Annotated in this window: 106 protein-coding genes and 1 tRNA gene (1 of these 107 only partly in view); 74 read left to right on the top strand and 33 right to left on the bottom strand. The window is 65.9% G+C overall.

Annotation, left to right across the window (positions count from 1 at the left end; translation table 11 throughout):
• Positions 1–130: 130 nt before the first annotated feature.
• Both ACSLGO_RS00005 and ACSLGO_RS00010 read right to left on the bottom strand, forming a co-directional pair.
• On the bottom strand, positions 131–727 hold the full coding sequence (locus ACSLGO_RS00005; RefSeq protein ID WP_176697514.1) for an HdeD family acid-resistance protein: 597 nt from the start codon (positions 725–727) through the stop codon (positions 131–133).
• A 123-nt stretch (positions 728–850) separates the two neighbouring features.
• Positions 851–1,528, bottom strand: coding sequence for a phosphoribosyltransferase (locus tag ACSLGO_RS00010; protein WP_386917168.1), 678 nt, complete (start codon positions 1,526–1,528; stop codon positions 851–853).
• A 120-nt stretch (positions 1,529–1,648) separates the two neighbouring features.
• Between ACSLGO_RS00010 and ACSLGO_RS00015 the strand changes: the two genes are divergently transcribed.
• From ACSLGO_RS00015 to ACSLGO_RS00040, 6 genes are all read left to right on the top strand, one after another.
• Positions 1,649–2,401 carry an SDR family NAD(P)-dependent oxidoreductase gene (locus ACSLGO_RS00015; protein WP_325786007.1) on the top strand — a complete coding sequence of 251 codons (753 nt, stop codon included), beginning with the start codon at positions 1,649–1,651 and terminating at the stop codon, positions 2,399–2,401.
• Between the two features lie 143 nt (positions 2,402–2,544).
• Complete coding sequence (locus ACSLGO_RS00020; protein ID WP_419242400.1) at positions 2,545–3,870, top strand: amidohydrolase; 1,326 nt, start codon at positions 2,545–2,547, stop codon at positions 3,868–3,870.
• An 85-nt stretch (positions 3,871–3,955) separates the two neighbouring features.
• Positions 3,956–5,530, top strand: a complete 1,575-nt coding sequence (locus ACSLGO_RS00025) for an AbgT family transporter (protein ID WP_263127713.1) — start codon at positions 3,956–3,958, stop codon at positions 5,528–5,530.
• A 37-nt stretch (positions 5,531–5,567) separates the two neighbouring features.
• Positions 5,568–6,524 carry an ATP-grasp domain-containing protein gene (locus ACSLGO_RS00030; RefSeq protein WP_436399665.1) on the top strand — a complete coding sequence of 319 codons (957 nt, stop codon included), beginning with the start codon at positions 5,568–5,570 and terminating at the stop codon, positions 6,522–6,524.
• 79 nt (positions 6,525–6,603) lie between these two features.
• Positions 6,604–8,292 carry a long-chain-fatty-acid--CoA ligase gene (locus tag ACSLGO_RS00035; RefSeq protein ID WP_386885583.1) on the top strand — a complete coding sequence of 563 codons (1,689 nt, stop codon included), beginning with the start codon at positions 6,604–6,606 and terminating at the stop codon, positions 8,290–8,292.
• A 321-nt stretch (positions 8,293–8,613) separates the two neighbouring features.
• Positions 8,614–9,585, top strand: coding sequence for a YsnF/AvaK domain-containing protein (locus ACSLGO_RS00040; protein WP_436399666.1), 972 nt, complete (start codon positions 8,614–8,616; stop codon positions 9,583–9,585).
• Between the two features lie 120 nt (positions 9,586–9,705).
• On the opposite strand, the gene ACSLGO_RS00045 is transcribed toward ACSLGO_RS00040, so the two are convergent.
• Positions 9,706–10,419, bottom strand: coding sequence for a GntR family transcriptional regulator (locus tag ACSLGO_RS00045; protein ID WP_325786003.1), 714 nt, complete (start codon positions 10,417–10,419; stop codon positions 9,706–9,708).
• 110 nt (positions 10,420–10,529) lie between these two features.
• Between ACSLGO_RS00045 and ACSLGO_RS00050 the strand changes: the two genes are divergently transcribed.
• The 10 genes from ACSLGO_RS00050 (at position 10,530) to ACSLGO_RS00095 (ending at position 22,308) form a co-directional block, all read left to right on the top strand.
• Entirely contained in the window at positions 10,530–11,852 is a 1,323-nt protein-coding gene (locus ACSLGO_RS00050) for an ABC transporter substrate-binding protein (RefSeq protein WP_386917165.1), read from the top strand.
• 67 nt (positions 11,853–11,919) lie between these two features.
• Positions 11,920–12,879 carry a carbohydrate ABC transporter permease gene (locus ACSLGO_RS00055; protein WP_325786001.1) on the top strand — a complete coding sequence of 320 codons (960 nt, stop codon included), beginning with the start codon at positions 11,920–11,922 and terminating at the stop codon, positions 12,877–12,879.
• Positions 12,880–12,881: 2 nt separating this feature from the next.
• The gene (locus ACSLGO_RS00060) at positions 12,882–13,799 is read left to right on the top strand and encodes a carbohydrate ABC transporter permease (protein WP_325786000.1); all 918 of its coding nucleotides are present in this window, start codon (positions 12,882–12,884) and stop codon (positions 13,797–13,799) included.
• Between the two features lie 4 nt (positions 13,800–13,803).
• A complete protein-coding gene (locus ACSLGO_RS00065) occupies positions 13,804–14,766 on the top strand; it encodes a glycosyl hydrolase family 32 (protein ID WP_325785999.1) in 963 nt (320 codons plus the stop codon).
• A 132-nt stretch (positions 14,767–14,898) separates the two neighbouring features.
• Positions 14,899–15,402 carry a DUF805 domain-containing protein gene (locus tag ACSLGO_RS00070; RefSeq protein WP_325785998.1) on the top strand — a complete coding sequence of 168 codons (504 nt, stop codon included), beginning with the start codon at positions 14,899–14,901 and terminating at the stop codon, positions 15,400–15,402.
• A gap of 82 nt (positions 15,403–15,484) precedes the next feature.
• Positions 15,485–18,961 (top strand): bifunctional proline dehydrogenase/L-glutamate gamma-semialdehyde dehydrogenase, encoded by a 3,477-nt coding sequence (locus ACSLGO_RS00075; protein ID WP_436399667.1) that lies wholly within the window; start codon positions 15,485–15,487, stop codon positions 18,959–18,961.
• Positions 18,958–19,773 (top strand): SDR family oxidoreductase, encoded by an 816-nt coding sequence (locus ACSLGO_RS00080; protein ID WP_436399668.1) that lies wholly within the window; start codon positions 18,958–18,960, stop codon positions 19,771–19,773. The genes ACSLGO_RS00075 and ACSLGO_RS00080 overlap by 4 nt, the downstream gene beginning before the upstream one ends.
• A gap of 278 nt (positions 19,774–20,051) precedes the next feature.
• Positions 20,052–20,318, top strand: coding sequence for a hypothetical protein (locus tag ACSLGO_RS00085; protein ID WP_386917161.1), 267 nt, complete (start codon positions 20,052–20,054; stop codon positions 20,316–20,318).
• 126 nt (positions 20,319–20,444) lie between these two features.
• Positions 20,445–21,491 carry an enoyl-CoA hydratase/isomerase family protein gene (locus ACSLGO_RS00090; RefSeq protein WP_325785993.1) on the top strand — a complete coding sequence of 349 codons (1,047 nt, stop codon included), beginning with the start codon at positions 20,445–20,447 and terminating at the stop codon, positions 21,489–21,491.
• Between the two features lie 61 nt (positions 21,492–21,552).
• Positions 21,553–22,308: an SDR family NAD(P)-dependent oxidoreductase gene (locus ACSLGO_RS00095; RefSeq protein WP_152274226.1), complete on the top strand. Its 756-nt coding sequence runs from the start codon at positions 21,553–21,555 to the stop codon at positions 22,306–22,308.
• Positions 22,309–22,353: 45 nt separating this feature from the next.
• Here ACSLGO_RS00095 and ACSLGO_RS00100 read toward each other — a convergent pair whose 3' ends face one another.
• Complete coding sequence (locus tag ACSLGO_RS00100; RefSeq protein WP_091601461.1) at positions 22,354–22,593, bottom strand: hypothetical protein; 240 nt, start codon at positions 22,591–22,593, stop codon at positions 22,354–22,356.
• A gap of 134 nt (positions 22,594–22,727) precedes the next feature.
• On the opposite strand from ACSLGO_RS00100, the gene ACSLGO_RS00105 reads away from it, so the two are divergent.
• Positions 22,728–23,057 carry a DUF6221 family protein gene (locus ACSLGO_RS00105; RefSeq protein ID WP_152273896.1) on the top strand — a complete coding sequence of 110 codons (330 nt, stop codon included), beginning with the start codon at positions 22,728–22,730 and terminating at the stop codon, positions 23,055–23,057.
• A 97-nt stretch (positions 23,058–23,154) separates the two neighbouring features.
• Complete coding sequence (malQ, locus tag ACSLGO_RS00110; RefSeq protein WP_436399669.1) at positions 23,155–25,293, top strand: 4-alpha-glucanotransferase; 2,139 nt, start codon at positions 23,155–23,157, stop codon at positions 25,291–25,293.
• Here malQ and ACSLGO_RS00115 read toward each other — a convergent pair.
• Entirely contained in the window at positions 25,290–25,790 is a 501-nt protein-coding gene (locus tag ACSLGO_RS00115; protein WP_419242404.1) for a MarR family winged helix-turn-helix transcriptional regulator, read from the bottom strand. The genes malQ and ACSLGO_RS00115 overlap by 4 nt on opposite strands.
• 91 nt (positions 25,791–25,881) lie before the next feature.
• Between ACSLGO_RS00115 and ACSLGO_RS00120 the strand changes: the two genes are divergently transcribed.
• From ACSLGO_RS00120 to ACSLGO_RS00150, 7 genes are all read left to right on the top strand, one after another.
• Positions 25,882–26,808, top strand: a complete 927-nt coding sequence (locus ACSLGO_RS00120; RefSeq protein WP_091601469.1) for an SDR family oxidoreductase — start codon at positions 25,882–25,884, stop codon at positions 26,806–26,808.
• A 17-nt stretch (positions 26,809–26,825) separates the two neighbouring features.
• The gene (locus tag ACSLGO_RS00125; protein WP_091601471.1) at positions 26,826–27,281 is read left to right on the top strand and encodes a MaoC family dehydratase; all 456 of its coding nucleotides are present in this window, start codon (positions 26,826–26,828) and stop codon (positions 27,279–27,281) included.
• Positions 27,282–27,389: 108 nt separating this feature from the next.
• Positions 27,390–28,406 (top strand): ABC transporter substrate-binding protein, encoded by a 1,017-nt coding sequence (locus tag ACSLGO_RS00130; protein ID WP_176697515.1) that lies wholly within the window; start codon positions 27,390–27,392, stop codon positions 28,404–28,406.
• 100 nt (positions 28,407–28,506) lie between these two features.
• Positions 28,507–30,051, top strand: coding sequence for an acyl-CoA synthetase (locus ACSLGO_RS00135; RefSeq protein ID WP_091601596.1), 1,545 nt, complete (start codon positions 28,507–28,509; stop codon positions 30,049–30,051).
• A 55-nt stretch (positions 30,052–30,106) separates the two neighbouring features.
• Complete coding sequence (locus tag ACSLGO_RS00140) at positions 30,107–30,667, top strand: sigma-70 family RNA polymerase sigma factor (protein WP_436399670.1); 561 nt, start codon at positions 30,107–30,109, stop codon at positions 30,665–30,667.
• A complete protein-coding gene (locus ACSLGO_RS00145; RefSeq protein ID WP_377955208.1) occupies positions 30,667–31,452 on the top strand; it encodes a hypothetical protein in 786 nt (261 codons plus the stop codon). Before ACSLGO_RS00140 ends, ACSLGO_RS00145 begins: the two co-directional genes overlap by 1 nt.
• Before the next feature lie 85 nt (positions 31,453–31,537).
• Positions 31,538–32,056 carry a metallophosphoesterase family protein gene (locus ACSLGO_RS00150; protein ID WP_386917156.1) on the top strand — a complete coding sequence of 173 codons (519 nt, stop codon included), beginning with the start codon at positions 31,538–31,540 and terminating at the stop codon, positions 32,054–32,056.
• 37 nt (positions 32,057–32,093) lie between these two features.
• On the opposite strand, the gene ACSLGO_RS00155 is transcribed toward ACSLGO_RS00150, so the two are convergent.
• On the bottom strand, positions 32,094–32,909 hold the full coding sequence (locus tag ACSLGO_RS00155; protein WP_436399671.1) for a hydroxypyruvate isomerase family protein: 816 nt from the start codon (positions 32,907–32,909) through the stop codon (positions 32,094–32,096).
• 114 nt (positions 32,910–33,023) lie between these two features.
• On the opposite strand from ACSLGO_RS00155, the gene ACSLGO_RS00160 reads away from it, so the two are divergent.
• Positions 33,024–33,782, top strand: coding sequence for an IclR family transcriptional regulator (locus ACSLGO_RS00160; protein WP_091601481.1), 759 nt, complete (start codon positions 33,024–33,026; stop codon positions 33,780–33,782).
• A gap of 71 nt (positions 33,783–33,853) precedes the next feature.
• Here the strand turns inward: ACSLGO_RS00160 and aceE are convergent, their stop codons facing one another.
• From aceE to ACSLGO_RS00175, 3 genes are all read right to left on the bottom strand, one after another.
• Positions 33,854–36,595: a pyruvate dehydrogenase (acetyl-transferring), homodimeric type gene (aceE, locus tag ACSLGO_RS00165; protein WP_263127699.1), complete on the bottom strand. Its 2,742-nt coding sequence runs from the start codon at positions 36,593–36,595 to the stop codon at positions 33,854–33,856.
• Between the two features lie 162 nt (positions 36,596–36,757).
• A complete protein-coding gene (locus ACSLGO_RS00170; RefSeq protein ID WP_436399672.1) occupies positions 36,758–37,771 on the bottom strand; it encodes a PDR/VanB family oxidoreductase in 1,014 nt (337 codons plus the stop codon).
• Between the two features lie 3 nt (positions 37,772–37,774).
• Positions 37,775–38,932, bottom strand: coding sequence for an aromatic ring-hydroxylating dioxygenase subunit alpha (locus ACSLGO_RS00175; RefSeq protein WP_325785982.1), 1,158 nt, complete (start codon positions 38,930–38,932; stop codon positions 37,775–37,777).
• A gap of 136 nt (positions 38,933–39,068) precedes the next feature.
• Here ACSLGO_RS00175 and ACSLGO_RS00180 point away from each other — a divergent pair, with 136 nt between their 5' ends.
• Both ACSLGO_RS00180 and ACSLGO_RS00185 read left to right on the top strand, forming a co-directional pair.
• A complete protein-coding gene (locus tag ACSLGO_RS00180) occupies positions 39,069–39,677 on the top strand; it encodes a PadR family transcriptional regulator (protein WP_325785981.1) in 609 nt (202 codons plus the stop codon).
• 49 nt (positions 39,678–39,726) lie between these two features.
• The gene (locus tag ACSLGO_RS00185) at positions 39,727–40,656 is read left to right on the top strand and encodes an intradiol ring-cleavage dioxygenase (RefSeq protein WP_436399673.1); all 930 of its coding nucleotides are present in this window, start codon (positions 39,727–39,729) and stop codon (positions 40,654–40,656) included.
• Here ACSLGO_RS00185 and ACSLGO_RS00190 read toward each other — a convergent pair.
• Positions 40,653–41,309, bottom strand: a complete 657-nt coding sequence (locus tag ACSLGO_RS00190; RefSeq protein WP_436399674.1) for a TetR/AcrR family transcriptional regulator — start codon at positions 41,307–41,309, stop codon at positions 40,653–40,655. The genes ACSLGO_RS00185 and ACSLGO_RS00190 overlap by 4 nt on opposite strands.
• Before the next feature lie 145 nt (positions 41,310–41,454).
• On the opposite strand from ACSLGO_RS00190, the gene ACSLGO_RS00195 reads away from it, so the two are divergent.
• The 5 genes from ACSLGO_RS00195 to ACSLGO_RS00215 all read left to right on the top strand — a co-directional run bounded on the left by ACSLGO_RS00195 (position 41,455) and on the right by ACSLGO_RS00215 (position 47,653).
• Positions 41,455–43,239, top strand: a complete 1,785-nt coding sequence (locus tag ACSLGO_RS00195; protein ID WP_436399675.1) for a class I adenylate-forming enzyme family protein — start codon at positions 41,455–41,457, stop codon at positions 43,237–43,239.
• Positions 43,185–43,895 carry an SDR family oxidoreductase gene (locus tag ACSLGO_RS00200; protein ID WP_436399817.1) on the top strand — a complete coding sequence of 237 codons (711 nt, stop codon included), beginning with the start codon at positions 43,185–43,187 and terminating at the stop codon, positions 43,893–43,895. The genes ACSLGO_RS00195 and ACSLGO_RS00200 overlap by 55 nt, the downstream gene beginning before the upstream one ends.
• Complete coding sequence (locus ACSLGO_RS00205; RefSeq protein ID WP_436399676.1) at positions 43,895–45,145, top strand: acyl-CoA dehydrogenase family protein; 1,251 nt, start codon at positions 43,895–43,897, stop codon at positions 45,143–45,145. Before ACSLGO_RS00200 ends, ACSLGO_RS00205 begins: the two co-directional genes overlap by 1 nt.
• The gene (locus tag ACSLGO_RS00210; protein ID WP_436399677.1) at positions 45,142–46,233 is read left to right on the top strand and encodes a phosphotransferase family protein; all 1,092 of its coding nucleotides are present in this window, start codon (positions 45,142–45,144) and stop codon (positions 46,231–46,233) included. The genes ACSLGO_RS00205 and ACSLGO_RS00210 overlap by 4 nt, the downstream gene beginning before the upstream one ends.
• A 109-nt stretch (positions 46,234–46,342) precedes the next feature.
• Positions 46,343–47,653, top strand: a complete 1,311-nt coding sequence (locus tag ACSLGO_RS00215) for an MFS transporter (RefSeq protein WP_091601630.1) — start codon at positions 46,343–46,345, stop codon at positions 47,651–47,653.
• A 97-nt stretch (positions 47,654–47,750) separates the two neighbouring features.
• On the opposite strand, the gene ACSLGO_RS00220 is transcribed toward ACSLGO_RS00215, so the two are convergent.
• From ACSLGO_RS00220 to ACSLGO_RS00235, 4 genes are all read right to left on the bottom strand, one after another.
• A complete protein-coding gene (locus ACSLGO_RS00220) occupies positions 47,751–48,935 on the bottom strand; it encodes an ABC transporter permease (RefSeq protein WP_377955217.1) in 1,185 nt (394 codons plus the stop codon).
• On the bottom strand, positions 48,932–49,816 hold the full coding sequence (locus ACSLGO_RS00225) for an ABC transporter ATP-binding protein (protein ID WP_436399678.1): 885 nt from the start codon (positions 49,814–49,816) through the stop codon (positions 48,932–48,934). Before ACSLGO_RS00225 ends, ACSLGO_RS00220 begins: the two co-directional genes overlap by 4 nt.
• A 110-nt stretch (positions 49,817–49,926) precedes the next feature.
• Positions 49,927–50,655 carry a response regulator gene (locus ACSLGO_RS00230; protein ID WP_091601639.1) on the bottom strand — a complete coding sequence of 243 codons (729 nt, stop codon included), beginning with the start codon at positions 50,653–50,655 and terminating at the stop codon, positions 49,927–49,929.
• Between the two features lie 86 nt (positions 50,656–50,741).
• On the bottom strand, positions 50,742–52,190 hold the full coding sequence (locus tag ACSLGO_RS00235; protein WP_436399679.1) for a sensor histidine kinase: 1,449 nt from the start codon (positions 52,188–52,190) through the stop codon (positions 50,742–50,744).
• Positions 52,191–52,379: 189 nt separating this feature from the next.
• On the opposite strand from ACSLGO_RS00235, the gene ACSLGO_RS00240 reads away from it, so the two are divergent.
• The 3 genes from ACSLGO_RS00240 to ACSLGO_RS00250 all read left to right on the top strand — a co-directional run bounded on the left by ACSLGO_RS00240 (position 52,380) and on the right by ACSLGO_RS00250 (position 55,698).
• Complete coding sequence (locus tag ACSLGO_RS00240) at positions 52,380–53,555, top strand: M20 metallopeptidase family protein (protein ID WP_436399680.1); 1,176 nt, start codon at positions 52,380–52,382, stop codon at positions 53,553–53,555.
• Positions 53,556–53,626: 71 nt separating this feature from the next.
• A complete protein-coding gene (locus ACSLGO_RS00245; protein WP_277665046.1) occupies positions 53,627–54,094 on the top strand; it encodes a DUF3237 domain-containing protein in 468 nt (155 codons plus the stop codon).
• A gap of 158 nt (positions 54,095–54,252) precedes the next feature.
• The gene (locus ACSLGO_RS00250) at positions 54,253–55,698 is read left to right on the top strand and encodes an APC family permease (RefSeq protein ID WP_255300449.1); all 1,446 of its coding nucleotides are present in this window, start codon (positions 54,253–54,255) and stop codon (positions 55,696–55,698) included.
• A gap of 90 nt (positions 55,699–55,788) precedes the next feature.
• Here ACSLGO_RS00250 and ACSLGO_RS00255 read toward each other — a convergent pair whose 3' ends face one another.
• On the bottom strand, positions 55,789–56,001 hold the full coding sequence (locus ACSLGO_RS00255) for a DUF2945 domain-containing protein (protein WP_091601648.1): 213 nt from the start codon (positions 55,999–56,001) through the stop codon (positions 55,789–55,791).
• Between the two features lie 124 nt (positions 56,002–56,125).
• On the opposite strand from ACSLGO_RS00255, the gene ACSLGO_RS00260 reads away from it, so the two are divergent.
• Together ACSLGO_RS00260 and ACSLGO_RS00265 are read left to right on the top strand one after the other, a co-directional pair.
• A complete protein-coding gene (locus ACSLGO_RS00260; protein ID WP_152273873.1) occupies positions 56,126–56,680 on the top strand; it encodes an acyl-CoA thioesterase in 555 nt (184 codons plus the stop codon).
• A gap of 88 nt (positions 56,681–56,768) precedes the next feature.
• A complete protein-coding gene (locus ACSLGO_RS00265) occupies positions 56,769–57,368 on the top strand; it encodes a dihydrofolate reductase family protein (RefSeq protein ID WP_436399681.1) in 600 nt (199 codons plus the stop codon).
• A gap of 18 nt (positions 57,369–57,386) precedes the next feature.
• On the opposite strand, the gene ACSLGO_RS00270 is transcribed toward ACSLGO_RS00265, so the two are convergent.
• Both ACSLGO_RS00270 and ACSLGO_RS00275 read right to left on the bottom strand, forming a co-directional pair.
• Positions 57,387–58,070: a class I SAM-dependent methyltransferase gene (locus tag ACSLGO_RS00270; protein ID WP_436399682.1), complete on the bottom strand. Its 684-nt coding sequence runs from the start codon at positions 58,068–58,070 to the stop codon at positions 57,387–57,389.
• Between the two features lie 136 nt (positions 58,071–58,206).
• Positions 58,207–59,805 carry a hypothetical protein gene (locus ACSLGO_RS00275; RefSeq protein WP_436399683.1) on the bottom strand — a complete coding sequence of 533 codons (1,599 nt, stop codon included), beginning with the start codon at positions 59,803–59,805 and terminating at the stop codon, positions 58,207–58,209.
• Between the two features lie 373 nt (positions 59,806–60,178).
• Between ACSLGO_RS00275 and ACSLGO_RS00280 the strand changes: the two genes are divergently transcribed.
• The 3 genes from ACSLGO_RS00280 (at position 60,179) to ACSLGO_RS00290 (ending at position 62,885) form a co-directional block, all read left to right on the top strand.
• On the top strand, positions 60,179–61,615 hold the full coding sequence (locus ACSLGO_RS00280) for an OFA family MFS transporter (RefSeq protein WP_436399684.1): 1,437 nt from the start codon (positions 60,179–60,181) through the stop codon (positions 61,613–61,615).
• Entirely contained in the window at positions 61,612–61,713 is a 102-nt protein-coding gene (locus ACSLGO_RS00285; protein WP_193313187.1) for an MFS transporter small subunit, read from the top strand. Before ACSLGO_RS00280 ends, ACSLGO_RS00285 begins: the two co-directional genes overlap by 4 nt.
• A 134-nt stretch (positions 61,714–61,847) precedes the next feature.
• Entirely contained in the window at positions 61,848–62,885 is a 1,038-nt protein-coding gene (locus ACSLGO_RS00290) for an NAD(P)-dependent alcohol dehydrogenase (protein WP_152273870.1), read from the top strand.
• An 18-nt stretch (positions 62,886–62,903) separates the two neighbouring features.
• On the opposite strand, the gene ACSLGO_RS00295 is transcribed toward ACSLGO_RS00290, so the two are convergent.
• The gene (locus tag ACSLGO_RS00295; RefSeq protein WP_386917147.1) at positions 62,904–63,689 is read right to left on the bottom strand and encodes an SDR family oxidoreductase; all 786 of its coding nucleotides are present in this window, start codon (positions 63,687–63,689) and stop codon (positions 62,904–62,906) included.
• 280 nt (positions 63,690–63,969) lie between these two features.
• Between ACSLGO_RS00295 and ACSLGO_RS00300 the strand changes: the two genes are divergently transcribed.
• Together ACSLGO_RS00300 and fmdA are read left to right on the top strand one after the other, a co-directional pair.
• Positions 63,970–64,254: an FmdB family zinc ribbon protein gene (locus ACSLGO_RS00300; protein ID WP_091601670.1), complete on the top strand. Its 285-nt coding sequence runs from the start codon at positions 63,970–63,972 to the stop codon at positions 64,252–64,254.
• 22 nt (positions 64,255–64,276) lie between these two features.
• Entirely contained in the window at positions 64,277–65,533 is a 1,257-nt protein-coding gene (gene fmdA, locus ACSLGO_RS00305; protein ID WP_091602200.1) for a formamidase, read from the top strand.
• A 54-nt stretch (positions 65,534–65,587) separates the two neighbouring features.
• On the opposite strand, the gene ACSLGO_RS00310 is transcribed toward fmdA, so the two are convergent.
• The gene (locus ACSLGO_RS00310) at positions 65,588–67,567 is read right to left on the bottom strand and encodes an acyl-CoA dehydrogenase family protein (protein ID WP_325785969.1); all 1,980 of its coding nucleotides are present in this window, start codon (positions 67,565–67,567) and stop codon (positions 65,588–65,590) included.
• A gap of 186 nt (positions 67,568–67,753) precedes the next feature.
• Here ACSLGO_RS00310 and ACSLGO_RS00315 point away from each other — a divergent pair, with 186 nt between their 5' ends.
• The 8 genes from ACSLGO_RS00315 (at position 67,754) to ACSLGO_RS00350 (ending at position 74,582) form a co-directional block, all read left to right on the top strand.
• The gene (locus ACSLGO_RS00315; RefSeq protein WP_436399685.1) at positions 67,754–68,389 is read left to right on the top strand and encodes a TIGR03085 family metal-binding protein; all 636 of its coding nucleotides are present in this window, start codon (positions 67,754–67,756) and stop codon (positions 68,387–68,389) included.
• Positions 68,390–68,490: 101 nt separating this feature from the next.
• A complete protein-coding gene (locus ACSLGO_RS00320) occupies positions 68,491–68,934 on the top strand; it encodes a MarR family winged helix-turn-helix transcriptional regulator (protein ID WP_263127680.1) in 444 nt (147 codons plus the stop codon).
• A gap of 45 nt (positions 68,935–68,979) precedes the next feature.
• Entirely contained in the window at positions 68,980–69,324 is a 345-nt protein-coding gene (locus tag ACSLGO_RS00325; protein ID WP_091601682.1) for a bifunctional 3-phenylpropionate/cinnamic acid dioxygenase ferredoxin subunit, read from the top strand.
• A gap of 3 nt (positions 69,325–69,327) precedes the next feature.
• Complete coding sequence (locus tag ACSLGO_RS00330; protein ID WP_152273866.1) at positions 69,328–70,533, top strand: NAD(P)/FAD-dependent oxidoreductase; 1,206 nt, start codon at positions 69,328–69,330, stop codon at positions 70,531–70,533.
• Between the two features lie 119 nt (positions 70,534–70,652).
• On the top strand, positions 70,653–71,699 hold the full coding sequence (locus ACSLGO_RS00335; protein WP_152273865.1) for an iron-siderophore ABC transporter substrate-binding protein: 1,047 nt from the start codon (positions 70,653–70,655) through the stop codon (positions 71,697–71,699).
• A gap of 106 nt (positions 71,700–71,805) precedes the next feature.
• Positions 71,806–73,020: a mechanosensitive ion channel family protein gene (locus ACSLGO_RS00340; RefSeq protein WP_436399686.1), complete on the top strand. Its 1,215-nt coding sequence runs from the start codon at positions 71,806–71,808 to the stop codon at positions 73,018–73,020.
• Positions 73,021–73,122: 102 nt separating this feature from the next.
• Entirely contained in the window at positions 73,123–73,434 is a 312-nt protein-coding gene (locus ACSLGO_RS00345) for a PRC-barrel domain-containing protein (RefSeq protein WP_436399687.1), read from the top strand.
• Positions 73,435–73,514: 80 nt separating this feature from the next.
• Complete coding sequence (locus tag ACSLGO_RS00350; protein ID WP_091601698.1) at positions 73,515–74,582, top strand: YihY/virulence factor BrkB family protein; 1,068 nt, start codon at positions 73,515–73,517, stop codon at positions 74,580–74,582.
• Between the two features lie 47 nt (positions 74,583–74,629).
• Here the strand turns inward: ACSLGO_RS00350 and ACSLGO_RS00355 are convergent, their stop codons facing one another.
• Together ACSLGO_RS00355 and ACSLGO_RS00360 are read right to left on the bottom strand one after the other, a co-directional pair.
• Positions 74,630–75,592 (bottom strand): DUF368 domain-containing protein, encoded by a 963-nt coding sequence (locus ACSLGO_RS00355; RefSeq protein WP_091601701.1) that lies wholly within the window; start codon positions 75,590–75,592, stop codon positions 74,630–74,632.
• Between the two features lie 72 nt (positions 75,593–75,664).
• A complete protein-coding gene (locus tag ACSLGO_RS00360; protein ID WP_436399688.1) occupies positions 75,665–76,702 on the bottom strand; it encodes an NAD-dependent epimerase/dehydratase family protein in 1,038 nt (345 codons plus the stop codon).
• Positions 76,703–76,846: 144 nt separating this feature from the next.
• On the opposite strand from ACSLGO_RS00360, the gene ACSLGO_RS00365 reads away from it, so the two are divergent.
• The 6 genes from ACSLGO_RS00365 to ACSLGO_RS00390 all read left to right on the top strand — a co-directional run bounded on the left by ACSLGO_RS00365 (position 76,847) and on the right by ACSLGO_RS00390 (position 83,184).
• Positions 76,847–77,896 (top strand): glutathione S-transferase family protein, encoded by a 1,050-nt coding sequence (locus tag ACSLGO_RS00365; protein WP_277664629.1) that lies wholly within the window; start codon positions 76,847–76,849, stop codon positions 77,894–77,896.
• A 273-nt stretch (positions 77,897–78,169) separates the two neighbouring features.
• A complete protein-coding gene (locus ACSLGO_RS00370; protein ID WP_091602203.1) occupies positions 78,170–79,141 on the top strand; it encodes a FecCD family ABC transporter permease in 972 nt (323 codons plus the stop codon).
• A 14-nt stretch (positions 79,142–79,155) separates the two neighbouring features.
• A complete protein-coding gene (locus tag ACSLGO_RS00375; RefSeq protein WP_091602206.1) occupies positions 79,156–80,193 on the top strand; it encodes a FecCD family ABC transporter permease in 1,038 nt (345 codons plus the stop codon).
• A gap of 3 nt (positions 80,194–80,196) precedes the next feature.
• On the top strand, positions 80,197–81,084 hold the full coding sequence (locus ACSLGO_RS00380) for an ABC transporter ATP-binding protein (RefSeq protein WP_091601710.1): 888 nt from the start codon (positions 80,197–80,199) through the stop codon (positions 81,082–81,084).
• The gene (locus tag ACSLGO_RS00385; protein ID WP_436399689.1) at positions 81,081–82,154 is read left to right on the top strand and encodes a siderophore-interacting protein; all 1,074 of its coding nucleotides are present in this window, start codon (positions 81,081–81,083) and stop codon (positions 82,152–82,154) included. Before ACSLGO_RS00380 ends, ACSLGO_RS00385 begins: the two co-directional genes overlap by 4 nt.
• 211 nt (positions 82,155–82,365) lie before the next feature.
• Complete coding sequence (locus tag ACSLGO_RS00390) at positions 82,366–83,184, top strand: M23 family metallopeptidase (protein WP_226802324.1); 819 nt, start codon at positions 82,366–82,368, stop codon at positions 83,182–83,184.
• Positions 83,185–83,243: 59 nt separating this feature from the next.
• Here ACSLGO_RS00390 and ACSLGO_RS00395 read toward each other — a convergent pair whose 3' ends face one another.
• On the bottom strand, positions 83,244–84,236 hold the full coding sequence (locus tag ACSLGO_RS00395) for a diacylglycerol/lipid kinase family protein (protein WP_091601716.1): 993 nt from the start codon (positions 84,234–84,236) through the stop codon (positions 83,244–83,246).
• Positions 84,237–84,325: 89 nt separating this feature from the next.
• Between ACSLGO_RS00395 and ACSLGO_RS00400 the strand changes: the two genes are divergently transcribed.
• From ACSLGO_RS00400 to ACSLGO_RS00445, 10 genes are all read left to right on the top strand, one after another.
• Positions 84,326–85,099: an SGNH/GDSL hydrolase family protein gene (locus ACSLGO_RS00400; RefSeq protein ID WP_091601719.1), complete on the top strand. Its 774-nt coding sequence runs from the start codon at positions 84,326–84,328 to the stop codon at positions 85,097–85,099.
• A 241-nt stretch (positions 85,100–85,340) separates the two neighbouring features.
• Positions 85,341–86,927: an MFS transporter gene (locus ACSLGO_RS00405; protein WP_277664627.1), complete on the top strand. Its 1,587-nt coding sequence runs from the start codon at positions 85,341–85,343 to the stop codon at positions 86,925–86,927.
• A 112-nt stretch (positions 86,928–87,039) separates the two neighbouring features.
• The gene (locus ACSLGO_RS00410; protein WP_091601725.1) at positions 87,040–87,540 is read left to right on the top strand and encodes a MarR family winged helix-turn-helix transcriptional regulator; all 501 of its coding nucleotides are present in this window, start codon (positions 87,040–87,042) and stop codon (positions 87,538–87,540) included.
• On the top strand, positions 87,541–88,686 hold the full coding sequence (locus tag ACSLGO_RS00415; protein ID WP_091601728.1) for a glucose-1-phosphate adenylyltransferase family protein: 1,146 nt from the start codon (positions 87,541–87,543) through the stop codon (positions 88,684–88,686). It begins immediately after the preceding gene.
• 354 nt (positions 88,687–89,040) lie between these two features.
• A complete protein-coding gene (rpmB, locus tag ACSLGO_RS00420) occupies positions 89,041–89,277 on the top strand; it encodes a 50S ribosomal protein L28 (protein WP_055239037.1) in 237 nt (78 codons plus the stop codon).
• A complete protein-coding gene (gene rpmG / locus ACSLGO_RS00425) occupies positions 89,277–89,444 on the top strand; it encodes a 50S ribosomal protein L33 (protein WP_013602737.1) in 168 nt (55 codons plus the stop codon). The genes rpmB and rpmG overlap by 1 nt, the downstream gene beginning before the upstream one ends.
• A gap of 2 nt (positions 89,445–89,446) precedes the next feature.
• On the top strand, positions 89,447–89,752 hold the full coding sequence (gene rpsN / locus ACSLGO_RS00430) for a 30S ribosomal protein S14 (protein ID WP_055239038.1): 306 nt from the start codon (positions 89,447–89,449) through the stop codon (positions 89,750–89,752).
• A 236-nt stretch (positions 89,753–89,988) separates the two neighbouring features.
• The gene (locus tag ACSLGO_RS00435) at positions 89,989–90,273 is read left to right on the top strand and encodes an HU family DNA-binding protein (protein WP_055239039.1); all 285 of its coding nucleotides are present in this window, start codon (positions 89,989–89,991) and stop codon (positions 90,271–90,273) included.
• Between the two features lie 117 nt (positions 90,274–90,390).
• Positions 90,391–92,538: a cytochrome c oxidase assembly protein gene (locus tag ACSLGO_RS00440; RefSeq protein ID WP_436399690.1), complete on the top strand. Its 2,148-nt coding sequence runs from the start codon at positions 90,391–90,393 to the stop codon at positions 92,536–92,538.
• On the top strand, positions 92,535–94,448 hold the full coding sequence (locus ACSLGO_RS00445; RefSeq protein WP_091601734.1) for an NHL domain-containing thioredoxin family protein: 1,914 nt from the start codon (positions 92,535–92,537) through the stop codon (positions 94,446–94,448). The genes ACSLGO_RS00440 and ACSLGO_RS00445 overlap by 4 nt, the downstream gene beginning before the upstream one ends.
• A gap of 80 nt (positions 94,449–94,528) precedes the next feature.
• On the opposite strand, the gene ACSLGO_RS00450 is transcribed toward ACSLGO_RS00445, so the two are convergent.
• The 10 genes from ACSLGO_RS00450 to ACSLGO_RS00495 form a co-directional block, all read right to left on the bottom strand.
• Complete coding sequence (locus ACSLGO_RS00450) at positions 94,529–95,512, bottom strand: hypothetical protein (RefSeq protein ID WP_277664626.1); 984 nt, start codon at positions 95,510–95,512, stop codon at positions 94,529–94,531.
• A gap of 82 nt (positions 95,513–95,594) precedes the next feature.
• Positions 95,595–96,872 (bottom strand): ABC transporter ATP-binding protein, encoded by a 1,278-nt coding sequence (locus ACSLGO_RS00455; RefSeq protein WP_091602212.1) that lies wholly within the window; start codon positions 96,870–96,872, stop codon positions 95,595–95,597.
• Positions 96,873–96,908: 36 nt separating this feature from the next.
• The gene (locus ACSLGO_RS00460; protein ID WP_091601739.1) at positions 96,909–97,751 is read right to left on the bottom strand and encodes a carbohydrate ABC transporter permease; all 843 of its coding nucleotides are present in this window, start codon (positions 97,749–97,751) and stop codon (positions 96,909–96,911) included.
• On the bottom strand, positions 97,752–98,714 hold the full coding sequence (locus ACSLGO_RS00465; RefSeq protein ID WP_436399691.1) for a carbohydrate ABC transporter permease: 963 nt from the start codon (positions 98,712–98,714) through the stop codon (positions 97,752–97,754).
• On the bottom strand, positions 98,711–100,033 hold the full coding sequence (locus ACSLGO_RS00470; RefSeq protein WP_377955226.1) for an extracellular solute-binding protein: 1,323 nt from the start codon (positions 100,031–100,033) through the stop codon (positions 98,711–98,713). The genes ACSLGO_RS00465 and ACSLGO_RS00470 overlap by 4 nt, the downstream gene beginning before the upstream one ends.
• A gap of 240 nt (positions 100,034–100,273) precedes the next feature.
• Positions 100,274–100,693 (bottom strand): aspartate 1-decarboxylase, encoded by a 420-nt coding sequence (panD, locus tag ACSLGO_RS00475; protein WP_176697528.1) that lies wholly within the window; start codon positions 100,691–100,693, stop codon positions 100,274–100,276.
• Positions 100,694–100,786: 93 nt separating this feature from the next.
• Positions 100,787–100,860: transfer RNA gene (locus tag ACSLGO_RS00480), tRNA-Gly, on the bottom strand.
• A gap of 106 nt (positions 100,861–100,966) precedes the next feature.
• On the bottom strand, positions 100,967–101,230 hold the full coding sequence (locus tag ACSLGO_RS00485; RefSeq protein WP_141653627.1) for a protealysin inhibitor emfourin: 264 nt from the start codon (positions 101,228–101,230) through the stop codon (positions 100,967–100,969).
• The gene (locus ACSLGO_RS00490) at positions 101,227–102,291 is read right to left on the bottom strand and encodes a M4 family metallopeptidase (RefSeq protein ID WP_377955228.1); all 1,065 of its coding nucleotides are present in this window, start codon (positions 102,289–102,291) and stop codon (positions 101,227–101,229) included. Before ACSLGO_RS00490 ends, ACSLGO_RS00485 begins: the two co-directional genes overlap by 4 nt.
• Before the next feature lie 134 nt (positions 102,292–102,425).
• Positions 102,426–102,926, bottom strand: coding sequence for an SseB family protein (locus ACSLGO_RS00495; protein WP_176697529.1), 501 nt, complete (start codon positions 102,924–102,926; stop codon positions 102,426–102,428).
• A 156-nt stretch (positions 102,927–103,082) separates the two neighbouring features.
• On the opposite strand from ACSLGO_RS00495, the gene ACSLGO_RS00500 reads away from it, so the two are divergent.
• From ACSLGO_RS00500 to ACSLGO_RS00510, 3 genes are all read left to right on the top strand, one after another.
• Complete coding sequence (locus tag ACSLGO_RS00500; protein ID WP_091601754.1) at positions 103,083–103,934, top strand: tryptophan 2,3-dioxygenase; 852 nt, start codon at positions 103,083–103,085, stop codon at positions 103,932–103,934.
• A 20-nt stretch (positions 103,935–103,954) separates the two neighbouring features.
• Positions 103,955–104,530 carry a dCTP deaminase gene (gene dcd / locus ACSLGO_RS00505; protein ID WP_091601757.1) on the top strand — a complete coding sequence of 192 codons (576 nt, stop codon included), beginning with the start codon at positions 103,955–103,957 and terminating at the stop codon, positions 104,528–104,530.
• Positions 104,531–104,596: 66 nt separating this feature from the next.
• The gene (locus ACSLGO_RS00510) at positions 104,597–104,986 is read left to right on the top strand and encodes a DUF1801 domain-containing protein (RefSeq protein WP_141653629.1); all 390 of its coding nucleotides are present in this window, start codon (positions 104,597–104,599) and stop codon (positions 104,984–104,986) included.
• A 3-nt stretch (positions 104,987–104,989) separates the two neighbouring features.
• Here ACSLGO_RS00510 and ACSLGO_RS00515 read toward each other — a convergent pair whose 3' ends face one another.
• Positions 104,990–106,345, bottom strand: coding sequence for an MFS transporter (locus tag ACSLGO_RS00515; protein WP_263129033.1), 1,356 nt, complete (start codon positions 106,343–106,345; stop codon positions 104,990–104,992).
• A 193-nt stretch (positions 106,346–106,538) separates the two neighbouring features.
• Between ACSLGO_RS00515 and ACSLGO_RS00520 the strand changes: the two genes are divergently transcribed.
• The 4 genes in view from ACSLGO_RS00520 to ACSLGO_RS00535 are tightly spaced (at most 14 nt apart) and all read left to right on the top strand, a layout consistent with a single transcriptional unit that may run on beyond the window.
• Entirely contained in the window at positions 106,539–109,544 is a 3,006-nt protein-coding gene (locus ACSLGO_RS00520; RefSeq protein WP_436399692.1) for a Na+/H+ antiporter subunit A, read from the top strand.
• Positions 109,541–110,029: a Na(+)/H(+) antiporter subunit C gene (locus ACSLGO_RS00525; protein ID WP_091601769.1), complete on the top strand. Its 489-nt coding sequence runs from the start codon at positions 109,541–109,543 to the stop codon at positions 110,027–110,029. The genes ACSLGO_RS00520 and ACSLGO_RS00525 overlap by 4 nt, the downstream gene beginning before the upstream one ends.
• A complete protein-coding gene (locus ACSLGO_RS00530; protein WP_091601772.1) occupies positions 110,026–111,636 on the top strand; it encodes a Na+/H+ antiporter subunit D in 1,611 nt (536 codons plus the stop codon). The genes ACSLGO_RS00525 and ACSLGO_RS00530 overlap by 4 nt, the downstream gene beginning before the upstream one ends.
• Positions 111,637–111,650: 14 nt before the next feature.
• Positions 111,651–111,954 carry the 5' portion of a Na+/H+ antiporter subunit E gene (locus ACSLGO_RS00535; protein WP_091602221.1) on the top strand. It continues 278 nt past the right edge of the window, so the window shows 304 of its 582 coding nt (coding positions 1–304); its start codon is at positions 111,651–111,653; its stop codon lies off the right edge, out of view.

Below are 111,954 nucleotides of genomic sequence, written 5' to 3' on the forward strand. Positions count from 1 at the left end.
CCGGGGCCCCACCACTGTCCTTAGCGTAGGAGCCGGAGTGTTTCAGGCGGCAGCGCACGCACGTTAGCGCTGTGTTAACAGCTGCTGGGAGGCCGCTGGGCGCTGCCTGAAAAGCGCAGGCCGGAGCGGGTTAGGCGGTGCGGACCCCGCCGCGTCCGAAGGTGATGGCCCGGACCAGCTGCACCACGCCCAGGACCACCAGGAAGATCCCGCCGAAGATCACCAGCGCTGCCAGGGACTCGACCGGAAGGAACAGGACAACGACGCCGGCAACGATGCTCAGGATGCCGAAGGTAATCGCGTACCAGCGGGAACCGCCCGATTCCGTCTCCGCCAGCGCCATGATGCCTTCGATGATCCAGGCGATGCCCACCAGCATGCCGAGTACGGCGAGTGAGGACAGCGGGTTGCGGATAGCGACGATGCCCACTATGAAGAGCAGCAGCCCCACAATGATGCTCAGCACCCGCAGTCCCGGTGTGAGGGGCGCGGCGATTCCGCTGACCACGCGCAGGGCACCGGAGATGAGGAAGTACAGGCCGAAGAGGAACGCGATCACTGAGAGGGTGGCCTGCGGCCAGAAGAGGACCAGCAGGCCGAGGATCAGGGACACCGCCCCCACAACGCCGAAACCTGTCCGCACCGCGGAGATAGTCCGGGACGAAAGTTCGCTGGTATCCAGGCCGAGCCCTCCCCAGCCGTAGAAAGCACCACTGGTCATGGACATTGGAGCCTCCCGAGCTCTCGAAAATGGTGTCCCCAAGCCCTTCGAATTATCCTCCCGGCCTACCTCCCAGACCAGCATGGGGCAGCCGTTCCGGCGCCGGGAGCAGGGGAAAACCAGGGAAGGTCAGGCGAGGCCCAGCAGGAAGCGCACCTCGTCCTCGCCGGTCTGCCCGAAGTGGAGGTAAGCCGAACCCACCGCCGGCAGGCCGCTGTCCGGCCAGGGAATGACGACGTCGTTCGCCGCCTCGGCGAGCGCGTCCGTCCGCTCACAGGACATGGGAGCCGCCGCCACCAGCCACGCCGGATCTAGTTTGCGGACAGCTTCCAGGGCCGCGCGCATGGTGGCACCCGTGGCAATTCCGTCGTCGACCACAATCACCGTCCGCCCCCGGAGTTCCTGCACACCGCGCCCGCCCCGGAACCTCCGGGCCCGGCGCTGCAGCTCCTCCCGCTCGGAGGCCAGGACGGCATCCAGCCCAGCCTGGCCGCCCGGCCCGGCGGCGGCCAGCCATGCGTTCACGACGGGCCCATTCCAGGTTTCGGCAGCGGCACCCCCGGCCTCGGCCACCGCCCCGGCAGCGAGTTCCGGCTGTCGTGGATGGCCGATCTTGCGCACCACCACCACGTCCAGCTTTGCTCCCAGGCCGCCGGCGACCTCCGCTGCAACCGGAACCCCGCCGCGCGGGAGACCCAGCACCATCAGTCCGGGGGCGCCCCGGTACCGCTCCAGCGCACCTGCCAGGACCCGGCCTGCGTCGGCGCGGTCGGTATAGGGGAACGGATGGGCGGTTTGGACGGCCATGGCACTCCCGGCATCAGCGGGTCCTGGTCCTCCCACGGTAGGTGCGTCCCGCCGCGGGAGGCAATGCGCCGCGCGAAGCGTGCGTTGCCAAACCCCCTGCAGGCGTAGCAGGCTGTCCCAATGACTGAAACGGCAGTAATCACAGGGGCCACCGCAGGCCTGGGAGCAGAGTTCGCCCGTGCCCTGGCCGAGCGCGGCTACAACGTAGTCCTGACGGCCCGGGACGAGGAACGGCTCAGGGCCAAGGCTGAAGAGCTCTCCTCCCGCTACCAGGTTGAGGCTTCAGTGCTGCCCGCGGACCTTTCCACGAAAAAGGGCGTGGAGAAGGTGGCCGCACGGGTGGGCCAGCCGGACGTCGCCGTCCTCGTCAACAATGCCGGGTACGGCCTGAAGAACGACTTCCACGCCAACCCGGCCCAGATGGAGCTCGACCACCTGGCCGTACTGGTCCAGGCACCCCTGCTGCTGAGCCACGCCGCGATCAACTCGATGCTCGAGCGCGGCGGCGGACGGATCATCAACGTCGCGTCGGTGGCGGGTTTCATTCCCCGCGGTACCTACAGTGCGGCGAAAGCCTGGGTCATCAACTTCAGCCGCTGGGCCAACCTGCACTATGCCGGGCGCGGCATCTCCGTGACCGCAGTCTGCCCGGGGTTCGTGCACACCGAGTTCCACCAGCGGATGCAGATGGACAAGACGCTCTATCCCCGGTGGATGTGGCTGGACGCGGACCGGGTGGTCCGCGAAGGCCTCGCCGATGCCTTCGCGGGCAAGGGAGTCTCCATCCCGTCGAAGCGGTACAAGGTGCTTGCCGCGGTGGGGAGCCGAGGGCCCCAGGGGCTGGTGGCGCGGATAGGCGGCCGCGGGCGCTGACCCGGTTTCCGGGCACAGGATCCGGCACCCCACCCGGGCGCCCGGCCGAATCCTAATCCGGTTGCGGCGGCACTGGAACCCCCTATGCGCCGCATTACGGGTCCGGCAGGCATTAGCCCTGGATCAGTCGTAGGGTGGCCCCCATGAGTGATCCAACGCAGCCAAGCACCGACTACCTGGACTACCTGGACAAGGAAACGCAGGTCCGTGCCCGGCACATCCGGCACGAGGATTCGCCGTTCGCCGGAGCTCCGGAAGCGCTCGCCGACGCCGTCCTGGCCCGGGTGGACGCGCTCGCCCCGGAGCTGGCGGACCTGGCTGCCCAGCTGCACCAGGACCCGGAAACGGCCTATCAGGAACACCGCAGCGCCCGCCGCGTGGCGGACTTGCTGGAACGCCACGGGATCGCCGCCGAAGTGGGGGTCCACGGCCTGGACACCGCAGTCCGGGCGCAGGCCGGCTCCGGATCCCCGGTGCTTGCCGTCATGGGTGAGTACGATGCGCTTCCGGGGATCGGCCATGCCTGCGGACACAACGTCATTGCCGCCGCCGGAGCCGGCGCGTTCCTGGCGCTGGCGGAGACCCTCCGCGATGATCCGGACGCGTTTCCAGGAACGGTGGTCTTCCTCGGAACCCCGGCAGAGGAAGGCTATTCCGGCAAAGAAGTGATGATCCAGCACGGTGCCCTGGACGGCGTGGATGCTGCGATGATGGTCCACCCGCTGGGGGCCGACGTCGTTGACCAGGTCTGGCTGGGCCGGCGGGTGCTCACGGTGAAGTTCTCCGGAGTTGCGGCCCATGCCTCCGCCCAGCCCTTCATGGGCCGCAACGCGCTCGACGCCGCCACCCTCGCCTACCAGGGGGTGGGCCTGCTGCGCCAGCAGATGCCGCCGTCGGACCGGATCCACGCCATCATCACCGAGGGCGGCGAGCGGCCGAGCATCATTCCGGAATTCGCCGAAATGAAGTTCTACGCCCGGTCCAAGTACCCCGAGACCCTGCGGGAGCTCAGCGGCCGTATCGAGGACATTGTCCGCGGGGCAGCGCTCATGACCGGCACCGGGGTGGAGATTGAATGGGACGCGGAGCCGCCGTCGCTGCCCGTGCGTTCCAGCCGCGCGCTAACAGGCCGCTGGCTCTCCGCCCAGCGCCGCCGCGGGCGCGACCCCCTGCCCGCAGGAGTGGTTTCGGAGACGCTGGCGGCATCGACGGACTTCGGAAATGTGAGCTACCGGGTGCCCGGGATCCATCCGCTGATCGCCATATCCGCCCCGGACGTTGCCCTGCACACCCGCGAGTTCGCGGCGGCTGCGGGCTCACCCGAGGCTGCCCGGGGAGCAGCCGACGGCGCCGCCGGCCTGGCGCTGACGGCCCTGGACTACTTCTGGGACCCGGAGCTGCAGCGTGCCGCCGCCCAGGAATTCGCCGACGCCGGCGGTCCCGTGGACGTCGCCGGCTACTTCGACTGACCGCCCCACGGAAATACCCGCCGGGCCGGTGCCCGCCGGACGGGGAACCCCGCCTTAAGGATCCGCACTCTCCGAAGGACGCTCCATGACCACAGCACCCACCGCAGCCCGTTCCTCCCGAACTGACCGGCTGCTGGCCGCCGTGGAACGGGCCGGGAACAAACTGCCGGACCCGTTCATCCTCTTCCTGCTGCTCTTCGGCATCGTTGCGGTTGCCTCAACGGCCATGGCGTGGGGAAACGTCAGCGTCACGGTTCCCGGCAGCGACGAGGCCACCCGCATCCGCGGACTGTTTACCGCGGAAGGCATGAGCTGGCTGACCACCACGCTGGGGGAGAACTATCTCGGTTTCCCGCCGCTGGCCACCGTGCTGCCAATCCTCCTGGCGGTCGGCGTGGCAGAAAAGTCCGGGCTGCTGGCTGCCATGATCCGCCGCGCCTTCGGCGCTGCCCCGCGCTGGGCCCTGCCCTACGCCGTCGGGCTGGTGGGCGTTGCCGGGTCCATCATGGCGGACGCCGCGTTTGTGGTGATCCCGCCGCTGGCCGCACTGGTGTTCAAGGCGGCCGGACGCCACCCCGTCGCCGGGCTGCTGGGCGGATTCGCGGCAGCCGGAGCGGGCTACTCCACTTCCATGCTCGTCACCTCCCTGGACGCCCTGTTCGCCGGGATTACGACGGCGGTGACCGGCTCGCTGCCCAACCCGGGTTCACCGGTCAATCCGGTCTCCAACTACTTCTTCAACGTGGCCTCCTCAGCGGTGCTGATCCTTGCCGCCGGCTTCCTGATCGACAAGGTCCTTGAGCCGCGGCTGGTCAGGCAGTCAGTGCCGCGCAGCCAAACGGAGGATCCCGACGACGGGGCTCCCGCAGGCGGGGAAGCCCTGGACCCGAACCTGTCCGCGCTGGAACGGCGCGGCCTGCGCTGGTCCCTGGGAATCGGCATCGTGGTTGCGGGGATCATCGCCGCGGCGGCACTGGTACCGAATTCGCCGTGGCGGAATGAGGACGGCGGATTCCTGCCGGCATCGCCGCTGCTCTCCTCAATCGTCTTCATTGTCTTTGTCATGTTCGTGATTCCGGGCCTGGTGTACGGCCGGATCACCGGGACCATGCCCCACGCCCGGGACATTCCCCGCGTCATGGGCCAGTCCATCAAGGAGATGAGCGGGTTCCTGGTCCTGGCATTTGTGCTGGGTCAGTTCATTGCATTGTTCAACTGGTCCGGGATCGGCAACTGGATCGCCGTTGCAGGAGCCTCCGGACTGGAATCCATTGGGCTCACCGGCTATCCGGCCATCCTCGCCTTCATAGTGCTCGCTTCGCTGCTGAACCTCTTCATCATTTCCGGCTCGGCGATGTGGACCCTGATGGCCGCCGTCTTTGTGCCCATGTTCGCGCTCCTGGGGTATGAGCCCGCCTTCGTGCAGGCCGCGTTCCGGGTGGGGGATTCCGCAACCCAGGTGCTGACACCGCTGAACCCCTACATGATCGTCCTGCTGACCATGCTGCGGCGCTACGAGCCGTCCGCCGGCCTGGGCACGGTCATCTCCCGGATGCTGCCGTTCACCGTGGTGTTCTGGGTGGCCTGGGTGGCAGTGCTGACGGTCTTTTATGTCTTTGATCTGCCCCTCGGCCCGGGCAACGGCATCTTCATCCAGTAGGCTTCCATTCCGTCCAACGCTCGTGAAAGGCCTCCCCATGGCACTGCCCGTTTACGCCGTGCATGAGAATCCGGAGTGGTTCCCGCCCTTTGCCAAGGCCTTTGAGGCCGAGGGTGTTGAGGTGCATGAATGGCTGCTGACCGACGGTGTCCTGGATCTGGATTCAGCGCCGCCGGAAGGCATCTTCTGGTCCCGGATCAGCGCCTCCTCGCACACCCGCGGGCACGGCCTCTCCAAGGACTACGCCCGGGCAGTCCTGGCCTGGCTGGAGGCGCACGGCCGCCGCACCGTCAACGGCCGCCGCGTGCTGGAACTTGAGATGAGCAAGGTGGACCAGCTCACCGCGCTGCGCGCTGCAGGCATTGAGACGCCCCGCACCGTGGCCGCGATTGGCCGGAACCAGATCCTGGCCGCGGCCAAGGAATTCCCGGTGCCGTTCATCCTGAAGCACAACCAGGGCGGCAAGGGACTGGGGGTGCGCAAGTTCGAATCGCACGGAGAGCTTGCCGACTACGTCGCCTCCGACGAATTCGAGGAACCGCAGGACGGCATCACCCTGGTGCAGGAATTCATCCAGGCGGCTGAACCGTCCATCAGCCGGGTGGAACTCGTCGGCGGGAAGTTCGTCTACGCCATCCGCGCCGACACTGCCCGCGGGGGCTTCCAGCTCTGCCCCGCGGACGCCTGCGCCATCGATCCGGCCACCGGCACGCCCATCATGCCGCCCGGAGCATCCATTGCGCCGGATCCGGATACCCAGCTGTTCAGCCTGCGGGAAGGATTCGACCACCCGATCATCAGCAGGTACGAGGAGTTCGCCCGGCGGATGAACCTGGAGGTCTGCGGCATTGAATTCATCGAAGCGGCTGACGGCCGGGTTCTGACCTATGACGTGAACACCAACACCAACTACAACGCGGTGGTCGACGCCGCGGCCCCGGTGTCCGCTCCGCGCCAGCTGGCGCGGTACCTGGGAGGGCTCGCGGCAGAATAGTCCGGAGTTCCCGGTGCTTTCCCTACCTATGCGGTGACTGGAATATAGTCGAAAGTACCGAACCTAAGGAGCTCCGTCCATGACCGCTGCCCAGGAACCGCTGTGGGTAAAGCACTACCAGCCCGGTGTACCGGCAGAAATCGAACTGCCCACCGAATCCCTCACCTCCATGGTGGAAGACGCGGTGGCGCGGTTCGGGCCGAAGGTGGCACTGGAGTTCTTCGGTGCCGAGACCACCTATACGCAGCTGGGAGACCAGATCAACCGCGCCGCTGAAGGGCTGCGCAGGCTGGGCGTCCGGAAGGGCCACCGGGTGGCAATCATCCTGCCCAACTGCCCGCAGTACCTCATCGCGTTCTACGCGGTGCTGCGCCTCGGCGGCGTCGTCGTGGGGCACAACCCGCTCTACACGGAGCGCGAACTGCGCCACCAGTTCGAGAACCACGGTGCGCAGGTTGCCATCGTGTGGGACAAGGCCGTGGAGAAGGTACAGGACTTCCCGGATGACCTTGCGGTACCCAGCATCATTTCCGTGGACATCACCAAGGCCATGCCGCGCCTGAAGCGGATTGGCCTTCGCCTGCCGATCCCGTCGATCCGCCGGACCCGTGCCGGTCTGACCACCAAGACCGAGAACACGATTCCCTGGGAAAAGCTGCTCGCCAACGATCCGATCGACCCGCAGCACCCCAAGCCGTCCGTGCAGGACCTCGCTGCGCTGCAGTACACCTCCGGCACCACCGGAATCCCCAAGGGTGTCATGCTCACGCATTACAACCTCCGCTCGAACGCCCTGCAGGGACAGGCCTGGATGCACGGAGCCAAGGAGGGCGAGGAAGTCATCTACGGCGTCCTGCCGATGTTCCATGCTTTCGGCCTGACCCTCTACCTGACGTTCGCGATGCTTACGGGTTCACGGCTGGTGCTCTTCCCGAAGTTCGACGTCGACCTGGTCCTGGACGCTGCCAGGAAGTCCAGGCCTACCGTCTTCTGTGCCGTGCCGCCGATCTACGAGAAGGTGGCAACCGAGTCCAAGAAGCGCGGAATCGACATCTCCACCATTCGCTTCGCCATTTCCGGTGCCATGACATTGTCCGCGAAGACCGTCGAAATCTGGGAAGAGGTCTCCGGCGGCCTGCTGGTGGAAGGCTACGGACTCACCGAATCTTCTCCGGTTGCCCTCGGTAATCCGTTCGCGGAGACCCGCCGCAACGGAACCATCGGCGTGCCCTTCCCGAGCACCCTCATGCGGGTTGCGGATCCCGAAGACCTGGGCCGTGATGTTCCGCAGGGCGAGCCGGGCGAGCTGCTGATCAGCGGCCCGCAGGTGTTCTCCGGTTACTGGAACAACCCGGAGGAAACCGCAGAGATCCTGACGGAAGACGGCTGGCTTCGCACCGGGGACATCGTCACGGTGGACGAGGACGGGTTCGTGAAGGTTGTGGACCGGCGCAAGGAACTCATCATCACGGGCGGTTTCAACGTCTCCCCGTCCGAGGTGGAGGAAGTACTCCGCAGCAACCAGTCAGTCGCTGACGCAGCAGTGGTAGGGCTGTCCCGCGGTGCCGGCGGAGAGCAGGTGGTTGCCGCCGTCGTGATGCAGCCGGACACCGAGCTGGATGAGCAGGCACTGCGCGCCTTCTGCCGGGAACGCCTCACCCCCTACAAGGTTCCCCGCCGGATCGTGGCGATCGAGGAACTGCCCAAGTCCATGCTGGGCAAGGTCCTGCGCAAGCAGGTCCGGGAGTCCCTCCAGGATTCGCTCTAGCCTCCCCTTTCCCACACCGGAGGCCCGCCTGGTGCCTTCCCGCTCCTCCTCGGCAGGGCTTTTCGGACGAGCCCGGTTTTCTCTTGACGCTGCTCGCATGCAGGCAGTGGAATAATAAGTAGGCTTGGCAATTCAGGCCCGGCCGAAGAATGGCCAGAGGAGCCGGAACCGGTGCCGGTGAAACGGTACAGCCGCGCGGGCGGGTATGCCCGGCACGGTGTTCGGGGAGCTGCGGGCGGAAGCTGCTCCGAAGGATCCGGCTCGTGAATCGTGATCGCTGTGCCGGACCCCGGCGCAGATTCGCTGCCGAAGGAGAAAACGATGATCAGCAACGAGCAAGTCGAAGGACTCATGGCCGCTTCGGGGAACGTTCTTGGTCCCAACGGCGACAAAATCGGGTCAGTGGGAACGTTCTACCTCGATGACCAGACCAACGAACCGGCCTGGGTCACGGTGAACACCGGCCTGTTCGGAACGAACGAGACCTTCGTTCCGCTGAGCGAGGCCAGCGTTGAAGGCGTCGATGTGCTTGTGCCCTACTCCAAGGACGAGGTGAAGAACGCGCCGCAGATCGACAGCGACGGCTCCATTAGTGCGGAGGAGGAAGTAACGCTCTACCGCTACTACGGCTTCACGTACGACGACGGAACATCGGACGCAGATACGCGCAGCGCGGGTGCCGGCACTGACACCCTCATCGAGTCCGACACGGAGACCCTTTCCGGCACGGACCGGGGGCGCAGCGGCCTGGTTGACGATTCCGGCGCAGGGGCCGGCTCAGAATCCGGGCGTGCTGGTACCGCCGGATTCTCCTCCGGTGCCGGAATCGACGAGGCAATGACCCGTTCGGAAGAGCAGCTGGACGTTGGAACCGAAAGCCGTGAAACCGGTAAGGCACGGCTGCGTAAGTACACCGTGACGGAGACGGTCACCACCCAGGTGCCGGTCAGTCATGAGGAAGTGGTGATCGAGCGGGAGCCGATCACGGATGCCAACCGTGAAGCTGCAATGCGCGGCCCCGAGATGCGCGACGACGAATACGAAGTCACGCTGCATGCCGAGGAGCCTGTAGTCCACAAGCACACCGAACCTGTGGAGCGGGTGCGGCTGGACACCGAAACGGTCACGGGGCAGGAAAACGTCTCCGAGGAAGTCCGCAAGGAGCGGATCGAGAGCGAGGTGGAAGACGCCTCCGGGCGCTCCGCGTCCACCGAAGGCCATACCGGGCACCATTCCTCCGGCTCCGGCCACGATTCGGGCCACGGTGATTCCGGCTCCGGCAGTTCACGCTAACCGCCCCCGGATGACGGAGGCCGGAACCACCGGCTCATCAAGCAGGACCCCGCCGGCCCGCCAGGGCCGGCGGGGTCCTGCCATGACTGCGGGTTCCTCTCCCTATCCGGTGCTGGCGTCTCAGTCCCGGTGCCGCCGCGCCTGGAATCGGAACCGGTCTCCCCGGAACACAGAATAGGTCCATTCCGCGGGCCGTCCTCCGGCGAATCCAAGCCGTTGAATGACCAACAGCGGGAAGCCCATCTCAAGACCGAGCAGGCGGACGTCCTCCGGGCCGGCAAGCCTTGTCTGCACGGTGTCCTCGGCGTCCGTGATGCGCACCCCGTAGCTCTCCTGCAGTGCTGCGTACAAGGACCCGGTGCGGTCCAGGGCATCGGCGAGGCCAGGCAGCTCCCCGGAAAGCAGGGCGGTCTCATGGGCCAGCGGCTCTTCGTTGATGAGCCGCACACGTTCCACACGGGTTAGAGCCGTTCCCGGTTCCACGTTGAGCCGCAGCGCGGCCTCACCTTCCGCAGGCACGGTGGAGATCCCGATCAGCCGGCTTGAACTGCGGAGCCCCTGCGCCTCCGCGTCTTCCGAGAAAGACGTCAGTTGGCGCACATAAGTTGGGCGGTTGTGGGCCACAAACGTGCCATGGCCCTGGATCCTGTCCAGCACCCCCTCGGCGACGAGTTCCGCGATCGCCTGCCGAACGGTGGTCCGGGACGTGCCGTACTCCGCGGCCAGGGCCCGCTCGGTGGGCATCAGCGTGCCCGGGTCGCCTTCTGAGGCGAGCGCCCGCAGCCGCTCCTTGAGCACGTAGTACTTCGGAGCCGGATGGGATTGTGACGTCACGGAACCAGCATAGCGATTGACTCCTAAATTGGTCTAGGCCAAACTAAGGGCCATCGACAGCCCACTTGCCTTCGGCATGGGGACCTATGGGAAGGGCAGAAATGCGTTCAATGAGGAACACCCGGCTGCGCGCCGGATCGATGGGGGCGGCAGGCGTAGCGCTGGCGCTGGTGCTGACGGCATGCGGAGGAAGCGGCGATGCAGGAAGCGATGCTGACGGCACGCTGAAGGTTTGGGCACACTCCGGCCAGGCTTCCGAAGCGGAAGCACTACAGGGGCTCGTGGATCAGTTTAATGATGCCAATGGGGACATCACCGTTGAACTGACGCTGGTACCTGAGGCCGACTACACCAGCACCATCCAGGCCACCAAGGCCGAGGACCTGCCGGACATTATGGAAATGGATGCCCCGACCATGGCGTCCTTCGTCTACGACCGCAAGCTGATCCCGCTGGAGGGGATTGTCTCCGAGGAGGTCCTGGACAACCGGATCGGCGGGGTCAAGGAAAGCGGCACCTACAATGGCGAGACCTACGCCGTAGGCATGTTCGACGTCGGACTTGGCCTCTGGGGCAACGCTTCCCTGTTGGAGGCGGCCGGCCTGGAAGCTCCGGTGTCCGCCGACGAAGCCTGGACGGTCGACGAATTCAGGACGAACCTCGCGAAGCTGGCCGAAGTCAGCCCGTCCGGCAATGCCATCGACCTGGGCGAAGCGAACTCCTTCGCCGCCGAGTGGGGACTGTTCACCACCAGCCCGAATCTCTGGTCCGCCGGTGGAACGCTGATGAAGGACGGCAAGGCTGACGGCGTGCTCAACTCCGCAGAGAACGTCGAGGCTCTGACGGAGTGGTCCTCCTGGAAGGACTACACGGACCCGAACACCAGCGGCACCGCCTTCCAGGAAGGCCAGGTTGCCCTGACCTGGACCGGCAACTGGATGTACCCCGGCTTCAGTGAAGCACTGGGGGAGGACCTGGTCCTGATGCCGCTGCCTGACTTCGGCAACGGCACCAAGGCCGGCCACGGTTCCTGGCAGTGGGGCGCAACGCCGGCAGCCGAAGGCAATGAGGAAGCTGCCGGGGAGTTCCTGGACTTCCTCCTGTCGGATGACTCCATCACCGCCATGACAACCGCCAACGCCGCAATCCCGGGCAGCACCTCGGCCCTGGAAACCAGCGAGCTGTACGGCGAAGGCAAGCCTCTTGCCCTCTTCGCGGACAACCTCGCCTCCGCCTGCGGATCCGAGGACGTCACCGCAGAGTGTATTGCCGTCGCCCGTCCGGTGACACCGGGCTACCCGACAGTTACCAGCTCTGTTGGCAGTGCGCTGCTGGCTATTTGGGGCGGAGCGGACGTGAAGGAAGAACTGGACAAGGCCGCCCGCGCGATCGACGCCGACTTCACCGACAACAACGGCTACGAGGACGAATAATTCCGGCTGCAGCGGGGCCGGGCACACCGTGCCCGGCCCCGCTCTTCTCGGGATGGAGGAACATGTCATGACCACCACGTCACTGCTGCCGCCCAGGAGCGGCAGTCCGGAAGCGGGCGCGCGACCCACGAGGCGCCGCGGCGGCGCCGGTCCCGCCATGGCCGCTCCGGCCATGCTGCTGCTTGCCCTGTTCGTGGCGGTTCCCTTTATTGCCGCGATTGGGTTCTCGCTCTACAACGTCCGCCTGGGCGATCCCCGCGAACCGAGCTTCATGGGTTTCACCCAGTACGTCCGGATCCTCACCGACCCGGACGTGTCAGCCCAGTTCCTCAGTGCTCTGGGGCACAACCTCATCTTCGCCGTGATCGTGGTACCGGTGCAGACTGCTTTGGCACTCGCTCTGGCCATGCTGGTCAAGCGAGCGCTGCCCGGCATGGCAGTCTTCCGCGCCGTCTACTTCCTTCCGGTGATCTTCCCGATGGCGCTGGTTGCGATCATCTGGCGGCTGATCCTGGCGCGCGGCGACCAGGGCCTGCTAAACGCCACCCTCAATTTCTTTTCCGGTGGAAACTTCGGTGCCCAGGACTGGCTCGGCTCGGAACTGACAGCCCTGGGCTCGGTAATCGTGCTCTCCATCTGGCAGGGCTGCGGCTTCCAGATGGTCATCCTCCTGGCAGCTCTGCAGCAGGTCCCCGGCGAGCTGTATGAAGCTGCCGAACTGGACCGGGCCAACGCCTGGCAGCGGCTGCTCCATGTCACGCTGCCCGGCATCCGCACCACGCTCGTATTCGTGGCCCTCTACACAACCATTCTTTCCCTGCGGGTCTTCGACCAGATCTACGTCCTGGCCAAATCCGGCGGCGGGCTCAACGAGGACGCCACGCGCACCGTCATGTATCAGGCGGTCACGTCCGCCTTTGACCAGAACAACATCGGCCGGGCCAGCGCCATCTCGGTGGTCTTCTTCATCCTGGTGCTGATCCTGTCCCTGATCCAGCGCCGGCTCACGCGCGAACGGGAGGTCTAGCCATGGCAACCACAACCCAGAACGGTGCGCCCGCCGAAACCGCAGGGCGTGCCGGGAATTCTGCATCCGGGCTTCGGCGCAGCAGCCCCCGGCACCGCGCAGGCATTACCGCCCATTACCTGGCGCTGGTCGTCACCAGCCTGGTGTTCCTGGCTCCCGTTGCCTACATGGTTGCGGCATCCTTCGCGCCGGCATCGGACACCCTGGCGGGCTTCAAGGTTTTCGACGTCACACAGTGGGGGCTGCACAACTACTCGGGCGTCACCTCCAGCCTGTCCTCGGACAGCACCGGGCACCTGTGGCGGTTCTTCCTGGTGTCCTTTACCGTTACCGTCGCCGTGGTCGGCCTGGGCCTGGTGGTCAATTCGATGGCCGCGTTCGCGCTGTCCCGGCTGGAGTGGAAGGGCAGGGGGATTGCCCTGCTGGGCATCCTGATGCTGCTGATCGTGCCTTTCGAAGCCGTCGCCGTCCCCATGTTCTACCTGTACAACGACGCGCGGAACACGCTCTGGATCCAGATTGTCCCGTTCATTGGCAACGCGCTCTCCATTTTCCTGTTCTATTCATTCTTCTCCGGCATCCCGCGCAGCATCGATGAGGCTGCCCGGCTGGACGGGGCCGGATCCTGGCGGATCTTCGCGCTGATCATCGCTCCCATGAGCAAGCCGGTCTACGCATCGGTGGCCATCCTGACGTTCCTCACCCAATGGGGCGCCTTCCTTTGGCCGGTACTGATGATTTCGGATCCCAATTTGCGTCCGCTGCCGCTGCAGATCAGCGTCTTTGCCGGCCAGCTGCCGCCGGCCTGGGGGCAGGTCATGGCCTTCGGCGTGCTGCTGGTGCTGCCGGTGCTTGTTGTCTTCCTGCTCTTCCAGCGCTGGTTCATTGAAGGCGTCGCCTCCTCTGCTGTGAAGGGATAGAACAATGGTTTTCAGGCTCAATGACCACTGGGCGTGGGACAGCTGGCTGGCCGACGACGGCGAGCAGTACCACCTGTTCTTCCTGCGTGCCTCCCGGGCGCTCCAGGACCCGCAGCGGCGACACTACCGGGCATCCATCGGCCATGCTGTGTCAACCGACCTCGAGGACTGGCAGTTGCTCCCGGACGCACTGGTGGCAGCGGATGCCCCCGCCTGGGATGACCTCGCCACCTGGACCGGCTGCACCGTGCAGGGCAAGGACGGGCGCTGGCACCTGTTCTATACCGGGGTCAGCCGCGCAGAGAACGGACTGCAGCAGCGCATTGGCAAGGCTGTCTCGGATGACCTGGTCACCTGGACCCGCCGGGACCGGCCGCCGCTGGAGGCAGACCCGCGCTGGTACGAGAAGCTGGGGGAGGGGACCTGGCCGGATGAAGCGTGGCGGGATCCGTTTGTGTTCTGGGATGAAGACTCGGCACAGTGGCACATGCTGGTGACGGCCCGCTGCCGCGAGGGCGACCCTGCCGGCCGTTCGGTGGTGGGTCACGCCGTCAGCGCTGACCTGGAGGAGTGGGAAGTCCGTCCGCCGCTCTCGGCGCCCGCCGGGTACGGCGAGATGGAAGTTATCCAGTCCCGTATGGTCGACGGGCAGCCGGTCCTGATCTTCTCCTGCCTGCCCGAATTTGCCCCCGGTGTCGAAGCGCCGCGTGTTCCCACAGGCACGTGGATCGCTCCGGGCGATTCGCTGCTGGGACCCTGGCAGCTCGAGGCGACCTCCGAGTTCTATCTGGACGGCATTTATGCGGCGCAGCTGGTGCAGAAGCGCGACGGCGAATGGGTCCTGTTCGGATTCCAGAACGGGACCTTCACGGGTGAAATCGCCGGCCCCACGCCGCTGAAGGAACTGACAAACGGAAGACCGCTCTTCGCACAGGGAAGGGTCGGCGCGGCTGCAGAATCCCTCTAGGTCAGCGCGTTCTTGACGCCCGCTCTGACCTGCGAAAACTGTCTCGACGGTGCCCCGTTCGTCGGCTAGTATCCGTTCGGTCGCACAAATACTAAGCGGCCTTCACTTATCAGCTACAGGGGGAACACCAACATGGCACAGCACTCTGCATCCAACCCGTACGCGCCGGGCCAGCCCGGCGCCACGGACCTGTCCCAGCCGCTTTACGGAGCCGGGATCGGCGACGCCGTCAAGCGCTTTTTCAAGAAGTACGCCACGTTTTCCGGCCGAGCGAGCCGCAGCGAGTACTGGTGGTGGACGCTGGTGAACGCGGTAGTTCTCACCGTGCTGGGCATCTGGACCATCACCGCCGCTGTTGGCAGCGTGAATACGGTGACTGGAGAGCTGGAGGGCACCAGCTTCCTGTTCCCCTACGCGCTGATCGGACTCTGGGGCCTGGCCACCCTGGTGCCGGGCATCGCGTTGACCGTGCGCCGCCTGCACGACGGCGGCTTCACCGGCTGGCTGTTCCTTCTGGCCCTGGTTCCGGGCCTCGGTGGACTCGCCCTCCTGGTGCTGGCCCTGATGCCGAGCAAGCCGGAAGGTGCCCGTTACGACGCCGGCGCCCCGCAGTACGGAGCGTACCCGCAGGCCTGACCTGTGCGGCGCGGAGGAACATAACCGCAGGTGAAACCGGTAACCCCTTCCCGTCAGGAGGAAAGACTCCAATACTGGGAGGATGACCCACACCACATCGCCACACCCCGGCAATGATGCCCACTACAGCTCCGATCCCGAATCTGCCCACCTCGCAGAGGAAACGATCCAGCTGGTCCGCACCTGGCTCGCAGAGGCGTCCACTCTCGAAGTGGACGCCTCTGCCGCGCAGCTGGCCGGAATCCTCAAAGACCCCGGCGGCCTCGGCTTCACGGTCGGATTCGTTGACGGGGTCATCCGCCCCGAAGACCTGCAGGTCGCTGCCCGCAACCTCGCCACGCTCGCCCCCCGGGTTCCGGACTTCCTGCCCTGGTACCTGAAAGCCGCCGTACGCACCGGCGGAGTGCTGGGGCCGGCTGTTCCTTCCGTAGTGGTGCCCGCAGCCCGCCGGGCACTGCGCAGGATGGTAGGCCACCTGATCATCGACGCTTCCGAGGAGCGCCTCGGCCAGTCAATCGCCCGGCTGCGCCGTGACGGCGTGCGGCTGAACATGAACCTGCTCGGAGAAGCGGTGCTGGGACGCCGGGAAGCCGAACGCCGGCTGGAAGGCACCCGCAGGCTGCTGGAACGCAGCGACGTGGACTACGTCAGCATCAAAGTCTCCTCCACCGTGGCGCCGCACGCCCCGTGGGCCTTTGACGAAGCCGTCGCCGATGTGGCGGAGACCCTCGCCCCGCTGTACCGGCTCGCCGCCGAATCTCCCCGCCCCAAGTTCATCAACCTGGACATGGAGGAGTACAAGGACCTTGAACTGACCATGGCGGTCTTCATGGAACTGCTCTCCCGTCCGGAGTTCCACAACCTCGAAGCCGGACTGGTCCTGCAGGCCTACCTGCCGGACGCGCTGGCAGCCATGCAGCAGCTCCAGGACTTTGCCGCCGCCCGCTGCGCCGCCGGAGGTGCCCCCGTCAAGGTCCGGCTGGTCAAGGGGGCCAACCTCCCCATGGAACAGGTGGAGGCATCCCTGCACGGATGGCCCCTGGCCACCTGGGGTTCGAAGCTCGAAACGGACACGAACTACAAGCGCGTCCTGGACTACGCCCTGCACCCGGAGCGAATCCGCAACGTCCGCATCGGCGTCGCCGGCCACAACCTCTTTGACATCGCCTACGCCTGGCTGCTCGCCGGCGCCCGGGGAGTCCGGGACGGGATCGACGTCGAAATGCTGCTCGGAATGGCAGCCGCACAGGCAGAGGTGGTCCGGAAGGAAGTCGGTTCACTGCTGCTTTACACCCCGGTAGTGCACCCGCAGGAGTTCGACGTCGCCATCGCCTACCTGGTGCGGCGGCTGGAGGAAGGGGCCAGCAGTGAGAACTTCATGTCCGCCGTCTTCGACCTGGCGGACGAAGAAACACTGTTCGAGCGCGAGAAGCAGCGCTTCCTCGACTCCCTGGCCGCGGTGGACAGCAGCGTTCCGGCTCCCCGCCGCCAGCAGGACCGTACCCGGGCACCCGAGCCCGGGCCGGACGAATTCGCGAACACCCCGGACACGGATCCTTCCCTGCCTGCCAACCGCGGCTGGGGCCGGGACATCCTGTCCCGGGTACCCGGATCGGACCTCGGGCGTGAGCTCGTCTCTGCATCGCGGGTGGTAACCGAAGAGCAGCTCGACGAACTCCTGAACGGTGCGGTGACCGCCCAGGAGAACTGGGCAGCCCTCGGCGGAACCGGACGCGCGGAGATCCTGCACCGGGCCGGGGACATCCTGGAAGCCCGGCGCGCCCAGCTGCTCGAAGTCATGGCGGCCGAGGCGGGCAAGACCTTGGACCAGGGCGATCCCGAGGTATCCGAGGCCATCGATTTCGCCCACTACTACGCCGAGCGGGCGCGTGAACTGGACGCCGTCGACGGCGCGCGGTTCCATCCAGCCCGCCTCACGCTCGTCACGCCGCCGTGGAACTTCCCGGTGGCAATCCCGGCCGGTTCAACGCTGGCGGCTTTGGCGGCAGGCTCATCCGTGATCCTCAAGCCGGCAGGACCGGCAGCACGGTGCGGGGCGGTACTGGCGGAAGCGCTGTGGGAAGCCGGCGTGCCCAGGGACGTCCTGCGCTTCGTGCAGCTGGGCGAGTCCGAGCTGGGCCGCGAACTCATTTCCCATCCGGCAGTGGACCGGGTCATCCTGACCGGCGCCTACGAAACTGCTGAAATGTTCCGCTCCTTCCGCCCCGACCTTGAGCTGCTGGCAGAAACGTCGGGCAAGAACGCCATTGTGGTGACCCCCAGCGCGGACTTCGACCTCGCCGCCCGTGACGTGGCGGCGTCGGCGTTCGGGCACGCCGGGCAGAAGTGTTCGGCAGCCTCACTGGTGATCCTGGTGGGCTCCGTGGCTGAGTCCCGCCGTTTCCACCACCAGCTGCTGGACGCCGTCCAGTCCCTCGTAGTGGGGCAGCCGGAGGACCCCCGGACACAAATGGGGCCCGTCATTGAACCTGCTGCCGGCAAACTGCTGCGCGGACTCACCGAACTGGGCGCTGGGGAGACCTGGGTGCTCCAGCCCCAAAAGCTCGACGCCGAGGGACGGCTTTGGTCCCCGGGAATCCGTGCCGGGGTACAGCCGGGCTCGGAGTTCCACCTCACCGAGTACTTCGGCCCGGTACTGGGCGTGATGCGGGCAGACACGCTTGAGGATGCAGTCCGGCTGCAGAACCAGGTGGACTACGGCCTCACCGCCGGACTGCATTCGCTGGACCCGGAAGAGATCCGCTGGTGGACGGGGGCGGTTGAAGCGGGGAACCTCTACGTCAACCGTGGAATCACCGGCGCAATTGTCCGCAGGCAGCCCTTCGGCGGATGGAAGAAGTCCTCGGTGGGGGCCGGAACCAAGGCGGGCGGCCCCAACTACCTGCTGGGACTGGGCAGCTGGAGCACCGGGCCCTCCACGGCAGACGCGGCTCCGGGGGACAAGGTCCGCACCCTGCTGGACCAAGCCGGCGGCGCATCAGTGCTTCCCAGTTCGGACCTCGCCTTCCTGCACCGGGCAGCTGCGTCCGACGCCGCAGCCTGGGCGGCCGAGTACGGCCAGGTCCGAGACGTCTCCGGTCTCAGTGCGGAACGGAACCTCTTCCGCTACCTGCCGGTTCCCGTCCACGTCCGGCTCGCGGAATCCGAACCGCAAGCGTCCGTGCTGCGCGTCCTCTCGGCGGCACTGCTGGCGGAATCCCACGTCACGGTCTCGGTTCCGGATGCGCTGGCTCCGGGTATTACCGCTGTCCTGGCCGCTTTCTCCTGTTCCGTCACGGTTGAAAATGACGCCGAATGGCTATCCCGGATGGGAACAGCGGACGCCCCTCCGTCCCGGATCCGGTTGCTGGGCGGAGACCGCAGGGCATTGGCAGCGGCCCTTGGCGGGCGGCCGGACTGTGCGGTTTACGCGCAGCCGGTCACCGAATCGGGAAGGGTTGAACTGCTGCCGTTCCTGCACGAACAGGCGATCAGTATCACGGCCCACCGCTTCGGCACCCCGAGCCCCATTGCCGACACCGAGCCAGGAAGGCCGTGACACTGGAAAGTCCCCTCCCGCTGGCGGGCCGTGCCGCCGTCGTCACCGGGGTGAGCCGCCGCCAGGGCATTGGCTATGCCGTGGCGTCGCGGCTCGCCCGGATGGGAGCCAGCCTTTTCACCGCCCACTACCAACCGCATGACCTGGACCAGCCGTGGGGCGGGGACTCCCTCGACGCCGTCGCGGAGGGGCTGCGCGGGCAGCTCGCCCCGGAGGCAGTCCTGGCGCACCGGAGCATCGACCTGGCCGAGCCTGAAGCCGCTTCGGAACTGGTCAGTGCCGCAGCCGCGGAACTGGGCCACCTGGACATCCTGGTCTGCAACCACGCGCGCAGCGGCGGGGACGGCCCGCTGGCGGAGATGACCCCGGAAAAGCTCGATGCCCACTGGCAGGTCAATACCCGCTCCACGCTGCTCGCCACCCGCGAGTTCGCGGCGCAGCATGACGGCCGGCCCGGAGGCAGGGTGATCTGGATGACGTCCGGGCAGATCAACCGCGGGGTCATGGACTCGGAAATTGCCTACGCGACGTCCAAGGCCGCCCTTGCCGGCATCACTCCGTCCGTGGCGGCGGACCTGGCGCGCCGGGGAATCCTCCTCAACACGGTGAACCCCGGGCCAGTCAACACTGGATACCTGACGGTGGAGACGGCCGACCGGCCGCCGGAGGTCCTCGCTGATGTGCTGGCACATTTCCCTGCGGGCAGGTTTGGTGAACCGGATGATCCGGCGCGGCTCATCGCGTGGCTCGTCAGCGACGAAGGGCGGTGGATGGTGGGCCAGGTGCTGAGCAGTGACGGCGGATTCCGGTAATTCACGCGGTTCGTGGATTCGCTCTTTTCATTACCTTCTGCGCTTGTTAGGGTCCTGCACATGGATACGCTCATTTTCGAGTAGCGAACTGCGCCCGCCGGAACACTCCGGCCCTTCACAGTGGCGCAAACCGCTCAACGCAGACCCACCCGCAACCGCTGGCCAAGGCCAGGCGTCCTTCCGTCTGCAGCTCGAAATCCCGCCGTGGAAAGTATTCCCGGCGTGCCCGGAAGGGCTCACCCTGGCACAGCCACGCCAGAGATGAACTGGAGCAAACCATGACTGAACCTACATCCAATCCCGCACAGGAACCGCTCGAACCAGCCGGTCTGCCTGCCCGCTCCTCCGCTGAGGAGGAGACGCAGCTGCAGGTCAATATTGCCCCCGCAGCCGCCCGCCGCCTCAGTGAGGAAGGCCTCCAGCGGCTAGCGGCCGCCCGCGAGCAGGAAGCCAACCTGCCCGGCTGGCAAAGCCTGGGCAAGGGCGGGAAGCCCAACCATGTAACCGGCCGCCAGGGCCGCCGCGAACGCAAGGTCCGCTGGTAGGAGAGCGGAACATCCGGTAAACACAGCTGCGCCGGCTGCGGGCAACATCGCCTGCAGCCGGCGCAGCTGCGTTCCCGGCGCTGTCCGGAGTTGGGCCGGATGGAAAAACTTGGGATGCTAGCGGGCATGAATTCCTCGCCCGCCCCCGCAACGGTTCAAACCTCCCCGCACGCCACGAAAGAACTGCAGGCCTGGACCTCCGGCACCTTGGGAACCATCCGGCTGAACCGGCCGCGGGCCCTCAACGCCATGACCCTGGACATGGTGCGGGCTATGGACCGGGTACTGCAGGACTGGGCGGCAGACAGTGCCGTGCAGGCCGTGGTGCTTTACGGTGCCGGTGAACGCGGACTGTGCGCGGGCGGTGACATCCGTGCGATTGCGTCAGGCACGGATGAACAGGCCATGGAGTTCTGGACCGCCGAATACGCGCTCGATGCGCGGGTGGCCGCTTTCCCCAAGCCGTATGTCGCAGTGATGGACGGTGTGGTCATGGGCGGCGGTATTGGGGTCTCCGGACACGCCGGGATCCGGATCGCCACCGAAAGGACCACTGCTGCCATGCCGGAGGTGCGCATCGGCTTCAGCCCCGACTGCGCCGGGTCCCTCCTGCTCTCCGGCGCACCGGGCGAACTCGGCACCCACCTGGCGCTGACCGCTGGATCGATGACCGGTGCCGACGCCGTGCTGTGCGGTTTCGCGGACTTCTACGTCCCTTCCGGGTCGCTAGCCGACCTGCTGGCCGCGCTTGAATCCGCGGGCAGCAGCGCCGCGGATGTGGTGGCCGCGTTCGCCGTCGAACCTCCGGCCGCGCCGCTCGCCGCCGAGCAGGACTGGATCGACGAGTGCTACAGGGGAGGGGACGTGGCCGCCATCCTGCAGAACCTGGAGCGGCACCCGGCGCCGGCCGCAGCGGAAGCAGCCCGGGCCATTCGGGCCATGGCACCGTTTTCGCTGGGGGTTGCGCTTGCCGCGCTGCGCGCCGCCGCACAGGAACCGGACCTCGGCACGGTCCTGCAGCGTGACCTGGTGATGGCGGAGAGGATGATCGGACGCCCCGATTTCCGTGAGGGCGTCCGCGCCCGCCTCCTGGACCGGAACGAGCCGCAGTGGAATCCTGCCCGGCTTGACCGCGTCGATCCGGCCGACGTGGCCTGGACTCTGGCCCTCTGATTGCTCCGGTGCCAGAATGAGGCGCACTGCGTCCACATTCTCTTCAGGCAAGGACACCGGCATGCTCCTCAACGGCAGGAATGCGGTCATCTACGGCGGCGGCGGATCGATTGGCGGCGCCGCGGCGCGCGCGTTTGCCCGCGAGGGCGCACGGGTCTTCCTGGCCGGCAGGCACGCAGAGCCGCTGCAGGAGGTGGCCGCGGAAATCCGGGCCGCCGGCGGACTGGCGGAATCAGCAGTGCTGGACGCGCTGAACCAGGAAGCGGTCAACGAGCATGCGGATGACGTCGCCGCGGCGGCAGGGAGCCTGGACATCTCCCTCAACGTGATCCAGCACGGCGACGTCCAGGGCACACCCATGGCCGCCATGTACCTGGAGGACTACCTTCGGCCGGTTTCCACCGCCGTGCAGGCAACCTTTATCACGGCGCAGGCGGCCGCACGGCACATGATGGAACAGAAATCCGGGGTGATCCTGGCTTTTGGCGGTTCGGGAACCGAAGACCGGGGACAGTATCTTGGCGGGCTGGTCACAGCCCTGGAAGCCATCGAATCGATGCGCCGCCAGCTCGCCATCGAACTGGGCCCGTTCGGCATCCGGGTGGTGACACTGCGCTCCGGCGGTGTCCCGGAATCCCTCCCCGCCGCCATGGAGGGACGGGAAGGAATAGCCGGATCCATCGCCGCAGCGACGCTGCTGAACCGGGCGGCAACGCTGGAGGATGTTGGGAACGCGGCTGTTTTCGCTGCTTCGGACATGGCGGCGAGCATCACCGGGACCACCATCAATATCAGCGCCGGTGCGATGCTCGACTGAGCCTGACGGCTGGCTGAGCCGGGCGGTCCCGTCAGGCGGACGGGTTTAGCGCTGGGTGCGCCAAATGGTGAAGTCCTCCGTGCTCACGGCCGTGTGCATCCCGGTTTCCTCGTCATTGAGCCACAGGGTTGCGAGTCCGGGCGCTGTGTCGCGGACTTCTCCGCGGTAGTAGACCTCGTCGCCGCTGCGGGCTTCGACGTAGTCTCCGCGGTGGATCGAGCTGACATTGCGGACGCGGCGGGCAGGGGCATTGGAACGGGATGGGGACGCGCAGGCTGAGGGCAAACTGAACTCCTGGATAGTTGGCTGGGGTCTTCGATAGGGGACCTAGTTATGTCAACCAGTCAAGTGCACGAAAATATTCCCGGAACGCCCGCGGACCCCTGACGCGGAGGATACCCTGCGCGTAAAGTCTGGGCATGGACATCGTGGATTTCCTGCTGACGCGCTTTCACGAAGACGCCGCGGAGTCACGCAAGCTGCTGGGCGGCTCCGAGATTTCGCTCTCTGACCGCTGGTATGAAGAGCGCCTGCTGCGCGAGTGTGAGGCCAAGCTGATGCTGATTGACATCATTGGCGGCGCCCGGCGCAACGCGCTTTCCCGCATGCTGCAGGACGCTGAAGGGGACAGCCGCACCTATGCGGACGAACTGGAATGGACCACGCTGGCGCTCGCTGCGCTGGCCGCCCCCTATGCGGAGCATGTGGACTACCAGGACGTCTGGCGGCTGGTTGAAAAACGGCCCTGACGTCCAGCACCGCGGTGCTTTGGCTGCACGGACCACCCCGCCCCTGTCCTTGGGGTGCCTTTGCGCCTAGATTGGCACGCATGACTGTGGAGACCCGATGACGGAATACGACGACGGCGCCGCACCGGCAAGGGAGCTGCTGGAGCAGCTGGCAGAAGCCAAGAACGTTGCCACAACCTTCACCGGCTGGGACGGCGGTGTCCAGCAGGTCTCGGATGCTTCCCTCATCAGCGTCCTCGCTGCCCGCGGAGCGCCGGCAGCGACCCGGGAGCAGGCCGAGGCATCCCTGGCGGAAGCGGCCCTGGCGCCCTGGCGCAGTATGCTGCCGCCCACGGTAGTCCTGCGCCGGCAGCAGCCCCTGCCAGTCACGGTCCATGTGCCCCGCGGAGCCGAGGCGCGGGCCTGGATCACCCTGGAGGACGGCAGCTCCGTGCCGCTGCCCTCCCCGCCGGCTGCGGAACAGACGGCCGAAACAGCGATCATGAACGGCGTCGAACTGGAAGCCAGGCAGCTGCTGCTCCCGGCCGGCCTGCCGCTGGGATGGCATGCCCTGCACGTTTCCTGCCCCGGACGGGAAGAACAGTCCGTCCTGGCGGTCACCCCTGACCGACTGCCCGCTCCGAACACAGGGGGCCGGGGGTGGGGGATGATGGCCCAGCTTTACTCCGTGCGGTCCGAACGGTCCTGGGGGATCGGGGACCTTTCCGACCTCGCGGACCTCTCTGCCGTGTCAGGCAGCGCCGGCGCTGCCTTTATGCTCATCAACCCGCTCCACGCTGCCGAACCAGTGCCTCCCGTCGAGGGCTCGCCCTACCTTCCGGCCACCCGCCGCTTCTTCCACCCGCTCTACATCCGGGTGGAAGCGATCGAGGAGTATGCCTATCTTCCCGGGTCGGAGCGTGCCGGGATCGAGGCCCTGGCCGCGAACCAGCGGGCAGTGGACCGCGATGGGCGGCTGCTGGACCGCAACTCGTCCTACGCCGCCAAGCTCCAGGCACTCCGCGCGGTCTACCAGGTGCCGCGCAGCCCCGCCCGGGCGCAGCAGTTCGAGGCCTTCGTCCGCGAGGCGGGGCCCGGCCTGGAGAGCTTTGCCCTGTGGTGTGCCCTCGCGGCCGACTATCCTCCGGAAGCGGCCGAATGGCAGGAAGGGCTGCACAGTGCCCTGGCGGCGGAGAAATCCGCCGAACTCGCGGACGAAACCATGTTCTACAAGTGGCTGCAGTGGATCTGCGACGAGCAGCTCGAATCTGCCCAGCGGGCAGCACTCAGCGCGGGCATGGGAATCGGAATCGTCCACGACCTCGCCGTGGGGGTCCATCCCGGCGGCGCCGATGCCTGGACGCTGCGGGACGTGATGGCCCCGGAGGTCTCCGTGGGCGCGCCTCCGGACATGTTCAACCAGATTGGCCAGGACTGGAGCCAGCCGCCCTGGGATCCGGACCGCCTCGCGGCAAGCGGCTACGGCGCGTACCGGGACATGCTGCGCACCATCCTGCGCCATGCCGGTGGTGTCCGCGTGGACCATATCCTGGGCCTGTTCCGTCTCTGGTGGATCCCGAGGGGACAGGAGCCGGGCAAAGGCGCGTACGTCTACTATGACCATGAGGCGCTGGTGGGGATCCTTGTCCTGGAAGCGCACCGGGCCGGCGCCGTCGTGATCGGCGAGGACCTTGGGGTGTTCGAACCCTGGGTCCAGGGCTACCTGGCGGAGCGGGGCGTGCTTGGCACGTCGATCCTGTGGTTCGAACAGACCGGGGAGGGGCCGCGGGAGCCCGCGGAGTACCGGCCGGGGGCGCTGGCCACGATCGGCACCCACGACCTGCCGCCGGCAGCCGGATACCTGGCCGGAGAGCACGTCACGCTGCGGGATTCGCTGGGACTGCTGAACCGTCCGGTGGAGGAAGAACGCGAACTGGATGCCGCCGCCACCCGCGGCATCCTCGACCTGGCCCGCCGGCACGGACTGCTGGAACCGGGTGCCTCCGAGCAGGAGACGGTGGAGGCACTGCACCGGCTCATCGCCCTGAGCCCCTCGTCGCTGGTGGGGGTGGGCCTGGTGGATGCCGTCGGTGAGCGCCGCACACAGAACCAGCCGGGGACGGCGCGTGAATATCCGAACTGGTGCATTCCACTGGCCGGCCCGGACGGGAAACCGGTACTGGTCGAAGACCTCGCTGCCAACCCGCGGTTCGCGTCACTCACACGCGTCATGAACAGCGCGCTGGGAAAGGGCTAGGCCTGGTCTGCGAAGGCCACCCGGCGCAGCAGGTCCCTCAGTTGGTTCCGCTCGGCGGGGGAGAGCGCTCCGAGTGAGGCCTCCCCGGCTCCTCGGACCACCGCGGCCGCCTGGGCATACAGGCGCTTGCCTGCCGCCGTCGGGGTGATGATGTTGGACCGGCGGTCCCGCGGATCTGCCTTGCGTTTCACGGCTCCGCGCTTTTCAAGCTGGTCCACCAGCGCAACGATCTGGCTCGGGTCCAGGAACAGGAACTCGGCCAGTTCCCGCTGGGAGGGGTTCAGCCCGCTGCACGCCAGGGACAGGACCGAATAGGACCGGACCTTCAGGTCCAGCGCCGCCAAATGTTCGTTGGCACGCCGTGAACCCACCGAGCGTGCACGTGCGGCAAGAAATTCCGTCTCGTTGGCCAGATCGGATGAGTACAGGCGCTCGATTCCGGCTTCGGGTGACGGGGGTGCTGCAGCGCGCGCAGTTGGGTGGGCCGTCTCAGTCATGAGTCAAGAGTACGCCCCGTTTCAACTGTTGACTTTCTCAACTATCTCGGATGTCATGGTGTGAGACAGGACACAATCATGAGGAGTTCGAATGTCCCTTCAGGGCAAAGTTGCGATCGTTACCGGCAGCGGACGGGGGCTGGGCCTGGCCTACGCCCGCGAACTGGCACGGCAGGGCGCGGCAGTGGTGGTCAACGACGTCGACGCCGCCGTCGCTGAGGAAGCCGCGGCGACCATCACCGCCGACGGCGGCCGTGCCGTGGCCGTAGTGGCTCCGGTAGGTTCCACCGAGACCGCCAAGGCGCTGGTGAACGCCGCCGTGGAAAACTTCGGCGGCCTGGACATCCTGGTCACCAACGCCGGCGTGCTGCGGGATAAGTCCCTGCTGAAGATGACGGATGAGGACTTTGACCTGGTGATCAACGTGCACCTGCGCGGAACGTTCACCTGCGTGCGGGAAGCCTACGCGTACTTCAAGGAAAACAATGTTCAGGGCCGGATCATCGCCATTGGATCCCCCACCGGCCAGCGCGGAAACTTCGGGCAGACCAACTACGCAGCCGCCAAGGCCGGGATTGTTGGGATGGTACGGACCTGGGCCCTGGAAATGAAGAAGGCCGGCGTCACCGCCAACGCCGTCATTCCGGTGGCGGCAACCGCCATGACCAAGACCGTGCCGTACTTCGCGGCCGCCGTCGAAGCGGACGAGCGGGGCGAGGCCATGCCCGATTTCTTCCGCAAGACACTCGGCTTCGGGACGGCCGAGGACGTTGCCGGCCTGATCGCCTTCCTGGCCTCCGAAGAGGCAGCCGGCATCACCGGCCAGGCAATCGGAGTGGGCGGTGACCGCCTGCAGCTGTGGTCCCACCCGGAAGCAGTCGAATCCGAATACCGCGACGGCGGCTGGAGCTACGAGGATCTTGCCGAAGGCTTCCCCTTCGCCGGGAAGCAGCAAAGTGTGGGCGAGAAGTTCCCGCCGCTGCCCGCCGAGCTCCAGCCCGAGACCGCTACCAACTAAACGCTAGGAAAAAACACATGAGTGCCACTGTTGTCACCTTCGAAGAACTGCCGTCCCTGGTAGGCAAGGACCTCGGCTACACCGACTACATCGAGATCACCCAGAACCAGATCAACACGTTCGCGGACGCCACTGATGATCATCAGTGGATCCACACCGATCCGGAAAAGGCGAAGGATGGCCCCTTCGGCGCCCCGATCGCGCACGGTTTCCTGACCCTGTCCCTGATCATTCCGCTGTGGAGCTCGCTCTTCGACGTCGACGGCGTGAAGACCAAGGTCAACTACGGCCTGGACCGGGTCCGGTTCACCAACCCGGTGAAGGTGGGTTCCAAGGTCCGCCTCCACTCGGTAATCTCCGAGGTCACCGAGGTTAAGGGCGGCGTGCAGATCAAGACGTCCAACACCATCGAGATCGACGGCGAAGAACGTCCCGCCGTCGTCGCAGAGTTCCTGGCACGGTTCTACGCCTAACCTGCCAGCCGCACTCCCGGCCCCGTCCGCGGTTCGGGCAGCACCAATGCACCACCAGCACCACCCCTCCAGCAGTATCCATTTCTCCCCTCAAGGAAGAGGAAAGTCATGAGGCACTTCATTACCCGGCGGGCTGCCAAGGCCCTTGCGCTCGGCGCAGTCGCCACCCTGGCACTGGCGGGCTGCGGCGGCGGCAGCCTGTCCGGCAGCGATTCAAGCTCCTCCCCGTCCGCGTCCGGATCCGCTGCAGCGGGCGGCGAGCTCGAAAAGATCGTCGTTGGCGTCATCGGCATCGCGCCCTCGGCCGCCATGCAGTACGGCGTGGACGAAGGCATCTTCGAGGAGCACGGACTGGACGTTGAACTCCAGACCGGCCAGGGCGGCGCAGCCATGCTCCCGGCAGTCTCCACCGGAGACATGAACTTCGCCGTCGGCAACCCGCTGACCGTCATGGTGGCCAAAGACAAGGGCCTGGACATGAAGATCGTCACCGGGTACTCCAACTCCTACGCCGAAGGCGAAGACATCAACGGCGTGGTGGCACGGGCGGATTCCGGCATCACCAGCTTCGCCGACCTGGAGGGCAAAACCGCCAGTGTCAACGCAGTGAACACCCAGGGCGACCTGACCATCATGGAAGCAGCATCCCTGGCCGGGGCTGATCCCACGCAGATCAAGTTCTCCGAGATGCCGTTCCCGGACATGGAAGCCCAGCTGGACCTCGGCAACACGGACGCCATCTGGATTCCGGAACCCTTCCTCAGCAAGGCACTGTCCAACCCGGACAACGTCCTGGTGGGCTACTCCAACCAGGAAGCCGTCCCGGGCATGCCCACCATGGTGACCTTCACGTCCGGCAACTATGCCTCCTCCAGCCCGGAAACGGTGGAGAAGTTCAAGACCGCCATGGAAGACCTCCTGGAGCAGGCAGAAGCCAACATTGACGACGTCAAGGCAGTCCTCCCGGCCTTCATGAACATGCCTGCAGAGGTGGCAGCCAATCTGAAGATGGAGCAGTACGACGCCGAGCTGCGCACCGAACAGCTCAACGACATGGGCGAACTGATGCTCAAGTACAAGTTCGTTGAAAAGGCACCCGACCTGGAAGCAATGACGATCCAGTAATGAGCCGTGCCGGGGTCCGCCTGCACCTCCTCAGGCGGACTCCGGCACACCCGCTCGCCAACACCCAAACCACCCGGCACGGATGAAGGACGTTTCAGCAATGCAGAACCAGGGCCTTGGGTCATGGATCCACCGCCAGCGGATCAAGTCAGGTTCCAGAACGGCACTGGTCTTCCGTGACCAGGCAACGAGCTACGCGGAGCTGGACGATCGGATCAACAGCCTCGCCGCAGCGCTGCGCGCGGCAGGAGTCCGGCAGGGAACGCGCGTGGCTTTCCTTGGCGACAACCACCCCTCCTTCCTTGAGACCTTCTTCGCCGCCGGTTCCCTTGGCGCGGTCTTCGTTCCACTGAACACCCGGCTGGCTCCGCCCGAGATCCAGTTCGCGCTCCAGGACTCCGGCAGCACCGTGCTGGTGAACACCCTGGCCCTGGACGAGCTTGCGGTCCGCGGCTCACGGGGCACCGGCGTCGAGCTCCGTCTCCTGGTGGATGACGGCACAGGTGCCGTCCGTGCCGAGGATCCCGAGGGCCGGGTCCAGCCGTACGAGCCGGCCTTCGAGGCACCGTCCGGCTTCGCGGATGCTCCGGTGTCCCTCGAGGACGCCGCGATCATCCTCTACACGTCCGGGACCACCGGACAGCCGAAGGGCGCCCTGCTCACCCACGCCAACCTGGCCTGGAACTGCTTCAACGTGCTGGTGGACTATGACGTCGCGGAGAACGATATTGCGCTGATGATCTCACCGCTGTTCCACGTCGCGTCCCTGGACATGGGGGTGCTGCCGAACCTGCTCAAGGGTGCCACCGTGATCCTCGAAACCCGGTTCGAGCCGGGGCGGACCCTTGAACTCATCGAGAAGTACCGGGCCACCTACATCAGCGGCGTCCCCACCACCTACCAGCTGCTGTGCGAACACCCTGACTGGGACAAGCGGGACATCAGCTCGCTCCGCAAGCTCACCTGCGGCGGGTCAGCCGTGCCGCTGCGCGTGATCGACGCGTACGAGGAACGCGGCCTGAGCTTCTCTGGCGGCTACGGCATGACCGAAACGGCGCCCGGCGCCACCGCCCTGCCCCCGCTGTTCTCGCGGGAGAAGGCCGGTTCCGCCGGCGCTCCGCACTTCTTTACCTCCGTCCGTGTGGCCCGGCTGGACGGGAGCGACGCCGACCCCGGCGAAGTGGGCGAGGTACAGATCAGCGGGCCGAATGTCATCAAGTCCTACTGGAACCGGCCGGACGCCACTGAAGCTGCCTTTGTGGACGGACACTGGTTCCGCTCCGGGGACATGGGCTATTTCGACGCCGACGGGTTCCTCTTCATCTCTGACCGGCTGAAGGACATGATCATTTCCGGCGGAGAGAACATCTACCCCGCCGAAGTGGAGCAGATCATCAGCGAGCTGGATGCGGTTAGCGGCGTCGCGGTCATCGGTGTGGCGGATGAGAAGTGGGGCGAGGTGCCGAAGGCGCTGGTAACCCTGCGGGACGGGTTCACGCTGGAGCCGGCCGAGGTGGCCGCGCACCTGGACGGCCGCCTGGCACGCTACAAGATTCCCAAAACCGTGGAGATCGTTTCCGATTTTCCGCGCACGGCCAGCGGCAAGATCCGCAAGGCTGACCTGAAGCGCCAGTACGCCGGCTAGAAAATCCCCGGTGCCGGTGTGAAACACTCGGGCGCATGGCGGACAGGTACGGGGTATGACCCAGTTCCCAGGAAAGCCGGACCGTGAGGCGCGCTTTAGGGCTCTCTATGCCGCCGTGTACCCGGACCTGCTGAGGTTCGTGCAGCGGCGCACGGGCGCCGGCCATGCCGAGGACCTCGTCGCCGAAACCTTCCTGGTGGTGTGGCGCAGGTTCGAGGACCTGCCCGCAGGCGAGGCGGACCGGCGTGCCTGGATCTTTGGCATAGGCCGCAACATGATGCTGAACGGCCGCCGCGGCGAGCAGCGCCGCAGCGCGCTGGGCGTCCGCCTCAGTGAAGCCGTTTCAGTCCCGGTCTCTTCGGCCGAGATTGACTTCGCGGAGCAGCGGATGGATGTTGCCCGCGCCTGGCGGCAGCTGTTCGAGGTCCACCAGGAAGCCCTGGGGCTGGCTGTCTTCGAGGACCTTCCAGGGCCGCAGGCTGCGGCTGTCCTGGGCATTTCCCCGGTCGCCTACCGGATCCGGCTCACCCGCGCCCGCCGGGCGCTGCGGCTGCTGCTGGACCATCTTCCCGCTGCCGCCGCGGTGCGGGTACCTGCTGCCGAAAGGAAACCGTAATGCTGCGGGATGAAGAAACAGATGTGCTGCTGAAGTCACTGGACGCTGCTGCCCCGGCCGGTACAGGACCGGAGCGGAGAACTGCGGACGTTGAACGGATACTGGCTGCTGACCACGCCGGCGAAGAGTTGCGGACGATACCCGCGCGGACGCGAAGGAACCGCCGTCTTGTCCTTGGCTGTGCCGCCGCAGCAGCTGCCCTGGCGATTCTTGCCGTTCCGGTGCTTGGCGGCGGTGATCCGGCGTATGCCAGCTGGACCCAGACACCGTCTGCCCTGGGTCCGGAAGGCAGCGAGAAGGCCGGGAACGACTGCCGTTCGTCGGACCGGAACACGGCTCGCGAATCCGCAGGAGCAAGCGTGGCAATTGCCGAGCGCCGGGGCGAGTGGACCACGGTTGTCCTCTCCGGCCCAGGCGGCTTCTCATCCATGTGCGTTACTGACGGGTCTCTCTTCGGCGGTTCTTTTGGGTACTCAGGCAAGACTCCGGGCGGAGCTGGGCCCGCTGCGCGTGGCTTGCTTCCCACCGCCATGGGGATGGGATCCACTTCTGCTGGCGAGCTTTCCATGGTTGTGGGTGCCGCGGGAGCCGATGTCAGCGCTGTCTCCTATGCCAGTCATACCCAGGGTGAGGTGAGCGGCAGTGTTGCCAACGGGTACTTTGTGCTGTGGTTTCCCGGGGACGAGCTGAAGGACTATCCGGACGCCGGCATCCCGTTGGAGTTGACCTACAAGGACGGAACCCGGGGCCAGGTCCGGGTTTCCCTGGACTGGGCGAACCCGTAGGCCCGGCCGGCGAATCAATACCGGGCTAACCTAGGGTCCGGGCCCGGAACGTGCCCGTGGGGAATGCACCGAGAGGGAAGTGGGAATGACAACCAGGGCGCTGCTAATTGCAGACACCCATGTGCCAAAGCGGGCCAGGGCGCTGCCGGCAGAGGTGTGGGATGAAGTGGAAGCGGCAGACCTGGTCATTCACGCCGGTGACTGGGTCAGCGAGAACCTCCTGGACGAGCTGCAGGAACGTTCGCACGCACTGCTGGGCTGCTGGGGGAACAATGACGGACCCGGACTCCGCGCCAGGCTGCCGGAGGCAGGCACCGCAGTCGTCGGCGGCGTGCGCATCGCCGTCGTGCATGAAACCGGTGCGGCAAAGGGCCGTGAAGCGCGTATGCAGGGCGCATTCACGGACACTGACCTGCTGGTCTTTGGGCACAGCCACATTCCCTGGGACACCACCACGCCAAACGGGCTGCGGCTGCTCAACCCGGGGTCCCCGACGGACCGGCGCCGCCAGCCGTACTGCACCTATATGGTGGCGAACATCGGCAACGGAACGGTCGACGTCGAACTGCACCGGCTGCCGCTGCGCACCTCCCGCACCCGATAACTCCCCACGGCACCGGCAGGAACCTCCGCGCCAGGGTTTACTCCGCGGCCGCCCGGTACGGCTCCAGCCAGGTGAAGGCCTCCGCGCTGGGGCTGAGGTATTCCAGGCTGATTAATCCCCGGTAGCCCGCGGCGATGGCCGACGCCGTCCACCGTGCCAAAGGCAGGCCGCCGGTTCCGGGGGCACCGCGTCCCGGAGCGTCGGCGAGCTGGATGTGCCCGAACGACGCCGCGTGCCCGGCGATGAGGGCCGGTACGTCCTCGCCGTTGACGGCCAGGTGGTAGAAGTCCGCCAGCAGGGCGAGGTTCTGCCGTCCGGTGCCGTGCACCCGTTCGAGGACGGCGAAGCAGTCGGCTGCGGTCCGGAGGGGGTACCCGGGGACCCCGCTGAGCGGCTCCAGCAGGACCGTCCCGCCCAGGGAGGAGACGGCGTCGGCGGCCGCAGCCAGATTCTCCACCGCACAGTCTGCACGGGCGGCCGGGACGGTGTTTTCCTCCGGCAGGCCGTACAGTGCGTTGAACCCGCGGCACCCCGTCCGCTCGGCGATGCCGGCAGTGGTCTCCAGACTGGAACGGAAGGCTGCGCTGCGGGAGGGAGAGGAGAGCACGCCGCGCTCCCCGTCCGGCATGTTCCCGGCATAGAAGTTGAGCCCGGTCAGCCGGACGCCGGCGTCGGAGACTGCGGTGAGGAAGGCATCCACCTCCCGATCCCCGGGAACCGGCGATTCGAACGGCCACCAGAATTCGACGGCGCTGAACCCCGCCGCTGCCGCTGCAGCCGGGCGCTCCAGCAGCGGAAGATCCGCGAGCATGATGGAACAGTTCACGGTCAGGTCCCGCAAGGGTCCAGTCATGGCAGTGCCTCCTCTGAGACTTCCGTAGAACGGATAATATTGTTTGCGATACGGAATGAGAACGTAGTGCTGAACTGTTCGCCTTGGTGAACCGTACCGGAAGGACCTGCCGTGATGGCTGAGCGAACCGCTGGCCCCGGAGTGCAGTCGGTGGAGCGGGCCTTCGAGCTGCTGGAGCTCATTACGGACGCCGGCGGTTCGGCGGCGCTCAGCGAGCTCGCGGCCACTGCGGACCTGCCACTGCCCACCATCCACCGCCTGCTGCGCACCCTGGTTGGCCTGGGCTACGTCCGCCAGCTGCCGAACCGCCGGTACGCCCTGGGGCCCCGGCTGATCCGGCTTGGCGAAGGGGCAACCGCACAGCAGGGTGCCCTGGCGCTGCCGGTGCTGAAAAAACTCGTTGACCAGCTGGGCGAAACAGCCAACATGGCCGTCCTGGACTCGGACCAGGTGCTGTACATCGCCCAGGCGCCGTCCAGGCACTCCATGCGGACCTTCACCGAAGTGGGCCGGCGGGCCCATGCCCATGCCACCGGCGTCGGAAAGGCGGTCCTGGCGCAGCTCCCGGATGACCAGGTTCGCGGCATTGTGGCCCGTACAGGGCTGCCCGCAGCTACGGAAGCCAGCATCACCGGCCTCGATGGGCTCTTGGCGGACCTGGAACTGATCCGCCGGCGCGGCTGGTCCGTGGATGAGCAGGAGCAGGAGCTGGGTGTGCGCTGCTTCGCCGTCGCCGTGCCCGGTGCGCCCAGCCCCACCGCGATCTCGGTGTCCGGACCGGTCTCCCGGGTGGACGAAGCCTTTGGGCAGCGGGCAATTCCGCTGCTCCAAGCAGCCGCGCGGGAGGTCGCGGAGGACCTGCGGCACCGCTGAGAGACCAACCGAAAGAGGGAAGGGCCGGAAACCGCGTACGGTTTCCGGCCCTTCCTTCGTGAGACGGGGACTTAGGCGTCGCCGCCCGCATTGCCGCTGGTACCTGCATTCACGTTCAGCAGGTCATACTTCTCCATCGCCAGGCGCGGAGCGTCCTTATCCACTTCACCGCGGGCCGCAAGCAGCTGCAGGGTCTTGACCACCATGGAGTGGCTGTCGATCTTGAAGTAGCGCCGGGCCGCTGCACGGGTGTCAGCGAAGCCGAAGTCGTCCGCGCCCAGGGACGCGAAGTCGTTCGGTACGAACTGGCGGATCTGGTCCGGCACGGCCTTCATGTAGTCCGTGGAGGCCACAATCGGTCCTTCGGCGCCGGCCAGCTGCTGGGTCACGAACGGCACGCGCGGTTCGGAGCCGGGGTTGAGGAAGGCTTCTTCCTCCGCTGCCAGGCCGTCTCGGCGCAGTTCGTTCCAGGAGGTCACCGACCAGACGTCGGCGGAGACGCCCCAGTCGCTGGCAAGCAGCTGCTGGGCCTCCAATGCCCATGGGACTGCCACGCCGGAAGCGAGGAGCTGGGCCTTGGGGCCTTCTGCATCGGAGGCCGAGACCTTGTAGATGCCCTTGATGACACCTTCAACGTCCAGGTTTTCCGGCGCCTTCGGCTGAAGGATCGGCTCGTTGTAAACCATGATGTTGTAGATCAGGTTCCGGTCTTCGGAATCTTCTCCGTACATCTCTTCGAGGCCGCGGCGCATGATGTGGCCGATCTCGTAGCCGTACGCCGGATCGTAGGTCTTCACCGCGGGGTTGGTGGAGGCCAGGATCGGGGAGTGCCCGTCAGCGTGCTGCAGGCCTTCACCGGTCAGGGTGGTGCGGCCGGCAGTGGCGGAGATCAGGAAACCGCGTGCCATCTGGTCAGCTGCTGCCCAGATGTAGTCCGCGGTGCGCTGGAAACCGAACATGGAGTAGAACACGTAGACCGGGATCAGCGGTTCGCCGTGGGTGGCGTAGGCGCTGCCCGCAGCGGTGAACGCTGCGATGGAACCGGCTTCGTTGATGCCCACGTGCACAATCTGGCCCTGCGGGGACTCCTTGTACGCCAGGACGAGGTCCCGGTCCACGGAGAGGTAGTTCTGTCCCTTGGGGTTGTAGATCTTGGCCGTCGGGAAGAACGAGTCCATGCCGAAGGTACGGGCCTCATCGGGGATGATCGGCACAATGCGCTTGCCGAATTCCTTGTCCCGCATGAGGTCCTTGAGCAGGCGGACGAAGGCCATGGTGGTGGCAGCCAGCTGCTTGCCGGAACCGCGGTTGGCCACCTCGTAGGCAGAGGCCTCCGGCAGCTTCACCGGGGCGTGCTTCTCGCGGCGTTCGGGCACGTTGCCGCCCAGTTCACGGCGGCGTTCCAGCAGGTACTTGATCTCCGGGGAGTCGGCTCCCGGGTGGTAGTACGGCGGCTGGTACGGATCGGCTTCCAGCTGCTCATCCGTGATGGGGATGCGCAGGTGGTCGCGGAAGGCCTTCAGGTCCTCCAGGGTCAGCTTCTTCATCTGGTGCGTGGCGTTGCGCGCTTCGAAGTGCGTGCCCAGGCCGTAGCCCTTGACGGTGTGCGCCAGGATGACGGTCGGCTTGCCCTTGAACTCGGTGGCAGCCTTGTAGGCAGCGTAGACCTTGCGGTAGTCGTGGCCGCCGCGCTTGAGGTTCCAGATTTCCTGGTCGCTCAGGTCCGCAACCATGTCCTTGGTCTGCGGAGTCTTGCCGAAGAAGTGTTCACGGACGAATCCGCCGGACTCGGCCTTGTAGGTCTGGTAATCGCCGTCGAGCGTGGAGTTCATGATGTCCACGAGCGCGCCGTCGTTGTCCTTCTCGAGCAGCGAGTCCCACTCGCGGCCCCAGACAACCTTGATGACGTTCCAGCCGGCACCGCGGAAGAAGGCTTCCAGTTCCTGCATGATCTTGCCGTTGCCGCGGACGGGTCCGTCCAGGCGCTGCAGGTTGCAGTTGACCACGAAGGTCAGGTTGTCCAGCTTGTCATTGGCGGCGAGCTGGAGCAGGCCGCGCGATTCCGGCTCGTCCATTTCGCCGTCGCCCAGGAACGCCCAGACATGCTGGTCCGAGGTGTCCTTGAGTCCGCGGTTGTGCAGGTAGCGGTTGGACTGCGCCTGGTAAATGGCGTTCATGGGGCCGATGCCCATGGAGACGGTGGGGAACTCCCAGAAATCGGGCATGTTCCGCGGGTGCGGGTAGGAGGACAGTGCGTGTCCCTCACGGGACTTTTCCTGCCGGAACCCGTCGAGGTCCTCCTCGCTCAGGCGGCCTTCGAGGAAGGCGCGGGCGTAGACGCCGGGGGATGCATGGCCCTGGAAGAAGACCTGGTCGCCGCCGCCGGGGTGGTCCTTGCCGCGGAAGAAGTGGTTCATGCCCACTTCGTACAGGGTGGCGGCTCCGGCGTAGGTGGAGATGTGGCCGCCGACGCCGATGCCCGGGCGCTGCGCGCGGTGCACCATGACTGCGGCGTTCCAGCGCAGCCAGGCGCGGTAGCGGCGTTCGGTTTCCTCGTCGCCGGGGAACTCGGGTTCCTGGTCCACCGGGATGGTGTTGACGTAGTCGGTGGTGGTCACCATGGGAACACCAACGGAGCGGGATCCTGCCCGCTGGAGCAGCGAGCGCATGATGAACTGCGCACGCTCCGTGCCCTGCGAGCGGATCAGCTCGTCAAGGGATTCAATCCATTCCGCGGTTTCTTCCGGGTCACGATCCGGCAGCTGGCTGGTCAGCCCGCTGAGGATGTCCGTTCTGTCTTCACTGACGCTCATATGCAGCCTCTCGGTTGAGGGCGGGGTCCCCTCAAAGTAATTCGGTGACTCACCGACCATTCCGTTATGCGGAATGCTCAGTTCAATCTATACGAATGCGCGGCTTCATGCCTGCTCAGGCAGGTAGCCGCCGCGCCTTCGTAAGACGTATCACAGAACTGTTTAGGAGACCTCAATGGTGACGACGGCGGGACCGGCGCGGAGCCCGGAAGTTCCGGGCCCTGCGGCGGAATCTGTGACGGCACGCGAGACGCAGCAGCACATTTTCTCCCGGGCCCGCTGCTGGCGTTCGCTGTAGAAGACGTCCCGGTGGTCCACTGTGCCTTCCAGCTGCAGGATCCGCACTTCGCACAGCCCGCATTCGCCCTTGCGGCAGTCGAACATCATGTCCGCCCCGGCGTCTTCGAGGGCTTCGAGCATGGACCGTCCGGGCCCCACCCGGGTTTCAAGTCCCAGCCGCGGCACCCGCACAATGAACTCCTCCGGGCGGTACCAGCCGGAGTTGCCGAACGTCTCATACCGCAGGTTGGCGGGGTCCAGACCATGGTCCCGCCAGGACCGGCGTACCGCGTCCATCAGGCGGATCGGTCCGCACATGTACAGTTCCGTTCCGTCCTGCAGCCCTGCGACCAATTCCGTAACGGACAGCGCACTGCCTTCGGCATCCACGTGGATTTCAAGGGCGTCACCGTGCTCGGCCTGCAGCTCGGCCAGGTAGGCCATGGCGCTGCGGTTCCGTCCGGCATAGACCAGACGGTAGTCGGCCTTCACGTTCTTCAGGACCCGGGCCATGTTCAGGATGGCGGTGATGCCCACGCCGCCTGCCAGCAGGACATAGCGCGGCGCACCTACGCGCAGCGGAAAGTTCTGCAGCGGCTGGGTAATTTCCAGCTCGTCCCCCGGTGCCAGGGTATGCATGAAGACCGACCCGCCGCGGGACGCCGCGGTACGGAAGACGCTGATCGCCAGTTCCCTGCCGCCGTCGTGCGCTTCAACGATCGAGTAGGAGCGGCGGTCCTTCTCGCCGTCAATGGTGACCATGACGTCCACATGGGTTCCCGCCGCGGCCGGAACCGGTTCTCCGGGGGCCAGCACAATGCGGCGGATGCCCTCCGCTACGTCCCGGGTTTCCCGGACGACGGCGCGCTGCCAGGCCTCAACATTTGTTGCAGCCATCGCCTAGCCCAGTGCCGCGCTCTGCCGGACACCGGACGGGAGCCTGCTTCCGTCCGGACGGCGTCCCTCGGCCTCGAGCCGGCGTTCGATCAGCCGCCTCACCCACATGCCGCCGGCGTCGATGTTCAGGTTGTAGAACTCGTAGTCCGGGTTCGCGTCGATCGCCGCCTGCTGCGCGGCGAGCATTTCCTCATCCTCGCCGAAGACGCCGTGGACACCATTGCGCAGCTGGGTGGTGATGAGCTGGCTGTCCAGCCGGTAATTGCGCATGAAGGCCCAGAAGTAGTGGCAGGTCTTCGCCGTCTCCGGGGTGATGGTGTTCATGACGAATCCGTTCACGCCCTGGCTGCGGTCACCCTGCGGTGCGCCAGTTCCTGCCTTCGCCACGCCCACGTCAATGTTGATGGTCGACGGCGCGCGGTAGGTGATGATCTGCCACCGGTCCACCTTGCCTTCAAAGCCGGGGAATTTGTCCCGCATGTTCTTGAGCCAGAAGGGCGGCGGATCGATGTTAAGCATCCAGCGGGTCACTGTGACGGTGTCGTCGTCATGCGTGACGACGAATTCGGATTCGCTCAGCTCGTCCTGGCCAATGGAGGAGGAGTGGACGAACTCTTCATGGGTGAGGTCCATCAGGTTGTCCAGGACCAACTGGTAGTTGCACGGCGCGAAGATGGTCTCGCCGTCGCCGGCCCATTCGTCGGATGACATCTGGTGCATGTCCGGCACGGCGTCCGGATCGGCCAGGGTGGGGTCGCCGAGCCAGACCCAGACGTAGCGGTGGCGTTCGATCACGGGGAAGGAGGGCACCGTGGCGCTGGGGTTGATGGTTTCCTGGGCCGGCATGGAGATGCAGCGGCCCGCCGAGTTGTAGACGATCCCGTGGTACGGGCACTGGATCCCGTCCCGTCCGGTGGTCTTGCCCATGGACAGCGGGGCCAGGCGGTGCCAGCAGGCGTCGGCCAGGGCTACGGCCTTGCCGTCCTCGGTCCGGTAGAGCGCCAGCGGGCGGTCGGCGATCCGACGGGACATGGGCTTGCGGGTCACCTCGTGGTCCCAGGCAGCCACGTACCAGGCGTTCAGCGGGTAGCCCAGCACCTTGGACGTGGTGGAGCTCTGTGTGTGGCTGTTGATTCCAGTATCGGTCGAGACGGCAGTCATTGCGTTCCTTCCAGGAGCATCTGCACTGATGCGGCGGTACAACTCACTATCGACATAGATAGTTAGTGATATGCGCCACAGTATCTATGTCTATAGTGGTTAGGCAAGGGATTTCTTTTTACGGAATGGGGCCGTCATGAGCCTTCGGTACGCACTGCTGGCGCTGCTGAACGTGGAGCCCATGACCGGCTATGACCTGTACAAGCAGTTCGAATCGTCCGTTGGCTATGTCTGGCATGCGCCGGACTCGCAGATCTATCCCGAGCTGCGCCGCATGGAGCGTGACGGCCTGCTGGAGGGCGAGGAAGTCGCCTGGGGCACCAAGGGACGCAAGCGGCAGTACCACGTGACGGATGCCGGCCGTGAAGCATTCCGGACCTGGGTGAACACGCAGCTGGACTATCCGCGCGAACGGGATCCAATGCACCTCAAGGCTGCCTACCTGGAGTGGGCGGATCCGGACGCGGCCCGCAGCCAGCTGCTGGCCCACGCCGAGCACTACGGCGCGCGCCTTCTCCAGTGGCAGCAGAAGATCCAGGAGATTGACGGCGGCACCTCGGACATGCTCAACCGCCGCCTGGCGACCTTCCCCTCCGCAGACCATTCCCGCGTAGCCGCCTTCAAGCGGTTCACCTATGAAGGGCTCACTGCGCGGGCCGAATCTGAAATTGCCTGGGCACAGCGCGGACTGGCGCTGCTGGATGAGCTCTACCCGAAGGACAGCTCCGGCACAGCCGCGACATAGGAAGCGGGCCTAGCCTCAATCCGGAGAGTTCCGGAAGAAGAGGAGAACCATGCCGCACCCGAAAGCCACCTATCAGGGCCGTCCGCTTCCCCGCCCGGAAGAGGACCTGGAAGACCAGGGCCTGCCAATCGACGTCGGGACCCTCCTCCAGCGGCGGCAGGTCCTGAAGGCGTTCGGCATCGGCGCCCTCGGTTTTGGACTTGCGGCCTGCGGTGGACCTGCCGGGGCGGAGGGGGAGATCCCCGATGAGACAGCGGGTCCCTATCCGGGCGACGGATCCAATGGTCCGGATGTACTGGAACAAAGCGGCATTGTCCGCAGCGATATCCGCTCCAGTTTTGGCGAGTCCTCCGGCACCGCCGAGGGCATTCCCCTGGATCTGGAACTGAAGGTCACGGACCTGGCCAACGGGGGTGCTCCCTTTGCCGGAGTGGCCGTCTACGTGTGGCACTGCACGCGGGAGGGGCTGTACTCGATGTACTCCGAGGGTGTGGAGGACCAGAACTACCTCCGCGGGGTCCAGATTGCCGACGGCGACGGCGCAGTCCGGTTCACCAGCATCTTCCCGGCCTGCTATTCGGGCCGCTGGCCGCATATCCACTTCGAGGTCTACCCCGACGAAGCTTCCATCACCGATTCAGCCAACGCCATTGCCACCTCCCAGATGGCGCTTCCGGAGGACGCCTGCAACGCGGTCTATGCCACCTCCGGGTACGAGGCCTCGGTGCAGAATCTGTCCGGGGTCACGCTGGAAGGCGATAACGTGTTTGGCGACGACGGCGGTGAGAGCCAGCTGGGCACGGTCACCGGCAGCGTCGGCCAGGGCTACTCAGCGACCCTGGCCGTCCCGGTGGACACCCGCACGGAGCCTTCCGCGGGAGGTGCTCCCGGAGGCGGTGTTTCCGGAGGGCCGGGAGGCCCCGGCGGGCAGCCCCCAGCCGGTGGCCGTCCGGGCGCCGAACCCCTGGCAGCTCCCTAGGCCGGCCTGGCCCCCACGGCCATGCGGGCGATGGTGCGGTAGCGTTCCGCCAGCTGCTCCGGAGTCAGCTCACCGTCCAGCCGGAACCACTGTGCGACGCCGGTGCACATGGTGACGACGGCGGTACCCGCCTCACGCGGGTGCGGTGCGGAGAAGATTCCCGCCGCCGTTCCCTCTTCAAGGATCGTGTCCATGAGGCGCTGCTGCCGGTCCCGGGCCGCGATGTGGGCGGCGCGGGCGTCCGGTTCCAGGGAGCGGATCTCGCTGAAAGCGATGAAGGCCTGGCCGCGTCGCCGCGCGTGGAAAAGCACCAGGCACTCGACGAGCAGGTCGAACCGGCGGGAAAGGTTGCCGCCGGCCTCGGCGATTGCCTGCTCGCTGCGAATCCACAGATCGTTCATGGCATGGGAGGCGATGGCTACCAGTAGCGCCTGCTTCGAGGGGTAGTAGTGGTAGAGGCCCGGAACTGACAAGCCTGTCCGAGCGGCCAGCTGGCGGATGGTGGTGCCGTGGTAGCCGTGCTCCATGAAGCACTCCAGTGCGCTGGCCAGCATGGGCGGCAGGTCATCCATATCGTAATTCCGCCAGCCGGGGGTGCCGGAGGGCAGGGGGGCGGAGCTGGGAGCCGGTTCCTGTGCAGCAGCTTTTGCCATCGGACCTCTTCGTGTTTGGAAAAACATTAGGTTGCCAAAGGGGGTTGACACTACCTTGTGACGTTCTTCACACTACTTCTACCGAGCGATCGCTCGCAAGGTAGATGCGGAACCATTACAGGGAAGCAGGCACACAGTGGAGGACATGGCGCTCTCACCGGCGTGGGCCGGTGCCTATCCAGCCGGAGTCTCAACGAGGCTGGAAGTGGCGGCCCCTTCGCTGGTGGCGGCGTGGAAAGACCGCGTCCGGAAGAACCCCGGCGGAACAGCAGTCGCCTACTTTGACGGCCGGATCAGCGCTGCGGAGCTCGACGGGCTTTCCGATGCCTTCGCGGCCGCGCTCGAAAACCGGGGGATCGGACACGGGGACCGGATTGGCATCCAGCTGCAGAACATTCCGCAGTACGTGATCGCCTTCCTGGCGCTGTGGAAACTGGGTGCCATCGCGGTGCTGATGAACCCCATGTACAAGGAACGCGAACTGCGGCATCTGATCGAAGACTCAGGCGCCCGGGGCATTCTCGCCGATGACACCCTCTACCAGGCAACGGCAGCGGCCGCCGCAGGAACCAGTGTCGAGTGGATCCTGACCACGTCCGGCCTGGAGTACCAGAGCCGCTGCGATCCCCGCATCTTCGGGCCAGCGGAACCGGTGCCGCCGTCCCCGGACGGAGACATGGCTGCCTTGATCGCCGAATTCACCGGCCGCGCCCCGGCACCGCGAACCATCACACAGGACGACGTCGCCCTGCTGGCCTATACCTCCGGAACCACGGGTGCGCCGAAGGGTGCGATGAATACCCACGGCAACATCCTCAACGTCGCGGCAACCTGCTCGGCCTGGATGGGGCTGGCCCCCGGGGACACAGTGCTTGCCGTCGCACCGCTGTTCCACATTACCGGCGCCGTGATCGACGCCGCTGCGCCGCTGCTCACGGACACCACGCTGGTTATGGTGAACCGAACCGACCCGGCCGTGGCGGTGGATGCCTTTGCCGAACACCGGGTCACCTGCACCACCGGTTCCATCACCGTCTTCAACGCCATCTACCAGCTCCCGGATGCCGGAGCGGAGCACTTCGCCTCCGCCAAAACCCTCTACTCCGGCGGTGCTCCCATCCCGCCCTCCACGGTTGAGTCCTTCCAGCAACGGTTCGGCGCCTATATCCACAACATCTTCGGCATGACAGAAACAACGTCTGCCGTCATCGGTGTTCCGCCGGGAGTGCAGGCACCGGTGGATCCGGCCAGCGGCAGCCTCTCCATCGGGCTTCCGCTGCCCAACGTCACTGCCCGCATCATCGACGCGGCCGGGAATCCGCTGCCGGCCGGGGAACAGGGAGAACTCGAACTCGCCGGACCGCAGATCGTCCCCGGGTACTGGAACAACCCCGAAGCAACCGCCCGAACCATGCCTGCCGGCCGGCTGCGCACCGGCGACGTGGCCACCATGGATGAGTCCGGCTGGGTGTACATCGTTGACCGGATGAAAGACCAGATCAACGTCTCCGGCTACAAGGTGTGGCCGCGCGAGGTGGAGGACGTGCTGTATGAACATCCGGCCGTCTACGAAGCCGCCGTCGTCGGGATGCCAGATGCATATCGGGGCGAAACCGTCGTCGCGTACGTGTCCCTGAAATCCGGTCAGGCGGCCACCGAAGAAGAACTGATCGCCTTCACCAGGGAACGCCTGGCCGCCTACAAATACCCGCGGTCCGTGCACGTGATCGATGACCTGCCCAAGACGCAGACCGGCAAGATCCGCCGCCGGGGACTGCGCGAGACCCCAAGGAAGGATGATCCGTGGCAACTGACCGTGGGCTCCAAGGAAAACTCGAAGGAAAAACAGCAATCGTCACCGGCGCCAGCCGCGGGATCGGGCTCGCCATTGCACGGGACCTCGTCTCCCAGGGCGCGCGGGTCTGCTTGACGGCCCGGCGCAGCGACGCGCTGAAGGAAGCCGCAGCACAGTTCCCGGACGGCAGCGCCATCGCCGTCGCCGGGGCGTCAGATGACCCGGTGCACCGTGCCGACGTACTGGACACCGTGGCCAAGGAGTTCGGCGGGCTGGACATCCTGGTCAACAACGCCGGCATCAACCCGGTCTTCGGCCCGCTGGTGGAGATGGACCTCGAAGCGGCCCGGAAGATTTTCGAGGTCAACGTCCTGGGCACCCTCGCCTGGGTGCAGGACACCGTGGCGCACAGCGGGCTCGGATTCCGTGAACGCGGCGGAACAATCGTCAACCTGTCCTCAGTCTCCGGCGACACTCCCTCACCCGGAATCGGGCTCTACGGCATCAGCAAGGCAGCGGTCTCGCACCTGACCCGGTCCCTCGCCGTCGAACTTGGCCCGGAGATCCGCGTCAATGCCGTTTCGCCGGCGGTAGTGAAGACCCGCTTCTCGCGGGCCCTCTACGAAGGCAAGGAAGACGCCGTCACCAGCGCCTATCCGCTGGGCCGGCTGGGCACCCCCGAAGACGTCGCTTCCGCGGTGACCTACCTGGTCTCCCCGGACGCTTCCTGGGTCACCGGGCAGGTCCTGACGCTCGACGGCGGCCTGCTTGCAGCGGGAGGTACCGCCTGATGGGCGCGCCCGCCCACACTGCCCCCGGCCGCGAAGCCGTGGCGGACCTGCGCCGGCGTACACGTGCGTTTATCCGGGAGGTGGTGATGCCCGCCGAGCCGGTGCCGGGCCAGGCGCTGACCGAGTCCGAGCGTGCCCGCCTCCAGCAGGCAGCCAAGGACGCCGGCGTCTTCGCCCCGCACGTGCCCGTGGAGTACGGCGGCCAGGGGCTGCCGCTGCAGGACTGGCCGGAAATCTTCGAGGAAGCCGGCTACTCACCGATCGGCCCCACCGCCCTGAACTGCATGGCGCCGGACGAGGGCAACATGCACATGCTCGAGCTCATCGGCACGCCGGAACAAAAGCAGCAGTACCTGGCCCCGCTGGCGGCCGGGGACGTCCGGTCCTGTTTCGGCATGACCGAACCGCACCCGGGCGCCGGGTCGGACCCGGACGCTCTGCAGACCACAGCCCGCCGGAACCGGGACGGCTGGCTGATCAACGGCCATAAGCGGTTCACCTCCGGTGCGATCGGCGCCGGGTTCTGCATTGTCATGGCCCGGACGGAGGCCGACGGCGATGCCCCCGCCGGTGCCACCATGTTCCTGGTGGACATGGACAACCCGGGCATCCGCGTGGGGGAGCACATCCACACGATCGACCGGACCATCGGAGGCGGCCACCCGCACGTCTACCTGGAGGACTGCGCGGTGCCGGACTCGGCGGTCCTCGGCGAAGTGGGGCTGGGCTTCAAATATGCCCAGGTGCGGCTCGGTCCGGCCCGGCTGACGCACTGCATGCGCTGGCTGGGACTGGCCAGGCGCTCGCTGGACATCGCGCTGGACCGCACCGGGAAACGGGAAATCTTCGGTTCGAGCATCAGCGAACTGGGACTGGCGCAGGAGCTCATAGCGCAGAGCGTGATCGACATTGAAACGTCGGCCGCGATCATCACCCGCACGGCGGACCTGCTCGCAGCGGATGCGAAGGCCGGCTCAGCCCTGTCCTCGGTGGCCAAGGTGCACTGCTCCGAAGCCGTGTACCGGGTGATTGACCGCTGCGTGCAGCTGTGCGGCGGGGACGGGGTTTCCGACGGGCTGCCGCTGGCCCAGTACCTCAACGAAGTGCGCCCGTTCCGGATCTACGACGGTTCGAACGAGACCCATAAGTGGGCCATCGCGCGGCGGGCTTCGGCCCGGCGGCGCCGGGAAGTGGAAGCCGGGGCGCCCTACCAGGGCGACGCCGTCGTCCGCGGGGAGCAGGAGCGGTGAGCGGGCTGCAGACCACTGCGGACGGGACTGAAGTTGTCTCCACCGGTTCCGAGGCTGCCGCACTCGAACGGCCGCCGCTGCTGGTGCTGGACGCCGTCACCGGTTTCCTGGACGCGCACGGACTCGGCAGCGGGGACCTCGCCTGGGAACGCATCGGCGACGGACAGTCCAACATCACCTACCGGATCATCCGCGGCGGCGAATCGTTCGTGCTGCGGCGAGGCCCGCGTCCGCCGCTTCCCCGGTCCACGCATGACATGGTGCGCGAAGCCAGGGTCCAGCAGCTGCTCGGCGCCGAAGGGATCCCGGTGCCGCAGATCCTGGCGGTCTGCAGCGACGAAACCCTGCTCGGAGTGCCGTTCTACGTCATGTCCTACCTGGACGGGCACGTGATTACCGGATCAGCCCCGGAGCACCTGGATACCCCGGAGCAGCGCGGAGACATCAGCCGCGCCGTCGTCGAAACCCTTGCCCGGCTGCACAGCGTGGACGTCACCGGTCCGGAGCTTTCCAGGCTGGGCCGTGCGGAGGGGTATCTGGAGCGGCAGGTCAGGCGGTTCGCCGGGCTCTGGGAAGCGAACACCCTGCGCGATGTGCCGCTGGTGGCGCATCTCGCCCAGGAACTGGGGGCGAGTGTGCCGGCGTCCCAGCGCGCTTCGGTGGTGCACGGCGACTATCGGCTGGGGAACCTGATGTTCGGGCGGCAGCAGCCGGCAACGGTGACGGGGATCCTGGACTGGGAAATGGCAACCCTGGGCGATCCGCTGGCGGACCTTGGGTACCTCGCCGCCACCTACTCCGAACCCGGTGCCGAGTCCACCGTGATGGACCTGACCTCGGTCACCAAGCAGCCCGGCTACTGGAGCAGGGACCAGCTGGTGGCCGGATACGCGGACCGAACCGGACTCGATGTCAGCGCCCTGCCCTGGTACCAGGCACTGGCGCTGTGGAAATCCGCCATCTTCTGCGAAGCGATCTACACGCGGTACCTCAAGGGCGAACGCCCCGGGGACACCTTCGGACCCACCCTCGAAGAAGGTGTCCCGCTGCTGCTGGAATCAGCCGCCGAAACCCTGCGGAGGAGCTAGCCCCGTCCCCCCCATCGAGATGACAGAAACTGCCCGTATCGGGCGTCAAATGGGCAGTTTCTGCCATGTCGATGGGACACCCCGATGCAACACTGGCAAAGGAGCCATCATGTCTGCACAGCCTTCGGCTGCCGTTCCGGCACGTCCGGCATCAGCCACCGCAGGTAAGAAGAAGTCCCTGCTGGCCACTACGGCCGGCAACATCCTGGAGTGGTACGAATGGAGCGCTTACGCGGTCTTCGCCCCGTTCATCGCCGCGGCGATGTTCAACCCGGATGACCCGGTCTCGGCGCTGCTTTCAACCCTCGCCGTCTTCGCCGTCGGCTTCCTCATGCGCCCGCTTGGCGGCATCGTCTTCGGCCGGGTCGCCGACCGCCGGGGCCGCAAATTTGTGCTGATCACCACCATGCTCATGATGGCCGGCGGCTCCCTGGTGATCGGGCTGATGCCCAGCTACGAGACGGTTGGCGTTTGGGCCTCGGTGATCCTGCTGGCCGCACGGATTGGCCAGGGCTTCGCGCACGGAGGTGAGTCGGCCACGGCCAACACCTACATCGCCGAAATCGCTCCGCACAACCGCCGCGGCATGTGGGGCAGCATCGTGTTCGTGGCGATCTTTGCCGGGTCAATCCTCGCGTACACCGTGGGCGGGTCCGTGACCGCTGTACTGGGGGAAAGCGCCGTGGCCGACTGGGGCTGGCGGATTCCGTTCATCCTGGGTGCCTTCCTGGCGCTCGCCGCACTGTACCTGCGCAAGGGCATGGTTGAAAGCGAAGTGTTCGACGACGCCGCTGCCGCGACCGCCGGTGCGTCCGCGCAGGAACCCCTGCCGCGCCGGCAGATTGTCCGGGCCGTGCTGCTGATGATCGCCATGACCTCGGGCATCACGGCCGCGCACTACACCTGGACTTCCTATGCGTCGACCTACGCGATCACCCAGCAGGACATGCCGGCGGCCTCGGCGTACTGGATGTCCGTCATCGCGCAGCTGATTGCCCTTGTTTCGCTGCCGTTCTGGGGGCGGCTCTCGGATTCAGTGGGCCGCCGTCCGCTGATGCTGGCCTTTGCAGGACTGATGATCCTGCTGCAGCTGCCGCTAATGGGCCTGATCAGCTCCGCTCCGTGGACCCTGCTGGCCGCGTCGTCACTGGCGCTCGTCGTCGTCGCTATTCCCGGAGCCCTGCTCTCGGCGACCCTGTCCGAGAACTTTCCCACCAAGGTGCGCACCCAGGGCATCGGGTTCGCCTACTCGGTTTCGGTGGCGGTCTTCGGCGGCACGGCTCCGTACCTGAACGCCCAGCTGATCGAGTGGAACGTGGGCTGGATGTCCAGCGTCTACATCATGATCCTCTGCGGCTGCACCGCCGTCGCAGTGTGGCTGATGCCCGAGACCAAGGGAATCGACCTCAAGGACGCGTAGCCCGCCGCCGATGCAACGCATCGAGATGACAGAAACTGCCCGTATGAGCGCTCATACGGGCAGTTTCTGTCATCTCGAAGGGGGAGAGGGGCAGCGGCTACTGCTCCAGCTTCATGGCCTTGCGCAGGGTGAGTGCGCCGCCGCCCTGCATCACGGCACGGCGGTAGATCTTCTCGCCGAACCGCAGCAGCGCGTAGGCCGCAGCCAGGGCGAGCGCCAAGGAGAGGAAGGTTTCCCAGAGCGGAATCTCTCCGCTGAGCATCCGGACCGGCATGGCCACCGTGGAGATGACCGGGACGAAGGACGCCAAGACCAGCAGCTGTCCCTTGGCGAACAGGCCGGCGAACAGCGCAACGATAATCACGGTGAGCACCGGGCCGGAGCTGTTGTTCAGGTCCTCGGTGCGGGATGCCATGGAACCGATCATGGCCCACAGCGAGGCCAGGATGAGGAAGCCCACCAGGAAGAAGACCAGGAACCAGCCCGACGCCGGAATGATGGTGCTGACCGAGTCCGCCGTGCCGGTGAACGTCAGCGCCAGCAGGGCGGCGCCGGCGTACAGGGCCAGCTGGATCATGGCCAGGATGGTGTTGCCCGCAACCTTGCCGTAGAGCAGCTGGCGGATCGGAATGGCGGTGGCGAGGATTTCCACCACGCGGTTCTGCTTTTCCTCCAGGACGGAGGTGGCGATTGCCATGCCGAACACGATCGCGGCCATATAGAACAGGAAACCGAACACGAACCCGGTGAACTGGGCAACGAACTGGTTTTCAGCGTCGCCATTCAACAGGGCGGTCTTGAACTCGCTGCCTTCGAGCAGTGCTTCCGGGGTGGTGCCGGCGTTGGCGGCGTTGATTTCCAGGACCTCCGCCCGCAGTGCTTCAGCGATGCCCTGCTGCAGGCCGTTGGCGAGTTCCTCATTGCCGGTCAGCGTCCAGCCGTCGTATGCCACCAGGAGGGCGGCGTCGGCTTCTCCGGACCGGACCAGTTCCTCGGCAGCCTCCCGGCTGGAAGCTTCAACCGCCTCGAAACTGGTGTTGCCGCCGTCGGCCTGGCCGGTTTCATGTGCCGTCTCAACAACGGAAACGGCGTCCGCTCCGGTCACCGCAACGGTGTACTCCTCCGCCTTGCTGCTCATGTAGGCGTTGAAGACGACGACGCCGACGATCAGTACCAGCGTGACGAGGGTGGAGATGAGGTAGCTGCGGTCGCGGGCCTTGACCATGACCTCGCGGAGGGTGACGATCGCCCACGCCGGGGTGGGCCGGGATACGGTGCTCATGCTGCGGTGACCTCACGGTAGATTTCGCTCAGGGACGGACGGATCGGGGCGAATTCCTCCACGGAACCCCGGGTCAGGGCGGTGGCCAGCAGCCGCTGGCGCGCGTCGTCGTCGTCGAACTGGAGGATGGCCGTGGGGCCGGCGACGTCCAGGACCCGCACGCCCGGTTCGTCGCGCACCCAGCCGGCGTCCGGAGAGATGGTGAGACGGTGCCGGTTGACGGCTTTGGCACGCAGGTCATCCCCGGTGCCGGAGGCGATCACCTTGCCCTGCTGCAGCACCACCATGTTGTCGCAGAGCCGGTCCACGAGGTCCAGCTGGTGGCTGGAGAAGAGCACCGGAACTCCGGCGGAAGTGCGTTCGCGCAGCAGTTCCACCATCGAATCCACGGCCGCCGGGTCCAGGCCGGAGAACGGTTCATCCAGGATCAGCACGGAAGGCTTGTGCAGCAGCGACGCCGCGATCTGCACCCGCTGCTGGTTGCCCAGGGAGAGGGACTCCAGCTTGTCCTTGGTGCGGCCGCCCAGGCCAAAGCGTTCAAGCAGCTCGGTGGCGCCCTTCCGCGCATCGGTGGAGCTCATCCGGTGCAGCTGGCCCAGGTACACCAGCTGGTCCAGGATCGGCTGCTTGGGGTAGAGGCCGCGTTCCTCGGGCATGTAGCCAAAGCTGGAGCGTGCCTCGGCATCCAGCGGAGCGCCGTCGAGCAGGATTTCACCGGACGTGGTGCTGAGCACGCCCATGATCATGCGCATGGTGGTGGTCTTGCCGGCACCGTTGGCACCGACAAAGCCGGTCATTTGACCTGAAGGGATGTCAAAGGTCACCGAGTCGACGGCGGTCTTATCACCGAACCTTCGGGTGAGATTGCGGACCTGCAGCATGGGGGTACTGCTCCTTTTCCCGGCGAGCCGGACAGTTGATCGAAAGTAACTGCCTCCAGCCTAGGGAAGGGAGTACGACGCCGGATCGGCCGTTCGGCGGAAGCCGCAGCTTACGCTTCGCGTCCGGCCTCACCCGGAAGAATGAGTCCGGATTCGTAGGCGAACACCACGGCCTGCACCCGGTCCCGTACCTGGACCTTGCCCAGCAGATTGGAAACGTGTGTCTTGACGGTGGCTTCCGCCACGAACATGCGGGATGCAATTTCGGCGTTGCTCAGCCCGGCCGCCACCAGCTCCAGCACCTCCCGCTCGCGCGCGGTCAGCGAAGCGAGAAGCCGCTGCTGGGCCGGGTTGGCCTGCGGCTCGACGGCGGCGGGACCCTCGGGGGCCGCGGCGGTGTTGCGCTCGGCCTCCAGCTGGCGGGCGAACCGCTCGATCACCCGCACGGTCACTTCGGGGGCAAGCAGCGCGTGTCCGCAGGCGACGGCATGGACTGCGCCAACCAGGTCATCGGGATCCGCGTTCTTGAGCAGGAACCCGCTGGCTCCGGCCTGGATGGCGTCAAAGAGGTAGTCGTCGCGTTCGAAGGTGGTCAGGATGATGACCTTGGCACGGTCAGCGGCCACGATCTGTTCGGTGGCGCGGATGCCGTCCAGCACGGGCATCTGCACGTCCATCAGGATGACGTCCACATCATGGGACGCCGCGAAGTCCACCGCCTCCTGGCCGTTGGCGACTTCCCCCACCACCTCGATCTCCTCCTCGACGGAGAGCATCATGGCGAAGCCGGCGCGCACGAGCGCCTGGTCGTCAGCAAGCAGAACACGGATCGGTTCCATAAGTCCTCGAAAAAATCCCGGCCGGCCCGGTGCCGTCCCCCGGAATCACCCTATCGGCTAGGCCGCCGGGCGGGGCAAACCGGATGTCAGCGCAGCGTAAAGCGGACCCGCACCCGCCAGCCGCCGCCGTCGCGCGGGCCAATGTCCGTGATGCCGCCGTGCAGGGCAGCCCGTTCACTGATGCCGCGCAGGCCGTAACCGGTGCCGCCGGTGCCGTGGCGCGGACGGCCGTCGTCGACCGTCTCGACTTCCACCCAGCGCAGGGGCGGTGTATCCGGACCCGCCGGTGTGCTGCCGCTTCGCAGGGCGACGACGGCGCTTCCGGCCGTGGAGTGGCGCCGGATGTTCGCCAGCGATTCCTGGATGGTCCGGTAGACGGAGAGCGCGAGCGGCGCCGAGAGGTTTTCCAGCACGCCCGGTTCGTGTTCGGCGCGGTGGAACTTCACGTCCAGGCCGTTGGAGCGGTAGTCCGCCAGGAGCTGCGGAATCTCCTCCAGCCCGGGCTCCGGCTCGCGCTGGGCAGGACCGTCCGTCTCGGCATCCGAGGAGCGCAGGACACCGAGCAGGGAGCGCATCTCAGCGACGGCATCACGGCTGGAAGATTCGATGGTCTGCAGGGCCCCGGCCGCGGCATCCGGCCTCTTTTCCAGGACCCGGCGGGCAGCACCGGCCTGGATGCCGATTACCGAGATGTGGTGCGCAACGACGTCGTGCAGTTCACGCGCGATGCGCAGGCGTTCCTCGATGACGGCCTTGCGGGCCAGGTCAGCAGCCTGGGCCTCAAGCTGGACGGCCTGGTCCGCGAGCTGTTCGCGCTGGTGGGCGCTGCGCCAGGAGTTCCAGCCGAACATGATGGCGCCGCCAAAGTAGGCGGCATTGAGCATGAAGGAGTAGAGCACGTAGGAAGTCAGCGGCGCGAAGAGTCCAACCGGGTCATTGGAGCTCATGTTGAAGGTCTGCAGGATTTCGTCGTAGCTGCTGGACAGCGTGAAACCAACGATGATCCACAGGAACATGGCGGCGACCACCACAGTGACGGAGAGCCACAGGGCCCGCCGGTTCCGTGCCCACGCCACGGCGCTGTACAGGGACGTGAAGTAGGCGGCCTGGAATCCAATGGTCTGGCTGATTGGCGGCATGGTGATGCCCACAATGACGAACGTTGCGGAACTGAGCAGCATCACGACAATCGGGAACCGGCGCCGGAAGACCAGGAAGACGAAAATGGACGACTGCACCAGGTGCTGGACCCAGCGGTTGCCAATGTCGCCGTCGCCGAAGGCGAATCCGCGCATGAATTCAAGCATTACCGCGCTGAGCAACAGCGCTATGCCGACGCCGATAATGTCGCGGCGGTACCCCTCCGGGCCGGGGGCCGGGCGTTCCCAGTCATCCTCGGCATGCCAGGGCAGGCTGAGCCGGAACGTGCGGATCCGTCCGGCCAGGCCGCGGAGCGACTCTGCGGACACCGCCGGCTTCTTCCCCGGCACAGCTGGACCGCCGGTGTCCGTGCCGGACGGCTGGGTTTCAATCATGCCCAACAGTCTAAATCCGGGAACCCGGCACCGGATCCGCCTTACGGCTGAGGCAGGCCTGCCGGCGCATTGCTCCCCGCGGACCTGGAAAGCTACTGTGACAAGTGCGTTTGTCCGTCCGGGGTGGTTTACTTCCACGCAGGGCAGGAGGACTCCGCCCGCTGTGCCGGACCAACCGTAAGGACGAGGATGTTTGCTGCTGAGGGCCAGGACCTGCTGCCGGAGCTGGTGGCTTTGCGCCGGGATATCCACCGCGAACCCGAGGTGGGCCTGCACCTGCCGCTGACCCAGCAGAAGATCCTGGACGCGCTGGACGGACTGGGGCTGGAAATCACCACGGGCAAGTCACTGAGCTCCGTGACCGCAGTGCTGCGCGGCGGTGAGGACGGCCCCTCGGTGCTGCTCCGCGGAGACATGGACGCGCTGCCGGTGGAGGAACTCACGGACCTTGAGTACGCCTCGACCAACGGAGCCATGCACGCCTGCGGCCACGACCTCCACGTTGCCGGCCTGGTTGGTGCAGCGCGGCTGCTCGCGGCGCAGCAGCGGGACATCTCCGGGAACGTCATTTTTATGTTCCAGCCCGGCGAAGAGGGCGACGGCGGTGCCGGACTGATGATCGAGGAAGGCGTCCTTGAGGCGGCCGGCGAAAAGCCGGTTGCCGCGTACGGCGTGCACGTCCGGCCCGGCCCGCTGGGTCTGTTCAGGACCAAGCCCGGAACCCTGATGGCCGGAGCCAACGAGCTGCGGATTACGGTTCACGGTTCCGGCGGCCACGGTTCCCAGCCGCACAACGCCCTTGACCCGGTGCCGGCCCTGGTTGAAATCGCCGGTGCGCTCCAGGTGATGGCTACCCGTAAGTTCTCGGTCTTTGATCCGATCGTCCTGACCATCACCCAGCTCGAAGCCGGCCGAGCGATCAACGTCATTCCTGACTCAGCCCGGCTCGGCGCGAGCGTCCGCACTCTGTCCGCGGCATCAGTGGACCGGCTCATCGTGGAGACCAAGGCGCTCGCGGACGGGATAGCCGCAGCCCACGGCTGTACCGCGGAAGTCAGCTTCGAAATCCTCTACCCGATGACCGAGAATGACCCGGTGCGTACTTTCGAAGCGATGCGTGAGCTCCGGGAAATGTTCGGTGAGGAGCGGGTTCTCCAGTCCCGCGATCCACTGATGGGCTCCGAGGATTTCTCCCTGGTGCTGCAGAAGATTCCCGGCACCTTCCTGTTCCTGGGCGCCACTCCGCCGGACGTGGATCCGGACACCGCCGCGTGGAACCACTCCCCGCGGGTGCTTTTCGACGATTCGGTGCTGGCGGACCAGGCCGCGGCGCTGGCCCAGCTCGCCTTCAACCGGCTCACGTAGCTCTTCCGGGACAAGAAGGTGAGGGCGCGGCCTGCCGGGACGAGGCCCCTGCAGGCGATAGCCTCGTGGACATGTCTCCTGCCGCTCCTGCTGTCTCGTATCTGGCCACCGTCTCCGTTGAAGTGGGCAAACCCATTGAGGTTGGGCAAACCGCAGCCGGCCTGCGGCGCATCATTCCCATCCTCGGAGGAAAGGTGGACGGCCCTGCGCTGCGGGGCACTGTCCTGCCTGCCGGCGCGGATTTCCAGTTGCTCCGCACCTCCACCCTGACGGAACTGGAAGCCAAGTACGCCATCGAAACGGATGAAGGTGAACGGCTCTACGTGAACAATTTCGGGCTGCGATCGGGCAGTGAGGAGGATATTGCTGCCCTCCTGCGCGGCGAGCCGGTGGACCCGGAACGGATCTATTTCCGCTGCACCCCGAAAATCGAAGCGCCCGACGGCGGCAGCTGGGCCTGGCTCACCAGCCGGATCCTGATCGGCACCGGGGTCCGGCTCCCCAACGAAGTCCGGCTGGAAATCTTTACCGTGGACTGAGTGCACTCTTCCGATACCTGCAGACGACGCATAGCGCGTTTTACCTGGAGTCCCCAGACCGGACGAAACATTAGGTGTGGCCGGACCATCCCAGTAACGTGAGTGGGCAATTTCGTTTCGTGTCCCGTGACACAGCTCTACAGAAAGGGGGTGTCGGCGTGTCCGCAGCAGAAACCGGAACCGAACCCTCACTCAAAAAGGTCCTGGGCCGCATCGACGTTCTGGCCCTTGGATTTGGCGCCATGATCGGCTTCGGCTGGGTTGTGCTGACGGGGGACTGGCTGTCCAATGCCGGCACCGGAGGCGCGATCCTCGCCATGCTCACCGGCGGCGTCATCATGGCGATCGTAGGCCTGACCTACGCCGAACTGTGCGCCGCAATGCCAAAGGCCGGCGGCGAGCACAACTACATCCTGCGGGCGATGGGTCCGCGTACGTCCTTTATCGGTTCCTGGGCAATCATCGGCGGCTACGTCACCATCGTTGCGTTCGAAGCCGTGGCCCTGCCGCGGACGGTGCAGTACATCTTCCCGGACCTCAGCCAGATTCCGCTCTGGACGGTGGCGGGATTCGAAGTGCACCTGACGTGGGCGCTGGTAGGTGCCATTGCCGCCGTCGTTATCACCTGGATCAACATCCGCGGCGTGAAGGAAGCCGGCATTGTGCAGACCTTCGTGGTCCTGTTCCTGCTGGCCATAGGGCTGATCATGATCTTCGGTTCCTTCTCCGGCGGCGCCGCCGCCAACATGGATCCCTGGTTCACCGGCGGGATGACCGGGTTCTTCGCGGTCCTCGTGGTGGTCCCGTTCCTCTTCATCGGCTTCGACGTCATTCCACAGTCCGCAGAGGAAGTGAACATCCCTGCCCGGCAGATCGGCCGGCTGGTTGTCATCTCAGTCATCCTGGCAACCATCTGGTACGTGATGGTCATCCTCACCACGTCATCCGCCATGCCTGCGTCGGAGCTGGCCGGTGCGGATATCGCCACTGCAGACGCCGTCGGTGCGATGTTCGGTTCCGACTTCATGGCCAAGGTCCTCATTGCGGGCGGCATCGCCGGCATCCTGACTTCCTGGAACTCGCTGCTCATGGGTGCGTCCCGACTGATGTTCTCCCTGGCCCGCTCCGGCATGCTCCCGGCCTGGTTCGGCCGGCTGCACCCGAAGTACCACACCCCGCACAACGCGCTGCTGTTCATCGGCGGACTCAGTGTTTTGGCGCCGTTCGGCGGAGCTGAAATGCTCGGCTGGCTGGTGGACTCCGGCGCGCCCAGCATCGTGCTGGCCTACACCCTGGTAGCCGTGTCCTTCCTGATCCTGCGCCGCCGTGAACCGGGAATGGACCGGCCGCTCCGCGTAGGCGGCAAGGGCAAGGGCGGCATCGCCATCGGCATCGCCGCAGTCATCCTGGGCACCGCACTGTTCAGCCTCTACATGCCGGGCATGCCTGCCGCGCTGGGAATCGAACCGTGGCTGCTGTTCGGCGCATGGTGGGTCATTGGGCTCATCTTCTTCTTCCGGGTTCCGGGCGGCATCAAGGCCGGACCTGACGCGGAGGAGCATGTGCTCGCCAAGCTCCGGGCCAGGGCTGGTGCACGCTCCTAGGGCACCGCAACACAACCTAGGGCACTGCAACACAACGACGGCGGCGGCTTCCCCGGCGGGGACGCCGCCGTCGTGCGTCTGGCTTGAGAATCAGCCCAGGCGCCGCAGGGCATCCGCCCGGTGGACTGCGTGCAGTGCGGTGGCATCACTGCGCACCTTGTACTGCGGGTCATCTTCCGAGCACACCCGGCGCCGGCCCATGAACTCGAAGTCTGCGGTGTGGACTTCGGTCACTTCCCCCGTGACGGCTCCCGTGCGCGAGTTCCACCGCACCCTGTCGCCCACGTTGAATTCCTCGCTCATGCGCAGAGTTCTACACCCAGGCTGCCTCTCATGTAACGAGTAGTTGCACGCATTCACACTCACTGTGCCGAAACACAGCGGCGGGGTGGCGCGCAGCTATGTTACTCATGGGTAATATGACGGCATGCACCTGATCTTCCGCACCCTGCTGCTGCTCCTGACCGCGCGCCGCCGCCGGCCCTCACTCGACCTGTTCGAGACGTCCTCCCTGCCCATGCGTGTCCTGCCCACGGACCTCGACTTCGCGAACCACGTCAACAACGGCATGTACCTCTCGCTGATGGATCTGGGCCGGTTCGATCTGATGATCCGCAGCGGGTTCTGGAAGCTGATGCGCCGCAAGGGCTGGGGCCCGGTGATCAGCAACGAGACCATCAGTTTCCGCAAGTCGCTCGAACCCTGGCAGCGCTACAGCATTGAAACGAAGATCATCGGTTTCGATGAGCGCGCCATCTACTTCGAACAGCGCATGGTGGTGGACGGCGAAATTTACGCCAGCGCGTTCATCGCCACCCGGATGCTCTCCAAGAACGGGCCCGTCAGCAACGAGGAAATCTTTGAGGCGGTGGGCCGCCGCCCGCCGGAAGACCTGGTGCTGCCTGAGTGGATTGCTGACTGGCGGGCCAACGTGGCGCTGCCCGGTACACGCCGTCCGGCTCCGCACGCCTGGGCTGCCTGATCCTCTCTTGACTCAGGTTCGGCACTGGCCGAGCCTGAGAATAGCCGCATCTGCGGCATTCGGGTTCTGGAGTCCGGAGGTGCCGGCCATGCGGCTTACCGTAAACACACTGCTGAGCATGGACGGCGTGATGCAGGGGCCCGGTGGTGCGGATGAGGACCCGTCCAACGGGTTCGACCGGGGCGGCTGGCTGGTGCCGCTGGCAGGCGAAGAAATGGACCACATCGTCTCCGGATGGTTCCGGCAGGCGGATGCGCTGCTGCTCGGCAGGACCACGTATGAGATCCTGCAGCCCTACTGGGAGATGGTCACGGATCCGTGCGATGAGGTAGCCGATTCCCTGAACCACCTGCCTAAGTACCTGGTCTCCAGCACCCTCGCGGAACCGAGCTGGCACAACACCAGGGTGCTCGACGGCGACCCGGTTGAAGCCGTCGCCAGGATCAAGAAGCATGAACGGGGCGAACTGCAGATGCACGGCAGCCATCAGCTGGCCCAGGCGCTCTACGAAGCCGGCCTGGTGGACGAGTACCGGCTGCTTATCTTTCCCGTGGTGGTGGGTGCCGGCAAGCGGCTGTTCCAGGACTCAGTGCCGCCGTCGTCCTTCATCGTGGCGGGAACGCACGTCACCAAGTCAGGCCTGGTGGCACTGTCCCTTCTCCCGCGGCCGTTTCGCGCGGCCTTCTAACCCCCCTGGCCCATACCTCTAGGCTCCGCGCTGGGCCAACAGTACGTTGTCATGGACAACGGCTTCCTGGCCTTCGGGGCCCTGGACTGTCCCCGGAATCGCCTCAGCGGTCTCGATGATCCAGCCCGCAGCCACCAGGCCAAGCTCCTCCGCCAGTTCCCCTGCGGTGGGCAGTGCGGGATCGGGCGCCGGGTGGCGGCCCCACGGCGGGAAGTCCTGGTGCCCGACGACGAGGAGCCGGCCGCGCGGCGCCACGGCTGCGACGGCGCGCAGCAGGATGGCGTTGCGCGGAAGTTCGGTGGGGGAGTGCAGGTACTGTGCACAGACCAGGTCATAGCCGGGGCAGGTCCCGGGATCCGTGGCGGACCACTCGGCCAGGTCTGCTTCGAGGAGCGTGACCAGGTTATCCACGCCGGCGTCGCGCGCATGTGCGGCTGCCCGTTCAAGGGCCACCGCGGAGATGTCCATGCCCGTCACTTCCCAGCCCTTTTTCGCCAGCCAGACGGCGTCTGCCCCTTCTCCGCAACCGAGCTCGAGTGCGGTGCCCGGATTCAGTCCTTCGACCTCACGGACCAGCAGGGCGTTGGGGTTCCCGCTCCACACCTGGGTGCGTTCGCGGTAGAACCCGTCCCAGAATTCATGAGGCCGGGCCGGGGGCTCCGATTCCTGCGGATCATGCTGGTGCGTGGGGTTTTCCTGCATGGTTGAACTCTAGTTCCGCGGCCCGGCGCCTCCAAGCCGCCTGTCCGCGCGCCGGCCGGGACGTAGAAAGGCCGGACACCTCCCTGGGGACGTGTCCGGCCTTTCCTTCGTCGGTGGTGCGCTTATCCGCGCCGCTCTAGTGCTGTGAGCGGTGGCTGCGGGCCGAGATCAGCAGGGCCAGCGGGATGAGCAGCAGAGCCACCGGGATCAGGACCGCCAGGATGGCGGGCGAGGTGAGGATCTCACCCGGCGTCATGGCCGAGGTGCGTTCCATCATGGTTCCGGCGCCGGCGGAGATTTGACCGTTGCCGTCAGCGAGAGTCACGGTGCCGTCGGCGAGCTTGCCGTTGCCTTCTGCGAGGTCCGCCGCGCCGGTCTTCAGCGTGGTGGTTCCTTCCTTCAGCGTCTGAGCGCCGTCGTTCAGCTTGACCATGCCTTCATTCAGCGAATCAGAGCCGGAGAGCAGCCGGCCGGAGCCGTCTGCCAGTTTGGCGTTGCCCTCGGAGAGCGTGTAGGCGCCAGCTTCAAGGGTGCCGAGGCCGCTGGTCAGGGTTCCCGCGCCGTTGGCGAGCTTCGCGTTGCCTTCGGAGAGGGTGTAGGCGCCGTTTTCGAGGGTGACCAGGCCCTGGTTCAGGTTCTGGGCACCTGCGGAGAGCGTTCCGGCTCCGGCGTAGAGCTGTTCGACGCCCGCTGCTGCGCTGTTTGCTCCGGCCGCGAGGGCGGGGGCTTTGGTGTTGAGCTCGCTTAGACCTCCGGATACAGCATCGGAGCCATATACAAGCCCGCCCTGATAAACAGTGGTTCCGAACTTCGTCGGATGGGACGGGGCGGCAGGGTTGCCTTTGAGGCCGAGGTCGATGCCCACAACGAGGCGTTCCAGTCCTTCGAGCTTGTCGGCTGCGACTGCCAGTTTGGCGCCGCTGCCTGCCGGAACGAATCCAAGGGCTTCCAATGGCGCCAGTGCTGCCCCTGCATCGCGGAGGTCTTGGGCTCCTGCGGAGGTTCCGCTCGTCGAGTACGGCGTTAGGTCCGCGGAGATCTTCTGGTAGGGGGTGAGCCCTTCGGCATCCGGCTGGAGGTTGATCGCGGCATAGACGTCGTTCACACCTTTGCTCAGCGCCTGCGCCCCCGGGGCCAGCTGCCCGATGCCGGCAACGGCCGCGTCCGCACCGGCGGCGAGTTCCTTGGAGCCCCCTACCAGGGGCTCCATCTTCGTGTAGAGCTCGTTGGCTCCGGCAGCCAGCTGCTCGGAACCTTCCCGGGCGGTGGTCGCGCCGGTGGCCAGCTTGTTGGCGCCCTCGGAAGCGGAGTAGGCGCCGTTGGCCAGCGTGGAGGCTCCGGTGTAGGCATTCGTGGCACCGGCGGCGAGCTTGCTGGCGCCCTCAGAGGCGGCAGCGGCGCCGTCGTTCAGGGTGGCAGCGCCGTCATTCAGGGACGTGGCGCCGGTCTTGGCGGTCCCGATGCCCTGGGCGAGGGTCTGGGCACCGCTGTCCACTTTCTCACTGCCGGCGGCGACTTTGTCTGCGCCCTCCGCGGCTGCAGCAGCGCCTTCCTTCAGGTCTCCGGCACCGGCGGATGCCCGCTCGGCCCCTTCGGAGAGCTGGGAGGCGCCGTTGGCTACCTGGTTGGTGAAGAGGACGAAGAACGCCAGCAGCAAGACCAGGAACACGGCCAAAAGACCGGTCAGAATGGTGTGCGGCCGGTTAGTGGACCGGCCGGACGTGGAACTCGTCATTGAATATCCCTTTTCTGATTCAACTTCGGTCTTGAGACCGCTTCAACGGCGGGAGTACGCCTGTGGGCTCCGCCTTCGTGGTGCGCTGCCGGGTAGTTCCCCCGTGTCATGGAATGTCACGAACGGTGGTTACCGGACAGTAGGAATGTGATGTCGGTTACATCTAACTTACTGATTGGTAACAAAGCAAGGGTTTTCCAAAATTAGTTACCCGCGGGTAGGTTGCGGCCCGGGCGCGCATATGATCCGGCAATTTACGGCGTGTCGAGGCCCCCGTATCCCCAGGCATCGACAAGGCTGGGGCGCACAGGCCGGTGCTGCCCTGGCGGCACCGGCCTGCCAATGACTGTGCTGGGTGAGATTGGGAGAACAGATGAGCTGGCTGGACCGAGACCGCATAATTGCCCCGCCCGGATTCAACCGATGGCTCATTCCTCCTGCCGCACTCGCCGTTCACCTCTGCATCGGACAGGCGTACGCGACGAGCGTCTATAAGACGGCCCTGGTGGAGTACTTCGACGCGAGCCTCACCCAGATTGGCGTGATTTTTTCCATCGCCATCGTGATGCTCGGTCTTTCGGCCGCGGTCATGGGCACCTGGGTGGACCGCAACGGTCCGCGCAAGGCCATGTTCGTCTCGGCGCTTTTCTGGTCCGGTGGTTTTATGGTCGGCGCCGCGGGCATCTTCACCGGACAGCTGTGGCTGGTGTACGTGGGCTACGGATTCCTGGGCGGTATTGGACTTGGCATCGGCTACATCTCGCCGGTGTCCACGCTGATCAAATGGTTCCCGGACCGTCCAGGCCTGGCAACAGGCATGGCGATCATGGGATTTGGCGGCGGCGCCCTTATCGCCAGCCCGCTTTCCTCGGCCCTGCTGGCCTTCTATGATCCGGACTCAGGGAACCCCGGCTGGGTGGCCAGCGGCGACGCCGTCGGCAAGCTGTTCCTGACCCTCGGAATCGTGTACCTCGTCTATATGCTCTACGGGGCATGGACTATCCGCGTGCCCGCGGATGACTGGAAGCCCAAGGGATTCGATCCGGCCACCGTCGCCAGGAAACCTCTGGTCACCAACGCCAACGTGTCGGCGTCGAACGCCATCAAGACCCGCCAGTTCTGGCTGGTGTGGATTGTGCTCTTCTGCAACGTGACCGCGGGAATCGGCATCCTGGAACAGGCCGCACCCATGATTCAGGACTTCTTCCGGGAGCCCGACGGCGCCTCCCTGGTCACGGCGGCCGTCGCCGGCGGGTTCGTGGGACTGCTCTCGATCGGCAACATGGGCGGCCGGTTTGTCTGGTCCGCCACCTCGGACCTGATCGGCCGCAAACGCATCTACATGGTCTACCTGGGTGCAGGTGCCGCGTGCTACGTACTGCTGGCCCTGTTCGGCTCCACGTCCACCATCCTGTACGTGCTGCTGGCCTTCATCATCCTCTCCTTCTACGGCGGCGGATTCGCCACCGTCCCGGCCTACTTGCGTGACCTTTTCGGCACGTTCCAGGTCGGTGCAATTCACGGCCGCCTCCTCACCGCCTGGTCTGCTGCGGGCATCGCCGGTCCGTTGATCGTCAACTCTTTCCTGGATGCGCAGGGCACTCCCGGCGAACTCACCGCCCAGGCATACCAGCCGGCGCTGCTGACTATGGTGGGACTGCTGATCGTGGGGGTCATCGCCAACCTGCTGATCAAGCCGGTGGCCACGAAGTACCACGAGCCCGGCAAGGATCATGCGTCCGAAGCGGCGGACGAGAATCCGGCCCGGGACCCCAATGCAAGCGAACCCCTTGAGGAAGGCACGCGATGAGCAACCTGAAACTGACCTTTAGCTGGCTGCTGGTCGGAATTCCCCTCGCCTACGGTGTCTTCCAGACCCTGACCAAAGCGGCAGCGCTCTTCGGATAGCCCCTAAGGTGGCCTCCGGGCCGCCGTGCGCTGCGCTGCGGGGCTGTGTAATCAGCCCAACGGTGCAACGATGAAAGGGCAAATCCATCCACCCGTGCGGGCAGGATCTGCCGGTGCGGAGACAGGAGCATGCCATGAAGGCCCTTCAATACCGCAGCATTGGCCAAGCCCCCGAAGTAGTGGAAATCGACACCCCGGAGCCCGGGCCGGGACAGGTGCGGCTCAAGGTCACGGCCGCCGGAGTGTGCCACTCCGACGAATACATCATGTCCCTCCCTGAAAGCGAGTATGTCTACGGGCTGCCGCTGACCCTCGGCCATGAGGGTGCAGGGATCGTGGACAAGATAGGCGAGGGGGTGAAGTACATCGAGGAGGGCCAGTCAATGGCCGTCTACGGACCGTGGGGATGCGGCCTCTGCTACGAATGCTCCTCCGGCCGGGAAAACTACTGCCGGAACGCGGGCACGTACGGCATCACTCCTCCCGGGCTGGGTGCACCGGGCTCCATGGCGGAATACATGATTGTGGACAGTGCCCGGCATCTGGTGCCGCTGGGGGACCTGGATCCGGTCAGGAACGTTTCCCTCACCGACGCCGGCCTCACCCCGTACCACGGGATTAAGGGATCCCTGGAGAAGCTGCACTCGGGGGCCACTGCGGTTGTGATTGGCGTTGGCGGGCTTGGCCACGTGGCCATCCAGATCCTGCGGGCACTTACCAGCGCCACGGTGGTTGCGCTGGACATCGACGAGGCAAAACTGAACCTGGCCAGCGACGTCGGCGCGCAGTACACCTTCCCGTCCGAGGCCGGCGCCGCGACCATGGTCAGCGATCTGACCAACGGCCTGGGTGTAGACGCCGTCTTCGACTTCGTAGCCAACCAGGCCACCCTGGACCTGGGCCAGGCCATGGTGCGCCACCAGGGCGACCACGTGCTCCTGGGCGCCGGCGCCGGAAACCTGAAGATGGGGCTGGTCTCCGGTGCGGCGTGGGACGTCTCCGTGCGCTCACCGTACTGGGGTTCGCGCTCCGAGCTGTTCGAAGTCCTGGACCTCGCCCGGAGCGGAAACATCAGGGTGCACACCGAGGTCTTCTCGCTCGATGATGCACCGTCTGCGTACGAGAAGCTGAAGAACAACCAGCTGCTGGGCCGCGCCGTCATCGTCCCGTAACCGGCTGCCGCGGGAAGGCTAACCGCCGCCCAGCAGTCCGCCGTCGAGCGTCAGCACCTGGCCCGTGATCCACGCCGCGTCGTCGGAAGCCAGGAACGCTGCTCCCGCCGCGACGTCCTCCGGGGTGCCCAGCCGTTCAAGCGGATAGGCGGCCGCAGCCTTCTCCTCACGCCCCTCATAGAGGGCCTGGGAGAAGCGCGTCCGGACGACGGCGGGTGCCAGCGCATTCACGCGCACCGCCGGTGCCAGCTCGACGGCGAGGGACCGGGTGAGGTGCTCCAATGCGGCCTTGCTGATGCCATAGAACGCGATCCCCCTCGCCGCAGTCCGCGCGCTCACCGAGGAGAGGTTCACCACCGACGCTCCGCCGCCGAGAAATCCGGCGGCCGGATGGCGGCAGGCTGACTGCACCCAGGCCAGGGCGGTAAGCAGGTTCGTCTCCAGGATCTTCCGCGCCGCGTCCAGATCCAGGTCCAGCAGCGGACCGTAGACGGGGTTGGTCCCGGCACAGTTCACGAGGATGTCGAGGCCTCCCAGCCCGTCGGCTGCCGCGTCCAGCACGGCCCGTTGGTGCAGCGGATCCGACGCGTTGCCGGAGACGGCCAGCACCGTTCCCTCCGGGAATCCCGCGGCTGCTTCGCCAAGCGCAGCCGCGTCCCTGCCGGTGATCAGCACGCGGGCACCTTCGTCCACAAAACGGTGCGCTATGGCCAGCCCAATACCGCGGCTGGACGCGGTGACTACTGCCCTCCTCCCCGCCAGGCGGCCAGGACCGCCTGCTGCCGGTACCGGATAGGTACTCACGGGCATCCCCTTCGCTGTTCGCCGTCCGGACTCGGCTGCCGGAGGGCCCGAGTCTGCGCCGGCCTCCGGGAGGTGTCAAGGCTCGTACAGGTTCCACCGCAGCACTCGGCAAAAGTGCCGGGCAGCACGAACCATTGACCTTCATGAGGAGCCGTCATTAGGGTGTGAAACAATCGCCGTTTGGTTTTTCGAAAACTATTCAGGCCCGGGTTCCAGAATTTCTGGAATGTATCCGTAAACGGAACCGGGCCCGGAAGAAATGCCCGCAGAGAGGTGACTAATGCCGCTGTACGCGTACCGGTGCACGGACTGCTCGGTCTTTGAGGTCCAGTCACCCATGGGCAGCGTCCGGGATGCGGAACCATGCCCGGACTGCGGGGCCCCGGCACCACGGAGATTCACCGCCCCTAACCTGTCACGCGCGTCCTCCAGCGCCTACAAACTCATCGAGAGTACGGCCCGCAGCGCGTCTGTTCCTGCCGTCGTTTCCTCCCCGGGCGGGCGGCTCCCGTCTTCCGGGATTACCCGGAATCCGCTCCACCGGAAGCTTCCCCGCCCCGATTGAAGAATGTCCACAAGGAGGAATGGTGCCAAAAAACCTGTTTCCACTCGACTCGGCCAGAAAATTCGAAGACCAGGACAAGCTGGGACATAACCGGTGGCACCCGGAGATCCCTCCGGTCGCCGTCGTAAAACCGGGCGAATCCTTCCGGGTGGATTGCCGGGAATGGTTTGACGGCGCGATTGTCAACGATGATTCCGCCGAGGACATCCTCAACGCCCCGCTGCTGACCGTGCACAAGCTCAGCGGTCCCTTCGCAGTGGAGGGCGCCAAGCCCGGTGACCTGCTGGTAGTGGACATTCTGGACGTGGGGCCTATTCCGCAGGAGGATTCAGGCCCGCTGGCGGGACAGGGCTGGGGCTACACCGGCATCTTCGCCAAGGAAAACGGCGGCGGCTTCCTCACGGACCAGTTCCCGGACGCCTATAAGGCTATTTGGGACTTCAACGGCCAGACGGCCACCTCTCGCCACGTCCCCGGCGTCTCCTTTACCGGGCTGATCCACCCCGGCCTGATGGGAACGGCGCCGTCCGCGGCGCTGCTGGCCAAGTGGAACAAGCGCGAGGGGGACCTCATCGCCACGGACCCGCACCGGGTGCCGCCGCTGGCCCTGCCGCCGGAAGCCGAACATGCCGTCCTCGGCGGGCTGCCGCGGGAGGAATGGGCACGCGTGGGCGGCGAAGCGGCACGTACCGCGCCCCCGCGGGAGAACGGCGGCAACCAGGACATCAAGAACCTCTCCAAGGGCTCGAGGATCTTCTACCCGGTGTTCGTGGACGGCGCCAATCTCTCCGTGGGGGACCTGCACTTCTCCCAGGGAGACGGTGAGATAACCTTCTGCGGCGCCATCGAGATGGGCGGCTTCATCGACCTGCGCGTGGACATCATCAAGGACGGCATGGACACGTACGGAGTGCAGGAGAACGCCATCTTCATGCCCGGCAACGTAGACCCGCAGTTCAGCGAATGGATCGCGTTCTCCGGAACGTCGGTGACTCTCGACGGCGAGCAGCGCTACCTCGACTCGCACCTGTCCTACCAGCGGGCCTGCCTGCACGCGATCGATTACCTGACCAAGTTCGGCTACAGCCCGGAGCAGGCGTACCTGCTGCTGGGTGCCGCGCCGATCGAAGGCAGGCTCTCCGGCGTCGTCGACATTCCCAACTCCTGCTCCACCGTCTACATTCCGACGTCGATCTTCGACTTCGACGTGCGGCCCTCGGCATCCGGACCCTTCCAGATAGACCCCGGAATCGGAGCACCGCGCGCCTCAAGCCGCTAAAACGGCCAGGCGCGCACGCCTGCCCCGGACACGGTTCCGGGGCAGGCGCTCCGCTCAGCGGTACTTGCGGTGCAGGTTCTCCTTGGGTTCGCCGTCGGACGCCGTGGGGGAGATCCACGGTCCGGTTCCCTCCGACTGGTCCAGCACGCCCTCCTCCAGCCAGGTGTACCGGCCGTCCAGGACCTTCTTTGAAAGCCTGTGGTCCTCGGCATCAGAGTTGCTCCACAGCTCGGCAAAGAGGGCATCCACCCGCACCCGCGACTGGGCGCAGAAAGCGTCGGCCAGCTCGTACGCTCCGGCGCCTTCGGAGGCATCCCGCCGCCGGATGGTTTCTGCCTTCATGCAGGACGCGGACATAGCGAACAGCTCCGCGCCGATGTCCACGATCCGGCCCAGGAACGCCTGGTGGTGCTCTAGCCCGGCCTGCCAGCGGGCCATGCCGTAGAAGGTGGAGCGTGCCAGCTTCCGGGAAGCGCGCTCGGCGTAGCGCAGGTGCTTGGCCAGGGGTCCGAACTCGGCGTACGACGTCGGGACGTTGCCGCTGCCCACCGCAAGGGTGGGCAGCCACTTACCGTAGAAGCCGCTGGCCTTCGCGCCGGCCCTCACCTTGCTGGACAGCGGTGCGTCGGCCACCGCGAGGTCCCCGGCAGCCTTGAGGTGCGAATCCACGGCTTCGCGGGCGATGAGCAGGTGCATGATTTCCGTGGACCCCTCGAAGACCCGGTTGATCCGCAGGTCCCGCAGCTGCTGCTCCGCGGCGACCGCCCGCTCCCCGCGGGCAGCCAGCGATGCAGCGGTCTCGAACCCGCGCCCGCCGCGGACCTGGACCAGCTCATCCGCAATGTCGTAGGCCATTTCGCTCGCCCACAGCTTGGCCAGTGCGGCCTCGATCCGGATGTCCTTGGTTCCGGCGTCGGCCATCTCCGCGGAGAGTTCAAAGACGGACTCCAGGGCGAAGGTGGTGGCCGCGATGAACGCCAGCTTCTTTCCCACCGCCTCGTGCCGGCCGATCGGGCGGCCCCACTGTTCACGGGCGTTCGACCACCCCCTGGCGATCTTCAGCGACCACTTGCCGCCGGCTGCGCACATGGCCGGAATTGAAAGCCGCCCGGTGTTCAGGGTGGTCAATGCGATCTTGAGGCCCTGGCCTTCGCTGCCCACCCGGTTTGCCGCCGGAACCCGGACGCCCTGCAGCCGGGTCACGCCGTTCTCGATGCCCCGCAGGCCCATGAAGTTATTACGGTTCTCGACACTGATCCCCGGCGAATCCATCTCCACGATGAATGCACTGATCCCGCCCTTCTGGCCGTCGTGCGGAGGAACAGCGGCCATCACCACCACCAGTTCGGCGATGACGCCGTTGGTGGTCCAGAGCTTCACGCCGTCCAGTACGTATTCGCTGCCGTCTTCAGTGGGAACGGCCGTGGTGCGCATGCGGGCCGGGTCCGATCCGACGTCCGGTTCGGTGAGGAGGAAAGCCGTGATTGCCCCGGCGGCGCAGCGCGGCAGGTACTCCCGCCGCTGCTCTTCACTGCCGAAGACCTTCACGGGCTCAGGGACGCCGATCGAGAGGTCTGCCGAGACGAGGGCGCCCAGGCTGGGATGGACCGTACCCAGGATCATCAGGGCTCGGCCGTAGTAGAGCAGGGAGAGTCCCAGGCCACCGTATTCCTGCGGAATCTTCAGGCCGAAGACTCCCAGCTCGGCCAGGCCCGCCAGATACTCGTCCGGGATCACCCCGGTGCGCTCGATCAGCTGGCCGTCCATGGTGGCGCAATACTCCGTCAGGTCCGCCAGGAACTTCTCCGAACGGGCTGTTTCGCCGGGCGACGGCGCGGGATGCGGGCGGATGAGGGAAAGATCGAAGTCGCCCAGGTAGATGCCCTTGGCGAAGCTGGGCCGCTGCTCGTCGGTGATACGGGACGCCTCTGCGACGTCGCGGGCGTCCTTTTCGCTGACCTTGCGTTCCCGGAGCCGGCGGACCGAATCATCCTCGCCGGTGTTTTGGGCATCCTGCAGATTAGTTGAACTCATGGTTTTCCCCTAGTTCTGAACTGATCAGGGCCGCTCCCCATGCAGCCTCCGCTGGCTGTGCCAGCCATGCTACGCGTTCCTACTGGCCGGTAAAGGGGTAGCCGGAGAACCGGTACCGGCCAGTAGGCAATCCACGACACCGCCCTTCTGCAGGTGCCGGGACGGCGGCCATGTAGGGTACCGGGCATGGCATGGATGGAAACCGAACGCGGGGCCATGGTCCGCACTTTGCACGCCGCTGACCCGCACGCACCCACGCTCTGCGACGGCTGGAACGTGAGCAGGCTGCTCGCTCACCTGATAGTGCGGGAGGAACGGCCGTGGGCGATGGCAGGGCATGTGGTCCGGAGGGACAAACCGGGGCAGGAGCACAGCTTGGACCCGCTGGTGGCCCAGGCCGCGACGGAAACCGGTTACCGGCAGCTCGTTGACCGGTTCGCCGCCGGCAGCCGGGGTTTCTCGCCAATGCGGTGGGGCGGCGACACCGCCAACCTCCTCGAGTTTTTCGTGCACCACGAAGACATCCGCCGCGGAACCGGCCATGCGGAACCCCGGGAACTGCCGGAGGGCGAGCTGCGCGAACTGCGCCGCAGGCTGCCGCTGATGGCCCGCCTGGGGTACCGGCGCAGCCCCGTGGGGGTGGTGCTGCAGGTTCCCGGCGGAGAGCAGGTGACGGTGCGCAAAGGCGAGCCGGCAGTGACCATCACCGGCCCGGTGACCGAGCTGGCGCTGCATGCCATGGGAAGGCGAACGGCCGCGCAGGTGCGGATTTCCGGCGCGCCCGGGTGCGTGGCGCGATTCGAGGACTATGCCGGGGCCTGAGGGCGGCCGAGCTTGACAGCCACCCCCCTGCTTCGGTTTGGATAGTAAGTACACTGAGGAAATCGGAAACCAGCCACAGCTAACTCAGGGGGAACCGAGGTATGCAGAACGAGGGGGATTGGGAAGCGGTCCGGCTGCTGTCTACGGCAGCCCGGATGCTGCGCCGGGAGATGGATAACCGGCTGCGGGCCATGGGGCTGACCCAGGAGCGGGTCACGGCTCTGAAGGTCCTGCGGGACTTTGGGCCGATGCGCCGGGCGGAACTGGCACGCAGGCTCCGGGTGACCGCGCAGACACTGGGTACCACCCTGGTGAGCATGCGCTCGCAGGGGCTCGTCTACGAAGTGGGCGACGGCGCCGAGGCGCCCAAGCGTGCAGTGCACATTTCCGAGTACGGCCGCGAAGCGCTGGGAGAGGCAATCAGCCTGGAAGACCAGAGCCTTACGGCTGAACTCCGGCCGGCACTGCGCCAGGAGCTCATCTCACTAATCTCCGAGCTGGAGGGACAGCGCCAGTACGGAGCCGCAGGGCCCGCCGGTGCCTAGGCGCCGGCTCAGTTCGGGCGCTGGGCTCGCGGTAACGTGGATGCCATGAGTGAAGGTATTCGCGTAGCTGCAGCAGATGACATCGATGAGGGCGAAGCCATCACGGTTGACTCCACCACCACCGGAACAGCGGATGACATAGCTGTCTTCCATAGCGACGACGGCGGGTTCTACGCCCTCAATGACACCTGCACGCATGAGGAAGCATCCCTGGCTGAAGGGTGGATCGAAGACGGCGAGGTTGAGTGCCCGGTCCACTCGGCGCGCTTCTGCCTCAAGACCGGTGAGGCCCTGTGCCTTCCCGCCACTGTGAATGCCGTTGCCCACCGCGTGGAGGTCGTGGACGGGGACGTGATCCTCTACCCGGGCGTCGCCCCCGCCGGGTCCTAGGGGATGTCCCAGCCCCGCTCCGCAGCCATCATCGGGGCCGGTCCGGCGGGCTTCAGTGCTGCCGCCGAACTACGCCGGCGCGGTTTCCCCGGACGCATCCAGCTCCTCGATCCGGACGGCCTGCCCTATGACCGTCCGCCGCTCAGCAAGGCCTACCTGGCCGGCGGATCCGCCACCGCCCTGGCCGAGGATTCCTGGTACCAAGCCAATGCCGTGGAAGTGGTATCCGGGACGGCCGTGCAGCTGCACCCGGATTCCGGAACCGTAGTATTGGCCGGCGGGGAGGAGATCCAGGCCGACGCTGTGCTGCTGGCCACCGGCGGCACCGCACGGACGTTGCCCGTCCCCGGCGCGGAATTCCTCCATGCCCTGCGGACGCGCGCAGATGCCGATGCCCTCCGCGGCCGTCTGGGTGCCGGAAAACGCCTCGCCATCATAGGGGCCGGACTCATCGGAGCTGAAGTCGCGGCCACGGCCGCCGCGGCCGGCACCGCCGTCGTACTCATTGACCCTGTGCCCGTACCGCTGGTTCCGGCCATGGGGCCGGAAGCTGCCGCTTACCTCCATTCACTTCATGCCCGGAACGGGGTTGAAACCCTTACCGCCCTGCCTGTGGACGTAGTGCCCGACGGCGCCGGGCTGGCTGTGCTGCTGGAAGACGGATCCGCGGTGGCCGCGGATACCGTGCTGGCCGCGGTGGGAATGGTCCCGGACACTGCGCTCGCTGAAGCTGCAGGTCTGGAGGTTGATGACGGAATTGTGGTGGACTCCGCCGGGCGCACCAGCCATCCCCGTGCTTACGCAGCGGGCGACGCCGTCCGCCTCCGGAGCGGCGGACACCTCGAGCGGCGAGCGGAGCACTGGGACGCAGCCGTGCGGTCCGGGCAGGCTGCCGCGGCCGGAATCCTGGGGCAGGAACCCCCGGAAGCCGCCGTGCCGTGGTTCTGGACCGACCGTTATGGCATTCATGCCGAGGCAGTGGGATCGATGACCCGGAGCGGTTCCAGTGTGGAGCGCGGACTTCCCGGCCCGGGGTACATGGTGTTCCGCGTCTCTGAGGATGGAACGCTCGCCGGCGCAGCCGGAATAGACGCCGGGAACTCCATGCGTGCCGCGCGGCGGCTGATTGCGCTGGGCAAGCCTGTGGACGCTGCCGCGTTGGCTGATCCCAAGGTTGACCTGCGCCGGCTGCTGCGTCCCCGGCCCTGAGTGTGACCCATTAGGACACATCTGTTTTGCGTATTTAGCTGACGAATAGGTTAGCCTTACCTTGCCGGACAAAAAACGCCGGCATCCCCGTCCACATTGCACTATCAAGGAGCCCACAAATGGCCCTGTCCCGCATGCGCAGCCTTGCGGCCGTCGCAGCCGTTGCCGCGCTGTCCCTTTCCGCCTGCTCCACCGGGTCCACCTCGGATGCGGGCAGCGCAAGCTCTGCCGGCTCCAGCGACCAGTTCCCCGTCACGATCCAGCACGCGTTCGGTGAAACCACCATCGATGAGGTGCCGGAGCGAGTCGCCACTGTTTCCTGGGTGAACACCGACACCGCGCTGGCCCTGGGCGTAGTCCCCGTGGGCATGCCGGAATACGAGTGGGGCGGCAACGAGAACGGCACCACCCCGTGGATTGACGACGCACTTGAAGAGCTGGGGGCACCCATCGGATCGGAGAACGCTCCGGTCCAGTACTCCGAGACTGACGGCATCAACTTCGATGCCATCGCTGCCACCACCCCAGACGTCATCCTTGCCGCCTACTCAGGCATTACCGAGGAAGAATATGACAAGCTCAGTGCCATCGCTCCGGTGGTCGCCTACCCGGAGACTCCGTACTACACCTCCTGGCAGGATTCCGCCGAGATGATCGGCGAAGCCCTGGGCAAGAGCGACGAAGCAGCGAAGCTGGTGGAGGAAACCGAGCAGGCCATCACGGATAAGGCCGCCGAATACCCCGAACTGGCAGGAACCAGCTTCATCTACGGCAACCTGGACACCACGGCTGGTGCAGACCAGATTTCGATCTACACCTCCGGGGACAACCGGCCCAAGTTCCTGAAGGAACTCGGCATGGTCCAGGCTCCGCTGGTGGACGAGAACGCTCCCTCCGACGCGTTCTACCTGACCTGGTCTCCCGAGCGCGCCAATGAGCTCGAAGCCGACCTCTTTGTCAGCTGGGTGGCGGACGACGCCGCCAAGGAAGCCATTGTGTCCGATCCGCTGCTGAGCCAGATTCCGGCCGTCAAGAACGGCGGACTGGTTGCGGACTCGGACAACACCCTCACGCTGTCCATCTCCGCCGCAAACGTGCTGAGCATCCCCTACGCGCTGGACAACTTCGTTCCGATGCTGGGCGAGGCCGCCGCGCAGGTCAAGTAACACCGTTCCGCGCACAGGTGCCCCTCCGGTTCGTCCGGAGGGGCACTTTTGCGTCCGGAATCACAGAATTGGACAGGCCCCCCGGGACGTTTGCCATGATCGGCCCATGCAGGAATTCCTCGACACCCTGGACCCGCTGCGGCCACTGATCGCTGTTCTTCTAGCCGTCACTGCCGCATTAATTGCCGCCCGTGTGGTGCACGGATCCGCTGCCCGGATTTTCCGGAAGGTCCCGCACATCCGCGAAGTCACCGCCCTGGGGCGGAACCCGCTGCGGCTGGTACTCGCGCTGATCGGCACCCGGATTGCCCTCGGAGCCACGGCCCGCGGGGAGTCCTGGTACGGCACCCTGGACTACGTGCTGGTCATTGGGCTGATCGCTGCCATCGGCTGGCTCGCCGTCGTCGCACTGCTGATCGTCGAAGCCGTCATCCTCACGAAGTACAGCACCGACACCAAGGACAACCGGCGGCTGCGGCGCCTGAAGACGCAGGTCATCCTGGGCCGCCGGGTCGCCGTCGCGCTGATCATCACCGTGGCCGTAGCCTGCGTGCTGCTGACCATCGAGGAAGTCCGTGCCCTGGGCGCAGGCCTGCTGGCCTCCGCCGGCCTGCTCTCGATCGTGGCCGGCCTTGCGGTGCAAAGCACCCTCGGAAACGTTTTTGCCGGCCTGCAGCTCGCCTTCACCGATGCCATCCGCGTGGATGACGTGGTGGTGGTGGAGGGCCAGTGGGGCACCATCGAAGAAATCACCATGACCTACGTGGTGGTGCATATCTGGGATGACCGGCGGTTGATCCTGCCCTCCACCTATTTCACCTCCACCCCCTTCGAGAACTGGACCCGCAAGCAGTCCGCGATCCTCGGCACCGTTGAACTGGACCTGGACTGGGAGTCTCCGGTGGCGGCAATGCGCGATGAGTTGAAGCGCATCCTGGCCGGCACGGATCTCTGGGACGGACGCACCGGCGTCCTCCAGATCACCGATGCCATCCAGGGCCTCATTCGGGTCCGCATCCTCGTTTCAGCTCCGGACTCGGGCACCCTGTTCGACCTGCGCTGCCTGGTCCGGGAGTCAATGGTTTCCTTCCTGCAGGATGAGCACCCGGCGGCCCTGCCGCGGCAGCGCTTCGAGCAGCTGCGCCAGCCGGCCGTGGACGCGGTGCCCCCGCGCCTGCAGCCGCAGCGCCGCGGCGGAGGCGAAGATACCAGCACGTCGCAGCTGTTCACCGGCAGCATCGATGCGGTGGAACGCAACCGCAGTTTTGCCGGTCCCGGCCGCGATACCTGGGAAGACCGGGATGACCATACGGACCGCTAGGTGTTGACAACCCGGGGGGCCTTAGGGCTGGAATGATACCCACGGCGTAGCCAGCGAAGCCGGAAAGGCTGTGCGAACCACCCTGAGAAGGAGCCAGCGGCCATGGTTGACCAGTACGTGATCCACGAATTGCAGGGCTCGAATGTGTGGGCGAAGGACGGCGAACGGCTGGGGCTGGTGGGCAACGTCCATCTGGACCGGGCCACGGGACAGCCGGCCTGGATCACGGTGGCGTTGGGGCTCTTTGAAGGCCGGCAGTATTTCGTGCCGCTGCAGGGCTCCCGCCGGGACGACGATGACCTGTACGTGAACTATTCCCGCAAGGCGGTCGAGGATTCCCCGGACGTGGACCACGACGGCGCGCTTACTCCGGAGGAGGAAGCGCAGCTGGAGGACTATTACAAGGCCTGGTGAGCCCGGTGAGGCTGCTTGGACATAAGTCTACTTAGCAATACCATGGGTAACCCGGACTCGAGCATGCCAGGAGGGGCCCCATGGCTCAGCAGGACAAATCTGACCAGTCGGGCGAAGGTTCGCTCGGAACGGCGTCGAAGCCGGACACCCCAGCGGAAGTCACCAAGCCCAGCTGGATGTATATCTTCAAGAAAACAGCGCGGGAATTCTCCAAGGACCAGTGCACCGACCTGGCCGCGTCCCTGACCTACTACACGGTGCTCGCGCTGTTCCCAGCGCTACTGGCCCTGGTTTCCATTCTGGGCCTTGTGGGGCAGGCGGAGAGCACCACCAGCACCCTGATGGAGTACGTCCGCTCCTTCGCGCCGGCCGAAGCCGTCACGGTGCTAGAGGGGCCGATCGAGCAGCTCACTTCCTCCTCCGCAGCGGGTCTGGCGCTGTTCGTTGGTCTCGCGGGCGCCCTCTGGTCCGCCTCCGGCTACACCGGCGCGTTCGGGCGGGCGATGAACCGGATCTACGAAGTCGAAGAGGGCCGGCCCATCTGGAAGCTGCGCCCCATCCAGCTGCTGGTCACCCTCATCCTGATCCTCCTCGTGGCCTGCCTGCTGATTATGCTGGTGGTCAGCGGGCCGATCGCCGAAAGCATCGGCAACTGGATCGGCATGGGCGGGCAGGCCCTGACCGTGTGGAACATCGCCAAGTGGCCGGTGATGGTCATTTTCGCCGTCATCCTGATTGCCGTGCTGTACTACGCCACACCCAACGTGAAGCAGCCCAAGTTCCGCTGGATGAGCATGGGTGCCTTCCTGGCGCTGGTGGTCATGGCCGTTGCCACGCTCGGGTTCGCCTTCTATGTCAGCCGGTTCGGCAGCTACAACGCCACCTATGGTGCAATCGGTGGTGTCATCGTGCTGCTGCTGTGGCTGTGGCTGGTGAATATTTCCCTGCTCTTTGGCGCCGAGTTCGACGCCGAGGTGGAACGCGGCCGGGAACTGCAGGCCGGGATCCAGGCCGAGCATTCGATTCAGCTGCCTCCGCGGGACACCCGCCAGATCGAGAAGCGCGCGGAACAAGAAGAAAAGGACGTCCAGCAGGGCCGGGAACTGCGCCAGCAGCACGCGGGCAAGGACTACGACGACGACCTGTAGGCGGTTTCCCGGCCCGCTCCAGCGGGCCGGGAACCAGGCCGCAGGTGCTAGGCGGAAAGGTTCTTCGCTTCGGCGCGGGACTGTGCGAACCACAGCAGCAGCACCACCGCGGCACCGATAAGGGCGGCGGCGAGCGGCATCATCCACGCATCATCGGGCGGCAGCAGGGCACTGTCTTCCTGCCAGGGCCACAGCGCCCGGATGGAACCCAGGATCAGGCCGGTCGCCACCAGCAGGACGGCACGGCGGTGGACCCGCAGCAGGTAACCCAGCAGGCGGACAAAGGACCCCAGGCCGATGACCGCTCCGGCGGCGAAGAAGGCAAGGTATCCCAGGTCCCGGTTGCTCACGGCTTCCAGCGTCGGCTCGTACATGCCAAAGGTCAGCAGCAGGAAGGACCCGGACAGGCCCGGAAGCGCCAACGCACAGACTGCTATCGCACCGCTGAGGACCAGGACCCACCACGAGTGGTTCTCAATCTGCAGGGCGGGGATCCCGAGCAGCGCGAACGCGGCGGCAGCTGTCACGAGCACCACCGCGGGACCAGCCAGCCTGCCCGCCGCCGTCGCCGGTCCGGCCGGCGCGGCGTCACGGGCCATGCTGATCGGAACAACTAGGCTGGCCGCCACCATGCCGAAGAACAATCCGCTGGCGATCTTCGGCTGGCCCTCCACGAAGGCATGCAGCGGTCCGGACAGGAAGATCAGGGCAAGGAACATTCCGGCAGCCAGCGGGAGGAGCAGGTTCCATTCCACCCCGGACGCCCTGCGGACGGCGCCGGCCCGGTCCCGCCGGAGCACCAGGTGCACTGCGCCGCTGATGAAGTGGTTTGCCGAGGCGATCAGCCGGTCGAAAACGCCAAGGACCAGTGCAACGGTGCCGCCGGAGACCCCGGGGACAAGTTCCACCAGGCCAATGAGGGCGCCGCGGCCGGCGTGGGTGACGCCGGAACGGACGGGCCGCGCGGGTTTGGACGGCGTGGGCAGCGGCGAGGGGTGTGAAGAAACCATTCGGTCCACGCTACTAGACGTCCCGGAGGCACCGGGAACTCCCGGCCCGCCGCAGCAGGCCGGGAGGCCGGATCAGCGGCCGGGACCCAGCAACGGCGATGCCGGTACGCCGGCCTGCTCGCTCAGTCCGTCCAGCACATCCTGGAACGCCCGCAGGGACGTGCGGGTCGGCTGCCAGCCAAGAACCTCACGGGCACGGGTGGTGTCCATTAGCGGTGCTCCCGCAGCCATGTCGATCCATCCCGGATCGGTGGCCTGCAGATGTGCGGCCCAGGTGAGGCCCACAATGGCACGGATGACACGCACGGGAACGTTAATGATCCTGCGAGCTCCCAGCATGCCGGCCAGCAGCTCGGGCGTGACGACGGGATCGGAGGCAATGTTGAAGGCACCCTCCGCCCGCTGGTCCACGACGCGCCAGTACGCGTCCGCCATGTCATCCGCGTGGACTACCTGGAAGGAGAACTCGGCGGGCAGCGGGATGATCGGCAGGCTGAGTTTGTTCAGGATGGACCGGGGAACCAGGGGGCCCAGGAAGTACCGGCCAATTTCACTGCCGGCGTCGGACTGGAAAATCAGTCCCGGACGCAGCCGTGCCACCCGGATCTCCGGAAAGCGCCGCTCGAATTCGTCCAGCAGTTCTTCCTGCTCACCCTTGTGCCGGCTGTAGTGGGAAGTGGCGATGCCGCGGGCCGGCCAGGACTCGTCCGTGAGCCTGTCCTTCGGGGCAGGGGAGTAGGCGCCCACGGAGGACGCGCAGACAACCTGCCGCACTCCGGCCTCCGCAGCGGCGGCGAGCATGTTCTGCGTACCGCGCACGTTAATCCGGTGCAGCTCCGCCTCATCACGGTTCGGCTGAATGGCCCAGACCAGGTGGATCACCGCATCCACGCCGCGCAGCACCTCGGTGAGTTCTTCGCTTCCCGCCCGTGACGCGACGTCGATGCTGTGCCACTGCACTGACTCATAGGGGCCGGTGCGCTGCTCCGGAATCCGGCGGGCGACGCCGATGATCTCCAGGCCATCGGGACGTTCGGCCCGCGCTGCCTGCAGTCTGCGCAGGACGGCGGTCCCAACGTTTCCGGTTGCTCCAAGGACGGCTACACGCATCAAGAAAGTCCCTTCGTTCTTCGAACCCGCGGTTCCGCTGCGGCACTGCTGTTGGTTCCCGACTCTACAGCTCAACCGGCCCGGCTGGCAGGGCGATAGGCTGGAGGCCAGAGCAGGCAAGCGGTGAGGAAAGGCGGAGCGACCATGGCGAACGCAGCGGACCAGGCAGCATCGGAGTACAGCACCAAGGGGGCCTATGTGTCCGGCGGGCAGGAGTACACCCGCGACACCAACTACATCGAAACCCGCATCACCCGAGACGGCCGTGATGGCTACCCCGTAGAAGCGGGCCGGTACCGGCTGATCGCGGCCCGCGCGTGCCCGTGGGCCAACCGCACCATCATCGTGCGCCGGCTGCTGGGCCTGGAGGATGCGATCTCCTTGGGCATGCCCGGTCCCACGCACGACTCCCGGAGCTGGACCTTCGACCTTGACCCGGACGGCAAGGACCCGGTGCTGGGCATCGAGCGGCTGCAGGAGGCCTTCTTCCGCCGCACCCCCGGCTACAGCCGCGGTATCACCGTTCCCGCCGTCGTCGATATCCCCAGCGGCGCCGTGGTGACGAACAACTTCCCGCAGATCACCGAGGACTTCAGCAGCGAGTGGGTCGATTTCCACCGCGACGGCGCTCCGGACCTGTGGCCGGCCGAACATCTTGAGGAGATGCGCGAGGTCAACAAGCGCGTTTTCACCGAGGTGAACAACGGTGTGTACCGCTGCGGTTTCGCCGGATCGCAGGAAGCGTACGACGCCGCTTATGACCGCCTCTGGACGGCAATGGACTGGCTGGAAGACCGGCTGGCCACGCAGCGGTACCTGATTGGTGACACCATCACCGAGGCCGACGTGCGGCTGTTCACCACCCTGGTTCGGTTCGACGCCGTCTACCACGGCCATTTCAAGTGCAACCGGAACAAGCTCAGCGAGATGCCGAACCTGTGGGGCTACGCCCGGGACCTGTTCCAGACTCCGGGCTTCGGCGACACCGTGGACTTCGTGCAGATCAAGCAGCACTACTACATCGTCCACGAGGACATTAATCCCACGGGGATCGTGCCCAAGGGGCCTGACAACTCGGTCTGGCTGACCGAGCACGGACGGGAGGCGCTGGGCGGCCGTCCGTTCGGTAACGGAACCGCTCCCGGACCGGTCCGTCCCGGCGAGGAAGTTGCCCCCGGCCACGGCGCCGAGTAACTCGCTTTGCTTCACTCCTGAACCCGCGAGAGGCCAGTCACGGCTGTTATGGACGTCCATACGAGCCGTAACTGGCCTCTCGCGTGTCTCATGGTGAGTAATACGGCACAGAACTGTTTCTTAATCTGACCAGCCGTAGGTTAGCCTTACTTAAGTCCTATACCGCTGGCTTCAGGAGGTGCCGCCGTGTCCTCACCGGCCGTGCTCAGCACCCCCGTCTCCGGTTCCCGGCCCGCACAGCAGAATGGCCGCCGGGTGCCCCCGGTGCTCCTTCTGGCAGTCTCCCTCGGCATCTTGGCCGTGGCCGCATTCGCCTCCGTTGCGCTCGGTGCCAGGCCGCTCTCCCTGGACACCGTCTGGCAGGCCCTCGTCAACGCCGATCCCGCCAACGGTGACCACGCCGTCGTGCTGAGCCGGCTTCCGCGCACCGTCTCCGCGCTGCTCATCGGCGCCGCGCTCGGACTTGCCGGAACCGCGCTGCAGGGCATGACCCGCAACCCCCTCGCAGACCCCGGAATCATGGGCCTCAACGCGGGCGCGGCCTTCGCGGTCGTCACCGCAATCTACGTTTTCGGCGTTACGTCCTTTACCGGCTATGTGTGGTTCGCCCTCGCAGGCACAGCCCTCGCCGCACTGGTGGTTTACGCCGTCGCGTCCCTGGGCAGGGAAGGGGCCACCCCGGTGAAGCTGGCACTGGCCGGCGCGGCCCTCACCGCGGGACTGACGAGCCTGCTCTCCGCCGTGCTGGTCTCGAGCCAGCAGACCCTGAATACCTTCCGCTTCTGGCAGGTGGGCACGGTCTCCGGCCGCGGCTGGGACGTCCTGCTTCCGCTGATCCCGTTCCTCGCCGTGGGCGCAGCCATCCTGCTTGCCTCCGGTCGTGCGCTGAACGGCCTGAGCCTGGGCGACGACGTCGCGCGCGGCCTGGGCCAGAACGTCGCCCTTTCCCGCGGCGTCATGGCAGTTGGCGTCGTGCTGCTCTGCGGTGCCGCAACCGCGGCGGCCGGCCCCATCGCGTTCCTCGGCCTGGTCATTCCGCACCTTGTGCGCGGCCTGGCCGGGCCGGACTACCGATGGATCCTGGTGCTCTCGGCAGTGCTGGCGCCCGTGCTGCTGCTGGTGGCGGACGTCGTCGGCCGTCTCATCCTGCCCCCTGGCGAAGTGCCGGTTGGCATCATGACCGCCGTCATCGGCGCACCCGTCTTTATTGCGATCATCCGCCGGCGGAAGCTGGCCGAGCTGTGAGCGCCGCACCCCTGATGCAGGAGAACCGGCCTGCCGCCGCAGCCGTACGGGACGTCCGCCGGCGCAGCGGGCGGCGCCGCCGTGCGGTACTTGCTGCGCTTGCAGCCGCAGTGGTGGTGCTCTTCTTCGCCGGCGTGCTGCTCGGCAGCTACACCGTGACCATCCCTGACTTTGTGCGCATCCTGGCGGGGGAGAGGATCCCCGGCGCCTCGTTCATCGTTATGGAGAGCAAGCTGCCGCGTGCCGTGACCGCCGTCCTCATTGGCGCGGCCTTCGGAATCTCCGGACACCTTTTCCAGACCATGCTCCGCAACCCGCTGGCCAGCCCGGACATCATCGGCATTAGCTACGGAGCGAGCGCCGCAGCCGTTACGGCCATGGTCGTCTTTGGTGCCACCGGCGCCGGAGTCTCCCTCGCTGCCCTCGCCGGGGCCTGCGTAATCGCGGTGTCCCTGCACCTGCTCAGCCGGCGCGGCGGAGCGTCCGGTGCACGCCTTGTCCTGATGGGTATCGGCTTCGCGGCGGTGCTCCAGGCGGTGGTGAACTTCCTGCTCACCCGCACGGATGTCCGCACGGCAGCCGAGTCGCTCGTGTGGCTGACCGGGTCCCTCAACTCCGCGTCCTGGGAGCGTGCCGGCATCGTTGCCGCCGCACTGGTGGTGTTGATCCCCGCCGCCGTCCTGCTGGGCCGGCGCCTGCGCGTGCTGGAACTGGGGGACGATTTCGCTGCCGGACTGGGCCTGCCTGTGGAAGGAACCCGCGCCGGCCTGCTGTTCACCGGCGTCGCACTCGCTGCCGTGGCGACCGCAGCCGCGGGGCCCGTGGCCTTTGTGGCGTTCCTGGCCGGCCCGATCTCCCGCCGGCTGATTGGCGGGCGTGCCTCGCTGGCCGCGGCCGCCCTCACCGGTGCCCTCATCCTGCTGGCCGCCGACTTCGTGGCCGGCAACCTGCTTCCGGGTGCCCTGCCCGTCGGCGTTGTGACGGGCGCCCTGGGCGCGCCATTCCTGCTGTGGCTGCTCGTCAGCTCCAACCGCGTAGGCCGAGGAGGCTAAAGCATGCAGAACAAGCTCGAGGCACGGGACCTGGTGCTCTCCTACGCAGACCGGACGGTGGTAGACGGCCTTACCGTTGAGCTGCCCGCCGGGAAGATCACCGTGATCGTCGGTGCCAACGCCTGCGGGAAGTCCACTCTCCTGCGTGGCCTGGCGCGCCTGTTGAAGCCTGCCTCCGGCGTGGTGGAACTGAACGGCCGGAACATCAATTCAATGCCCAGCCGCGAAGTAGCCCGTACCCTCGGCCTGCTGCCCCAGACGCCGAACGCGCCGGATGGCATCACCGTCGCGGACCTCGTGGGCCGTGGCCGCTACCCGCACCAGGGCTGGTTCCGCCAGTGGAACGCGGATGACGACGCCGCAGTCGCCGCTGCCCTCGAAGCGACCGGCACGCTGGAGCTCGCTGGACGCGACATCGACGAGCTCTCCGGCGGCCAGCGCCAGCGGGTCTGGATCGCCATGGCACTGGCCCAGCAGACGGACATCCTGCTCCTGGACGAACCCACCACCTTCCTGGACGTCACCCACCAGGTGGAAGTCCTGGACCTGGTTACTGACCTGAACCGGCGCGCGGGCACCACCGTGGTGATAGTCCTGCATGACCTGAACCTGGCGGCCCGCTACGCAGACCACCTCATTGCCATGAAGGGCGGCTGCATCGCCGCCCAGGGTGCTCCGGCCGACGTCGTGACCGAGGAACTGGTCCAGGACGTATTCGGCCTGGAAGCCGCCGTCATCCCCGATCCGGTATCCGGAACGCCCATGGTGGTCCCGGTGGGACGCCACCATTCCCGCCCGGCTCCGGCCGCGAAGAACCCCGCCGTGGGCTACCTGCCCAACCCGCACGATTCCCGCCATGAGCACCACAACCCAATGGAGGCAGCTTCATGACCGCTATCCGCACCACCTCGACGGCAGCGGCTGCTGCCCCGGCACGGCGCCAGGGCGCGAATGCTGCTGTACTGGCCTTCGACGTCGAGGTCCGGAACGTCTTGCGGCTCAGCGCCAACTTCCAGCGCATCACCTTCGGCGGGGAATGCCTGCGCGAATTCGGGGTGCAGGGCTGCACGGACGACCTCCGGATCAAGCTGGTCATTCCGCCGCAGGCCGCTGACGGCACCCGGGCGCCGCTGCCTCCCATCGACTGCGACGACGCCGGGTGGTACCGGAACTGGCTCGCCATGGATGCGCAGGCCCGCGGCTCGATGCGCACGTACACCGTCCGGGCCTCCCGCTGCTCCGCGCCCGAGCCGGAGATCGACGTCGACTTCGTCCTGCACTTCGATGCCGACGGCGACGGCGGCCCGGCTTCCACCTGGGCGGCCGCGGCAAAGCCCGGGGACCGTGTGACGGTCATCGGCCCCAACGCAGTGCACTGCGTCACCGCGGAGTCCTACGGTGGCATTGAATGGCGTCCCGGACTGGCCCAGCACGTGCTGCTGGCCGGTGACGAGACCGCGGTGCCGGCGATCGCCTCCATCCTCGAAAACCTTCCGGAGGACTTCACCGGACACGCGCTGCTGGAAGTTCCCGACGCCGCAGACGTCCAGCAGCTCACCACGGCATCCAAGGTGAGCATCAGCTGGCTCCCCCGCAACGGCCGGCCTCACGGCGAAGCGCTGGAAGCCGCGGTACGGGATGCCGTCGCGGTTCCGGGCTACGCCACGGTTGAACGCGCGGAAACGGCTGCTCCTGTTCCGGCCCGCCGGCCGGAACTGGAAGACGTGGACGTCGATTCAGTTATTCTCTGGGAAACGCCCGCCCGGCTCGACCCCGACGTCGTCAAGGGTTCTCCCAGCCCCAATACGCCTGCCGGCGCGCTGCCGTTCTATGCCTGGATTGCGGGCGAAGCGGCGGTAGTCCGGGGGCTGCGCCGCTACCTGGTCCGGGAAGCCGGAATCGACCGCAAGCAGGTGGCCTTCATGGGCTACTGGCGGCAGGGACGGGCCGAAGCTTCCTAGGTTTCCGCTTCCCGCCTGGTGTGAATTGGCGCTGCCGGCCGGGCAGTAGGCCCCGCCACGCGCCCTTGTTTGTTTAGACACAAAAGCTCCACTGTCAAGACGGGCTTCGTTAAGCTGGAGGAAATCACTTCCACTTTTCCGTGGCTCTCGCACGCCCTCAAGAGGCACCGCAGTACCGACAGAACTGTTGTCTATCCACAGTGGAGTATGCGTGACCCCCAAACTGAACGAGACCGCCCGGAACCTGGCTGACGCTTTCCGACGGTATATCACCGAAACCGCGTCCCGGTACCGTACCCCCGGCCGGCATGCCGGGCCGGAAGGCGACCGTCAGCATCTTTTCGATTCCGCCGGGCTGCAGCAGGCCCTGCGGCGTGCCCGGACATACAGCACACCCGCACGCAAGACGGCAGCGCTTGGAACCGGCGCTTCCCTGCTGCTCAGCGGGATGGTCTTCGGCGTGGCCGAAGCCGCAACCCTTGAAGCACCCGAAACGGTTTCCGAACGGCAGCTGGTCAACATCCGTCAGCTTGACGAGGAACCGCCCGCAGAGGCTCCCGTCGAGGACGGCGCCGGCTCAACCGCCCCGGTCCAGGATGGCGCCGGCACTACCGCCCCCGTTGCCGAAGAGCCACCGGCCAAGCCTTCCGTTCCGGTGGACGGAATGGTGATCACCTCACCGTTCGGGTGGCGGATCAACCCGATGACCGGATCCGGCCAGGAGTGGCACACCGGCACCGATTTCCGCGGAGTCACGGGCACCGAGGTCCGCTCAGCCCGAGCAGGCACGGTCACGGAAGCCGGCTGGCACACCACCGGCGGCGGTGGGCTCAGGGTGGTGGTGGACCACGGGAACGGAACCCAGACCACCTACAACCATCTCAACGACATCCGGGTTGAACCCGGACAGCCCGTCGGGGAAGGCCAGGCAGTCGGCGGAGTTGGCAGCACCGGAAACTCCACCGGTCCCCACCTGCACTTCGAAGTGCTCATCAACGGTGAATACATCGATCCCATGACCTGGCTCTAGGCCACAACAGACAGCCCCCGGCATGAGCCGGGGGCTGTCCTTCTTATGTCTTCGGGAGCTTAGGGCTCCGGATTGGTGAGGATCGCCGGGTCTTTCTTTCCGTGGGGCATGCGGATCCGCAGGGCGCTCGGATCAACCCGCAGCGACAGGCGCGTTGCGCTGCCCAGGTGGTCTCCGTCCATCTCGAAGTCCTGCGGGGAGTCCGCCCAGATATCGGCGCTGCGGCACTGGAAGTACTCAACGGCCGTACCCCGGCCCTTGCCGCGGCGCAGCAGCCCGGCCACCACGGAGAGCCAGCCGAGCCGGCCCTTCGGCGCCATGGTCATGATGTCCAGGAGGCCGTCATCGATCTTGGCACCGGGGAAGACTTCCAGGCCGCCGACGATCTTGCCGCAATTGCCGCCCATGACGCTGCGGAGCCGCCGGGAGAACGGTTTGCCGCCGTCAATCGAGATCATGGTCTTCACCGGCTTGCCGGGGAGGTTGCGGATACCGGCATCCACGTAGGCCAGCCATCCCACGCGGTCCTTGAGCGCAGTATTGGTGTCCCCCATCATCACGGCGTCGTAGCCGAGCCCGGCCATGACCAGGAAGATTTCGCTGTCCACGGCCTCGTCCACCTTGACGTGGACCACGTCAATGCGCCGTTCGGTCCCTGCCAGAGCCGTGCGGATGGCACCCTCCGGGTCATCAACCGGCACGTCCAGGTTTCGGGCCAGCAGGTTGCCGGTGCCGAGCGGCAGCAGTCCCAGGGGAGTGTCCGTGCCGGCCAGCTCAGCGGCGACGCAGCGTACGGTGCCGTCGCCCCCCGCGGCGATGACGACGTCGGCACCTTCTTCCAGCGCCTGCTTCGCCATGCCGTGGCCGGGGTCATCCGCCTCAGTTTCCAGCCACAGCGGCGCAGCCCACCCTTCACCGGCGCAGACCTGCTCCACCAGTGCGCGGATGTCCACGTCTGTTTTCTTGGTGGGGTTGATAACGACGGCGGCGCGCCGACCGGGGGAGTGCGCAGCGGATTCTGCCGCGCCCTGCGTCTGGGACTGGCTGGACATGATGCCCTTCGATAGATGGGAGTGTTCCGGCTCTGAGTCTAGACTGCTGCCGGGCCACCGGCGTGAAGAACGGCTTGTAGGCTGTGGGGGTGACTTTCTCGCAGCGATACGTGGCCCTTGGAGATTCCTTTACCGAAGGTGTGGGGGACTGGGATTCCTCCCGCCCCAACGGCGTCCGCGGCTGGGCGGACCGGGTAGCGGAGCAGCTCACCCTGGCCGACCCCTCCTGGGGCTATGCCAACCTGGCCATCCGCGGAAAAAAGCTGCGCCAGGTCATCGACGAGCAAATTGAACCGGCACTGGCACTGGAACCCACGCTGGTGAGCATCTATGCCGGCGGCAATGACATCCTGCGCCCCAAGGTGGACATCGATGCCATTGTCCAGGCCTACGATTCCGCGATCGGCCGTCTGCAGGCCTCCGGAGCGGCCGTGCTGGTCTTCACGGGTTTCGACTCGGGCCAGTCGCCCATTTTCGGCCGGACGCGGGGACGTACCGCACTCTACAACGAGCTGGTGCGCGAAGCCGTGGACGCACGCGGAGCGATCCTGGTGGACTACTGGCGCCTGAAGGTTTTGCAGGACGAGAGGTACTGGGACGTGGACCGCCTTCACATGTCCCCGGCAGGCCACATCCTGACGGCGAAGAAGGTCCTTGAGGTGCTGCGTGCCACCGACGCACTGGATGTTCCCGAGCTGGATACCCTGCCGGCCCGCGACCGGATCCAGCGCCTGAAGCACGACGCTCGCTGGGCCCGTGAGTACCTCGGTCCGTGGGTCAGCCGGCGCCTCCGCGGAGTTTCCTCGGGAGATAATCTCACCGCCAAATTCCCGGGGCTGGTGCAGCTCGCTCCACAGGGCTGAGCCGGGTCCGGGGCCGGAAAAGGCCCCGCGAAACCATGCGTGTGACTCACTTCACAATACTCGCGGATTGCCGCGTAGTTGTTGGCCACTGCGGGCGCTGCCGCGCGCCCGAACCTGGATAAGCACCCTTACGATTCGGGAATAGCCGCCCGTTTTTCTAGACTTATGGGTCTGCCGGCCCGCTGCCGGCGTGCAGGGATGCACCACCCCTCAGCAGATGACCTCTAGAGAAAAGGCCCAAATGCAGCAGGAAGCACCTGATTCGAGCACCGCTCCGCCCGGTTCACTCCCGGGCGCTGCGGCCCGCAAACCGAAGCGCAACCCGCTTCGCCGCCGCCGGCTCGAGGTAGAAGACGTCAACGTAGTTGATCATTCGATGATGAAGAAAGCCGTCGGAGGCACCGTCGTCGGCAACACCATGGAATGGTTCGACATCGGCGTGTACGGCTACCTGGCCGTCACCATGGGCGCCGTCTTCCTTTCCGACGCCGACCCCGCCGCCCAGCTGCTCTTCAGCCTGGGCGTGTTCGCGGCGACCTTCGTTGCCCGCCCGCTGGGCGGCGTCGTCTTCGGGCGCATCGGAGACCGGATTGGCCGGCAGAAGACGCTGGCCGCCACGCTGATCATGATGGCGGCGTCCACGTTCGTCATTGGCCTGCTGCCGGGTTATGCCCAGATTGGCATGGCCGCACCTGTGCTGCTGGTCCTCATGAAGCTCCTGCAGGGCTTCAGCACCGGTGGTGAGTACGCAGGCGCTACCACGTTCGTCTCGGAATACGCTCCGGACAAGCGCCGCGGCTTCCTGGCCAGCATCCTGGACCTCGGCAGCTACATGGGCTTCGCCCTCGGCGCGCTGACAGTCTCAACGCTGCAGCTGACCCTCAGCGAAGAAACCATGCTGGACTGGGGCTGGCGGATCCCGTTCCTGATCGCCGGACCGCTTGGCGCCATTGCCATCTACTTCCGCCTGAAGATCGAAGAATCCCCCGCTTTCCAGGCCACCCTGGACGCCCAGGAGGAGCAGGCCGCTTCCGCCGCCAGCAAGGACCTGGACAAGGATTCAGTTGCGCAGGGAACCTTTGGGATCTTCCGCACCTACTGGCGCCCGATCGTGCTGGCCATGGTCCTCGTGGCCGCAGCGAACACCGTCGGGTACGCCCTGACGTCCTACATGCCTTCCTACCTCACCGATTCGAAGGGCTACGATCCGCTCCACGGCACCCTGCTGACCATCCCGGTGCTGGTAGCCATGGCCCTGTGCATTCCGCTGACCGGACGCCTTTCGGACCGGATCGGCAGGCGCCCGGTGCTGTGGATGGGCGCCGGAAGCACCATCGTGCTGGCCGTCCCGGCCTTCGTCCTCATTGACCAGGGCCCCATCTGGACCACCCTGCTCGGACTGGGCCTGCTCGCCATTCCGGTGACGTTCTACGTTGCCAACCTGGCCTCGGCCCTGCCGGCACTCTTCCCCACCGCCAGCCGCTACGGAGCGATGGGCATTGCCTACAACTTCGCGGTGGCGATCTTTGGCGGTACCGCTCCGCTGATCATGCAGGGCCTGATCACCCTTACCGGCGATGACATGATGCCCGCCTACTACCTGATGGCAACCTCGGCCATTGGAGCCGTCGCCATCGGCATCATGAAGGAATCGGCGCGCCGCCCGATGCCCGGGTCCATGCCGAGCGTTGCCACCGAAGAGGAGGCCCGCGAGCTGGTTGCGACGCAGGACGAGAACCCGCTGCTTGACCTGGATTCGCTCCCGTTCGACTCAGCGGACGAGGCAGGCGGACCATCCGCGCCCGGGGACCGGGAAGCGGTTCGCTAGCTCCTGCGCAGAGCCGGATGCCTGGCCGGCACCCCTTTCCGAATGGAGAAGGGTGCCGGCCAGGTCCTGATCCAAGGCTTGAAGGCTCAAGTGACGTGAGAGAATTGGCCCCATGACCGAACAGCAGTCCGGCCGGTGGCTCACCCCGGAGGAACGCAGCGCCTGGCTGGCGCTCTACGCCGTCGCCACGCGGCTGCCGGGAACCCTCGACGCCGATCTTTTCCGCCGGGCACGGATCACCCTTTTTGACTACCACGTGCTGGCCATGACGTCGGAGGCCGAGGGGCAGCAGCTGGCCATGAGTGAACTCGCCTCACGTTCCAACGCTTCCCTCTCCCGCCTGTCACACGTCGTGAAGAAACTCGAGGCGCGCGGCTGGATGCGCCGCTTCCCGTCCCCCACGGACGCACGGGTGACGACGGCGGCACTCACGGAAGAGGGCATGGCTGCCCTGGTTGAACTCGCCCCCGGGCATGTGGAGACTGTCCGGGAAGCGGTTTTCGACGCCTTGGATGACCGGGACGTGGAAGACCTGACCCGCGTAGGCACCAAAATCCTTACCCTGCTCGATCCGGCCTCGGACCGTCCGGGCGCCCCAACCGAAGGAACCTGAATGCGCCAGCCGCGGATACTGACCATCATCCTTGCCGGGGGATCCGGAGGAAGGCTGGGAAGCCTCACGGACACGCGGGCCAAGCCTGCCATGCCGGTGGGCGGTTCCTACCGGCTCATCGACATCCCGCTTTCGAACCTGCACAACTCCGGACTCAGCGACGTCTGGATCGTGGAGCAGTACGAACCGAAGTCCCTGAATGACCATCTGGTCAGCGGACGGCCCTGGGACCTGGACCGCACCAACGGCGGCCTGCGCGTGCTTCCGCCCTACCAGGGGTCCGAGGGGGAGGGGTTCGCCGAAGGCAATGCCGATGCCCTGTACCGCCAGGTGGACTACATCCGCGAATATGATCCGGACCTGGTCCTGGTCCTCAGCGCGGACCACCTGTACCGGCTGGATTACCGGGACGTTATAGCCGCGCACACGTCCGCGGCCGCCGCCCTCACCGTAGTGAGCTACCGGATCAGCCATGAGCCGTCCGAGCACGGTGTCCTCGAAGTGGCGGACGGCACCGTCACCGGGTTCGAATACAAGCCCGAGGATCCCAAGTCGGACCTGGTTGCGGCGGAAATCTTCCTCTACGACGCCGAAGTTCTGCTGCGCAGCCTAGAGGAGCTCATGGAGCGCGACGGCAAGCTGGAAGACTACGGAGACCAGCTCCTGCCGTACCTCGTGGAGCGCGAAAAGGTCATCGAACACCGGTTGGACGGCTACTGGCGGGACATGGGTACGCCGGAGAGCTACCACCAGGCGCACATGGACCTGCTCGAAGGGCACGGCTTGGTCTTCGACGACCCGGCATGGCCCATCCTTTCCGCCACCCCGCGCCGCCTGCCCGCTTTCGTTGGTGCCTCTGCGCAGGTTGAAACCAGCCTGCTGGCTCCCGGCTCGCGCGTGGACGGCAAAGTTGTCCGCAGCGTGGTGGGCCCGGACTGCCATGTTGAACCCGGCGCCGAGATCCATGGCTGTGTGCTGCTGGACGGAGTGCGCGTCACCAGCGGCGCCCGGCTGCGGAACATGGTGGTGGATTCCGGGGCCGTGGTGGGCGGCGCAACTGATTTGGACGGCGCGAAAGAGGACCCGGAAACCGGGATCGCCGTCGTGACTGCCGCCGGAGCGCTGGAGAAGCCCTCCGCTGATTAGCCGGTTTGGACCAGGGGCCCGCACCGTTTAGGATAGGAAGGCGTTAAGTCGCGCCCGTGATCTGGTTCCTTCCCGCAAGAGCAGGGACCAGGGCATTTGCGTGGCCGCCCGTATAAACCTAGAATTGAAGGCTGTCACAGTGGATTTCCGCTGTGCCTGCACGAACTTCACCGTCTTCCCCGCGGCGAGGCACTTCGGCTGGATCTCACCCCGCCAGGTCAACCTCCGGAAAGTCGCAGTAATAACGGTGTCAAAACTGGTGGCGGGACGCTCTTTATTGCAGGTGCCATGGCGGCATCGCCTGGTGCTTGTTTTTTGAGGACCGTCATATTTACTACAACTGGAGGAGAGATCATGGCAGCTTACTGCCAGGTAACCGGAGCTGTTCCCGGCTTTGGTCACAGCATTTCGCACTCGCACCGCCGCAACAAGCGTCGGTTCGACCCGAATATTCAGAAGAAGCGCTACTGGGTTCCGTCCCTGCGCCGCAACGTGACGCTGCAGGTTTCCGCCCGCGGCATCAAGACGATCGACGTCCGCGGCATTGACGCAGTCGTCACCGAACTCCTCGCGAAGGGTGTGAAGCTCTAGTGGCTAAGGACAAGGACGTTCGTCCGATCATCAAGCTGAAGTCGACCGCCGGCACCGGGTACACCTACGTGACCCGCAAGAACCGTCGTAACGACCCGGACCGCATGGTTCTGAAGAAGTACGACCCCAAGATCCGCCAGCACGTCGAATTCCGTGAGGAGCGCTAAGAATGGCAAAGAAGTCCAAGATTGCCCGCAACGAGCAGCGCAAGGTTGTTGTTGAGCGCTACGCTGCCAAGCGCCTCGAACTGAAGAAGACCCTGGTCGACCCGAACGCGACCGACGAAGCACGTGAAGCAGCACGCCTCGGCCTGCAGAAGCTTCCCCGCAACGCTTCCCCGGTTCGCCTGCGCAACCGCGACCAGATTGACGGCCGCCCCCGGGGTACCCTCCAGAAGTTCGGTATCTCCCGCGTGCGTTTCCGCGATATGGCTCACGCCGGCGAACTGCCCGGCATCAAGAAGTCCAGCTGGTAAGCTCCGCTTTCCACGCCTGAAAAGGGCGGCAACCCCCGTGGTTGCCGCCCTTTTTTCATGCCCGGCACTTTACTGCATCCAAAACTCCCCGGATTTTGCCCAAAAACCCGAAAAAACCGCGAAAAACCGGGGTTTTCAGCGTGACTTAGGCTTCTAAGCTGGTAAGTTTTCGAACAGAGGCGGTTACGCATCCGTGAACCGCTCGCGCTAAACACCAGAGTCCAGGAGGACATAAATTGGCTATGAACCGCAGTGAACTTGTTGCCGCTGTCGCAGAGAAGTCCGGCAACAGCCAGACCGCCGTTAACGGCGTGCTCGACGCTGTCTTCGACATCTTCGCCACTTCCGTTGCCAACGGCGAAAAGATCACCATCCCGGGCTGGCTTGCTGTTGAGCGCACCGACCGTGCAGCTCGCCAGGGCCGCAACCCGCAGACCGGCGAAACCATCCAGATCCCGGCCGGCCACAGCGTCAAGCTGACCGCAGGCTCCAAGCTGAAGGCTGCTGTCGCCAAGAAGTAGTATTCTCGCTTTCCCGAGAGGCCGGTACCGGATGGTGCCGGCCTCCCGTGTTCCCGGGCCCCGCAGGCTGGTCCAACCAGCGGCCGGGATTGGCCCAATTTTTACAAGGGGTAGAGAATGGATACCGTGCCAAACTCTGCCAAGACCCAGAACACCTCACCGGGCCGTCCTGCCGGATCGGCGTCCGAAGCCGGACACCCGGCCCGCAACGGCTGGCTGGCTGCTGCCGCCGGTGTCATGGTTCTCGCCCTGGGCGTTGCGCTGCTGTTCACGGGTGCCGCCGCGGCGTCCCAGCTCTCGGACCCCGGTGCGCTGACCCGCTGGGGGCTGCCCATCGCCAAGGCGCTGCAGAACGGTGCCGTCGCGGCAGTCATCGGCGCCCTGGTGTTCGCCGTTTTCATACTTCCCAAGCACACCGGACCCCGCCCCGGCAAAGGCGAACGGGAGACTCGTCCCGAGCATCCTGCGTTCACGCAGGCCATGTACCTCGCCTCCGGCGCCGCCGCGCTGTGGACACTGTCCGCCATCGTGGTCATGCTGTTCACCTACTCGGATGTCTCCGGCCTGCCGCTGAGCCCGGACCCGTCCTATACCGAAGGGCTCGCATCCTTCCTCACCGATTTCGCCACCGGACGCGCCTGGCTGGCAGTGAGCATTATTGCCGCCGTCGTGACTACCCTGACGTTCGGTGTCCGTTCCCTCACGGGCCTGGCCCTCACGCTGATACTTGCTGCCGGCGGACTGCTGCCCATGGCACTGGTGGGCCACGCGGCCGGCGGTGATGACCACAGTGCCGCCGTGAACTCGATCGGGCTGCACCTCATTGGCGTCTGTGTGTGGATCGGCGGGCTCATCGTCCTCGTCGTCATAGCCAGGCAGCTTGGCGACATCATCGGGGTGGTGCTGCGCCGGTTCTCGGCACTGGCCGGTTTCGGCTTTGTCCTGGTTTCCCTTTCCGGCCTGGTTAACGCCTCACTGCGGATCACGTCCCTGGAGCAGCTCGATTCACGCTGGGGTGCCCTGGTGCTCTTCAAGGTAGCGGCCACGCTGGTGCTGGGCGTCTTCGGTTTCCTGCACCGGCGCTGGATCATCCCGCAGCTGCCGGTCCAGGCGGCAGGGTCCACCAAGGGGACCTCAGCGGAGACACCACGCTCCATGAGTGCCCGCAGGGTGCTGTGGCAGCTCGTCGGCGTGGAACTGCTCATCATGGGGGCCATTTCCGGCGTTGCCGCGGCACTTGCACGCACGGCCCCGCCGCGGCCGGAGGAACTGCCGCCGAACGCTTCCCCGGCCCGTATCCTCACCGGGTACGACCTGCCGCCCGAGCTGACCGCTGAGCGATTCCTCACCGAGTGGCGCTTCGACTGGCTGTGGGTCGCGATCACAGTGACCATCGGCGTCGCGTACGTGCTTGGAGTCATCAAAGTGCGCCGCCGGGGAGACAAATGGTCCCTGGTCCGGACGCTGTGCTGGCTGGTTGGCCTTGTTGCGCTGACCTACGTCACCTCAGGTGCGCCCGCCGTGTACGGCATGGTGCTCTTCAGCACGCACATGCTTGGCCACATGGCCCTGACCATGGTGGTGCCCCTGTTCCTGGTTCTCGGAGCGCCCGTCACCCTGGCACTCAAGGCCCTGACCCCGCGCCGGGACGGCAGCCGCGGCCTGCGTGAATGGATCCTGATCGGGGTGCATTCGCGGTACTCGAAGATCATTACCAACCCGATCTTCGCGGCAGTGAACTTCGCCGGCTCCATTGTGATTTTCTACTACTCGGACCTCTTTGGCTTCGCGCTGCGCGAGCACGTGGGCCATGAGCTGATGGTGCTGCACTTCCTGCTCACCGGCTACATCTTCATCCTGACCATGATCGGGATCGATCCGCTGCCCAGCCGGGCGCCGTACCCGCTGCGCCTGGTCATCCTGCTGGCCACCATGGCATTCCACGCGTTCTTCGGTGTGGCGGTGATGGGCCAGACCTCGCTGATCCAGGCGTCCTACTTCGGCAACATGGGCCGTGACTGGGGCGTCAGCGCCCTGGAAGACCAGCAGTTGGGTGGAGCAATCATGTGGGGAATCGGCGAAGTTCCCACGGTCCTGGTGGCGATTGGCGTCGCTCTCCAGTGGTCCCGGACGGATGCACGTGAAACAAAACGCAAAGACCGTGCGGCCGAACGGAATAACGATGCTGAACTTACGGCTTACAACAATATGTTCGCCCAGCTGGCCGAACGTGATGCTAGGACAGACCAAGGAGAACGCAGATGACTGAAACGGTGCGCGCCGGATACCGCGTCCGGGCCTCCGAGCTGGAAGGCCGCAACTGGCTCAACACGGGCGGGAAGCAGCTGGGGCTGGAAGACCTCCGCGGCAAGATCGTCCTGCTGGACTTCTGGACTTTCTGCTGCATCAATTGCCTCCACGTCCTGGATGAGCTGCGGCCGCTGGAGGAGAAGTACTCCGACGTCCTGGTGACCGTGGGCGTCCATTCGCCCAAGTTCGAGCATGAGGCCGATCCGGTGGCACTTGCTGCCGCCGTCGAACGCTACGAAATCCACCACCCCGTCCTCGATGACCCGGAACTGGCCACCTGGCAGGCCTACACGGCCCGTGCCTGGCCCACCCTGGTGGTCATTGACCCCGAGGGTTACATCGTGGCCCACCTCTCCGGCGAAGGCCACGCAGCCGGCCTGGAGTCCCTGGTTGCTGAGCTGGTGGCTGAGCACGAAGCCAAGGGCACCCTGCACCGCGGCGACGGCCCGTACGTGCCGGCAGAGGTAACCTCCGGAGACCTGCGCTTCCCGGGCAAGGCGGTAGCCCTGCCGGAAGGAACCTTCCTGGTCACGGACACCGGCCACCACCGCCTAGTGGAACTGGAAGCGGACCTCTCCACGGTGCGCCGGGTCATTGGTGAAGGCACCAAAGGCTGGCGCGACGGCGACGCCGGTACGGCCAGGTTCAACGAACCGCAGGGCCTGACCGTGCTCCCCGCGGCCGTCGCAGAGACCCTCGACTACGACGTGCTGGTTGCTGACACCGTCAACCACCGCCTGCGCGGCGTGAACCTGGCCACCGGAGCCGTCACCACCGTGGCCGGAAACGGGATCCAGCGGCTGCTTGACGCTGAGAACCAGACCGCCCCCGCGTCCACGGACCTGGGAACCGATCCGCTGGGGACCTCGCTGTCCTCTCCGTGGGATGTGCTGTGGTCCACCGCGCTGGGCCAGGCCGTGGTGGCCATGGCCGGCACCCACCAGATCTTCGCCTTCGACCCCGCCACCGGCGCGCTGTCCATCCTGGCCGGAACCGGCCTTGAAGGCCTGCTCGACGGCGACGGCGACGCCGCCTGGTTCGCCCAGTCCTCCGGCTTCGCCCAGGACGCTGAAGGCAGCATCTGGGTCGCCGACTCCGAGACGTCCGCACTGCGCCGGCTCCGCTTCGACACCTCCGCCGCAGGCAAGCCCGCCGTCACGGTGGACACCGCCGTCGGCGCCGGGCTGTTCGACTTCGGCTTCCGCGACGGCGACGCTTCCGAGGCACGGCTCCAGCACCCGCTGGGAGTCGCTGTCCTCCCGGACGGCTCCGTGGCGATCGCCGACACCTACAACGGCGCCGTGCGCCGCTATGACCCGGCGACGAAGACCGTTTCCACCCTCACCCGCGGCCTCGCAGAGCCCTCGGGAGTCCTAGTGGACTCGACGTCCGACGAGCCGCTCCTGGTGGTTGTGGAGGCCAACAAGCACCAGCTGGTCCGGCTGCCGATCCCCAAGGAAGCGCAGTCCGTGGATGAAGGGGCCCGGCAGACCCAGCGGCCGAAGACTCCCATGGCACCTGGCGCGCTGGGCCTTACCGTCCGCTTCGCCGCGCCCAAGGGACAGAAGCTTGATGACCGGTGGGGAGACCCTACCCAGCTGAAGATCTCTTCCTCCCCGGAGGAGCTGCTGGTTTCGGGCGGGGGAACCGCCGTCGGACTGGTCCGTGAACTGGTGCTTTCCGATTCCGTTGCCGAGGGAGTCCTGCACATCACCGCCCGCGCTGCGGCCTGCGACGGTGAACCAGGCGGAGAAATCCCGGACCACGCCGCCTGCCACCTGTACCAGCAGGACTGGGGGATCCCCGTGGTGATGCAGGCCGGCGGCGAAACGGAACTGACCCTGGACCTCCGCGGCCTCGACTAACCACCATCGAGATAACAGAAACTGCCCGTATCCGGCCGGATACGGGCAGTTTCTGTTATCTCGTTTGTGTGTGGGGGGAGCTAATCGATGACGGCGGTCAGCGACACTCCGGCGTCGGTCACGGAGAGCCGGGCGCCGAAGGTGAAGTCCTTCTCCTCAATGAGCGGGCTCTGCGCGCCTGAGAAGAGATCGGTCTGGGTGGCGCTCACGCGGGCCTTGCCCTGCAGCGGGGCCAGTACCCAGTGGCCGTCAGCCGGAGAAATCTCCACCGTGGGGTACTCCAGGATCTCCCAGGTGATGGGGGGCTCCACGCGGTTGTCCGTGAGGTGGTAGAACGGGCAGCCCGGAGGTGCCAGGCGGTTCTGCTCGCCGGCGCAGTTGTCCAGGAACTCGCGCACCCGGGCATCAACCGTCTTGACCAGTTCCTCGGTAGCCTGGCTGCGCAGCGTCAGGTCCACTGAGTCGCCCGGCCCGGCCAGGACAGCGGACTGCTCCGGTGCCTCGAAGTACCCGCTGGTGTAGGAGGCCGCCACCCGCGAGGGGTAGAACGCGGCGAAGGTGTTGCTGCCCTCGGGCAGCAGGACCCGGGCTCCGTTCAGCTGCGCCTCGTTTTGGTTGGGCGCGTTGACGCGCACGGTGGGCAGGTCCTGCGGCCGGAAAGACCACTCGTCGAAGAACATCCACCGGGTGCCGGTCTGCTCCAGCTCGAAGGTGGACTGCTGCTCGGCGCCGTCAAGCCGGTAGTTCACCACCACGTTGGTGCGCCCGTCCATGGACGTGGAGACCTCCTCCATGCCGAGCACCTCAAGGCCTTCAGTGGAGGCACGCAGTGCGTCCGCGTCCAGCAGGGCAGCGTTTGCCTCCGGCACCTCCGCGTTGAGGATTCCAAGGGCCAGAGCGCCGTCTCCGTCCTGGAGCGCCTGGAAGTAGTTCTCCACCTGCTTTGCCGGCCCGTAGACCTTGGCGTTCACGAGCCAGATCACGACGACGGCGGCCGCGATGGAGAGCATGAGGGCAGTGAGCCAGATAGTGACTGCCTTGATTACCGGTGATGATGCCTGCACGCTCTTACGTTACCTGCCGTTTCCGTGCGCAACCGACCGGAGGGCCCGCGTGCTGCGGTTCCTCCGGCCGGCTGCGGGACGGCTAGGAGTCTGCGGCGGTGCCTGCCGCTTCCCGAACATCCTCGCGTGCCATGGCGATCTCTTCGGCCCGACGCTCGTTGGCTTCCTCGGTGAGTTCCGCCCCCGCCTCGGGGTCGCGGGTCAGGTTCTCGCCGGTCTCCGGATCGAAGATATGGATCTTCCGGGTGTCCAGCCAGAGCTCTGCCTCGCGTCCGCCGCGTACCCGGCTGGCGGCGTCGAGCGTCACCACAATCTGCGGACGGAGCTCGTCAGCGTCCATGTCCCGGGCCAGGTTGTCCAGCAGCTCGCGGACTTCCGGCGTCGGGTCGAAATGGATGTAGCCGTACTGTTCGTTGCCCAGCCACTCGGTATGGGTGATCGGCGCGGTAAAGGTGGATCCGTGGGCCTTCTTGTCCCCCTCAACAAGGGACGCGTCCTCGAAGAATTCCGGCCGGATACCCACCAGGACTACCTTCTTGCCCGCGGCCTTGGCGGCCTTGTCTTCGGGGATCCGGATGTCTCCCACGGCAGTTTCAAGGACGTTGCCCTCCTTGATGGTGGCCGGAAGGAAGTTCATCGACGGCGATCCGATGAAGCCGGCAACGAACAGGTTGACCGGCTGCTCGTAGAGTTCCCGCGGCGAAGCTACCTGCTGCAGGATTCCCTTTTTCAGTACGGCCACCCGGTCACCCAGGGTCATGGCTTCGGTCTGGTCGTGGGTGACGTAGATGCTGGTGACGCCCAGGCGGCGCTGCATCTGCGAGATCTCCGAACGCATCTGCCCGCGGAGCTTGGCATCCAGGTTGGACAACGGTTCATCGAACAGGAACGCGTCTGCCTGGCGGACGATCGCGCGGCCCATGGCCACACGCTGCCGCTGCCCGCCGGAGAGGTTGGCGGGCTTGCGGTCCAGGTGCTCGGTCAGCTCGAGGGTGGCGGCTGCGTCGTTGACCAGCCTCTTCACTTCCTCATCGCTGTACTTCCCCTTGTTCAGCCGGAGGGGGAACGCGATGTTCTCGAACACCGTGAGGTGCGGGTACAGGGCATAGTTCTGGAACACCATGGCAAGGTTCCGGTCACGCGGAGCCTTGTCATTGACGCGCTCCCCGTTGATCAGCAGGTCACCGGAGGTGATGTCCTCCAGGCCCACGATCATCCGAAGCAGGGTCGACTTGCCGCAGCCGGAGGGGCCCACCAGGATGATGAACTCACCGTCGGCAATGTCCAGGCTGATGTCGTTGACAGCCGGGAAGCCGTCCCCGTACTTCTTGACGAGATGGTTGAGCGTAATAGATGCCATGCTCCTGGCTCCTTTTCTAGTACCGTGCGTCTGGGGCTAGCCCTTGACGGCGCCCTGGGTTAGTCCGGAAACGATCTGTCGCTGGAACAGCAGTACAAGCACAACGACCGGGATGGTCACAATGATCGCGGCTGCGGAAATTGCTCCGGTTGGCGCTTCGAACTGGGAAGCGCCGGTGAAGAAGGCCAGAGCCGCAGGCACCGGCCGTGCAGCTGAGGTTGAAGTAAGCGAAATCCCGTACACGAAGTCATTCCAGGCAATGAAGAACGCGATGATTGCCGTCGTAAAGACGCCGGGGGCGGCGAGCGGAACGATCGCCTTCCGGAACGCCTGCCAGGTGGTGGCGCCGTCGACCTGCGCTGCCTGCTCCAGCTCCCAGGGAATCTGGCGGAAGAACGCAGCCAGGGTCCAGATGGAGATGGGCAGGGTGAGGGAGAGGTAGGGGATGATCAACCCGAGCCATGTGTCATAGAGGCCGATGTTCCGCCAGAGGTTGAACAGCGGGGTCACGATCGAGATGACCGGGAAGATCGAGACGCCGAGTGCGGTGGTCAGCACGAGCTTCTTGCCGGGGAAGTCCAGCCGGGCAATGGCGTAGGCACAGAGTGTGGCCAGCACGACGGCGATGAACGTGGCGATCAGCGAAATGCCGATCGAGTTCCGCAGCGCGGAGAGGAACAGTTCCTGGGCGTCTCCAACCAGGATCTGTTCGTAGTTCACCGTGGACCAGGTGGTCGGCAGGAACGTGCCGGAGGTGAGATCGCTTGGGAGCTTGAACGACGTCGCGAAGATGGATGCGACGGGGAACAGTGCGTAGACGATCACCAGGATGGAAATGATGGTCCAGGTGATGCGCCTGCGTATCGGTGACGATTCCATTTAGTTGCCCCCTCGTGCGCCGGTCAGGTCCACCTTGAAGAGTTTGATTGCGATGAAGCAAATCAGGATGACGCAGAGGAACAGCAGGACGGAAACCGCCGAACCCATGCCGATCTCCAACCGGGTAATGGATGTGCGGTAGGCCAGGAGGGACAGCGTCTCAGTGCCGTACGCTCCCTTGGTCATGATGTAAACGTTGTCGAAGATGCGGAAAGCGTCCAATGCGCGGAACAGGACTGCCACCATGATGGCGGCCTTCATGTTCGGCACGATCACCCGCGTGAAGCGCTGCCACCAGGTGGCGCCGTCGACTTCCGCCGCTTCCGTCAGTTCCCCCGGAACCTGCGCAAGTCCGGCCAGCAGGAGCAGCGAGATGAACGGCGTCGTCTTCCAAATCTCCGAAGCCATGATCACGGTGATGGCGGTGCCGAAGTCCGCGAACCAGTTCAGGTCCGTGCTGATGCCCGGGACCCAGCTGAACCAGTGGTTCACGTACCCGGAGTTGATGTCGAAGGCGTAGAACCAGGCGAAGGCCGACACCACGGTGATGATGCCGTAGGGCACCAGGATGGCCGTCCGCAGCCAGCCGCGGACGGCTTTCAGTGCGCTGTTCATGACCATGGCCAGGGCGAACCCGAGGATCAGCTCGATGATCACGGTGACCACCGTGATGAGCACGGTCACCCGCAGGTCCCGCCAGAACACTTCGTCCGTAAGGATGGTGGCGTAGTTGCTCAGGAAGACGAACTGCCTGTCATCCGGCGCTGTGAGGCGGTACTTGAAGAGGGAGTCCCACAGAGCCAGCAGGATCGGGTAGGCAGTCACGGCCAGCATGATGATGAACGCGGGGCCGGCAAGCCAGAATCCAAGCCGCCGTTCAGCCCTGGCCCTGTCGCTCAGCCCGGGTTTGCGCCCTTTGGGGCTGTCGCCGGCGGCGGCACGTGTTTCCACTGACGTACTCATAGCAGCCTCTCTCCCTTCAGGACCTCAAGAATGAACTGCTGGCTGGTTCCCGGGGTGGTGTCCGGATTGACGTCCTGCGGCGGCGTCCAGGTCTGCTGGATGCCGGTGGAGATTTCGTTGTAGTACGGAGTCTGCGGGCGGGGTTTGGCCAGGTCCAGCGATTCACGGATGGTTCCGGCCATGGGGAAGGTGTCAACGACTTCCGGATCGTTGTAGGCGTCCGGGTTGGACGGCGGGTTGCCGTTCGATGCGAAGTAGTAGGCCTGGTTTTCGGGGCTGACGATGCACTCGATTGCCTTGTACGCCAGGTCCGGGTGCTTGCTCTTGGAACCGACGCCCAGGTTGATGCCGCCCAGCGGGGGAGCGGTTTCCTCTCCCTCGTTGACCTGCGGGTAGAGGGCCCACCCAATGTCGTCGATCAGGGAAGCGGGCAGGGACCCTTCCTCGACGGCCGCATTGGTGGCGGGCCAGACGAACGGGTAGTTGACCATGAAGGCGCCCTTGTCACCCTGGAACTGGATCATTGAGAAGTTCTCGGTCTGGGTGGGCAGGCCCGGGCCGCCGAGTCCGTCCTTGCCAATCTTCGAGACGATCTCCGCAGCCTTCTTGCCGGCATCGGAATCGATGCCCAGCCGGATCTCGTCGGCGGAAGCGTCCGGGTTCTCCACGATCTGCCCACCGGCCGATTCGATCATTGCGTTCACCCAGACGGTCATCGACTCGGCCCGGGCACCCTGCACGCTCAGGTACTTGTCCTGGCTGGCCACGGCTTCCATCAGCTGGTCCCAGGTGACGGGCTGGCTCATGTCCAGTCCCGCTGCCTCGGCTACGGACTTGCGGTACCAGAGGATCTGGGTGTTTGCCCAGAACGGTACGGCGACAACCTCGTCCTTCCAGGTGGCGCCCGCAAGGGCGCCCTCAAGAACGTTGGCGGTGGTGCGTTCGCGCACATCATCGGGAATGGGAGCCAGGTAGCCCGGTTCTGCGTATTCGGGCACGTTGGGCGGATCCAGGCTCATGATGTCCATGCTGGTGTCACCGGCGGCGAGCCGCCGCGCCAGCTGCTCCCGCTGCGACGGGGCATCGTTGGGAAGCAGGGAAGTCTCGATGGTGTACTCCCCGTTCGAAGCGTCAGTGCAGCGCTTCGCCAGTTCGGCCTGTCCGCCGTCATCCGGGTTGATGTACCACGTCAGGGTAGGCGTGGAACCGGAATCCGAACTGCAGCCCGCCAGCAGGGTGGCGCCGACGGCGAGGGCGAACCCCGCAGCTGCAGACTTCCTTATCCGGTGTCTGCCGTGATGTTTTGCACCTTGTGGCATGGGTATATGCCTCCACCTCGTCGTAGGCACGGACTTCAGTGATGTTCCGCGAAAGGAAGCTCAGCAACCTTTCGATCGACCATATGCCCAACAAGGTGCATTACGCCACAGTTCCGCGGGCAAACCCGTGAAAGCTCAGGTGGGAGGGGAGCGAACTGTTATCTAACCGTGTCCGCTGAGGGTAGAAGGGGCGTGCAGGCGCCGCCTCCGGCGCCGGAATCCAAGTGGCGGACCCGTAGGTCAGTGCCGGGAAGCTGCGAACGGCGGGCGCTGTGTGCCCGGGGTGACCGCCTCGGCTGGATCGGTGCCGAGTTCGATAATGCGGTTGCTGCCGTCCACATGGACGACGGCGGGAACATAGGCACGCGCCTCTTCGGTGCTCATGTCCGCATAGGTAATCAGGATGACCTTGTCCCCGATGTTGACCAGATGCGCGGCCGCGCCGTTAATGCCGATAACGCCGGACCCGCGCTCGCCGGCGATTGTGTAGGTTTCAAGCCGGGATCCGTTGTCCACGTCAACGATCGAGACCAGCTCACCGGGAAGGATGTCTGCTGCGTCGAGCAGGTCCTCGTCCACGGTCACGGAGCCTACGTAGTGGAGGTTGGAATGGGTGACGGTGGCACGGTGGATCTTGGACTTAAACATTTTGCGGTTCATAGCGTGTTCAAGTGTACGCCCGGCACGTGGTCTGCCATCCGGCAAAGAAAGGCACCTCCGGCCTGGGGCCGGAGGTGCCTTTTCTCCCTGTGGTGGAGCGGGCGACGGGAATCGAACCCGCGTATCGAGCTTGGGAAGCTAGCGCTCTACCATTGAGCTACGCCCGCACGGCGCCGGTGAAGCACCGGCACAGGAAACCACTTTACATGCCTTTCGCATCAGCAGCACAAAGCTGTTTGCGGTGTCCCGGGAGGCCACCGGCGGGGGGCAATCCTAGGCCCGGCGGGCCTCTCCGCCGTCCCGAGCACGCTCCACCAGTTCCCGCCACTGCCCGGTGAGGGACGTCTCGGGAATGGTGACGGCCTGCTGGCCAACCCTGATCTCATACGTGAATCGGTCCTGACCGCCGGCAGGTTCCTCGGGCGGCTCCTGGAGCAGGGGAAGCCAGCGCTGCTCAGCCTCCTCGGAACTCACCTCGCTGCTCCAGGTGCGCCGCATTCCAGCGATGCCTCCGGTACGCACCACAACCAGTCTCATACCATGACATTAACCTCTTGCCATGCAGCCTGCACAGCGGAACTTTCTTCGCTCCCGGCCCCGTAGCGCTTTTCAGCGGCCGTAATCGTGGCAGCAGCGAAAACCGGGAAGGTGCAGTCCGCCGGGAAATTGGGCTCCGTGATTGTGTCGTACCAGATCTGGCCTGCGCGTTCCCAGGCATAGCCGCCCAGCCGCACGGAGGCGAGATAGAAGGCGTGGTTCGGGATTCCCGAGTTCAGGTGCACGCCGCCGTTGTCCGAGGTGGTTTCTATGTAACCGGACATGTCCGCAGGCTGCGGATCCTTGCCCAGCACGTCGTCGTCGTACGCCGTTCCCGGAGCGGCCAGGGACCTGAGGGCGGAGCCGCTGACCTCCGGCGTGAAGAGGCCTTCGCCAACCAGCCAGGAGGCGTCCGCGGCGGTTTGTCCGAGGAGCTTCTGCTCCACCAGGCTGCCGAAGACATCCGCTACCGATTCGTTCAGCGCGCCGGCCTGGTCCTGGTACACCAGCTTGGCTGTGTACTGGATGACGCCGTGAGTCAGTTCGTGGCCGATCACCGTCAGCGATTTGCTGAACCGTTCGAATACTTCGCCATCCCCGTCCCCCAGGACCATCTGCGCTCCGTCCCAGAACGCATTGTCGTAGTCGTGTCCGTAGTGGACGGTGGCCAGGAGCGGCTGCCCTGCCCCGTCCACGGAGGACCGCCCATAGGCGTCCTCATACAGGGCATAGGTGGCTCCCAGCCCGTCATAGGTTTCGTCGACGGCGGGATCCCCCGTCGAAGCCGAGCCCTCCGCGCGCACCTCCCTGCCGGGCAGTTCCTGCCGCTGCATGGCGTCGTAGACCGTACGGCGGAGCTTGGGGCTGAAGGCGGTGCCGGACGACGGCGCCTTCGCAGTGCGGCCGAGCTGCCTGGTTTCCGCCACGGAGCTGAACTCCATGAGCGTACGCCGGGCAGCCTCGGCGGCAGCAGCGAGCCGGTCGGGACGTTCCGCGATCCGGGAGAGCAGATACGGCGGAACTATTGAGCAGTTCGTTGGGGAAGCCGGGAAACAGGTCACGTTACAGCCCTCCATCTGTAGTGAGTTTCCTCAGAGTAGACGCCGCCACCCCCACAGCAAGGCCGGGGCCGGAAAAACGAGGCCGTCTTGGCCAAAGGGCAACCTGTACGGAGGCTTCCGCCCGCGGCCCGGGGCTAGGCTTCGGAGGAGTCCGTCTCCTCACCGGCCACGCCCCCGAAGGCGGCGACGACGGCCTGGACACCTTCCGGGCCAAGCTCCAGACCCAGCGAATTTCCGGGATTGATGGCCAGGCCGTAGCCCGGGGCGATGCTGCGCAGCGTAGCCTCGCCGGATGCCTTGACCATGATGGGAGCAGTGTCGCGGATCCGCTGCGGGATCCGCTGCGCATCGGTAAAGGTTGCAGCGACAGGAGCCGCGCCCTCTGGGGACTTAAGCACCAGCGCCTGGAAGCTTGCCGGGTCATCCTCCACAGTCAGCCGGCCGACGCTGAGCAGTTCAGAATTCCAGATGGCTGTGATGACATCCTGGTTGCTGATTGCACCGGACTGGCCGGAAACGATGGCTTCTTCCAGCGCCGTGGCGGGCTCAGGGGCGCTGGGCCGGGAAGCTGCAGCGCCGGTTTCCTCTGCGGTGCCGTCCATGCCGGTGTTGCTGTTCTCGGTGCCGTTGTCCAAGGGGACCTCCTCTGGAGGGTCGGATGCATAAACCGCCAGTCTTCCACAGCCCGGCCGTGGCGCAGAAGCCGTTGCCACGGTGCTGCGGCTACCGTGAATGCCAGCACCGCAGTACTCAGGGCATGGGCCCAATCACCAGCCACACATGGAGCACCGATGAGCGTAGACCGGAATACAAGGGACCTGGAACCGGGAATCGAGCGCGATTTCAGCCGGAAAATGAGCTACGGATCCTACCTGGGCCTGGACGAGCTGCTCTCCGCCCAGCATCCGGTCAGCAGCCACCATGACGAGATGCTGTTCATCATCCAGCACCAGACCTCGGAACTGTGGCTCAAACTGGTGCTGCACGAACTCAGGGGCGTGCGGACGCGGCTCATGGCCGATGACCTGCGCTCGGCCATGAAAGGCATTGCCCGCATCAAGCACATCCAGCGCTCGCTGACCGAGCAGTGGTCCGTGCTGGCAACGCTGACGCCGTCGGAGTACGCCGGGTTCCGCGGCGAACTTGGTGCTTCCTCCGGTTTCCAGTCCTACCAGTACCGTGCCGTGGAGTTCCTGCTCGGCAACAAGAACGCGGCCATGCTGGAGGTGTTCCGTTCAGACCGGGAGGCGCAGGCACTGCTTGCGGAGCTGCTCTCGGCCACCAGCGTGTACGACGAGTTCATCGCGGCTTTGGCGCGCCGCGGCTACGAGGTGCCGCAGGAGCTCCTGGAACGGGACGTCACGCAGGCGCACGTCTTCAACGCGGCGCTGATGGACATATTCCGCCACGTGTATGAGCACCCGGCAGAGAACTGGGACATTTACGAGGCCTGCGAGGAGCTGGTGGACCTGGAGGACAATTTCCAGCTGTGGCGCTTCCGCCACCTGCTCACCGTGCAGCGCACCATTGGCATGAAGCGGGGCACTGGTGGATCCTCGGGTGCGCACTTCCTGCGCAGTGCCCTGGACCTGACGTTTTTCCCTGAGCTCTACGCCGTCCGGACGGAAATCAAGCAGGGATGAGGATGCGCTATTTTTAGAAGGTGCTGATATCTGACCGCGACATTCGAGCCGAAATTGCCGACGAACGGATTGTCCTCGATCCCTACGACCCGGCGATGGTCCAGCCCTCAAGCGTTGACGTACGGATTGACCGCTACTTCCGTCTATTCGACAACCACAAGTACGCGCACATCGACCCGTCCCTGGACCAGCCGGACCTCACCCGGCTGGTTGAGGTGGCTCCGGATGAGCCCTTCATCCTGCATCCGGGCGAGTTCGTCCTCGGCTCGACGTATGAGCAGGTCACCCTCCCCGATGACATCGCCGCCCGGCTCGAGGGTAAATCCTCGCTGGGCCGTCTTGGACTGCTCACGCACTCGACCGCAGGGTTCATCGACCCCGGTTTCTCCGGCCACGTGACCCTTGAACTCTCCAACATGGCTACCCTGCCGATTAAGCTGTGGCCCGGCTCGAAGATCGGCCAGCTGTGCTTCTTCCGGCTGTCTTCACCCGCTGAGCACGCCTACGGCTCCGGCGCTTACGGAAACCGCTACCAGGGACAGCGGGGCCCGACGGCGTCGCGCAGCTACCAGAACTTCCACCGCACCAGCATCTAGCTCCCGGGGCGCCGCCGGTGGCCCCTTACTGTGGACACCGGCGCGGCGCGGTGCCAGATTGTCCGCATGGAACCCGCAGAACCAGAAGAGCTGACGGATTACCTGGCAGCCCTGGACCACCCGATGTCCTCCGTGGTGCGGCACCTTCGTGCGGCCATTCTCTCCGTGGATCCCCGGATCCACGAAAACATCAAATGGGGCGCTCCGAATTTTGCCCTGCGTGATGACTTTGCCACCTTCAGCCTGCGCCGCCCGGAGAATATCCAGGTTGTCCTGCATACCGGTGCCAGGCCGAAGCCCGACCACCGCGAAATCTCCGTCACCGACCCGCGCAAAGTGCTGCGCATGGCGGGGCGCAACAGGGGAGTGGTGACCTTTTCCAGCCGGGCGGCAGCCGAAGCGGCGATGGACGACTTCACCGACGTCGTCCGCCAGTGGGTGGCCCAGCTGGAGTAGCTGCTAGATCTCCGGGACTACGGCCTTGGGCGTACGGTCCGGTGCCCGCACGGGCAGCAGGGCCAGCAGGCCCAGCAGCAGCACCAGCAGGATGCCAATGATGCCGTACCGCTGCGCCCCGAAGATGGTGATGAAGAGGGCGAACAGCGACGGCGCCAGGAAGCTGACTGCGCGTCCGGTGGTGGCGTAGAGGCCGAACAGTTCCGACTCCTCGCCGTCCGGCGCGAGCCGGGCAAGGAAGGCACGCGAGGCGGACTGGGCAGGTCCGACGAAGAGGCACAGGGACAGCCCGAAGATCCAGAAGGTGGTGTCCCCGGTCCACTCGAGCCCGAACAGGCTGACATCTCCGGCGCCCAGGATGGCAATGGCGGAGCCGGCCAGCAGCAGGCCGGTCAGGGAGCCGACGATCACGGGTTTGGGGCCAATCCGGTCATCGAGGAATCCTCCCGCGAAGGAGCCCGCGGCTGCCACGATGTTTCCGAAGATGGCGAACATGATCACCTGGGAAAGCTCCCAGCCGAACGTACCGGCCGCAATGACCCCGCCGAACGTGAACACGGCGGCAAGGCCGTCCCGGAACACGGCGCTGGCCAGCAGGAAGAAGATGGTGTGCGGGCTGGTCTTATAGATCGCCCTGATGCGGCGGAACAGCAGGCCGTAGGACGCGAAGAAACCAATCTTCGCCGCGCGGGTCCGCGGAACCTCGGGAACGGTAAAGAAGATGGGCAGCGAAAAGACCAGGAACCATACCGCGGAGAAAACGGCCACCGCCCTAATGTTCTGCCCGTTCTCCGACGTGACTCCGAACCAGCCCACATCCGGGTTGATGAATCCCACCAGGACCAGTGCCAGGGCGGCAATTCCGCCAACATAGCCCATGGCCCAGCCGAAGCCGCTGACCTTGCCGATGGTGCCCGGGGTCGAGACCTGCTTGAGCATGGCGAAGTAGTTCACATTGGCGAATTCGAAGAACACATTGGCCAGGGCAATGAGCGCAACGCCAAGCAGCAGGAAGTTCTCGCTGGGATACACGAAGAAGCAGAGCCCGGTGGCAACACAGACGGCCACGGTGTTGATGCCCAGCCAGAGTTTCCGGCGCCCACCGGCGTCGGACCGCTGGCCGGCCACCGGGGCCAGTACGGCCACCAGAATGCCGGCCAGAGCGAGGCCCGTTCCGAGCACCGCGGAAGCGTGATCTTCGCCACCAAAGGCGTCGGAAGTCAGGTACACCGTAAAGACGAACGTGGTCATGACGGCGTTGAAGGCAGCCGATCCCCAGTCCCAGGAGGCCCACGCCCAAACCTCCCGCCGGCGCGCCTGTGCAGGGGCGCCTGGGTGCCCGGGGGTTGCGTGCGTCATCGAAGCCATATTCCAGATGCTAATGGGCAAATGCGTCCGGGAGGTGAACGGACGCGGCCCGGTTTGTTCATGGACCGAATGTGACCGGCGCGTATGCCTCCGTTAGAATAAACAAAGCCCCTCGACCCGACGTTGACAACTAAAGCTGTGTTCCTGACCTGTAAGGCCCATTGAGAGAACCCGGGAGATCTACGTGCTGCTTGTGCTAACCGTTCTATTTGCGGTGGCACTTGTGGCGCCCTTATTCTTCCGCCGGATGGGAAGGTCAGCGTTCTACCTGCTGGCAGCTGTTCCCGCCGGAGCGTTCATCTGGCTCATGGCAACGTACCCCCGGTACATCGACTCGGACCAGTCCCTGGCTTCCGGCGCTCCCAATGCGCCGCCGTCGGTCATTATCAACTGGATCCCGGACCTGCGGGTCGAACTGGCCTTCCGCATGGATGCGCTCTCCGCAGTCCTCGCGATCCTCATCCTGGGCGTCGGCTCCCTGGTCCTGTTCTACTGCGCCCGCTACTTCCGTCCCGAAGATCCCAAGATGGGCAGCTTTGGCGCGCAGCTGCTGGCGTTCGCAGCAGCAATGTTCGGTCTGGTGACGGCCGATGACCTGATCCTGCTGTTCATCTTCTGGGAACTGACAACAATCCTGTCCTACCTGCTCATCGGCTACGCGGCGCACCGGCTCTCAGCCCGCCGTGCGGCACTGCAGGCGCTGATCGTCACCACCTTCGGCGGACTGGCAATGCTGGTGGGCATGATCATGCTTGGCTCGGCAGCCGGCACCTACCGTATCTCCGAGATCATGGCCATGGCGCCGGAGCTCGCGGCCAGCGGCGTCATCGTCGACGTCGCGGTGGTCCTGCTGCTGCTCGGCGCGGTGTCCAAGTCGGCGCTGTTCCCGTTCCACTTCTGGCTGCCCGCAGCGATGGCGGCCCCCACCCCGGTGAGCGCCTACCTGCATGCTGCGGCAATGGTGAAGGCCGGCATCTACCTGGTGGCCCGGCTGGCCCCCGGTTTCTGGGAAACTACCTACTGGACCCCGGTCGTCACCGTGCTTGGCCTGGCTACCCTGCTGCTCGGCGGCTGGCGGGCCCTGCGCCAGCATGACCTGAAGCTGATGCTCGCCTACGGTACCGTCAGCCAGCTTGGGTTCCTCACGCTGGTGGTGGGGCTGGGCAACCGCGAGGCAGCGCTGGCAGGCCTGGGCCTGCTCGTTGCCCACGGATTCTTTAAGGCCACACTGTTCCTGGTGGTGGGCATCATTGACCACCAGGCCGGGACCCGTGACATCCGCAAGCTTTCCGGCGTCGGACGTTCAGCTCCCGTGCTGGCCGTCGTCGCCGCTATCGGCGCCGCCTCCATGGCCGGCTTGCCCCCGCTGCTGGGGTTCGTGGCCAAGGAATCCGTCTACGAGACGTACGTACACTTCGCCGAGGAACAGGGCACCCCCTCGGCCATCGTGCTGCTGGTGGGCGTTGTGGCCGGAGCGATCCTGACCTTCGCGTACAGCTGCCGGTTCGTTTGGGGCGGCTTCGCCACCAAGGAATCCTGCAAGCCGACGGCGTTCAAGGCCATTCCGTGGCCGTTCCTGGCGCCCCCCGCCATCCTGGCTGCCGTTACCGTCTTCTTCGGCCTCTGGCCGAAACCGCTGGATACGATCATCAGCCCGTACGCGGACCTGTACCCGTTGGAAGGCGAGGCCACCCACCTGGCGCTCTGGCACGGATTCACCCTCGCCCTGGGCCTGACCGCCCTGACGATCGCCGCCGGGACCCTGCTGTTCTTCCAACGCGCCCGGGTGGAGAAGATCCAGGCCAGCATGGCCAGCCCGCTCGACGCCGAGCGTTCCTACCGCGGGCTGATCGGCATCCTCGATGACGTAGCCGTGTGGGTGACCGGCCGCACCCAGCGCGGTTCGCTGACCTTCTACCTGTTCGTCATCCTGAGTATGGCGATCGTCACTCCGCTGACGGTCGTGCTGCTCCGCGGAGCACCGCTGCCCGAGCAGTTCTACTGGTTCGACAACCCGCTGCAGGCCGTGATCGGCGCTGCCGTCGTCATCGGCGCCGTCGGAGCAGCCCGCGCCAACAAGCGTTTCCTCGCCGTCCTGATGGTCAGCGTCAGCGGCTACGGGCTCGCCCTGATCTTCGCGCTGCAGGGCGCGCCGGACCTTGCCCTGACCCAGATGCTGGTGGAGACCATCGTCCTGGTTGCCTTCGTGCTGGCGCTGCGTTCGCTGCCGGCCCGGCTATGGAAGCGCGAGCCTACCGGCCAGCGGCTCCTGCGGGCTGGTCTTGGCATCGCCTTCGGTGCCGCCATGGTGCTGTTCGCGATGACGGCGATGGCGTCCCGGGTGGCCGAGCCCATTTCGCTTTCCTACCCGGAACTTGCGTACAAGGGCGGCGGCGGACTGAATATCGTCAATGTAACCCTGGTGGACATCCGAGCCTGGGATACCTTCGGTGAAATCTCCGTCCTGGCCATGGCTGCCACCGGCGTGGCGTCCCTGATCTTCATCCGCGGACGAGGCGACAAGCGACGCCGGGCGAACGAGGTGGCTACCGGCTCCGTGGACCGCGGGCGCGAGCACTTCGCCTCCTCCGAACGCGAAGCCGCCACGCTGGCCCTGGCCCGGAAGTTCTCCTCCGTGGCCCGGGAAGCCTGGCTCGTAGCCGGCCGCACCCTGGCGCCGGAGCGCAGGTCCATCATCTTCGAAGTGGTCACCCGGCTGCTCTTCCACTCGGTGATCATCTTCTCCATCTACCTGCTGCTCGCCGGCCACAATTCACCGGGCGGCGGCTTCGCCGGCGGCCTGATGGCCGGCCTGGCACTGACCATCCGCTACCTCGCGGGCGGACGGTTCGAACTCGCCGAGGCCACCCCCGTCAGCGCCGGCGCGCTGCTCGGTGGCGGCCTGGGTCTGGCCGCACTGTCCGCCGCAGCCCCGCTGTTCTTCGGCGGGCAGGTACTGCAGAGCGCCATCATCGAGTTCACCTGGCCGATATTCGGCGACATCAAGTTCGTCACCTCGACCATCTTCGACATCGGCGTGTACCTGGTAGTGGTTGGCCTGGTGCTCGACGTCCTGCGCAGCCTCGGCTCGGAGATCGATGAACGCTCCGAGGGTGGCTCCGATGACGACGACGAGGACATGGTGGAACCCGAACCCGAAATGCTTGAAACGGAAGGAGTGTCCCGATGAGCGTCAACATCACGCTGCTGCTCATCATGGGCGCCCTCTACGCAGCGGGGATCTACCTGGTGCTTGAACGCAGCCTCACCAGGGTTGTGCTCGGCCTGGCCATGATGACCAACGCCACCAACCTGCTGCTGCTCGCTACCGGCGGGTTCGCAGGACTGGCTCCCCTGTTCAACTCCGAGATTCCGCCGGAGGACTACAACGATCCTCTCCCGCAGGCGTTTATCCTCACCTCGATCGTCATCTCCTTCTCCGTGACCGCCTTTATGCTCGGCATCATTTACCGGTCATGGGTACTTGGACGTCAGGACGAGGTCCAGGACGACATCGAAGACCGCCGCGTGGCCAGCCAGAGCAGCTACGACGCGGAAGACGACGCCGATGTCCCCGAGGACACCACGGAGTTCACGCCGGCTGAGGAAGCCGAAGAAGCACCCGGTTCGCAGCGCGGCGCGGGCAACGGATCAACAGGAGAGGCAAAACGATGAACGCTTCCAGTTTTGCCCCGCTCGCCGTCGTCCTGCCGTTCCTCGGCGCGGCGCTGGCCTTCCTGCTCATCCGGCACCAGCGCTCCCAGCGGATCGTCTCGATCAGCGTGCTGGCCCTGACTTTGGCGCTTGAGTGCTTCCTGCTCGCCGCAGTCTGGGAGACCGGAGCGCAGGCCGTGAACCTGGGCGGCTGGATGCCGCCGTTCGGGATCACCATGGTGGTGGACCAGTTCTCCGCCCTGATGCTCGTGGTTTCCACTGCCATCAGCCTTGCGGTCCTCATCTACGCCACCGGCCAGGGCATGGCCGACGGCGATGAAGACGGCCCCATTTCAATCTTCCATCCGACGTACCTGATCCTCGTGGCCGGTGTTTCCAACGCCTTCCTCGCCGGTGATCTCTTCAACCTCTACGTCGGCTTCGAGATCCTGCTGACCGCCAGCTACGTGCTGATGACCCTGGGCGGCACCACACCGCGCATCCGCGCCGGCGTGACCTACGTCGTCGTCAGTGTCATTTCCTCCGTCCTGTTCCTCACCGCCATCGGCATGATCTACGCCGCGACGGGCACCGTGAACATGGCGGACCTGGCCATCAAGCTCGGCGAACTGGACCCGGGCACGCAGATGATGCTGCACCTGATGCTGCTGGTCGCCTTCGGCATCAAGGCTGCCGTCTTCCCGCTCTCCTTCTGGCTGCCTGACTCCTACCCCACGGCCCCGGCACCCGTTACCGCGGTGTTCGCCGGCCTGCTGACCAAGGTGGGCGTATACGCCATGGTCCGGACCGAGACCCTGCTGTTCCCGGGGGACCGGATCAACACCCTGTTGATGGTGGTGGCCGGCCTGACCATGCTCGTGGGCATCCTGGGTGCGCTGGCGCAGACGGACATCAAGCGAATGCTGTCCTTCACGCTGGTCAGCCACATCGGCTACATGGTGTTTGGGCTGGCTGTCGCCTCGATCGTTGGCATTGGGGCAGCAGTGTTCTACGTGGTCCACCACATCACCGTCCAGACCAGCCTCTTCCTCGTGACCGGGCTGATCGAACGGCGAGGCGGAACAGCAAACATGGACCGCCTGGGCGGACTGGCAAAGCTCTCACCGCTGCTGGCAGTCCTGTACTTCATCCCCGCGATCAACCTCGCCGGCATCCCGCCGTTCTCCGGCTTCCTGGGCAAGCTTGGACTGATGCAGGCCGGCGTGGAACTGGGAACGCCGCTGGCCTACATTCTGGTGGCCGCGTCCGTCCTGACGTCGCTGCTGACCCTGCTGGTGATGGCGAGGGTCTGGAACCGCGCGTTCTGGCGTACTCCGGAAGACGCGGTCCATCCGGACCCGATCCTGCTGGCCACCACCACGGACGGCAGCGTTGTGCGGGACTCCGGCAACGTGAGCGGGAACAACAGCGGACGCTTCGGCGGCCGCTCCACGGTGGACCTGCTGCCCAAGACCATGGTTTACCCCACGGTGGGACTGGTAGCACTGGGCGTCTCCCTCACCATACTGGCCGGACCGCTGTTCTCACTGAGCGACGACGCCGCCCAGGACCTGCTGGACCGCACGCCGTACATTGAGGCCGTGCTCGGCGAAGGGAGCGCACCGTGACCAAAAAGGCACTCATGCGCAAGCACCCGCGCATTCCGCTGCTCAAGGAACTGCCGCTGATCATTTGGCTGGTGCTGCTCTGGGGAGCCCTCTGGCAGGATTTCAGCCTGGGCAACCTGGTGTTCGGCGCCATCATCGCGTTCGTCGTCACGAACATCTTCTACCTGCCTCCGGTTGACCTCTCCGGGAGGTTCAACATCTTCTATGCCGCGGGCTTCGGCATCCGGTTCCTCTGGAAACTGGTGGTCGCCAGCGTCCACGTGCTCTGGCTGGCCACCGTCCAGGGACCACGGATCAAGAATGCGGTTGTCGCGGTGA

The sequence above is a fragment of the Arthrobacter sp. IK3 genome (assembly GCF_051337705.1).
GTDB classification, from domain to species: Bacteria; Actinomycetota; Actinomycetes; order Actinomycetales; family Micrococcaceae; genus Arthrobacter_B; species Arthrobacter_B koreensis.

Bases quoted from the DNA above. Each gene is read 5' to 3' on its own strand.
- ACSLGO_RS00410 (WP_091601725.1), top strand. From the start codon at position 87,040: ATGACCGAACAGCAGTCCGGCCGGTGGCTCACCCCGGAGGAACGCAGC.
- ACSLGO_RS00130 (WP_176697515.1), top strand. From the start codon at position 27,390: ATGAGGCACTTCATTACCCGGCGGGCTGCCAAGGCCCTTGCGCTCGGC.
- ACSLGO_RS00280 (WP_436399684.1), top strand. From the start codon at position 60,179: ATGAGCTGGCTGGACCGAGACCGCATAATTGCCCCGCCCGGATTCAAC.
- ACSLGO_RS00405 (WP_277664627.1), top strand. From the start codon at position 85,341: ATGCAGCAGGAAGCACCTGATTCGAGCACCGCTCCGCCCGGTTCACTC.
- ACSLGO_RS00320 (WP_263127680.1), top strand. From the start codon at position 68,491: ATGCAGAACGAGGGGGATTGGGAAGCGGTCCGGCTGCTGTCTACGGCA.
- ACSLGO_RS00485 (WP_141653627.1), bottom strand. From the start codon at position 101,230: ATGAGACTGGTTGTGGTGCGTACCGGAGGCATCGCTGGAATGCGGCGC.
- ACSLGO_RS00150 (WP_386917156.1), top strand. From the start codon at position 31,538: ATGACAACCAGGGCGCTGCTAATTGCAGACACCCATGTGCCAAAGCGG.
- ACSLGO_RS00530 (WP_091601772.1), top strand. From the start codon at position 110,026: ATGAACGCTTCCAGTTTTGCCCCGCTCGCCGTCGTCCTGCCGTTCCTC.
- ACSLGO_RS00220 (WP_377955217.1), bottom strand. From the start codon at position 48,935: ATGAGCACCGTATCCCGGCCCACCCCGGCGTGGGCGATCGTCACCCTC.
- ACSLGO_RS00030 (WP_436399665.1), top strand. From the start codon at position 5,568: ATGGCACTGCCCGTTTACGCCGTGCATGAGAATCCGGAGTGGTTCCCG.
- ACSLGO_RS00335 (WP_152273865.1), top strand. From the start codon at position 70,653: ATGGCCCTGTCCCGCATGCGCAGCCTTGCGGCCGTCGCAGCCGTTGCC.
- ACSLGO_RS00115 (WP_419242404.1), bottom strand. From the start codon at position 25,790: ATGACTGAGACGGCCCACCCAACTGCGCGCGCTGCAGCACCCCCGTCA.
- ACSLGO_RS00230 (WP_091601639.1), bottom strand. From the start codon at position 50,655: ATGGAACCGATCCGTGTTCTGCTTGCTGACGACCAGGCGCTCGTGCGC.
- malQ (WP_436399669.1), top strand. From the start codon at position 23,155: ATGACGGAATACGACGACGGCGCCGCACCGGCAAGGGAGCTGCTGGAG.
- ACSLGO_RS00360 (WP_436399688.1), bottom strand. From the start codon at position 76,702: ATGCGTGTAGCCGTCCTTGGAGCAACCGGAAACGTTGGGACCGCCGTC.
- ACSLGO_RS00125 (WP_091601471.1), top strand. From the start codon at position 26,826: ATGAGTGCCACTGTTGTCACCTTCGAAGAACTGCCGTCCCTGGTAGGC.
- ACSLGO_RS00315 (WP_436399685.1), top strand. From the start codon at position 67,754: ATGGCATGGATGGAAACCGAACGCGGGGCCATGGTCCGCACTTTGCAC.
- ACSLGO_RS00270 (WP_436399682.1), bottom strand. From the start codon at position 58,070: ATGCAGGAAAACCCCACGCACCAGCATGATCCGCAGGAATCGGAGCCC.
- ACSLGO_RS00260 (WP_152273873.1), top strand. From the start codon at position 56,126: ATGCACCTGATCTTCCGCACCCTGCTGCTGCTCCTGACCGCGCGCCGC.
- ACSLGO_RS00515 (WP_263129033.1), bottom strand. From the start codon at position 106,345: ATGACGCACGCAACCCCCGGGCACCCAGGCGCCCCTGCACAGGCGCGC.
- ACSLGO_RS00365 (WP_277664629.1), top strand. From the start codon at position 76,847: ATGGCGAACGCAGCGGACCAGGCAGCATCGGAGTACAGCACCAAGGGG.
- ACSLGO_RS00440 (WP_436399690.1), top strand. From the start codon at position 90,391: ATGGATACCGTGCCAAACTCTGCCAAGACCCAGAACACCTCACCGGGC.
- ACSLGO_RS00500 (WP_091601754.1), top strand. From the start codon at position 103,083: ATGAGCGTAGACCGGAATACAAGGGACCTGGAACCGGGAATCGAGCGC.
- ACSLGO_RS00375 (WP_091602206.1), top strand. From the start codon at position 79,156: ATGCAGGAGAACCGGCCTGCCGCCGCAGCCGTACGGGACGTCCGCCGG.
- ACSLGO_RS00145 (WP_377955208.1), top strand. From the start codon at position 30,667: ATGCTGCGGGATGAAGAAACAGATGTGCTGCTGAAGTCACTGGACGCT.
- ACSLGO_RS00005 (WP_176697514.1), bottom strand. From the start codon at position 727: ATGTCCATGACCAGTGGTGCTTTCTACGGCTGGGGAGGGCTCGGCCTG.
- ACSLGO_RS00455 (WP_091602212.1), bottom strand. From the start codon at position 96,872: ATGGCATCTATTACGCTCAACCATCTCGTCAAGAAGTACGGGGACGGC.
- ACSLGO_RS00055 (WP_325786001.1), top strand. From the start codon at position 11,920: ATGACCACCACGTCACTGCTGCCGCCCAGGAGCGGCAGTCCGGAAGCG.
- ACSLGO_RS00240 (WP_436399680.1), top strand. From the start codon at position 52,380: ATGTTTGCTGCTGAGGGCCAGGACCTGCTGCCGGAGCTGGTGGCTTTG.
- ACSLGO_RS00460 (WP_091601739.1), bottom strand. From the start codon at position 97,751: ATGGAATCGTCACCGATACGCAGGCGCATCACCTGGACCATCATTTCC.
- ACSLGO_RS00275 (WP_436399683.1), bottom strand. From the start codon at position 59,805: ATGACGAGTTCCACGTCCGGCCGGTCCACTAACCGGCCGCACACCATT.
- ACSLGO_RS00300 (WP_091601670.1), top strand. From the start codon at position 63,970: ATGCCGCTGTACGCGTACCGGTGCACGGACTGCTCGGTCTTTGAGGTC.
- ACSLGO_RS00060 (WP_325786000.1), top strand. From the start codon at position 12,882: ATGGCAACCACAACCCAGAACGGTGCGCCCGCCGAAACCGCAGGGCGT.
- ACSLGO_RS00190 (WP_436399674.1), bottom strand. From the start codon at position 41,309: ATGGCAAAAGCTGCTGCACAGGAACCGGCTCCCAGCTCCGCCCCCCTG.
- ACSLGO_RS00330 (WP_152273866.1), top strand. From the start codon at position 69,328: ATGTCCCAGCCCCGCTCCGCAGCCATCATCGGGGCCGGTCCGGCGGGC.
- ACSLGO_RS00085 (WP_386917161.1), top strand. From the start codon at position 20,052: ATGACTGAACCTACATCCAATCCCGCACAGGAACCGCTCGAACCAGCC.
- ACSLGO_RS00265 (WP_436399681.1), top strand. From the start codon at position 56,769: ATGCGGCTTACCGTAAACACACTGCTGAGCATGGACGGCGTGATGCAG.
- ACSLGO_RS00040 (WP_436399666.1), top strand. From the start codon at position 8,614: ATGATCAGCAACGAGCAAGTCGAAGGACTCATGGCCGCTTCGGGGAAC.
- ACSLGO_RS00290 (WP_152273870.1), top strand. From the start codon at position 61,848: ATGAAGGCCCTTCAATACCGCAGCATTGGCCAAGCCCCCGAAGTAGTG.
- ACSLGO_RS00095 (WP_152274226.1), top strand. From the start codon at position 21,553: ATGCTCCTCAACGGCAGGAATGCGGTCATCTACGGCGGCGGCGGATCG.
- ACSLGO_RS00170 (WP_436399672.1), bottom strand. From the start codon at position 37,771: ATGGCTGCAACAAATGTTGAGGCCTGGCAGCGCGCCGTCGTCCGGGAA.
- ACSLGO_RS00175 (WP_325785982.1), bottom strand. From the start codon at position 38,932: ATGACTGCCGTCTCGACCGATACTGGAATCAACAGCCACACACAGAGC.
- ACSLGO_RS00020 (WP_419242400.1), top strand. From the start codon at position 2,545: ATGAGTGATCCAACGCAGCCAAGCACCGACTACCTGGACTACCTGGAC.
- ACSLGO_RS00075 (WP_436399667.1), top strand. From the start codon at position 15,485: ATGACCCACACCACATCGCCACACCCCGGCAATGATGCCCACTACAGC.
- ACSLGO_RS00525 (WP_091601769.1), top strand. From the start codon at position 109,541: ATGAGCGTCAACATCACGCTGCTGCTCATCATGGGCGCCCTCTACGCA.
- ACSLGO_RS00465 (WP_436399691.1), bottom strand. From the start codon at position 98,714: ATGAGTACGTCAGTGGAAACACGTGCCGCCGCCGGCGACAGCCCCAAA.
- rpsN (WP_055239038.1), top strand. From the start codon at position 89,447: ATGGCAAAGAAGTCCAAGATTGCCCGCAACGAGCAGCGCAAGGTTGTT.
- ACSLGO_RS00065 (WP_325785999.1), top strand. From the start codon at position 13,804: ATGGTTTTCAGGCTCAATGACCACTGGGCGTGGGACAGCTGGCTGGCC.
- ACSLGO_RS00415 (WP_091601728.1), top strand. From the start codon at position 87,541: ATGCGCCAGCCGCGGATACTGACCATCATCCTTGCCGGGGGATCCGGA.
- ACSLGO_RS00070 (WP_325785998.1), top strand. From the start codon at position 14,899: ATGGCACAGCACTCTGCATCCAACCCGTACGCGCCGGGCCAGCCCGGC.
- ACSLGO_RS00350 (WP_091601698.1), top strand. From the start codon at position 73,515: ATGGCTCAGCAGGACAAATCTGACCAGTCGGGCGAAGGTTCGCTCGGA.
- ACSLGO_RS00015 (WP_325786007.1), top strand. From the start codon at position 1,649: ATGACTGAAACGGCAGTAATCACAGGGGCCACCGCAGGCCTGGGAGCA.
- ACSLGO_RS00135 (WP_091601596.1), top strand. From the start codon at position 28,507: ATGCAGAACCAGGGCCTTGGGTCATGGATCCACCGCCAGCGGATCAAG.
- panD (WP_176697528.1), bottom strand. From the start codon at position 100,693: ATGAACCGCAAAATGTTTAAGTCCAAGATCCACCGTGCCACCGTCACC.
- ACSLGO_RS00160 (WP_091601481.1), top strand. From the start codon at position 33,024: ATGGCTGAGCGAACCGCTGGCCCCGGAGTGCAGTCGGTGGAGCGGGCC.
- ACSLGO_RS00385 (WP_436399689.1), top strand. From the start codon at position 81,081: ATGACCGCTATCCGCACCACCTCGACGGCAGCGGCTGCTGCCCCGGCA.
- aceE (WP_263127699.1), bottom strand. From the start codon at position 36,595: ATGAGCGTCAGTGAAGACAGAACGGACATCCTCAGCGGGCTGACCAGC.
- ACSLGO_RS00195 (WP_436399675.1), top strand. From the start codon at position 41,455: ATGGCGCTCTCACCGGCGTGGGCCGGTGCCTATCCAGCCGGAGTCTCA.
- ACSLGO_RS00345 (WP_436399687.1), top strand. From the start codon at position 73,123: ATGGTTGACCAGTACGTGATCCACGAATTGCAGGGCTCGAATGTGTGG.
- ACSLGO_RS00090 (WP_325785993.1), top strand. From the start codon at position 20,445: ATGAATTCCTCGCCCGCCCCCGCAACGGTTCAAACCTCCCCGCACGCC.
- ACSLGO_RS00205 (WP_436399676.1), top strand. From the start codon at position 43,895: ATGGGCGCGCCCGCCCACACTGCCCCCGGCCGCGAAGCCGTGGCGGAC.
- ACSLGO_RS00245 (WP_277665046.1), top strand. From the start codon at position 53,627: ATGTCTCCTGCCGCTCCTGCTGTCTCGTATCTGGCCACCGTCTCCGTT.
- ACSLGO_RS00050 (WP_386917165.1), top strand. From the start codon at position 10,530: ATGAGGAACACCCGGCTGCGCGCCGGATCGATGGGGGCGGCAGGCGTA.
- ACSLGO_RS00255 (WP_091601648.1), bottom strand. From the start codon at position 56,001: ATGAGCGAGGAATTCAACGTGGGCGACAGGGTGCGGTGGAACTCGCGC.
- ACSLGO_RS00035 (WP_386885583.1), top strand. From the start codon at position 6,604: ATGACCGCTGCCCAGGAACCGCTGTGGGTAAAGCACTACCAGCCCGGT.
- ACSLGO_RS00235 (WP_436399679.1), bottom strand. From the start codon at position 52,190: ATGATTGAAACCCAGCCGTCCGGCACGGACACCGGCGGTCCAGCTGTG.
- ACSLGO_RS00025 (WP_263127713.1), top strand. From the start codon at position 3,956: ATGACCACAGCACCCACCGCAGCCCGTTCCTCCCGAACTGACCGGCTG.
- ACSLGO_RS00510 (WP_141653629.1), top strand. From the start codon at position 104,597: ATGGAACCCGCAGAACCAGAAGAGCTGACGGATTACCTGGCAGCCCTG.
- ACSLGO_RS00120 (WP_091601469.1), top strand. From the start codon at position 25,882: ATGTCCCTTCAGGGCAAAGTTGCGATCGTTACCGGCAGCGGACGGGGG.
- ACSLGO_RS00155 (WP_436399671.1), bottom strand. From the start codon at position 32,909: ATGACTGGACCCTTGCGGGACCTGACCGTGAACTGTTCCATCATGCTC.
- ACSLGO_RS00180 (WP_325785981.1), top strand. From the start codon at position 39,069: ATGAGCCTTCGGTACGCACTGCTGGCGCTGCTGAACGTGGAGCCCATG.
- ACSLGO_RS00140 (WP_436399670.1), top strand. From the start codon at position 30,107: ATGACCCAGTTCCCAGGAAAGCCGGACCGTGAGGCGCGCTTTAGGGCT.
- ACSLGO_RS00340 (WP_436399686.1), top strand. From the start codon at position 71,806: ATGCAGGAATTCCTCGACACCCTGGACCCGCTGCGGCCACTGATCGCT.
- rpmB (WP_055239037.1), top strand. From the start codon at position 89,041: ATGGCAGCTTACTGCCAGGTAACCGGAGCTGTTCCCGGCTTTGGTCAC.
- ACSLGO_RS00285 (WP_193313187.1), top strand. From the start codon at position 61,612: ATGAGCAACCTGAAACTGACCTTTAGCTGGCTGCTGGTCGGAATTCCC.
- ACSLGO_RS00010 (WP_386917168.1), bottom strand. From the start codon at position 1,528: ATGGCCGTCCAAACCGCCCATCCGTTCCCCTATACCGACCGCGCCGAC.
- ACSLGO_RS00470 (WP_377955226.1), bottom strand. From the start codon at position 100,033: ATGCCACAAGGTGCAAAACATCACGGCAGACACCGGATAAGGAAGTCT.
- ACSLGO_RS00215 (WP_091601630.1), top strand. From the start codon at position 46,343: ATGTCTGCACAGCCTTCGGCTGCCGTTCCGGCACGTCCGGCATCAGCC.
- ACSLGO_RS00355 (WP_091601701.1), bottom strand. From the start codon at position 75,592: ATGGTTTCTTCACACCCCTCGCCGCTGCCCACGCCGTCCAAACCCGCG.
- ACSLGO_RS00395 (WP_091601716.1), bottom strand. From the start codon at position 84,236: ATGTCCAGCCAGTCCCAGACGCAGGGCGCGGCAGAATCCGCTGCGCAC.
- ACSLGO_RS00325 (WP_091601682.1), top strand. From the start codon at position 68,980: ATGAGTGAAGGTATTCGCGTAGCTGCAGCAGATGACATCGATGAGGGC.
- ACSLGO_RS00105 (WP_152273896.1), top strand. From the start codon at position 22,728: ATGGACATCGTGGATTTCCTGCTGACGCGCTTTCACGAAGACGCCGCG.
- ACSLGO_RS00310 (WP_325785969.1), bottom strand. From the start codon at position 67,567: ATGAGTTCAACTAATCTGCAGGATGCCCAAAACACCGGCGAGGATGAT.
- ACSLGO_RS00185 (WP_436399673.1), top strand. From the start codon at position 39,727: ATGCCGCACCCGAAAGCCACCTATCAGGGCCGTCCGCTTCCCCGCCCG.
- ACSLGO_RS00380 (WP_091601710.1), top strand. From the start codon at position 80,197: ATGCAGAACAAGCTCGAGGCACGGGACCTGGTGCTCTCCTACGCAGAC.
- ACSLGO_RS00225 (WP_436399678.1), bottom strand. From the start codon at position 49,816: ATGCTGCAGGTCCGCAATCTCACCCGAAGGTTCGGTGATAAGACCGCC.
- ACSLGO_RS00445 (WP_091601734.1), top strand. From the start codon at position 92,535: ATGACTGAAACGGTGCGCGCCGGATACCGCGTCCGGGCCTCCGAGCTG.